The organism is Bacillus sp. FJAT-47783, assembly GCF_022808615.1.
Lineage (GTDB): Bacteria > Bacillota > Bacilli > Bacillales > Aeribacillaceae > Bacillus_BZ.
In genome coordinates this window covers 57,672-173,014 of sequence record NZ_JAKZKS010000003.1, presented here as the reverse complement: position 1 = coordinate 173,014, position 115,343 = coordinate 57,672, and the positions used below count along the sequence as shown (strand labels likewise).

The window sequence follows — 115,343 nt, the reverse complement described above, 5'->3', positions numbered from 1 at the left end:
GAATGTTGAAGTATTCTTATAAGTTAAAGGGGCATCCATTGACGAAAATTCGATTATGGATAAGCCCCTTTAAAATGTTAATCTTCATGTAGTAAATATCCGTAATTGGATAATGCTTCACATGCTTGATCGAGTACTTCTTCATTTGGCGCAAGTAATGTATGGAGATGAACACCTTCTGTTAATTCAGATAAGAATGAAGCATTTGTCGCCTTTATTTTCATCATAAAGTCGTCCACTTCTTTTCGATTGCTAACCATAATAGATGCTGTTATTTCTCCGTAAACTGGGTGTTCGACTATGACATCCTTTACTGTTACACCGAAATCGACCATTAACTGTAACTCTTCTTTTGCTTTATCTGGACTGTGCTTACATACGACTAAGCGTTCTACTTGTTTTGGTGCCGTGTCAACTTCCTGTAAATATATATAGCCTTGGCTTGTTGCGATAATCGGTTCACCACCTGCTTTTAATAAAGAAATGTCTTGGACAATTACTTGTCTACTAACATTTGTTTTCGCTGCTAACGTACTCCCTGTTAAGGGGGTCTTTTCATTTTTAAGCCAATGTATAATAAGCTTTCTTCTTTCTTCTCCTAATACTTTTTGATCTTTCATTTTGTCATCCCTTTCCAATTTCAATCGGTACTACTTCTTTAAGCGCTTGAATGAGTTTTTGAACGTCTTCTTTCGTCGTTTCAACCCCAAAAGAAATCCGGATAAATTGGTGTAAATTTTCTTCTTTTACACCGATGGAAATGAGTGTAGGAGAAGGATGTGTGTTCCCTACTTGACATGCAGTACCAGTTGATATAGCAAATCCTTTTCGATTCAATTCAAGCATAACATATTGACCCTCAAAAGAATGCGTAATTAATCCGATGATATGAGGGAGTGTATGAACAGAAGTTTCGTTAATCACTTCAAATGGTAAAGCTTCATTTTTTATTTCCTGTAAGAAGTACTTTCTCAATTGTTGAAAGTGATTGAAATATCGCTCTCGATGATAATAATAATCTTTTGCGGCAGTGACAAATGCACATATACCAGGGACATTTACCGTTCCAGGTCGCAGTCCATTTTCATGTGTTGTTCCCGGTATAATCGAATTCAGTTGAATGCTGGGGTCAAAGTAAACAGCTCCAACACCCTTTGGTCCATACAATTTATGACTAGAAAAAGAGTAGGCGGAAGCTTTTATTTTCGAAACATCGATCGGTACTTTTCCAAGAGATTGAACGCAATCTGAATGGAACAAAATTTTTCGCTTGTTAAGCATTGTGCCAATTTCTTCAATAGGCTGAATAATACCGATTTCAGAATTGCTATGTTGAATCGTAACAAGGGCGGTATCATCCCTTAATGATTCTTCAACAGCTTGAACAGAAATCAAACCGGATGAATCATTGTTAACAACGGTTACATTATATCCTTTATTTTGTAAAACTTGTAAATGATTTTTTATAGAAGAATGTTCTAAATGAGAAGACACAATATGTTTCTTTTGAGAAGGAGCGCTATTTAACAACGTTGCAATGGCTAAAAGATTGCTTTCCGTTCCCCCGCTAGTAAAATAAACCCCTTCTTTTTTTCCACCAATGATGTTGGCTAAGGTGCTTCGACAAGCTGTCAGCCATTCATTTGATTTGCCACCTAGATCATGTAAACTATTGGCATTTCCGAAAGCGTGTGTAGAAGCTTCGATAAATGCCTCCATCGCTATTTTACTCATTGGTGTTGTAGCTGCATAGTCAAAATACATCAATGTTTTTCTCTCCTTAAGAGTGGGATAAAAGAAAAATCATAAAACCTCTTGTCATTATTGTAGTTTTATGTAAATATAGGTGTCAAGACAGATGTAATTTTACAGGAGGGCTAATATGTCTCATTACGATTGTATCATCATCGGAAGTGGCATTGCCGCACTAGCTGTTGCTTCACAATTATGTGAAAAATTGAACGTTCTCGTTTTAACGAAAGGGGCCATTCGTACAAGTAATTCAAGTCTTGCGCAAGGTGGCGTTGCAGCAGCTATACGAAAAGATGATCATTGGACATATCATTACGAAGATACACGATACGCAGGATGCTTTCATAATTCACATGATGCTGTTGAACTGCTTGTTCAAAAAGCTCAACACGAAATGGAAATGCTTATAGAACAAGGAATGAATTTTGATACGAATGAACAAGGTGAGCTTCAGTATGGAATGGAGGGGGCTCATCAAAAGCCGCGAATCATTCATGCAGGTGGAGATGCAACTGGAAAAGAGCTCATTAATTTTTATATACAAAAAGTGAATGAAAAAGTTACTATGATCGAGCATGTAATGGTGACCGATATTGCAATAGATACCAATAGAGCCATCGGAGTATGGGCAAAGCATCGTGATGATCATGATGCGGTTTTATATAAAGGTGCTCATATTGTTTTAGCAACAGGTGGTTGTGGTGCGTTATTTGAAGTAACATCGAATTCTTCCATTATGACTGGGGACGGTCTGGCGATGGCTTATCGTGCGGGGGCACGTTTAATTGATCTTGAATTTACCCAGTTTCATCCAACAATGCTGTATGTAAACGGTGTATGTAAAGGATTAGTGTCAGAAGCTGTAAGAGGGGAAGGAGCTACGTTAGTAGATGAAAACGGGCGGCCAATTATGGAAGGAGTACACTTGCTAAAAGATTTAGCACCAAGGGATATTGTAGCTCGGACGATGCAATTTGAAAGATTAAAAGGACATCATGTTTATTTAAACATTTCATCGATCCAATCGTTCAAAAGTCGTTTCCCGACCATTACAAATTTATGTTTAAGAGAAGGAATTGATCTTGAATCTGGCTTAATTCCAGTAGCGCCTGGTATGCATTTTTTAATGGGAGGGGTCGAAACTGATTTATTCGGCCGAACTACTGTCGATCGACTTTATGCAGTAGGTGAAGTCGCTTGTACGGGTGTGCACGGAGCGAATCGATTAGCGAGTAATTCATTACTAGAAGGAATCGTGTTCGGACGTCAGTTAGCATCTATCATTGAAAATGGGACGTTAGATAGGAAAAACAGTACACTCATTCAAAGTGGAGCAACTAGATTCGCTTTACCGTCAAAAAAAGAAATTCAATCGATTATGACAACCTATGTTGGGATTGAGCGAACAGAGACTGGTTTAAAACATGCACTTTCATTTTTTGAACAATTTGTCAGTGAACCAACTTTTTTTACTAATAATGTGAATGTTTTCACAAAAAAGGAAGTCGAGATTGTCAATATGCTGACAATTGGATGGCTTATGACGAAATCAGCCTTAAAGAGAACGGAAAGTCGTGGCGGGCATTTTAGGTGCGACTATCCGACCGAAAATGAAGTGTGGAGACAACAGCGGATTTCATTTTCAAGGCGAGAACAAATAGGGGTGAGATAATTGAATGATGTAAAGATAAAAAAATCATTAACGCAATTTTTTTTAGAAGATGTAGGTGAACATGATATTACGACAGAAACGATTTTCCCTTATGATGAAAAAGGTTTTGCTGTCATTATTGCAAAAGAAAACGGTATTTTTGCCGGTGAGAAAATTATTCAAGCAGGTTTTGAATTATTAAGTTCTAAGATGAATATTACGTTGTTCAAGCGTGATCGAGATTACGTAGAGAAAGGGGATCAGATTGCTACTGTTGAAGGACCTGTACGGTTTATTCTGCAAGGAGAACGGGTCATCTTGAATCTCATTCAACGTATGAGTGGTATCGCGACGATAACGAATAAAGCGGTCACAGTATTAAATGATGAACATACGCGCATTTGTGATACAAGAAAAACGACTCCAGGACTTCGAATGTTTGAAAAATACGCAGTTCGTTGTGGCGGAGGATACAATCATCGCCTTGGGTTATATGATGGAGTCATGATTAAAGATAATCATATTGCTTTTTGTGGATCCATTACAAAGGCTGTTCAAATGGTACGTGAACAAATTGGACATATGGTCAAAATTGAAGTGGAAATTGAATCAAAAGAGCAATTAGAGGAAGCAATTAGAGTAAATGCTGACATCATCATGTTTGATAATCGAACACCAGAAGAAATATTGAAATTTGTTGAAATGACACCGTCCCATATTGTTACGGAAGCTTCAGGTGGTATTGGTTTTCATAATTTGGCAAAATATCGAAATACGAAAGTTGATTACATTTCACTTGGATGTATCACTCATTCTGTCAAATCATTGGATATTAGCTTAAATGTAAAATAGGGGGGAACATCATGAGTGTATTAGATATGTTACAGTTTGAAAAGCGAGAAATGATGCCAGAAGAATATAAAGGAAAATCGGTAGAACAATTGGAGCAACGAGTCAAAGAAATAAAAGAGAAGTTTGGTAAGAAGTTATTTATTCCTGGGCACCATTATCAAAAGAATGAAGTGATTCAATTTGCTGATGTAACTGGTGACTCCTTACAATTAGCACAAGTTGCAGCTGCCAATAAAGATGCACAATATATCGTATTTTGCGGAGTCCATTTTATGGCGGAGACTGCGGAAATGTTAACAAGTGAAAATCAAAAGGTCATTTTACCAGATATGCGTGCAGGCTGTTCCATGGCTGATATGGCAAATTTGTCCCAAACAGAAACGGCGTGGGAAAAGCTTGAAAAGCTATTTGGTGATACCATTGTTCCATTAACGTATGTAAATTCTACTGCAGAAATTAAAGCGTTTGTTGGAAAGTATGGTGGAGCAACGGTCACTTCTTCTAATGCGAAGAAAATGCTTCAATGGGCATTTTCTAAAAAGGAACGAATATTATTTTTACCAGATCAACATTTAGGAAGAAATACAGCATATGATTTAGGAATACCTCTTGAGAAAATGGCAATCTGGGATCCAATCGGAAATGAGCTCCAATATGAAGGAGCTATAGACGATGTTGTCGTCATTTTATGGAAAGGTCATTGCTCCGTTCACGAAAAGTTTACGGTGAAAAATGTTGAGCATATTCGAAAAACAGAGCCGGACATGAAGATTATTGTTCACCCAGAATGTACAAGAGAAGTAGTGGAGCTTTCAGATAAAGCAGGCTCTACAAAATATATTATTGAAACAATTGAAAAAGCAACACCAGGAAGTAAATGGGCCATCGGGACAGAAATGAACTTAGTCAATCGATTAATGGAGCAGCATCCTGATAAAAAAATTGTTTCATTAAATCCTTATATGTGTCCGTGCTTAACGATGAATCGAATCGATCTTCCTCATTTAGTATGGGCGCTTGAAAGCATTGAAAAAGGAGAACCTATCAATCAAATTACCGTCGATCAAGACATAACAGAATACGCATTACTAGCATTAAATCGTATGCTTCAAAATGTTTAAAGCCTGACCTATTGTTGTCAGGCTTTTTTTCACACGAGAATTAATGCTTTTATTCTTATTGGCAATAGGAAATCGATAAGTCATTGAAATCGGCTATTTCGCCGATTTCGACTAATCTCACCTCTAACTTCCAACCTCTGAACAAAGTCGCGTTAGCGATTTTGTTCAGTTTTAAAGCATGTTTGCATATCCCAATCATAATTTGGAAAGTATTCGCATAAGTTGTGATGAGCACTCATGATAAATTGTTTTATTTGTGAACTCGCTGTTAAGCCTTTCGATAGGAGGGAAAAAGTGTGAAAATCCATATTGTTCAAAAAGGCGATACATTGTGGAAAATTGCCCAAAAATATGGAGTTGACTTCGAAGAATTAAAGCAAATGAATACACAATTAAGTAATCCAGATTTAATTATGCCAGGGATGAAAATCAAAGTCCCAACAGGAGGTGTACCAGTCAAAACCGACACGAAAATAAACTACAATACGAAAAAAGAAGTGCCAAAAGAAATGCCAAAAAAGGAAATGCCTAAAAAAGAGACACCAAAAGAAATGCCAAAAAAAGAAATGCCGAAAGTTGAACACCCATATGGAATGGGCAAGCCGAAGGCAAATGTAGATGTAGAAGATACAAAAGCAAATGAAAAGCCGTCGAAACCGTTCGTTCCTCAAATGCCTATTAAACAGCAACCGTTCTATCCTGACATTGATGTGCATAATTTTTATACGGTTAATATGCCGATGATGCCAGAAATGAAACAGCAACCACAATTACCACCAAAACCAGCTAATGTCCTACCAAATATTATGAAGCAAGATGATGAGATGAAAGATATATATAAAGAACCGATGTCAGATACGGAAGAGGAGGAAAATGAAAGTATGACAATGCCTTATATGCCACAAATGCCTTATATGCCTATGCAACCGCAAACGATGCCGGCATATGGTGGACAATGGCCACAAAATTGCATGCCTGTTTCACCCGTTATGCCAGGACCAGGATTTGGACCGATGGCGAACTACGGAGCACCGAATAACTCCTATATGTACCCACAGGAAGAAAATCCTGAAATGATGAATGATGATCATGATGAGATGAATGATCATGGTGGAATGGTACAGGGTGCTCAAATGCACCCAGGGCAAGGATTTTATCCAAATGCTCCACAAGCTCAACCAGCTTATGGAATGCCTTATGGAATGGTTCCTCCTGGCTGTGTTCCTGTTTCACCAATTATGCCCGGATCAGGATTTGGGCCAATGGGTTATCATCCACAGCCAATGATGCCAAGTCCATATCAACCGAACATGGTAAGCCCTGAAATGATGGAAGATGACGGTGATGATATGGAAAATGTTGAAAATATGGCCTATCCGAATATGATGTATCCAACTCACATGGTGCCAGCACCTTACGGAAATGGATGCGGATGTGGGCAACCGCATCCAATGATGCCATATTATGGATATCCGATGGCGCATCCATATCCACAGCCATACCATGCTTATCCGCCACACCCTCAAGGAATGTATGATTATAGCCGACTGTACGCAGCTCCGCAATATGATGAAGAGGATGAAGATTAAAATTGTTAAGGTGATTTCCAATGGAGATCACCTTTTTCTAATTTAGATGTTATGTTCAGTAGAACTAACATGCCTTCATTGTGATTACACAATATGATATGATTAGGTCATGATTGCAAGTAAAGGAGCATGAAGGAATGGAAGAAAAAGTAACGAAATTAGTTGAGTGGTTACGTGAGCAAGTAAAAACAGCTCAGGCAAACGGACTCATTGTCGGAATTAGTGGTGGAATCGATTCAGCTGTAGTAGCGCACTTAATTAAACGCGCTTTTCCAGATAACTCATTAGGGGTAATTATGCCTTGTAAAAGCAATCCGAAAGACGAAGAGGATGCGCTGAAAGTAGTGGAAAGCAGTGGAATTGATTCTATTACCATTGATTTAACGGAAACACATGAAAAATTATTCACACAAATTAAGGACAAACTAAAAGAACAAAATAAATGGAATGAACAAGCAGTTAAAATGGGTGATGCCAATACGAGAGCTCGTCTTCGAATGACAACACTATATGCTGTAGCCAATAACTTTGGTTATTTAGTTACAGGAACAGATAATGCGGCTGAATGGCATACAGGTTATTTTACGAAATATGGTGATGGCGGTGTTGATTTAGTTCCGCTCGTTCACTTTACAAAAGGAGAAGTACGTGAACTTGCCAAAACGTTAGGAGTACCTGATGAGGTTATTCATAAAGCTCCAAGCGCTGGTCTTTGGGAAGGTCAAACAGATGAAAATGAAATGGGAACGACGTATGACATGATTGATAAATACTTAAAAGGTGAAGAAGTTCCAGAATACGATCGCCAAATCATTGAAAACATGCATAAACGGTCTGAGCATAAACGCCGGTTAGCAGCAGCACCGCCAAAATTTTAATTGGAATACTTTTTCTTATTTCCCTGTAAATCATGGATATAGCCCTCTTGATAGTTGAACACCTTATAAATGAGCGATTATCGCTCGATAAGGGTCATCAGGGGGGTTTTTGTATTGAGGAAAACAGCTTCAGTTATTGCTGCATTATCAATTATATCAACAAGTCTTGCAGCTTGTAATGTTGGCGATAATAATGCCATGGATACGAGATATAACGATAATGTGCAGCCAATTGGATATTACACAGGTGATCGTGAGCAAAATAACCAAGACTTTATCGACAACGATGGTCCATTAACAGAAATGTTTGATGGAGGAATGGAAGATACTAATTATGGTAATAGATCACCATTAACAGTCGGAGATCGCGATCGTACAAATAATATTGGGAAATATGATCGAGACTCTTACAATTATCATGGTCATCTAGGGAACAATACCTTAAATGAAAACAATCGATTAGCAGAACGTATTTCAGATCAAGTTGCAAAACTAAAGAATATTGAAGATGTGAATACACTCGTAACAGAAAACAATGTCGTTGTCGCTGTTGATACAAATGACCGGAACGATGTCGATGTGAAAGAAAGAGTAAAAACCGTTGCAGAAAATATAGCAAGAGGCAAAAATATCAATGTTGTAACAGATGAAGGAACGTTTACGCGCGTACGCAATATAAACCGAGGGCTAGATAACGGGGATGACATGAATAACGATATTCGAGATTTATTTGACGATATCGGAGATGCACTAGCTGAACCGTTTAATGGAAATCGTTAACATTAAAAGAGGTGGCTCAGAATGACTGGGTTACCTCTTTTATGAAATTGTGTAGCCAATATAGATGCAATTGCGAACTAAATTTTCCGTTTCCCCTAAATTATGATATATTAAAAAAATGAAACTGTTTTGATGAGAGGGGAATTTAGAATGGCAGGACATTCTAAGTGGAAAAACATCCAACGTAGAAAAAACGCGCAAGATGCAAAGCGTGGAAAAATCTTCATGAAATTAGCGAAAGAAATTTATGTTGCAGCTAAACAAGGTGGCGGTGATCCTGACGCAAACCCTGGCCTTCGCTTAGCGATAGATAAAGCCAAAGCTGCTAATATGCCAAATGATAATATTGATCGTGCCATTAAAAAAGCAACTGGAGCTCACGGTAGCGAAAATTATGAAGAAATTACGTATGAAGGGTACGGCCCTGGTGCTGTAGCGATCATGGTAAAATGCTTAACGGATAATAAAAATCGTACGGCGACAAATGTTCGGACAGCTTTTAATAAAAATGGTGGCAACCTTGGTGAAAGTGGTTGTGTATCATATATGTTTGACCGTAAAGGATATATAGTTATTAGTCGGGAAAATCTTTCGATAGACGAAGATGACATGCTGCTTGAAGTAATTGAATCAGGTGCAGAAGATATGGAAGCAACAGAAGAGGCATTTGAAATTTATACGGCACCTGAAAGCTTTAATGGTGTTATGGAAACATTAGAAAAAAGAGGTTACACTTTTGCTACTGCAGAAATAACAATGGTGCCACAAACCTATTCACAAGTAGAAGAAGAAACAGCAGAGAAAATGTACAAGCTTATTGACGTTTTAGAAGACGATGATGACGTACAAGAGGTCTATCATAATATGGAAGAATAAGATGTGAATCAAGGATATAGAAATAAGCGTTTATTGCGTATTCACCAATAAACGCTTTTTTATTTTAATATTTGGTTAAAACTTCTAATTTTGGCTACACTAGTCTTATTGATATCTTATTCAAAGAGGTGAATGTTTGATGAGACGGGTGCATCATCTCTTCTTTCTCATATCCCTGATCATGTTATTTTTTGTCATGATATTACTTGGATCATCTTTTGCAAATGAAGAACAAACTTCAAAAAAGCATGAAGCCTATGAAGTAACAGGTCCGATAACAGTAAAAGTGGTTCTTGAGAGAATTTATATGGATGGAGAAAAGAGTGAAGAATTAAAAGAAGAAACGATTTGGTCCATGGAAGATTTTTGGTCACAATATGCAGAATGGCAATTAATCACCCAAAATGAAGATAAAATTGTATTTCAAAAATATATCGATGACATTTCTCCATTACTAAAAACGAACGGTTACTTTGGTATTCAAGAAGATGGAACATTATCTATTTTTAATGGAAGGCCAGTCGACACACATAATATTATTCAATCCTTTTTTCAAATAGATGTCGGGAAACTTGAGACTAGTCGACATCAGGAATTAAAAAATGGAATACCGATTAAAAATAAAAATCAATATTTAGAGGTTATTGAAACCTTTAAACAATATTCAATCGATAACGTCCAATAATAAGAGCTTGTGCAGATGCACGGCTTTTTTTGTGTTCAAAATTCAATGACATTAACTCTAATGAAAGGTGGTGTATTTTCTTCTTTATTATGAAATTTTTATGATAAAATGAGATACAGTTGTAAAGAGGTGAACAAGATTGATTGAGTTTGTTAGCGGAACAGTAAATTATATTAGTCCTGAATATATCGTGATTGAAAACCGAGGAATTGGATATCAAATTATGACACCAAATCCTTTCGTTTTTCAAAAATACTTAAATCATGAAATAACGATTTATACATATCAACACGTCCGTGAAGACATTTTAGCATTATATGGATTTGAAACGCGTGAAGAGAAAGCGTTATTTATGAAATTATTAAACGTAACAGGTATTGGACCAAAGGGTGGTCTTGCCATCTTAGCTTCCGGTGACCCCATACAAGTCATTGAAGCGATTGAAAATGAAGATGAGAAGTTTCTCGTCAAATTTCCTGGTGTCGGGAAGAAAACGGCTCGACAAATCATCCTTGACTTAAAAGGAAAATTAGTAGATATTATTCCTACTGCTATTTCACAAGACTTATTCAATTTTGATGAAGTTGAGCAAAAAGAGGAAAGCGCAAATTCATTGACAGAAGCGGTTGAAGCTTTAAAAGTTCTTGGATATAGTGAGCGTGAAATTAATAAAGTGATACCTTCATTAAAAGAAGAATCGTTATCAACTGATCAATATGTAAAAAAAGCGTTACAGAAGCTTTTAAAGTAAGGGGATGCTTATGGAAGAGCGAATTGTTTCCCAAGAAGCAGATCTTGAAGAAGAAAAGTTAGAGCTCAGTCTTCGACCACAAAGCTTAAGCCAATACATTGGACAAGAAAAGATTAAAGACAATTTAAAAGTTTTTATCGAAGCGGCAAAAATACGTCAAGAAACATTGGATCACGTCTTATTATACGGTCCACCGGGCTTAGGGAAGACGACGTTAGCAACAATCATAGCAAACGAAATGGGCGTTAACATTCGTACAACTTCAGGACCTGCCATTGAGCGTCCAGGCGATTTAGCGGCTGTATTAACCGCGTTAGAACCAGGAGATGTCCTATTTATTGATGAAATCCATCGTCTGCAACGCTCCATTGAAGAAGTTCTCTACCCTGCCATGGAAGATTTTTGTTTAGATATTGTCATCGGAAAAGGACCGAGCGCTCGTAGTGTTCGCTTGGACTTACCGCCGTTTACGCTCGTTGGGGCAACGACGCGTGTTGGGCTCCTTACAGCACCGTTAAGAGATCGATTTGGCGTACTCGGTAGACTTGAATATTATCAAGAGGAAGAGCTTTCGCAAATTGTGACAAGAACGGCTCACTTGTTTGAAACAGAAATTGATGAAGCAGCATCAGCGGAAATTGCTCGAAGATCTAGAGGGACACCAAGAATTGCTAATCGCCTACTTCGACGCGTACGCGACTTTGCTCAAGTCCTTCAATACGAAAAAATTACAAATGACTTAGCAAAGGATGCACTAGAACGACTTCAAGTCGATAAGCTCGGTTTAGATCATATTGATCATAAGTTATTGCTTAGTATTATTGAGAAGTTTAACGGTGGTCCTGTTGGTCTTGATACGATATCTGCTACAATTGGAGAAGAATCTCACACGATTGAAGATGTTTATGAACCGTATTTATTGCAAATTGGTTTTATTAAACGAACACCTAGGGGAAGAATGGTAACAGACCTTGTTTATAACCATTTTGGCTTGGAGGTGCCAAAAAAATAATGGAATTTCCGAAGATATTGATGATTTTAGGTGCTGTATTGCTCATCATCGGATTAATCATGAATTTTCTTGGTCGACTTCCCGGTGATTTGACATTTAAAAAAGGAAATGTCACCTTTTATTTTCCGATTATGACAAGTATTGTCATTAGTATTATTTTAACCATTATATTTTCTATTATCGGTCGATTTAAATAAGTAATGTAGAAATAGGTGAGAACATGAAAGTAGAACTATTTGACTTCCATTTACCAGAAGAATTAATTGCCCAAGTACCGTTAAAAGAGCGTGATGCTTCTCGACTAATGGTATTAAATAAAGAAAGCGGAGAATATAAGCATGAGCAGTTTAAACATATTCTCGAATACATTCAACCTGGTGACTGCCTCGTATTAAACGATACACGCGTTCTTCCTGCTAGATTATTCGGTGTAAAAGAAGATACGGGGGCAAAAGTGGAAATATTGTTATTAAAACAACAAGAAGAGGATGTTTGGGAGACATTAGCGAAGCCAGCAAAACGAATAAAAGAAGGAGCAGTTGTTAGCTTCGGGGATGGGAAACTGAAAGCAACTTGTGTTGGTGTACTTGAACACGGCGGTCGATTAATGAAGTTTACGTATGAAGGAATTTTTCTCGAAGTGTTAGAGTCATTAGGAGAAATGCCACTACCACCTTACATTAAGGAACAATTAGACGATCAGGAAAGATATCAGACCGTTTTCTCAAGGGAAAGTGGCTCTGCGGCAGCACCTACAGCTGGTTTACACTTTACGGAGCAAATTTTACAAGAGTTAAAGGCAAAAGGTGTTCACATTGCTTTTATTACCCTTCATGTTGGATTAGGAACATTTCGACCTGTGAGTGTCGAGAATGTTGAAGAACACGAAATGCACGCTGAATTTTATCAAATAAGTGAAGGTACCGCTCGTTTACTTAATGAAGTGAAAAGCCGAGGTGGACGCATTATATCCGTTGGCACAACTTCGACGAGAACACTTGAAACGATCGCATCAAAGCACAATGGCCAGTTTGTTTCAGAGAGCGGCTGGACAAATATTTTCATTTATCCAGGCTATGAATTTAAGGCGATTGATGGAATGATTACGAATTTTCATTTGCCAAAGTCATCACTGATCATGCTCGTTAGTGCATTAGCAGGACGTGAGAACGTTTTACGTGCCTATGAGGAAGCTGTCCGTGAAAAATATCGCTTTTTTAGCTTTGGAGATGCGATGCTTATCATCTAAGAGGATTTCAAAGGAGGTACAACATTTTGTCAACATCACCAATACGTTATGAATTGATTAAAACGTGTAAACAAACTGGGGCACGTTTAGGAAAAGTACATACACCACATGGTTCATTTGAAACGCCTGTATTTATGCCTGTCGGGACGTTAGCAACAGTGAAAACAATGGCTCCAGAAGAATTAAAAGAAATGGGTGCAGGCATTATATTAAGTAATACGTACCATTTATGGTTACGACCTGGTGAATCAATTGTTAAAGAAGCAGGTGGCCTTCATCAATTTATGAATTGGGATGGTGCGATCTTAACAGATTCGGGTGGGTTTCAAGTATTTAGCTTAAGTGAGTTTCGCCGTATTGAAGAGGAAGGAGTTTATTTCCGAAATCATTTAAACGGTGATAAATTATTTTTATCCCCAGAAAAGGCAATGGAAATTCAAAATGCGTTAGGGTCGGATATTATGATGGCGTTTGATGAGTGCCCGCCGTATCCTGCTGAATATGACTATATGAAAAGATCGGTTGAACGGACAAGCCGCTGGGCAGAACGTTGTTTAAAAGCGCATGCTCGTCCGAACGAACAAGGATTATTCGGAATCGTTCAAGGGGGAGAATATGAAGAGTTACGAAAACAAAGTGCTCGTGACTTAATTTCGTTAGACTTCCCAGGTTATGCGGTTGGAGGGCTATCTGTTGGAGAGCCAAAGGATGTCATGAATCGCGTACTTGAATTTACAACACCGCTACTGCCAACGAATAAACCTCGTTATTTAATGGGCGTAGGGTCTCCGGACTCTTTAATAGATGGTGCAATGCGTGGAATTGATATGTTTGACTGTGTATTACCAACACGTATTGCCCGTAATGGAACGTTAATGACGAGTGAAGGTCGACTTGTTGTAAAAAATGCGAAATACGCACGTGACTTTAGGCCACTAGACGAAAATTGTGATTGTTACGTATGTCAAAACTATTCACGAGCCTATATTCGTCATTTAATAAAATGTAATGAAACGTTCGGAATTCGTTTAACTTCTTATCATAACCTCTATTTTCTGTTAAAATTAATGGAGCAAGTAAGAGAAGCTATTCGAGAAGATCGTTTAGGCGACTTCCGCGAAGAATTTTTTGAGCGTTACGGATTTAATAAACCGAATGCGAAAAACTTCTAAGCTTAGAAAGGGGTGAAAAATATGGAGGGTTTAGTAGGTACTTTATTACCACTTATTGCGATGATTGCGGTATTTTATTTCTTGTTAATTCGACCGCAACAAAAGCAACAAAAACAAGTTCGTGAGATGCAGTCAAGCTTGCAAAAAGGAGATAAAATTGTCACGATTGGCGGCATGCACGGTATTGTTGATTCATTAGATGAAGACAAAATCGTTGTGAAAGCTGGTGATGGTTCTCGTCTAACGTTTGACCGTCGCTCAGTAAGAGAAGTTGTTGAAAAATCAAATGCATAGTCTTTACATAAAGTAGACAAGGAAAAACAGGAAGCGACCATTTCGCTTCCTGTTTTTTAATAATCGGTCCTCGAAGAGAACTTTTGATAGCTTTTCGACAAAAGCTTAATTGTTTACGATTGTCGTTTACTCGACGATAGATTAACGCCGATGACGCCACCTAGCATCGCAACGAGTAAAAAGCCTCCGTGGTAAAGCCAATTTTTTCCGGATAATGATTGGCCATATCCGAGAAATTGGAATAAAAGAACAATGCCCGTATAAGTTAAAGCTGTTAAAGCCCCTAGTAGTAATCCTTTTTCTTTTCCTTTTCTCCCTGCGACAATCCCGCCAATAAATACAGAAATAAATGCTAATGTGATGATAAGCCACTGAATCGATTGTTCAGTTAAACTCGTAAATTTTAATAGCAATGAAAAAAGAAGACTCACGACTAGAGCGATTAATAAAATGGCCGTCACACCGTATAAAATTGCACTGCCCCATCTTTTTGACTCAATCAATGAAAAATCCCCCCATTCTTTCGGAAACTCCTAAAAAGAGAAATTCACTTAATACAAGCTTATTCGTTAAAAAATGATTTAGAATATAAATATTTTCATGGACTAGCATCATAGGATGTAATAATGATTGTCTAGCAAAAGCTATCTACTCCCTCGAGTTAAACATATGAAGACAAAAGGGCAAACTTTTTGTCGTTTAGGTAAGCAAGGAGCTTTAAGCTTTTCTAATCGAAAGATGGAAGGGGAAACATCATGTCGACAATGATCGTCTTTATCATTTTTGTTTTATGCTACATATTCATCATGCTAGAGAAAATCGACCGTGCATTAATTGCATGTGCCGGTGGTGTCTTCATGCTGTTAATCGGTATTTATGATATCGATGCAGCTTTTTTACAATATATTGATTGGAATACAATTGCCTTACTATTTTCGATGATGGTCATTGTAACGATAACGAGTAAGACGGGTATTTTTGAATATGTAGCCATTAAATTAGCGAAAGGAGTAGGAGGGAGCCCGATTCCTTTATTAATCGTTATTTCGTTATTAACAGCCATTGGTTCAGCTTTTTTAGCGAATGTAACGATCGTGCTACTGCTCGTACCTGTGATCATGACGCTCGTACGGCTGTTAAATATTCCAGCTATCCCGTATTTAATTGCCGTCATTATTTCATCTAATATCGGTGGAACGGCTACATTGATTGGAGACCCACCGAACGTTATGATTGGTCAAGCTGTTGAACATTTAACCTTTAATACATTTATCACTCATTTAACACCCGTTGTATCGATTATTTTTTTAGTTGTAATCGTTTATTTAATTTTTCTTTATAAATTCGAACTGGCATTAACACCAGTTCAAACAAAAAAAATCGATTCAATTGAAGCGAGAGATTACTTACATAAAACGCCTGCCCTTCCAAAATCTATCTTCGTTTTATTTTTAACGATTATTGGGTTTATGGCACAACCATTTTTACACATCGATTTAACGAGTATTGCATTAGCTGGTGCGATCTTGCTCATGCTTTTAACGCAAGATGAATATCGGGCAGACGATGTGATGAAACAAGTAGAGTGGCCGACATTATTTTTCTTTGTAGGCTTATTTTTACTCGTTGGCGGCTTGGAAGAGGTAGGGATTTTAGATGAATTAGCAAGAGGTCTCATTTACTACACGGAAGGGGATTTGCCGAAAACTTCGTTATTAATGCTATGGTTAACAGGTGTTCTTTCTGGGTTTGTCGATAACATTCCGTTTGTTGCAGCGATGATTCCTGTCATTCTAGAATTACAAGAGTATGGAATGACGAATTTAGACCCGTTATGGTGGTCGTTAGCATTAGGAGCATGCTTAGGAGGGAATGGAACATTATTAGGATCATCATCGAATTTAGTCGTTGTAGGGCTAGCTAAAAAAGCTAAAGAAGAAGTCAGTTTTTTAGAGTTTTTCAAAGTAGGTTTTCCGATTGTGCTTCTTTCCCTTTGTATCTGTTCAGTTTATATTTATTTTCGCTATTTAATTCATTTTATTTAAAGATCTCGCTTGTATAAGGTTAAAATCCTCTCTCAAAACATACCGATCATCGCAAATGAATAAACCTCTTTCGTTACGAAACAATAACAAATGGATTTGAAATGGAGGAGGAAGAATGATGGATGTTGCCATCAATATGATTGGAAGAACGGTTGTCCTGTATTTTATTATTTTAATTATTTTTCGATTAATGGGTAAAAGGGAAATCGGTGAATTAAGTATTTTAGATTTAGTTGTTTTTATTATGCTTGCTGAAATCGCAGTCATTGGAATTGAAAATACGAAAGATCCTCTTTTTCATACGGTATTACCGATGCTCGTTTTACTTATTATTCAATTAAGTTTAGCTTACATTTCGCTAAAAAGTGAACGCATTCGGCATTTAATTGACGGAAAGCCTACGATCATTATTCATCGAGGTAAAATAGACGAAAAAGCAATGGCGAAACAGCGATATAACTATGATGATTTACTCATGCAATTGCGGGAAAAAGACATACAGCATTTGAGCGATGTTGAATTTGCGATACTAGAGCCATCGGGGAAGCTTTCTGTGTTCCAAAAAGAGGGGAAAAGTAATAGTGATTTTACATGGCCTATTATTTTAGATGGAGAAATTCAGCAGGACGGTTTACATAAAATAGACAAAGATGAACACTGGTTAAAAAAAGAGTTAAGGGATAGGGGATATATGGATGTTTCCGATATTTCTTTTTGCAGTTTTGAAAAAGGAACCTTTCATATTGATTTGTACAATGAAAAATAGCAGCGGAGCACGCTGCTATTTTTCGCATTATGGAGCTCCAGAACAGTTTTACTTAATAAACAGCTTCAGCACAGGAATCCGCTTTAATTCGTCTTTTTCAACGAGCTTAAAGAAGATAAGAAGAAGGAGGTAGATGATCGATGTAACGAAAATGGATAACAGCAAATTGCTAAGTTGTGTAAAGGAAATAAAAAGATGTTTGTAGGCATAATTTCCAGCAATAGCGCTTATGACCATAACGATTACACTAAAGACGTAGTCACGTGTATAAATTGTAAATTGAACGACTTTTAACACGGTCGCATAATGGAGGAGAGTAACAAGCATAAACCCTGTAACGATGGCAAGGGCTGCTCCCATGATCCCTAGTTCTGGCCTTGTGGCGAGAGCAAAAATGAGTCCTGTTTTCACGACTGCGCCAATAAAACTATTGATCATCGCTGCTCTTGCTAAATCTAAAGCTTGGAGCGCTGCTTGCAAAGGAGCTTGGAAGTAATAAAAGATAAAAAACGGTGCCATTACTTTGATGAAGATGGCTGCATGGTCATTACCGTACATGTAAGTCATAATCGGGTTTGCGAATATATACAAAACGACGACGGCTAAGCCACCTGTGACAATGGACAGTCGAAATGCTTGGCGAAGTCGATATTCTGCAAGCTTCTTTTTCTTTTGCGCGATCGCTTCGCTGATGGCAGGAACTAAAGATGTAGATAGTGAAAATGTAATAAATGATGGTAAAAAAAGTAAAGGTAGCGCAAAACCTGTTAGCTCTCCATATTGCTTTGTCGATAAAGATGTGGCAACACCTGCAATGGCTAAGCTTTGGGTGACGACGATCGGTTCAAAAAACCATGAGATCGAACCAATTAAACGGCTACCTGTTGTAGGTACAGCGATACGCATTAACTGTTGAAACGTGTCTTTCCCATCTTTCATTGATTGGAAAAACTTTCTTCTTACTTTTATGCGTTTTTTTAAACGAAACATCGTAAATAAATAAAGAAGTGAAACAAGTTCCCCGATAACTGCTGATAATAATGCCCCAGCAGCAGCATACTCAATTCCATACGGCAAAAATGCTTTTGTGAAAACAGCAACTAATGTAATGCGCACGACTTGTTCTAAAACTTGCGAATAAGCAGCCGGTCGCATATTTTGTTTTCCTTGAAAATAACCGCGTAAAACAGAAGAAACTGCGACAATAGGTATGACTGGTGTAATCGCCAGTAATGGATAATATGTTCTTGAGTCCGTTAATAAAGTCGTTGAAAGAACAGGGGCAAAAATAAAGACAGCGGGTGTGAAAACTATACATAGTGTACCCGTGATGGCGAGTGATACAACGACTATTTTTTTTACTTTCCGCTGATTACCTTCTGCTTCTGCCTCAGCAACAAGCTTAGAGATTGCTACGGGTAAACCGAATTGCGTAATGGTAATGACAAGCACTAATGTTGGAACGGCCATCATATATAAGCCGACGCCTTCTTCTCCGATAATACGGGCCACAACAATGCGGTTGATAAATCCTAATACCTTTGTAATTAAGCCCGCGACAATTAAAAATAATGTACCTTGTAAGAAAGTTTGCTTTGACATCCATCTCCCTGCCTTCTCAAATAGCCTATTATCTATTACAATTACTATATGCGCAATGTTTGACCAAGCATGACAAGCAATTGCTAAAGAAGGAAGGAGCATGTCCATGTTGAAACACCCGGCTGATTCATATCGAGACCATGTAAAGCCATTTATTATTAGTAAAATGGAAGAATTCCACTTACTTGGATATGATAAAATAACAGAGGAAGAATTGTGGACTTTTTTGAAAACTAAAAAGTGGAAAGAGAAAGAAGAAGTGATGGTTCATCGAATCGTAGCCGACATTTTTTCTGTAAAAGTGACCGATTTTATGAATTACGCAACGATTGAATCGTTTAAGGAAGCGACTTGGTTTGATAGTGAAGATGCTCAAAATTTATTAAAAGATTTAGTATAACTTTGTCGGATCGCAAAGCTTGAGGAGGATACATATGGTGAAGCGAGGACGCTTTGTGGCGTTTTTTCTAATTGTTCTTTTATTAGGGAGCCTAATGGGATTAACTTCGAAAAATATTACAAATGATATTACGTTAGGGCTCGATTTGCAAGGTGGATTTGAAATTTTATATGAAGTAGAGCCAGTCGATGATGGAGAGACGATCGACCGCTCTGTTTTAGTGAATACGGTTGATGCTTTAAACAAACGTGCAAACGTGTTAGGGGTCAGTGAGCCGAACATCCAAATTGAAGGAGACGACCGTATACGTGTACAGCTTGCGGGAGTTGACAATCAAAATAAAGCTCGAGAAATTTTATCAACGCAAGCACAGTTAACATTTCGGGATACGAATGATAAAGAGATGATGAACGGATCAGACCTTGTTGAAGGTGGTGCGAAACAATCCTTCGATCAATATGGCAAACCGAATGTTGTCGTAAAATTAAAGGATGCTGAGAAATTCAAAGAAGTAACGGAGCATGTATTAAAAATGGCTCCAGCGAATCAGCTTGTTATTTGGCTTGATTACGAAGAAGGCGACTCCTATCAAAAGGAGTTAGCGAAAGAGAATTCGAAATTTATTTCAGCTCCAAATGTCGATCAAGTATTTAATACAACAGAAGTAACGATTGAAGGGAATTTTACGATTAATGAAGCAAAAGAGTTAGCAAGCTTGTTGAATGCTGGGGCATTACCGGTGAAATTAAACGAGGTGTATTCAACATCTGTTGGGGCGAAATTCGGTGAACAAGCAATGGATCAAACGATTATTGCTGGGCTCATCGGGATTGTGATTATTTATCTCTATATGATGTTTTTCTATCGATTACCTGGTGTCATCGCTTCGATAACCCTTACAACTTATATTTATTTAATTTTAGTTGTGTTTGATTGGATGCATGCCGTTTTAACATTACCAGGAATTGCTGCACTTATTTTAGGAGTCGGGATGGCGGTTGATGCAAACATCATTACATATGAACGAATAAAAGAAGAATTAAAGCTTGGAAAAAGTCTTCGTTCTGCCTTTAAAGCTGGAAATCGTCGTTCTTTATTAACGATTGTCGATGCAAATGTTACAACATTATTAGCCGCAGCTGTATTATTTTTCTATGGAACGAGCTCTGTCAAAGGATTTGCGACGATGCTTATGGTTAGTATCGTTGTCAGCTTTATGACGGCCGTGTATTTAACAAGAATTTTATTGTCTTTATTAGTCAATAGCCGCTCGTTCGATCGTAAACCTCATTGGTTTGGCGTTAAGAAAGAAGAAATTCTAGATATTGCGAAGACCAATAAACATACACAAGTACCGACACGATTTGATCGTGTTGACTTTGTTAAGAATCGGAAGCGATTTTTCTTCCTATCTTCCATCATGGTCATTGCAGGTATTCTTGTCCTCTTTATTGCAAAATTAAATGTAGGAATTGATTTTGCCAGTGGAACACGTATCGAAGTACTCGCTAATGATCGTTTAACAGCAGGCGAAGTTCAGTCTGAATTCGAGGCGATCGGGCTTGAGCCAAATGAAGTTATTCTATCGGGTAATAATGATGAAATTGGGGTTGCTCGCTTTGTCGGTGTTCTGGAAAAAGACAAGATTGCAGAAGTAAAAGATCATTTTCAAAAACAATTTGGCAGTGAGCCGAACGTAAGTACAGTTTCGCCAATGGTTGGAAAAGAATTAGCACGAAACGCATTAATAGCTGTATTAATTGCTTCTGTCGGAATCATTATATATGTTTCCGTTCGTTTTGAGTTTTTCATGGCGTTAGCAGCAATTGTGGCACTCATACATGATGCCTTTTTTACGATTGCCTTTTTCAGTATTACGAGACTAGAAGTTAATATTACGATTATCGCAGCTGTATTGACTGTCATTGGTTATTCGATTAACGATACGATTGTCACCTTTGACCGTATAAAAGAGAATATGAAGAAGAAAAAACGTGTAAAAACGTTTGCTGACTTAGCTGAAATCGTCAATAAAAGCTTGCAACAAACTTTTACTCGATCGATCAATACCGTAATAACCGTTATTTTTGCTGTCGTGGCACTACTTATTTTTGGAAGTAGCTCGATTTTGAATTTCTCTATTGCGTTGTTAATCGGGCTTATCTCGGGAACGTACTCTTCATTATTTATTGCTGCACAGCTTTGGCTTGTATGGAAAGGGAAACAGTTAAAGAAAAAATCCACTTCTCATAAACAAGAAGAGGAGTTAGAACAAGAAGTATAAAGATATGGGAATAAAAAGAGGGGCGTTGGCTAACTACACATACCAACAAGCCTCTTTTTTGTTATTTTCCAAAATAGCAAATTGGGTAAACTACCCTTATGAACTATAAGGGGTGAGTGAAGTTGACACAAGATCGCTTTAAACAAGCTGAATTAGCCGCGGTGATCGGGATTATCGGAAATATTGTTCTCGCCATTGTCAAAGGAATTGTCGGTGTTGTGGCGGAGAGTAAAGCGCTCGTTGCTGATGCCGTCCATTCTGCGAGTGATGTAGTAGGTTCACTCGCTGTTTTCGTCGGTTTACGCGTTGCGAAAGAGCCGCCAGACGAAGACCATCCTTATGGGCACGGAAAGGCAGAATCAATTGCCGCTATTATTGTCGCGGTGTTATTATTTTTAGTAGGATTAGAAATTGGGAAATCATCAATCGAAGCCTTTTTCGTAAAAATTCATCCACCGAAGATGATCGCGATTGCTGCTGTCATCCTTTCAATTATCGTAAAGGAGGCAATGTTTCGGTATAAGTATAAGCTAGGTAAAAGAATTAAAAGCGATGCTGTCATCATAAATGCACATGAGCATCGCTCAGACGTATTTTCCTCTTTTGCTGCATTATTAGGAATTGGTGGATCGATTATAGGAGGCTATTTTCAAATTGGTTGGCTCATCTATTTGGATCCTTTAGCAGGATTATTCGTGTCGATTCTCGTAGTGAAAATGGCATGGAAGCTCGGCGGGGAGGCCATACATAATACGCTCGATCATGTATTGCATGAAGAAGATACAAAACCGTTAAAAGAGACCGTTTTGAAAGATCCTGACGTGAAACGCATTGACGAACTTCATGCACGAGAGCACGGATTTTATGTCATTATCGATTTGAAAATCGCAGTCGATCCTCATATTACGGTAGAAGAAGGACATCGAGTTGGAAAGCGAGTAAAAAAGAGTTTAATGCAACATGAAAATGTTCGGAACGTATTTGTCCACATTAATCCATATTTCCGGGGAGAAAATAAGGGGGATGTTAGATGAAAAAGCAAAGTGCTTTAATATTATCGCTTCTTTTTGCTCTCATTGTTTCGATCTTTGCTGTCATAAATGTTGAACCTGTAGAGGTTGATTATTTATTTGGTACAGCAAATTGGCCATTAGTCCTTGTCATTGTTTGTTCAGCTTTAATGGGGGCTATCACGGTCATGTCGCTCGGGGTTGTTCGCTTTTTTTCGTTGCAACGACAAGTGAATAAGCTGCAAAGAGAAAATGATATGTTGAAAAAAGACATTCAAGAGAAATCACCGAACAAAGAAGGTCATAAAGAGGAAGTTTTGACAGAAGAACGAAAATAATGGGTTTGAAAACCCCTCGATCATTTCTGTATAATAGGATGGTTGAGGGGTGAAATTATGCTTCAGGCAAAAAAACGTTGGCATCGTTTAGACGAAAAGGATGCCAACATTGAAAAAATAAATCAATTAAAAACAGAGTTAAACTTAGCACCTCTAGTTGCCTCACTTCTTATCAATCGTGGTATTGACAACATAGATGATGCAAAGCGCTTTTTATATATGAAAGGACAGCCATTTTATGATCCTTTCTTATTAGATGGGATGGAAAAAGCAGTAGAGCGAATTAAGAAAGCGATTGAGCATAAAGAACCTATCATGGTATATGGGGATTATGATGCGGATGGTGTAAGCAGTACAACAATCATGCTGACTGTATTAAGGAGATTAGGAGCGGTCGTCGACTTTTATATTCCGAACCGCTTTAGAGAAGGGTACGGACCGAATGAACAAGCGTTTCGTCGCATTCATGAACAAGGCTATACACTTATAATTACAGTAGATACAGGAATAGCGGCTATTCATGAAGCATCCGTTGCAAAAGAGCTAGGAATCGATGTCATTATTACAGACCATCATGAAATCGGCCCAGAACTCCCAGATGTATTTGCGATTATTCATCCGAAAAAAGAAGGGAGCCGTTATCCTTTTAAAGATTTAGCAGGTGTTGGTGTAGCATTTAAAGTGGCACATGCCTTACTTGGAGAGGTACCGGAAGATTTACTCGAGATAGCTGCAATCGGTACAATTGCCGATTTAGTCCCGTTATATGATGAGAATCGATTGATTGCTAAATTAGGTGTTGAACGTTTAAGAACCTCAACTAAAGTAGGTATACAAGCGTTATTAAAAGTATCTGGAGTAAAGGCATCACAAATAAATGAAGATACAGTGGGCTTTGCTCTTGCACCCCGAATCAATGCAGTTGGCCGTTTGCAAGATGCGGATCCTGCTGTCGATTTATTATTAACGGATGATGAAGTTGAAGCTGAAAATTTGGCGAATGAGATCGATCAGTTAAATAAAGAGCGTCAACAGCTCGTTCAAGAGATGACGAAAGAAGCTATACAAGAAATTGAAGAAAACTTTCCAATTGAAGAAAATCCAGTTCTTATCGTAGCGAAGGAAAATTGGAACGTTGGCGTTGTCGGGATCGTCGCATCAAAATTAGTAGAGAAATATTATCGGCCTACCATTGTTTTAAGTATTGATCCTGTAACAGGACTCGCAAAAGGATCTGCTAGAAGTATTGAAGGGTACGATTTATATGAAAACTTGTCATCATGCCGAGACATATTACCGCATTTTGGTGGCCATCCGATGGCTGCGGGGATGACACTGAAATTGTCCGATATTGATGAATTAAGAACAAAGTTAATTCGTCTTGCCCATGAACAATTAACAGAGGAAGATTTTATACCAGTTAAACCGATAGATATTGCTTGTCCGCTAGAAGAAGTCACAGTCGAAGCGATTGAACAGCTCCAACTGCTTTCACCATTTGGTGTAAAGAACCCGAAGCCTGTTTGTTTAATTGAAAATGTCCATATTGCGAAAATCAATCGAATCGGATCGGATCAATCTCATTTAAAAATGATTTTAGAGGAAAATCATTACGAAGTAGATACAATCGGGTTTGGATATGGAGCATTAATCGATGAAATTGCACCGACATCGAAAGTATCTGTTGTTGGTGAACTTTCCATTAATGAATGGAACAATCGCAGAAAACCGCAAATAATGCTTCAAGATATTGCTGTGTTCCATTGGCAATTATTTGACTATCGCGGCAAGTCAATCGATCAAGTCATAAAAATCATTCCGAGTGAAGACGTCCATTTTATCGCCTTTCACGATGACTCTGTTAAATATGATTTGAACGGGAATCCATCTTCGCTTTTGAAAGATGAATTCGACTTCGAAGACCTTGACCTTAACAACAAACATGTTGTATTGTTAGACATGCCGCCAACTGTTCGAATGTTAGAGAGATTATTAGAAAAGGGTATACCTAAACGTATATATGCTGTATTTTTTCAAGCATCAGATCACTTTTTCTCTACTGTCCCTACTCGTGAACATTTTAAATGGTTTTATGCATTTTTAGCCAAGCGAGAGACATTTGATGTAAAGAAATATGGGGCTGAATTAGCGAAACGCAAAGGTTGGACGACAGAAACTATTATTTTTATGTCAAAGGTGTTTTTTGAATTAGAATTTGTTACAATAAAGGATGGTGTCATTTCGCTAATAAAAAATGCGAGGAAACGTGATTTGACCCAATCGAAGACATATCAGGAAAAGCAACAGTATGTGGAGCTCGAACAATTGCTATTATATTCTTCCTATCAAGAGTTAAAAGATTGGTTTAATAGGAAATTGAATATTCATTCTGAAAATAAAATATATGAACAACAAATAGTGTCGAAATGATGAATTCACTTCGATCCCTTGCGTTGTTTTTCATGATAGTGGAAACATTCAAGGAGGACAAAACGAATGGATTTAAAACAATTTGTAACCATTGTACCTGATTTCCCAAAAGAAGGGATACAATTTAAGGATATTACAACATTAATGGATAATGGTGATGCCTACAAATATGCGACAGATGAGATCGTTAACTATGCTCGCGAAAAGGAAATCGATATCGTTGTAGGACCTGAGGCGCGTGGTTTCATTATTGGATGCCCAGTAGCATATGCGCTAGGTGTTGGGTTTGCACCTGTACGTAAAGAAGGGAAGCTACCTCGTGAAACAATTAAAGTTGAATATGGCCTTGAGTATGGGAAGGATGCTCTTACGATTCATAAAGATGCGATTAAACCCGGTCAACGCGTATTAATTACGGATGATTTACTAGCAACGGGTGGTACAATTGAAGCAACCATTAAGCTTGTTGAACAGCTAGGTGGAGTTGTTGCAGGTATTGCCTTTCTAATTGAGCTGTCTTACCTGGATGGACGTGACAAACTAAAAGGATATGATATTCTCACTTTAATGAAGTATTAAAAGAATTTCTTGTGCGAGAGATATAAAAGAAAAAGCACTCACATGGGGTGCTTTTTCTTTTATATGTTACGAATTGTATAATAATACTCAAAATCCCTTGATTTCTTCAAACGATGATGATCTGAACACTTTACACACATTGAAATTTTATGAATAATAAAAGCAATACAAAAAATTGTACGAGAAGTCAGGTTGTATATGGATATTCGTACTCTTTTAGGAAATATAAAAATAAAAGGTGATTCCATGGCGAATGAACAAGTATTAACCGCTGAACAGGTCGTTGAAAAGGCAAAAACGTACCTTTCGGGTAACGATATCATTTTTATTCAAAAAGCATATGAATTTGCAAAAGAGGCCCATAAAGATCAATATCGAAAATCTGGTGAGCCATACATTATTCACCCTGTTCAAGTAGCGGGGATTCTCGTTGATTTAGAAATGGACCCGGCAACCATTGCGGGCGGTTTTTTACATGATGTCGTCGAGGATACAGATATTACATGTAAGGATTTAACAGAAGCTTTTAATGAAGAAGTGGCGATGCTTGTAGATGGTGTGACAAAGCTTGGGAAAATTAAATATAAATCGAAAGAAGAGCAACAAGCTGAAAACCATCGGAAAATGTTTATAGCAATGGCCCAAGATATTCGTGTCATTTTAATAAAACTTGCCGATCGTTTGCATAATATGCGAACGCTGAAACATTTACCACAAGAAAAACAACGACGAATTGCAAATGAGACGTTAGAAATTTTTGCTCCACTTGCTCACCGCCTCGGAATATCGAAAATTAAATGGGAGCTAGAGGACACATCGTTAAGATATTTAAACCCTCAACAATATTATCGTATTGTTAATTTAATGAAAAAGAAGCGAGCGGAACGAGAGCAATACGTTGATGAGGTCATTGAGGATTTAAAGGAACGCATTGACGAAGTGAACATAAAAGCAGAGGTATCAGGACGGCCGAAACACATTTATTCGATTTATCGAAAAATGGCGATGCAAAATAAACAGTTTAACGAAATTTATGATTTATTAGCCGTCCGTATTATCGTCAATAGTATTAAAGATTGTTATGCCGTGCTCGGCATTATTCATACATGTTGGAAACCGATGCCTGGCAGATTTAAAGATTACATTGCGATGCCGAAGCCAAACATGTATCAGTCACTTCATACAACGGTTATTGGCCCAAAAGGAGATCCATTAGAAGTACAAATACGTACGTTTGAAATGCATGAAATCGCAGAATACGGTATCGCTGCACATTGGGCTTATAAAGAAGGAAAGACGCATCATGAGCAAGGATCATTTGATAAAAGACTTACTTGGTTTAGAGAAATACTCGAATTTCAAAATGAATCTACAAACGCCGAAGAGTTTATGGAATCATTAAAGATTGACTTATTCTCTGATATGGTATTCGTATTTACTCCTAAAGGAGATGTCATTGAACTGCCATCAGGATCTGTTCCCATTGATTTTGCCTATCGAATCCATTCGGAAATTGGCAATAAAACGATTGGGGCAAAAGTGAATGGAAAAATGGTTCCGCTTGATTACAGACTAAAAACGGGAGATATAATCGAAATATTAACATCGAAGCATTCGTATGGACCAAGCCAAGATTGGCTGAAGCTCGCCCAAACATCACAAGCGAAAAATAAAATTCGTCAATTCTTTAAAAAACAAAGACGTGAAGAAAATGTAGAAAAAGGACGAGAATTAATCGAAAAAGAAATAAAAGCGATGGACTTTGATATAAAAGAAGTATTAACAGCTGAAAATATTAACCGTGTTGCCGAAAAATTCAATTTCCCAAACGAAGAAGACATGTATGCAGCGGTTGGGTACAATGGAATTACAGCGATTCAAGTCGTCAATCGACTGACAGAAAAGTTGAGGAAAAAACGGCAACAAGACCAACAGAATAAAAATATAGAAGAAGTTGTTCATGAAGTAAGGCAAATGCCGCCGAAAAAGAGGGATGCAGGCGTTTCTGTTAAAGGAATTGATAACTTACTAATAAGGCTTTCGCGCTGCTGTAACCCCGTCCCAGGTGACGATATTGCAGGATTTATTACAAAAGGCCGAGGCGTCTCTGTCCATCGCTCGGATTGTCCGAATATATTAAAGGATGAAGCGAAGGAACGACTTATTGAAGTCGAATGGGAAAATCAGTTAGAAGGACGTAAAGAATACAATGTTGAAATTGAAATATTAGGATATGATCGTCGAGGTTTGCTCAATGAAGTTTTACAAGCTGTGAATGAATCGAAGACGAATATTTCTTCTGTTTCTGGACGTTCGGACCGAAATAAAGTCGCAACGATTAATATGGCGATATCGATTCAAAATATTAATCATTTGCATAAAGTCGTTGAACGTATTAAACAAATACGAGATATTTATTCAGTTCGACGAATCATGAATTAGAAAGGGTTAAAAGACATGAAGGTAGTTGTCCAACGTGCAAAAGATGCGAAAGTATTAGTCAATGGGGAGACAGTTGGCGAAATTGAGTTCGGTGTCATGGTTCTTGTCGGTGTAACTCATAATGATACGGAAAAAGATGCCGCTTTTTTAGCTGATAAAGTAGCCAATTTGCGAATATTTGAAGATGAGTCAGGTAAGATGAATGAGTCTCTTCTTGACGTAGGAGGAAAAGTCCTTTCGATCTCACAATTTACTTTATACGGTGATTGTCGGAAAGGGAGACGACCTAATTACATGCAGGCAGCAAAGCCGGACTATGCAAACGAATTATATGAACATTTTAATAAACTATTAAGAACGAAAGGAATAGAAGTGGAAACAGGCCGATTTGGTGCTATGATGGATGTATCCTTTACAAATGTAGGCCCTGTTACATTAATTATTGATAGCCAATCATAGTATTAAAAAACATCTCCTACCTAAAACTTGGATAGGAGATGTTTTTTGTATTATTTAAAATAGTTCACAAGTCCGTTGTATATCGCTTGAGATGCTTGTTCTTGGAATACGCTCGTATTGACCGTCCACTCTTCACTAGGGTTGCTTAAAAAACCTAATTCCAATAAAGTTGAAGGATGACGGTTTTCACGTAATACGTGGTAATTCCCGTATCTTACTCCACGGTTACGTAAATTCGTCCTTTTTACAAGTTGTTGATTAATCGATTGAGCTAAAGATTTGTCCTTCGAGCTACTATAATAATAAGCGGTATGACCAGTAGCCGAAGTATAAATCGAACTATCATAATGAATACTTATAAAGGCATCGGCCTTTTGCCGGTTTGACGTGTACACACGAGAGTTTAGGCTAATGTAAGTATCATCGCTTCTTGTTAACGTAACGTTTGCACCATTTGCTTTTAATTTATTGTAAGCGAGCTTTGCGGTTTTTAACGTTACATGTTTTTCGAGCGTTCCTCTTGCCCCGATTGCTCCGCTATCGTATCCACCGTGCCCAGGGTCTATCACAATTTTTTTGTTCGACAATGATTGCTTTTTTTGATTATCATGGTCTTGAGATATATTACCTGTCGTGACGATCCATCCCGCAACAAATGCTTGTTGACCATTTCTTAGCTTAATCTTGTACCATCTTCCTTCTTTTTTAACGACACGAAATTTGTCCCCTTTGTTGCCGCGAGCGATGACTTTGTATGAAGTAGAAGGACCGCTTCGTAAATTGGTTCCGTTGTATAACAACGTTACGGTGTCTGTTGTTGACGTTTCTTGCTCCTTTATGTTCACATACCATCCAGCGACCCATCCTGTTTTATTTCCGCCAAATTTAATTTGATACCAATTGTTCATTTCTTGAACAATTGATACCTTTGTCCCTTTTTTTACAGCTCCAATAATTTTACCTTGTAAACTTCCTTTATCTCGAACATTCAATGTACTTGCTGTGACGATTCCTGTTTTTTTACTTTGACTGTCCGATGAGTTATTAGAGGAAGTTGATGTTTGAACAAAGTCGCCGTGAACCCAGGCGGTTTTATTGTTAAATTTAATTTGATACCAATCCCCTTTTTTACTAACGATCGTCACCTTTTCACTTTTGTAAAGTTTTCCGATAATCGCGGCACTCGTAGTTGGCCCTGTTCGCACATTTAACGTAGTTGCTAATACGGTTCCGGACTTCACCGATGACGCAGGAGACGAGGGGTTAGACGGCGCTTTATTTGTAAAGGTTATGTACTTACTATATACCCATCCTGTAGAGCCTCTATAGGAGATTTTCACCCAATTTGCTTGTTTTTCAATGGCTTTAGCTTTTTCCCCTTTCGGAAAATAACCAGAAATTGAAAAACTTGTACCGGGACCTGTACGTACGCGAAGACCTGTTGCAACGGATTTAACCTCGCCAAGTGAATCATTTGACGCTTGGATTGTTTTTTGTGATACGAGCCATCCAGCAATCCAACCGCTTGATCCGTTCTTTAATTGAAGCTTCACCCAACCTCCTTTTGAACCGATAATTGGATATGTTTCTCCATATTTCGCTGATGCTTTAACTGAATAACTTAATCCTGGTCCTGTTCGAATGTTAACAGAATCCCCAAGGACGGTTGCCGTTTTTGTTTCCGCTGTAACGGGCTTCATTGAAGGAGCAAACGTTCCAAATAAAAGAAAAAAACTAATTAACGGAATCCAAAAAAGTTTGTTAGACAATGTCCCAACTCCTTTCACTAAATTATTTACGCAGTCATTTATATTACTACGTTATCCCTTTCTCTTTTTTTATCGTCAGTTCCTTGGGACATTTGAAATATTTTTTGTGAAAAAGGAAAAGATATGAATAACGGATGGCGCAGGAAGGGAGAAAAGACATGAGGTTTAGTACAAAGCATGAGCATGCGAAAATGAAAAGTTTTAACCTTACTGGTGTGATGAAATATGATCATTTAACGGAGGACGACGGTTTACATACGTTTGAGATAAGTAGTGAATTTGGATTACACGGCAGAGATATTCAAAAGTTTAAACAGCAAATAAATCGAACTTGACATGACTAAAACATTATTCGTATGATATTATAAGATTTACAAGAAAATAATTAACAACCGTAAATGGAGAAAAGTAGTTAAGAGTACACAAGAACAGAGAAGGAGAGCCTTAGGCTGGAAGCTTTCCGCTTGATGACTTAACGAAAGAACACTCCGTAGGTTTCCCTCTGAAAGCATATAAATGTGTGATTAGGAGGTGAACGCGCTAGGCGTTATCTTTAGAAGTGGAAGCTTTACGCTTCAATTAGGGTGGCACCACGGGAAACTTAACTCTCGTCCCTACGTTTACGTAGGGATGAGGGTTTTTTTGTTTATAGAAAAAGATAAAAATGTTACGAATCGTTTTTAGTTCAAAAGGAGTGAATGAAATGGGAATTAAAATTCCACGAGGAACACAAGATATATTGCCCGGAGAGGTTGAACGTTGGCAATATGTCGAACAAAAGGCGAGGGAAATATGTCGCTTATATCAATACGAAGAAATACGAACACCGATCTTTGAACATACAGAGTTATTTACTCGTGGTGTTGGCGATTCAACGGACATTGTCCAGAAGGAAATGTACACATTTGAAGATCGTAAAGGCAGAAGTATAACACTTCGTCCAGAAGGTACAGCATCAACTGTCCGTTCATTCGTAGAAAATAAAATGTACGCATCACCTCAGCAGCCAGTAAAGCTTTATTATAATGGTCCGATGTTTCGTTACGAGCGACCGCAAACGGGACGCTACCGTCAATTTGTCCAGTTTGGAGTCGAAGCACTTGGTTCAAGTGATCCAGCCATTGACGCAGAAGTGATCTCGTTAGCTATGGATTTATACGAATCTCTAGGGTTAAAGAGGTTAAAACTTGTTATTAATAGCTTAGGAGACAAAGAAAGCAGAAAGGCTCATCGTGAAGCATTAATCAAACACTTTGAAGGCCGTATCGATGAATTTTGTCCAGATTGTCAAAAAAGATTACAACAAAATCCATTGCGCATATTAGATTGTAAAAAAGATCGTGAGCACGAATTAATGACATCTGCCCCTTCTATTCAAGATTATTTAAACGAAGAGTCAAAAGCTTATTTCAATAAAGTTCTTGCCTATTTAGAGAGTGTAAATATTGAATATGAAGTAGATCCTAACTTAGTGCGTGGATTAGATTACTATAATCATACGGCGTTTGAAATTATGAGTAATGCGGAAGGCTTCGGAGCCATTACAACTTTATGCGGCGGTGGACGATATAACGGTCTTGTAGAAGAAATGGGTGGTCCGACAACACCAGGCATCGGGTTTGCTTTAAGTATTGAACGTCTGTTAGCGGCATTAGATGCTGAAAAAGTTGAGCTTCCAACGGTAAAAGGGATCGATTGCTATGTTGTAACACTAGGTGATAACGCAAAAGATTATTCCGTTTCCTTACTAAAAGAATTACGAAATGCTGGAATTTCCGCAGAAAAAGATTATGAAAATAAAAAAATGAAGGCGCAGTTTAAAGCAGCAGATCGTCTGCACGCAAAGTATGTCGCCGTTCTTGGAGACGATGAGCTAGATAAAGGTGTTGTAAATGTAAAAAATATGGAAACAGGTCATCAAGAAGAAGTGCAATTAGAAAAGCTTTCATGCTATCTTAAAGAACGTTTATAAAGGAGAGGTAACTATGTTTGGCCGATCATATTATTGCGGTGAGATTACGGAGAAAGCGATTGGTGAAAAAGTCGTATTAAAAGGTTGGGTGCAAAAACGTCGAGACTTAGGTGGACTTATTTTTATTGACTTACGAGATCGAACAGGCATTGTCCAAGTTGTGTTTAATCCAGATGTATCAAAAGAAGCGCTTCAAATTGCTGAGAAAATTCGTAGCGAATTTGTTGTTGATATTAAAGGAGAGGTCGTTCTTCGCGAGGAAGGAACGATCAACGCTAATCTTCCTACAGGAAAGGTCGAGATTGTAGCGGAAGAAGTAACGATTTTAAACAGTGCGAAAACACCTCCATTTTCTATTTATGAAACAGGTGCCGATGCGTCTGAAGATGTCCGGCTGAGATATCGGTATTTAGATTTAAGACGCCCACAAATATTTGAAACATTAAAAATGCGCCATCAAATTACGAAATCGATTCGTCGCTTTTTAGATGATCAAGGGTTTATCGATGTTGAAACGCCAATCTTAACAAAAAGTACGCCTGAAGGTGCACGTGATTATTTAGTACCATCTCGTGTGCACGAAGGCGAATTTTACGCATTGCCACAATCTCCACAAATTTTTAAACAGTTATTAATGGTGTCAGGATTTGATCGTTATTATCAAATTGCTCGCTGCTTCCGTGATGAAGATTTACGCGCAGACCGTCAGCCGGAATTTACACAAGTCGATATTGAAATGTCCTTTATGAGCCAGGAAGAAATTATCGACATGATGGAACAAATGATGGCAACTTTGATGAAGGAAGTAAAAGGCATCGATGTATCAATTCCGTTCCAACGGATGTCATATGAAGAAGCGATGGCTCGATACGGTTCGGATAAACCTGATACTCGCTTTGAAATGGAGCTTGTTGATGTTGGTGAAGTAGTCAAAGATTCAAGCTTCAAAGTATTTAGTAGTACGATTGAAAATGGTGGTCAAGTAAAAGCGATTAATGTAAAAGGACAAGCTGAAGCGTATTCACGTAAAGATATTGACGCCTTAACCGAGTTTGTGAAAGTGTATGGAGCAAAAGGGTTAGCGTGGCTAAAAGTTGAAGAGTCTGAGCTGAAAGGTCCTATTGCCAAATTCTTTAATGAAGATGAACAACAGGGACTAAGACAAACGTTACAAGCAGAAGCGGGAGACCTATTATTATTTGTGGCAGATACAAAAGAAGTAGTCGCAGATGCTTTAGGAGCGCTTCGTTTAAAATTAGGAAAAGAACTTAACCTAATTGATGAGACGAAATTTAATTTCTTATGGGTCGTTGATTGGCCACTTGTTGAGTATGCGGAAGACGAAGATCGCTATTATGCACTTCATCATCCATTTACAATGCCTGTTCGTGAGGACATCTCTTTATTTGAAACAAACCCTCGTGAAATGCGCGCCCAAGCCTATGACTTAGTATTAAACGGTTATGAATTAGGCGGCGGTTCGATTCGTATTTTTGAAAAAGATGTCCAACAAAAAATGTTTACATTACTAGGTTTTACGGAAGAGGAAGCAAAGGAGCAATTTGGGTTTTTACTTGAAGCATTTGAATATGGTACTCCACCTCATGGGGGAATTGCTCTTGGTTTAGACCGTCTAGTCATGCTGTTAGCTGGCAGAACAAACTTACGCGATACGATTGCCTTCCCGAAAACAGCAAGTGCAAGCTGTTTATTAACAAATGCTCCTGATGAAGTAAGTGAAGAACAATTACAAGAACTTCATCTTAAAATCGAAAAGAAACAGGCGGAATAATTACCATTTCATAATTTCTTGAAAACAATCATTAGTTATGATATCCTATTTTCAACAGATAAAGTCCTGATGTGTTAGTCGTACACCTAGTTTTGACCGAACAATATTTAAAATGGGAGTCCGGAGTTTTCAACTGGCGTAAATGCCTCACATACCGGTTTGAGGACTTACAAAACGTTGAAACAGGTCACCCACCTGCCGTGAGCGGGATCAAAACGAAGGAAACGGCGACGGCACAATCGGGGCTTCGTTTTTTTGAACAAACATTTACATACAAAGAGACATTCGCTTAACGTTGAATGTCTCTTTTTTTTTTTTGCTGAACATTGACAGTAACTCAAACATTCACTTTATCCATAGAAATACTTGCTTTTCTTTTGAAGTATGATATATTCTGTATTCAGGAAAAATACTGCTAAGAGAAACAAATTAATGGAGTGATCTCGTTGTTACATCAATTTTCACGTAATGAGTTAGCAATCGGAAAAGAAGGGTTAAATATATTAAAAGGGAGCACCGTTGCGGTGTTAGGAATTGGTGGAGTCGGTTCTTTTTCTGTTGAAGCGCTTGCACGCTCGGGTGTTGGCCGTTTAATTTTAGTCGATAAAGACGATGTCGATATTACGAATGTGAACCGGCAAATTCACGCACTTTTATCGACTGTCGGGCAACCGAAAGTGGATCTAATGAAAGAACGAGTTGCGGATATTAATCCGGATTGTGAAGTTATCGCGTTAAAAATGTTTTATACAGAAGAAACGTATGAAACGTTCTTTCAATACGAGCCTGATTTTGTCATCGATGCTTCTGATACGATTAGCTATAAAATTCACCTTATGAAAGAATGTTTAAAACGAAATGTACCGATCATTTCGAGCATGGGAGCAGCTAATAAAACAGATCCAACCCGTTTTCAAATTGCTGATATTTCCAAAACCCATACCGACCCCATTGCAAAAGTGATACGTACAAAGCTTCGAAAAGAAGGAATTCGAAAAGGGGTAAAAGTTGTCTTCTCTGATGAAAGTCCAATTGTCATTCGGGAAGATGTGCGTAAAGAGGTAGGAAACGAAAAGGCGGCCATTCGTAAAGCGAAAATGCCACCTTCTTCAAATGCGTTCGTTCCATCTGTTGCAGGACTTATTATGGCATCACATGTCGTAAATGAACTTTTAAAAGATGTGAAAATTTATCGCGTTTCTGATGAAAAATAAGTAAAAAAACTGACTACAACCTTCCTAGTTTGTAGTCAGTTTTAATTTAAGGACGTTTAAAGATTCAATGAATCATTTTGTCTTCTATGAAAAGGTCATCTTGTTTCATAAGGGAGGAGGCTTTTTGCAATATTTTGACCATCAGATCATATTCCTCTTCCATCGATTTTTTTCTTTTATTAAGTTTTTCCCTCTTCTTCTGAAGTCTTCTGTTTTCTTTTTGTAATTCATGATTCTTTTGTTTTAACAAATCATTTTCCTTGAGTAGTTGTTCTTGTTCAGACTCTATCCGATTTGACTTTAAAGATTGCAAAAATAGAATACATTCTTCAAGTGTTACGGAAGGTGTCGCTGCTAGTGAACTAGTTGTATACATTTTTGGTCTCCGCTCTTTTTTTTGCTTGTTCAATAGCATCTTGATAATGTTTTCGTACTTCAGCGTTCCATCGAAACCCGCATGCATTTGCCGTCCGATTAAGTTTTAATCCAACGGTTTCAAATGCATGCAGCTGCGTATGTCCATGCCGTATATATTCAAGTACCGTATTGGCTAAAAGCTCGTCTTCTTCATTCGTCCAAACATCTTGTCTCGTTTTCACATGACATTCCTCCGCCAAATTCTTCTATTCATTAGCAATGACCGAATGATGGGGAATTTATGCATGTCCTCATGGCTGTTTTGAACGACGCTCAATATTTTCATAAATGGAAGCGATCGCTTTTTCAAACTTACTCGTTCTCTTCGGTTCATAATAAATTTTTCGTTTTAATTGATCAGGCAAATATTGTTGCTTCACCCAACTGTTTTCAAAATCATGTGGATACAAATAGTTGACACCACGACCTAATTGTTTCGCTCCTTTGTAATGGGCATCTCGTAAATGAGCGGGTACTTCTCCTGAATGCCCTTTTTGTAAGTCCTTTAGTGCCTTATCAATCGCTTTGTAAGCAGAGTTTGATTTTGGTGACAAACATAGTTCAATGACCGCGTTGGCAAGAGGAATTCTTGCTTCAGGAAACCCGATTCGTTCTGCTGCTTCAATGGCTGCCAACGTCCGAGCCCCAGCTTGAGGACTCGCTAGGCCAATGTCTTCATAGGCAATGACGATAAGCCTTCTTGCAATAGATGGGAGGTCTCCCGCTTCAATAAGCCTTGCTAAATAATGAAGAGCTGCATTGACATCAGAACCTCGAATGGACTTTTGGAACGCAGATAGTACGTCATAATAAGCATCACCGTCTTTATCATGAACAAAGCTTTTTTTCTGAATACATTGTTCAACATCTTCTACGTCAATGACAATTTCATTATGTTCATTCGGTTCTGATGATAATGTAGCAAGCTCTAAAGCATTCAGAGCACTACGAATATCACCTCCGCAACTGTGGGCAATATGCAATAACGCTTCTTCCGTCATTTGAACATGGAAATCTTTTAAACCACGCGGGTCTAGAAGAGCACGTTTTAAGGCAATAACAATTTGCTCAGGTGTTAACGGTGTTAATTCAAAAATTTGACATCTGCTTCGAATAGCAGGATTTATCGCATGATAAGGATTGCTCGTTGTTGCGCCAATCAAAACAATTTTTCCGTTTTCTAAATGGGGGAGGAGAAAGTCTTGCTTTGCTTTATCTAAACGGTGAACTTCATCTAATATTAAAATCACTTTTCCAGACATTTTCGCTTCTTCTACAACGATTTCCATATCTTTTTTATGATGAATAACAGCATTTAATGTACGAAAAGCCGTATTCGTACTTCCTGCAATGGCCGTAGCAATTGAGGTTTTTCCAATCCCAGGCGGACCGTATAAAATCATAGAACTTAAATGCTTCGCTTTCACCATCCGGTTTATAATCTTTCCATCCCCAACTAAATGTTCTTGGCCGATGATTTCTTCTATTTTTGTAGGTCTCATTCTAAATGCTAAAGGTTTCATGTCTACTCCCCTATTTTCTATCAGTAACTTGGATACTCTATAGTTAGATAATATGCTATAATGACTAAAGTTTAAAGTTACATACCTTTTATATACATATATTTACAGCTTTCGTTCTATATTGAATTTTACATAATGAGAAAAAGATTTTAATAATAGGAGTGTCTAAACGTGAGAATATCAACTAAAGGACGATATGGATTAACGATAATGATTGAATTAGCAAAACGGTTCGGAGAAGGACCGACATCGCTAAAAAGTATTGCCCAAACGCATAATTTGTCTGAACACTACTTAGAACAACTAATTGCGCCACTACGGAATGCTGGACTTGTCAAAAGTATTCGCGGTGCTTACGGTGGATATATTTTAGCAGAAGATCCTAAAAATATCACGGCTGGTGATATCATTCGTGTATTAGAAGGGCCGATAACACCTGTTGAAGGGATTGAAGATGAAGAACCTGCTAAACGTCACCTTTGGATAAAGATTCGCGACGCGATAAAAGATGTGTTAGATAATACGACATTAGAAGATTTAGCAAGCTTTACAGATGATAATGAGCAAGATGCTTACATGTTTTACATTTAATCAATATAATTTAGTCAATGGGACTTTTAAATTTGAGGTGAAAGACAATGGAACGGATATATTTAGATCATGCAGCTACATCGCCTATCCATCCGACAGTATTGGAAAAAATAGTCCCCATTATGCGTGATACATTTGGCAATCCTTCTAGCATTCATTCTTTCGGTCGAGAAAGTAGACATTTGCTAGATGAAGCAAGAGAAGTCATCGCGCGTGCAATTCATGCGCGTTCAAAAGAAATTGTTTTTACGAGCGGCGGCACAGAAGCTGATAATATGGCGATTATCGGTACCGCAATGGCAAATCAGCATAAAGGGAAACATATTATTACAACAAGTATTGAGCATCATGCATCCCTCCATGCTTGTCAATATTTAGAGAGTCAAGGGTTTGATGTTACGTATTTACCTGTTGATGAAGAGGGAATGGTTAAACTAGAAGAAGTAAAACGAGCGCTTCGCGATGATACGATTTTAGTGACAATCATATACGGTAATAATGAAGTTGGCTCCATCCAGCCCATTAAACAAATTGGCGAATTATTAGCAGATCATCAAGCTTATTTTCATACTGATGCTGTCCAAGCTTTCGGGATTTTACCGATCGATGTACAACAATTGCAAGTTGATATGTTAAGTGCATCTAGTCATAAAATAAATGGGCCAAAGGGAGTAGGATTTTTATTTGTACGGGAAGAGATCAAAATATCGCCGCGGGCATTTGGTGGAGAGCAAGAATTAAAGCGGCGTGCAGGAACTGAAAATGTTCATGGCATTGCTGGTTTTGCTGAAGCGGTCAAAATAGCTGAGGCAACGCGAAACGAAAAGCAGGTTCAATATCAAGAGCTTAAGAAAGTCATGATGGATACGTTCAAACAGCATGGCATTCACTATTCCTTAAATGGTTCAGTAGAGAACAGATTACCGCATATCGTAAATGTTCATTTTCCGGGTACAAATGTTGAATCGTTATTAGTGAACTTTGATCTTGCAGGTATAGCAGCTTCAAGCGGTTCTGCATGTACAGCTGGTTCCGTTGATCCATCGCATGTTTTAGTTGCGATGTTTGGTCAACAATCAGAAAAAATTGTATCATCTATTCGTTTTAGCTTTGGCTACGGAAATACAATAGAGCAAGTGGCTCTTGCAGCAGAAAAAATTGCACAAATCGTAAAGAGACTCACAACGTAGATATACTGGAGGTGAAGCAAGTGAAAGATCCAAAAAATACAAGGGTTGTTGTGGGGATGTCCGGAGGTGTTGACTCCTCTGTCTCCGCACTTCTTTTGAAGGAACAAGGATATGAAGTTATCGGTATCTTTATGAAAAACTGGGATGATACCGATGAAAATGGTGTATGTACAGCAACAGAGGATTATAATGACGTCATTCGAGTCTGTAATCAAATCGGAATTCCTTATTATGCGGTGAATTTTGAAAAACAATATTGGGATAAAGTGTTCACTTACTTTTTAGACGAATATAAAGCGGGGAGAACGCCAAATCCGGATGTTATGTGTAATAAAGAAATAAAATTTAAAGCTTTTTTAGATCATGCTTTAACGCTCGGAGCTGACTATGTGGCAACGGGGCACTACGCTCAAGTCGAGTATCGCCATGAAAAATACCGGATGTTGCGTGGAAAAGATCATAATAAAGACCAAACATACTTTTTAAACCAGCTTTCACAAGAGCAATTATCTAAAGTGATGTTTCCACTTGGGCATTTAGAGAAAAAAGAAGTTCGTGAAATCGCGAAAAAAGCTGAATTAGCAACAGCATCAAAAAAAGATAGTACCGGTATTTGCTTCATCGGTGAACGCAATTTCAAAGAGTTTTTAAGTCAATATTTACCTGCTCAACCAGGTAAGATGCAAACTTTATCTGGCGAAGTAAAAGGACAACATGATGGGCTAATGTATTATACGATTGGACAACGTCAAGGACTAGGTATTGGCGGAAGTGGAGAGCCTTGGTTCGTTGTAGGGAAAAATTTAAAAGAAAATATTCTATATGTAGACCAAGGCTTTGATAATGAATTGTTATATTCAGACTCCATTATCGCAACAAATATGAATTGGATTTCAGGGGTTGTGCCTAAAGAGGAAGTGGTGTGTACAGCAAAATTCCGTTACCGCCAACCCGACAATCCAGTACGCGTTCAAATGCTCGAAAGAAATCGAGCGAAAATTACGTTTGAACAACCAATACGTGCCATTACACCAGGACAAGCAGTCGTTTTATATAACGGAGAAGAATGTTTAGGTGGCGGTACAATTGATGAAATCTATAAAAATGGCGAGAAATTAACATATGTCGGATAATGAGAACCTCAACGTATTGTTGAGGTTTTTCATGTGGCCTTGAACCGACGGTTAAATTATTCATTTGAACCATGTATAATGAAACGTAGTGTGATTAGAAAAAAAAGAATGTATAAAAAGCATTTAATATAGATGAAATCCATAAATGATGTAAAGGTGGAAAAATGATGACAAAAAACGAACTAGGTATTCAAGCAATGCAAAAAGGAAATTTTGAAGAAGCGGCTAAATATTTTTCCGAGGCAATTGAAGAAAATCCGACAGACCCTTTACTATACGTAAATTTTGGCAATTTACTTGCCGCACTTAATGATCATGAACGAGCAATTCGTTTTTTTGAAAAGGCGATTGAAATCGATTCAAACACTGCTACAGCTTATTATGGTGCCGGAACGGTTTCCTATAACAAAAATGATTTTGTAAAAGCAAAAGACTTTTTTGAAAAAGCGATGAAAAATGGGCTCGAAAGTAGTGATCTTTTCTTTATGTTTGGCATGACATTCATTCAGTTGGAACAACCTCGATTAGCCCTTCCGTATTTACAAAGAGCAATTGAATTAAATGAAAAGGATATCGATGCGCGTTTTCAATACGGTTTATGTTTAGCACAATTCGGACAAATGGAAGAAGCGAAAAAAGAGCTATCCATCGTTGTGGAACAAGAGCCAAACCATTCAGATGCGTATTATAATTTAGGTGTTGCGTATGCGTATGAAGAAAATATAGACAAAGCGCTTTCGATGTTTAATAAAGCATTGGACATTCAACCGGATCATTTATTAGCAGGAAATGCGAAAAAGCTTATTGAAGAAGCGATCAACCGTTAAAATGAAAAGTGTCAGAGGAGGGATAAAGAATGACAAATGAACAATTGGACATGTTCCATGAAGAACGTTCATATGTAAAAGGTGTTATACAGCATATTGTCTTTCAAAATGAAGAAAACTTTTATACTGTGTTAAAAGTAAAAGTTTCTGAAACAAATGAGACTTTTGTTGATAAACAAATAACGGTTACAGGTTATTTCCCTCTTCTGAATATGGAAGAAACATACACGTTTATGGGTCAAAAAAAGCAGCATCCGAAATTTGGCGAACAATTTCAAGCAGAACAATTCCGAAAAGAGTTACCGCAAACAAAAGAGGGCATTATTCAATATTTATCAAGTGACTTGTTTAAAGGAATCGGAAAAAAAACAGCGGAATCGATTGTGAATGAATTAGGTGAAGGGACGATTTCGATCATATTGGAAAATCCCGATGCCTTAAAGCGTATTCCAAAGCTGAGTAAAGAAAAAGCAAACACATTAGTTGAAACGTTAAAAGCTCACCAAGGTCTTGAACAAATTATGATTGCCTTGAACCAATTTGGGTTCGGTCCTCAGCTTGGAATGAAAATTTACCAGACGTATAAAGATTTAACGCTCAATATTATACAAGAAAATCCATACAAATTGGTGGAAGATATTGAAGGTATCGGCTTTATTCGCGCCGATGAGCTCGGTAGACACTTAGGGATATCTGGGCATCATCCTGATCGGATTAAAGCAGCGTGCCTTTTCACTATTGAACATGATAGCCTTCAAGAAGGGCACGTTTTCATTACAAAAGAACAGCTTGCCATAAAAACAGCTCAACTTTTGAAGCAAGCAGATGGCGAATTTGTCGGGCAAGAATACATAGAGCGTGAATTAGTTTCACTAACAGAGGAAGGAAAACTAATAGAAGAGAAAGAACGATTCTATTTACCGTCATTATATTTTGCTGAACAAGGTCTTGTAGGGCATGTTCATCGATTATTAGAACAAGACGAGTATGAAAACGTATTTCCGGAGTCTGAATTTTTACTGGCATTAGGGCGCTTAGAGGAAAAGATGAATGTTCAATATGCTCCATCGCAAAAGGAAGCGATTCAACGTGCGATCCATTCCCCGATGATGTTATTAACAGGAGGACCAGGGACAGGGAAAACAACTGTTATAAAAGGAATCGTCGAAATTTATGCAGATTTACATGGCCTTTCACTCGATCCGAACGATTATAAGAAAGAGGATCCTTTTCCGATATTACTCGTTGCCCCAACAGGACGAGCGGCAAAACGAATGAGTGAAGCAACTGGTTTACCAGCTGTTACTATACATCGTTTGCTCGGTTGGAATGGTTCCGAAGGATTCAATTTGGATGAAGAAAATCCGATTAATGGGAAGTTATTAATTGTTGACGAAGTATCAATGGTTGATATATGGTTAGCGAACCAATTATTTAAAGCACTCCCTCCTTCGATTCAAGTTGTTCTTGTAGGAGATGAGGATCAACTTCCTTCTGTAGGACCTGGACAAGTATTGAGTGATTTATTAAAGTCTAATGTCATACCGACTGTCCGTCTTAAAGATATTTACCGCCAAGCCGAAGGGTCTTCCATTATTGAATTAGCTCATGATATTCGAAGCGGTGTATTACCTCATAATATTTTGTCAGCTACAAAAGATCGCTCCTTTTTACCGTGTAAAGGGAATCAAGTAAAGGAAGTTGTCAAGAAAGTGGTTGAAAATGCTGTGAAAAAAGGATATTCGCCAAAGGATATTCAAGTTCTTGCGCCAATGTACCGTGGTTCAGCTGGAATTGACCAATTAAACGTGATGTTGCAAGAAACATTGAATCCAAAATCAGAGCAAAAACGGGAACTACAGTTTGGCCCTGTTACCTATCGTGTCGGTGATAAAGTTTTACAGCTCGTCAATCAACCCGAAAGCAATGTTTTTAATGGCGATATGGGGGAGATTGTATCCATTTTTTACGCAAAGGAAAATACGGAGAAAGAAGATTTAATCGTTGTATCGTTTGATGGAAATGAAGTGACGTATACGAGACAAGATTTTCAGCAGTTTACGCATGCATATTGCTGTTCCATTCACAAATCGCAAGGAAGCGAATTTCCAATCGTTATTTTGCCCATTGTGAAAAGTTATTATCGGATGCTAAGACGTAATTTAATTTATACAGCTGTTACAAGAAGTAAACAATTTTTAATTATGTGTGGAGAAGTGGAAGCATTAAAAAGGGGTATCGAACAAAATGATAACTATAGAAGGCAAACTTCATTAGTGGAACGGTTAAATATAGACAGTGAGCTAGATGAGTTGCAACAACAGCTACCATTTAGTGTCCACGATGCAAACATTGGGATGGAAAACATTACGCCTTATGATTTTATGGAAGTAGAAACACACTAAAAATGTTCGGAAAGGTGGAGAGAATCTTTGCGAACATTTTCGGACATTAAAGGGATTCCTGTTTATTTGCGTTCAGGTAAAATTGTTGGTTACGTTGAAGATATCGCTTTGTCAGAAACTGGTTCCATTGAAGGGCTTATAATTGAAGGGAAAGGTTTTTTCGGGCGGGATAAATTAGTGAAAATCTCGTCCATCTCCTCTATTGGACAAGATGGGATTATGTTAAATGGTAAAGAAACGGAAATGTATGAGACGAGCAATATCGGACACCGGTTTTATGAAACAAAAGGCTCCATTCGTCATAAAGAATTGTTATTATCAACTGGAGATAAGGTCGGATTAGTAGATGATGTATATATGACGAATGATTTGGACACAATTGTAGCATATGAGGTGACAGAAGGGTTTTTTGCTGATGTGACAGTAGGAACAAAAACGGTTCACGTAGAAAATGAACAAATAATCGGCAAAGACGTAATTGTCCTCCAATAACGGGTAAAGAGGTGTCCTTGTTTTGTTTACGTGTCCGAATTGCAAAAGTAAAGACCTTGGAAAAATTGGTGTCAACCAATATTATTGTTGGAACTGTTTTATCGAACTAACAGTTTCAAAAGGTATTGTTCACACACACCAAGTAGAAGAAGATGGCACGTTAAGTTCTTTGGATGATTTGTTTTCTGATGATGAACGTTCTATTAGTATGTAGCATCTAATTCTCCACTCCAGTTGTTTGAGAGAATAATGAATGACAAGAAGTTGACGATTGACGTCAACTTCTTTTGGTGAAGCGGAATTTTTTCAAAGGATGCATCGTTTTTGAATCATTTCAAAATACGTGTACAGTCTTGATGTATATTATTCCCCTCTCGTTTAACAATATGAAGTAGGGGGGATGGATGGTGAGTGAGCGACAAAAGAAGTGGCTGTTTCGACTGTTACTAATCCTTTTGGCTTCATTATGTATATTTATGTTTTTCCAGTTAAGAGACATCTGGATTCCCTTCTTTTTTATGCTAAAAGCAATCATGATTCCGTTTCTCATTGCTGTTTTTATTACGTATTTACTTCATCCAATCGTTGAAAAGCTTCACGCTTCGAATTTGCCAAGACCGATTTCGATTTTAATCATTTATATTCTGTTTTTTGGTAGTGTTGGTTACGGTTTTTATAAAGGCATCCCAACACTCATTCAACAAGTGAAAGATTTGTCTGAGAATGTTCCAACTGTTACGGCTTCTTATCAAAACTGGATGGATGAAATTCATGATCAAACAACGAATTTACCGATTGATGTACACCAACGGATTGAAAAGCTTATGCAAAATGCTGAAGAGCAAGTTGGGAATACGTTAGAGCGCCTATTAACAAGTTTTCGTGCCTTGTTTGACTATGTACTCATTTTGGCTGTGATTCCGTTTTTAGTTTTCTATATGTTAAAAGATTATGACGAGATGAAAAAAGCTATTTGGTATTTAACACCTAAAAAGTGGCGAAAAGAAGGTAAAATATTTCTGCAAAAAATTGATGAATCCCTTGGAAACTATATAAGGGGACAGCTTTTAGTCTGTTTAACGATTGCATTTCTCGCCACCTTATTTTTTTGGTTTTTTGATATAAAGTATCCGCTTATTTTAGGAATCGTTGTTGGGGCAACGAATGTCATCCCATATTTTGGTCCGGTGATCGGAGCGATTCCAGCTGCCATCATTGCTGCAACGATGTCTATGAATAAGGTTATTGTTGTTGTTATAATCGTTTTTGTCCTTCAGTTTATTGAGGGAAATGTACTTAGTCCATTAATTGTAGGAAAGAGCCTTCATATGCATCCCGTTGTCATCATATTTGCGCTCTTAGCTGGTGGGGAAATAGGAGGAATCATTGGTTTAATCGTAGCTGTTCCAATCGTGTCTATTTTAAAAGTGACGATTCTTCATATTGTCATGCACTTGCGAACACATTGACATTTGCGATGTGCTTGTCTATAATTTTCAGTAGTTACATAAGGAAAACGAGGACGGATCTGAGTATGTTACAGTCCATCTGTAGAGAGGAACCTTCTTGGCTGGAAAAGGTTCTAGGTGAAGGGTAACAGAAGGCTAATCCGGAGTGCAGGAAAACCCTGCCGTCAAACCACGTTACGGTGAATAAAGGTGATGGATATTTTATCCATAATCAGGGTGGTACCGCGATCAAAACTCGTCCCTGTGTAAATAATTATCTTATTTACATAGAGAGGAGTTTTTTATTTTTCCTTGAACCTGATCACTAGATGCTCGCAAGAAGTTTAGAGGTAGAAATCTATAGGAGGTACATATGAAAACTTTAACATCTGCACAAGTACGTCAAATGTTTTTAGACTTTTTCAAAGAAAAAGGTCATGCGATCGAGCCGAGTGCTTCACTCGTTCCTCATGATGATCCTTCATTACTTTGGATTAACAGTGGAGTTGCAACGTTGAAAAAATATTTCGATGGACGAGTTATACCTGATAATCCAAGGATTACGAATGCTCAAAAATCAATTCGTACAAATGATATTGAAAACGTAGGGAAAACAGCTCGTCACCATACATTTTTTGAAATGCTTGGGAATTTTTCTATAGGGGATTATTTTAAAGAAGAAGCCATTGAATGGGCTTGGGAGTTTTTAACGAGTGAAAGATGGCTAGGGTTCGATCCAAATCTTTTATCTGTGACGATTCATCCAGAGGATGAAGAAGCATATAAAATTTGGAATGAAAAAATAGGTTTACCGAATGAGCGAATAATCCGTTTGGAAGGGAATTTCTGGGATATTGGTGAAGGGCCAAGTGGACCAAATACGGAAATTTTCTACGATCGTGGAGAGATTTATGGAAATGATCCAGAAGATCCAGAGTTATATCCAGGTGGAGAAAATGAGCGCTATCTTGAAATTTGGAATTTAGTATTTTCTCAATTTAACCATAATCCGGATGGATCTTACACACCATTACCGAAGAAAAATATTGATACAGGTATGGGTTTAGAGCGTGTCGTATCCGTCATTCAAGATGTTCCGACAAACTTTGATACAGATTTATTTATGCCGATTATTGAAGCGACTGAATCAATTTCAGGTGAAAAATATCGTTCGAATCAGGAAAAAGATGTTGCATTCAAGGTGATTGCGGACCATATTCGAACAGTGACATTTGCCGTGACAGATGGTGCTCTTCCATCTAATGAAGGACGCGGTTATGTGCTTCGTCGCTTATTACGAAGAGCAGTTCGATATGCGAAGACGTTAAATATTCACCGTCCATTCATGTACGAGTTAGTGCCAACAGTTGGGGAAATAATGGTTGACTTTTACCCAGAAGTAAAAGAAAAAGCAGAATTTGTCCAAAAAGTCATTAAAAATGAAGAAGAACGCTTTCATGAAACATTGAATGAAGGGCTTGCCATTCTTTCTTCTGTTATGAATAAACAAAAGAAAGCAGGAAGTAATGTCATTCCTGGCGAAGACGTTTTCCGATTATACGATACGTATGGATTCCCAGTAGAATTAACGGAAGAGTATGCACAAGATGAAAACATGGTTGTCGACCATGAAGGATTTGACAGAGAAATGGAAATGCAGCGTGAACGTGCTCGTAAAGCGCGCCAAGAAGTCGATTCCATGCAAGTTCAAGGAGGCGTGCTAGGAGATATTAAAGAAGAAAGTGAATTCATTGGCTACGAAAGTTTGACCGCTAAAGGAAAAGTATTTGCTATCGTCAAAGATGGCAAGCTAATTGATGAGGCACATGTAGGTGAAGAAGTCCAAATTATGCTTGATTGTACACCTTTCTATGCAGAAAGCGGTGGACAAATAGCTGATCGTGGGATCATCCATAATGAAAACGTTCAGTTAGACGTTAAGGATGTACAAAAAGCGCCGAATGGACAACATTTACATAATGTGATTGTTCAGACTGGAACATTAAAAACAGATATGGAAGTTGAGGCACGTGTAGATCCAACATCACGAAAAGCAATCGTGAAAAACCATACAGCAACACACCTTTTACATCAAGCATTAAAAGATGTTCTCGGCGCACATGTTAACCAAGCCGGATCTTTAGTTACATCGAATCGTCTACGTTTTGACTTTTCGCATTTTGGACAAGTGAATCAAGAAGAGCTTGATGCGATTGAACGAATCGTCAACGAAAAGATTTGGGAAGCGATTCCTGTTGCGATTCATTACAAATCACTCGAAGAAGCAAAAGCGATGGGTGCGATGGCATTATTCGGTGAAAAGTATGGGAATATTGTCCGGGTTGTGCAGGTAGGAGACTATAGCTTAGAGCTTTGTGGTGGATGTCACGTTGAGAATACGTCTTCAATTGGGTTATTTAAAATTATTTCTGAATCAGGTATTGGTGCAGGAACGCGCCGTATCGAAGCGGTTACGGGTAAAGAAGCCTATCGCTTCTTAACAGATCAATTAGCGGTATTAAAAGAAGCGGCAGCAAAATTAAAAACAAATCCGAAAGACGTTGTGTCCCGCATCGAAGCAATGCATGGAGAAATTCGTGAACTTGAGCGTGAAAATGAGTCATTAACGGCTAAGTTAGGGAACTTAGAAGCAGCCAATATTGTTGATCGTGTAGTAGAAGTAAATGGCGTAAATGTTCTCAGTGTGAAAGTGAATGCGAAAGATATGAATAGCCTCCGGGCAATGGTGGATGAACTTAAGCAAAAGCTCGGTTCCGGAATTGTTGTGTTAGGTGCTGTAAGTGAAGGGAAAGTAAATTTAGCTGCTGGTATTACGAAAGATTTAATTGAGAAAGGGTACCATGCTGGGAAGGTAATAAAAGAAGTGGCTACACGCTGCGGTGGTGGCGGTGGCGGCCGCCCAGATATGGCGCAAGCAGGTGGGAAAGATCCGAATCAATTGGAAGACGCGTTAAATTATGTCCAAGAATGGGTGAAATCCGTTTTATAATCTTGTCCAATGGTGTAAAATGTAGGTAAGAATGGATAAGGTAGATTCGGAGAAGAGTCTCCAGAAAGAGGTGCATATAATGAATTCATTTGATAAAACGATGAAATTTAATTTCTCGGAAGACTCCGTTGAAACGAATGTCAATGATGTGCTGAACACAGTCTATGACGCTCTAAAAGAAAAAGGGTACAACCCGATTAACCAAATTGTTGGTTATTTACTTTCTGGGGATCCCGCCTATATTCCAAGACACCGAGATGCACGTAATTTAATTCGAAAGATTGAACGAGATGAACTCATAGAAGAGCTAGTCAAGTCATATTTAAAACATCATCGTGAGGGTATATGAGAATTTTAGGATTAGATTTAGGAACAAAAACGTTAGGAGTGGCGGTTAGTGATGCACTCGGATGGACCGCACAAGGATTGGAAACAATTAAAATTAATGAAGAAGAAGGAGAATTTGGTCTTAGCCGACTCTCCGAAATTATAGTGCAATATGAAGTGGAAAAAATTGTGGTCGGTATGCCCAAAAATATGAATGGGACAATAGGACCTAGAGGAGAAGCTTCCAAGCAATTTGCTGATCAATTAGAAGAAAAGTTTCAACTGCCAGTCATACTTTGGGATGAGCGGTTATCAACGATGGCTGCTGAGCGATTGTTAATCGCTGCGGATGTAAGCAGGCAAAAAAGGCGTAAAGTCATTGACAAAATGGCAGCAGTTGTTATTTTACAGAGCTACTTAGACAGTCCAAAATAATATGAATGAGGTGTAATGGATTATGGAACACGGTGAAAAACAGATTACCATTATCGACGATGAAGGAAACGAACAGCTTTGTGAAGTTTTATTCACATTTGAAAATGAGGAATTTGGCAAGTCTTACGTACTTTATTATCCAGTAGGTGCAGAAGAAGATGAAAATGAAGAAATCGAAATCCATGCTTCGAGCTTTACGCCAAATGGAGAAGGGGAAGAAGGAGAGCTAAAACCGATTGAAACAGACGAAGAGTGGGATATGATCGAAGAAATGTTAAATACATTTCTAGAAGATGAAGAAGAATAAGTAAGAACGGTTCAATCAAAAAACACCGCCAATGGCGGTGTTTTTTGCTCTAAGTATAATAAAGTTTTCAAGAATTAATGGAGTTTTCATTGTCCAGCGCAAGCTCCTAGCCCCTAGAGTCAAAAACGTGACGCTGTAAAGGCAAAAAGCCCATTTCGTCGTAAGAACATTTTGTCTGAGGCTGAGCAAGGTGCGTTTGCTCTTTTTCTTGTTGTTTCAGAAAGTTTAAATTCGCTAAAGCGGTAAAACACAATGAATGGAGCTTTGTCCCCACCTTTCTTGGATGAAGAACATTTTTGCCCGAGGGTAAGCAAAGCGTTTGCGCCTTTCTTATAAACATAAGATGACTGGAAAAAGTCAAAATTAAAGAAAATCGTCGCTTTATGCCGAAATTTCGTTTAAATTATAGTATAATATTCGGGATGAAAGGGGGATATTCATGAATGAGGCCAATTCAAAAAAAGAGATGATGAAAAAAATGATGCAAAAAGAACAAGAAGCCAAAATTATCCGAAAGATTGTGTTAACAGCATTTATCGTTCTTGTTGTACTGTTTACAGGAATCATCGGTGGTGGCTATGTATATATAAAATCAGCTTTACAGCCTGTTGATTCAAAAAATACGGAGCCTGTCAAAGTATCGATTCCGATCGGATCATCGCTCTCTTCTATTGCTTCCATTTTGGAAGACCATAATATTATAAAAGATGACAAAGTTTTTAAATATTATGTGAAGTTTAAAAACGAATCTGGTTTTCAAGCTGGTGATTACAAACTTAATAAATCGATGACGATTGATGAGATTATCGCAAGCTTAAAATCTGGGAAGGTCATGCAAGAAGCTGCTTTTAAAATTACCATTCCAGAGGGAAAACAAATTGTACAAATTGCTCAAATTATCTCCAAACAAACGCCATACAAAAAAGAAGAAATTATTAAACGTCTTTCAGATGAAAAGTTTATTAAAAAAATGCAAAAGATATACCCGGATACGGTGACCGATGACATATTGAATGATAAGATTAAATATCCGTTAGAAGGATACTTATATCCGGCAACATACTCTTTTTATGAAGAGGAACCAAAATTAGATGCGATTTTAGAAAAAATGATTAAAAAAACCGATGACGTTTTACGTGCGTATCAAGAGCAAATCAATGAGAAAAACATGTCCATACATGAATTTTTAACAATCGCTTCTTTAATTGAAGAGGAGGCTACTGAAAAAGTCGATCGTGAAAAAATTGCCAGCGTTTTCTATAACCGTCTAGAAAAAAATATGCCGCTGCAAACAGATCCAACGATTCTTTATGCATTAGGGAAACATAAAGATCGAGTATTTTATAAAGATTTAGAAGTAGATTCACCTTATAATACGTATAAATTGGCAGGATTACCCCCTGGACCGATTGCAAATGCTGGAAAAATGTCCTTAAATGCCGCGATCAAACCAGCGGAAACAGACTTTCTATACTTCTTAGCAAAGCCCGACGGGGAAGTCATCTTTAACAAAACGTTAGATGAGCATAACGAAGCGAAAGCAAAATATATAACGAGTCAGTAAATATTGGTTTTAGGGAATTGCTATTCGCATTCCCTTTCTTTTTATGGTAAAATATATCGAGTTGTGAAGAGAAAAAGTTGCCAGAAAGAGTTCAGTGGATGAACTCTTCTTTTTGAGTTTAATGAAATTCGTTAAAATTTGACATATACTTTAATTTAGCTTGTCGGTATGAATGAAGGGGGAGGCAATGACCGTTGCAAAATAGCAAAATCGAATTATATATTCAAAATTTGTTGCCACCAGTTGATCAACAAATTCGTGATATGGAGTTATATGCAAGCGAACATCAAGTGCCAATTATGGAGAAGACAGCTATTTCTGTCATGTTATCCATTTTAAAGCTACATCAACCACATCATATTTTAGAGATTGGTACAGCGATCGGTTATTCTGCTATACGAATGGTGAAGTCTCTTCCTGATGCAAAGGTTGTAACGGTTGAACGTGATCAGGAGCGATATGAAGAAGCAATTCGCAATATCCAAAATGCCAAACTTGAAAATAAAATCACGACTCTTTATGGAGATGCTTTCGATTTAATAGAAGATATTAAAAAGCACGGTCCATATGATGTGTTATTTATTGACGCTGCGAAAGGGCAATATCAGCGTTTTTTTGAAAGCTTTGAACCATTGTTATCCGTAAAAGCCGTGATCATTACGGATAACGTATTATTTAAAGGATTAGTTGTAGAAGAGAACATTGAGTCCAAACGGATTCGAAGCTTAGTGAGAAAAATCAAACAGTATAATGAATGGTTAATGAATCATCCACATTATGAAACAACGATTATTCCCGTCGGAGACGGAGTAGCTGTAAGTATTAAGAGAGGTGAACGTGAATGAAAAAGCCAGAACTACTTGTAACCCCAACGAGTGTTGAAGATATAAAGCCGTTAATCGAAGCAGGAGCTGATGCATTCATCATCGGTGAACAACGATTTGGTCTACGTTTAGCAGGTGAATTTAATCGTGAAGATGTAAAGAAATCCATTGAAATTGCTCATGTACATGGAAAAAAAGTGTATGTTGCAATGAACGCAATTTTTCATAATGATAAAATGGATGATCTTGTTGACTATGTTCAATTTTTAAATGAAGTGAAACCAGATGCCATTGTTTTTGGTGATCCAGCTGTATTAATGATTGTACGTGAACACGCGAAAGATTTGAAGTTACACTGGAACACTGAAACGACTGCTACAAACTGGTATGCATGTAACTATTGGGGACGAAAAGGCGCAAAACGTGCGGTTTTAGCTCGTGAGCTAAATATGGATGCGATTATCGAAACGAAAGAGCATGCTGAAGTAGAAATTGAAGTTCAAGTACATGGCATGACATGTATGTTCCAATCTAAACGCTCCCTAGTTGGAAACTATTTCGAATATCAAGGAAAAGTGATGGAGATTGAAAATAAGAAGCTTCAAAAAAATATGTTCCTTCATGATAAAGAGCGTAACAATAAGTACCCTATTTTTGAGGATGAAAATGGGACACATATTATGAGTCCGAACGATATTTGTATCATTGATGAATTAAGTGAAATGATTGATGCAGGAATAGACAGCTTTAAAATTGATGGTGTTCTAAAATCATTCGAATACATCGTCGAAGTAACGAAGAAATATCGAAAAGCGATTGATTTATATGTAGAGGATCCTCTGCAATATGAAGAAGTGAAAGACGAGCTTTTAGAAGAGATTGAAGCGATTCAACCTGGAAATCGTCCACTTGATACAGGATTTTTCTTTAAAGAAACGGTGTATTAATAGCGAATGTTGAACGGAAAAGGAGGAGAAAATAGATGGCTGCCGTAAAAGAACCGATTTCAAAAGTCATTAACGGGAAACGTGTCATTGTGAAAAAGCCAGAGCTTTTAGCACCAGCAGGTAACTTAGAAAAATTAAAAATTGCCGTCATGTATGGTGCAGATGCTGTCTTTATTGGAGGACAAGAATACGGACTTCGTTCAAATGCGGATAATTTCTCCATTGAGGAAATCGCGGAAGGAGTCCAATTTGCGCATCAATACGGTGCAAAAATTTATGTGACAACGAATATATACGCTCATAATGAGAACATGGATGGGTTAGATGAGTATTTAAAGGCATTAGAAGGTGCTGGGGTTACGGGTATTATCGTTGCTGACCCATTAATTATTGAAACGTGTCGAAAAGTTGCACCGAAGCTTGAAGTTCATTTAAGTACACAGCAATCTCTTGCAAACTGGAAAGCCGTTCAGTTTTGGAAAGAAGAAGGGTTAGAGCGTGTTGTTCTTGCACGTGAAACGAGTGCAGAAGAAATTCAGGAAATGAAAGAAAAAGTAGATATTGAAATTGAGGCATTTATTCATGGAGCAATGTGTATTGCCTATTCTGGGCGTTGTACATTAAGTAACCATATGACAGCACGTGATTCAAACCGTGGCGGCTGTTGTCAATCTTGTCGATGGGATTATGATTTATATGAAATGTCACAAAATGAAGAAGTCCCGCTATATGAAGAAGATGATTCTCCGTTTGCGATGAGTCCAAAAGATTTAAAATTAATCGAATCGATTCCTAAAATGATCGAACTTGGTATCGATAGTTTGAAAATTGAAGGACGAATGAAATCGATTCATTACGTAGCAACGGTTGTAAGTGTTTATCGTAAAGTGATTGATACTTATTGTGCTGATCCTGATAATTTTAAGTTTAAAAAAGAATGGATTGAAGAATTAGATAAATGTGCAAATCGCGATACAGCACCTGCCTTTTTTGAAGGGGTGCCAGGCTATCAAGAACAAATGTACGGAAACCATAGTAAAAAAACAACGTATGATTTTGTTGGGCTTGTTTTAGATTATGATAACAATACGAATATCGTTACATTGCAACAGCGTAATCACTTTAAACCGGGGGATGAAGTTGAATTTTTCGGCCCTGAAATTGAAAACTTCCGTACTTTCATTGAAACGATTTACGATGAAGATGGAAATGAATTAGATGCCGCTCGCCATCCATTACAAATTGTTCGTTTCAAAGTGGATCAGCCTGTTTATCCGTATAATATGATGCGAAAGGAGAACAGGTAATGGGGAAGAAGCCAGTAGTCATTGGGGTGGCTGGAGGTACCGGCTCTGGTAAAACAAGCGTAACGAAAGCGATTTATGATCATTTTAAAGGACATTCGATTCTTATGCTTGAACAAGATTTTTACTATAAAGACCAGAGTCATCTCCCTTTTGAGGAGCGCTTAAAAACCAATTACGATCACCCATTTGCTTTCGATAATGATTTATTAATTAAGCATATCCATCAACTTCTTAATTACGAGGCGATAGAAAAACCAGTATATGATTATGCGCTTCATACCCGCTCAGAAGAAGTTATACATGTCGAACCGAAAGATGTTATTATTTTAGAAGGTATACTTGTCCTTGAAGATGAGCGCTTAAGAAATTTAATGGATATGAAGTTGTTTGTTGATACAGATGCTGATATCCGTATCATTCGCCGTATTTTACGTGACATAAAAGAACGAGGGCGAACCATTGATTCTGTTATTGAACAATACGTTTCGGTCGTAAGGCCAATGCACAATCAATTTATTGAACCTACAAAGCGTTATGCGGATATTATCATTCCGGAAGGTGGACAAAACCACGTAGCGATCGATTTAATGGTCACAAAAATTCAAACAATTCTTGAACAAAATGCTATTTTGTAATAACATAGCATAGATATGGAATACTGCGTTTATATTATGTATAAGATGACATCAAGACAATCAAAAGGGATTCCTTTTGATTTGTCTCTATTTTTATCCGACTCTTAACGGGCAGTAAGACCCCCACCTCAAGATTCTGTAGTAAAGCAAAGAAGATAGGTGGGGGACAACTGCTCGTAAAGGTCCGAACATAAAGAACACAGACTAAGAGCGCCACGTCCTGTGGCAACGTCTGTGTAACCCACATCCTGTGGGTCACAAGGGCCTTTAGGTCATCCCGTATGGACTAACATTCAGTGGGGGATGAAAAAACCCCCCACTGAATGAAGTTTCACTTTATAGACGCAGTATATTACATAGTTGTATTTTTTTGGGGGATTTGATTGTTAAGAAGGAGTGAAGGACATGGCGGAAGAAAAAGTGTATCCAATGACCCAAGCGGGAAAAGAAAAGCTTGAACAAGAATTAGAATACTTAAAATCAGTTAAACGTAAAGAAGTGGTAGAACGTATTAAAATTGCTCGTTCGTTTGGAGATTTATCCGAGAACTCAGAGTATGATTCAGCAAAAGAAGAGCAAGCGTTCGTTGAAGGACGTATTACAACATTAGAGAATATGATTCGTAATGCAAAGATAATTGAAGAAGATACAGAAAATAGCACGACTGTTTCTTTAGGAAAGTCAGTTACGTTCATTGAGCTTCCAGATGGAGAGGAAGAAACGTATACGATTGTTGGTAGCGCTGAAGCTGACCCATTTGAGGGGCGCATTTCGAATGATTCTCCAATGGCAAAAAGCTTACTAGGGAAACAAATTGGTGAAGAAGTGACTGTACAAACACCTGGTGGAGACATGGTTGTAAAAATTGTGAATGTAAGCTAATAGTCGTTTAATATGTAAACATCTCGTCCAAAATGATGACGAGGTGTTTTTTTATGCGAAAAATACGAAGGCGCATCACTTTTATTGCAGTAGTCATCGTCATCGCTAACGGACTATTTATTGCACGTCTTGCCCAAGTGCAACTAATTCAAACAGAATCCTTTACGAAGAGCAAAGTAAATTTAATCGAAAATAGTATTGCTCAGCGTACACAACAAGTGCTAATTGATGACGGAAGAGGGAAGTTTTTAGATCGACACGGACAACCGATTGGTGAAAAATATGTACCAACGATTGTGCTCTTTCCGTTTTTAAAAAATTATCAATGGCCAATTGAAAAGTTTCAACAAATTATACCACTATCTGAATGGAAAATTCAAAAGCTATTAACAGAGGCGAAAGACCCCGTTCTGTTAACAGAAGACGATGGAATTTTGATTCATAACAAAACAATTGAAAAAGTCAATGATTTAAACATCCCTGGTGTTTTTGGTGTATATATGGAAAGAAAAATAAGTGATGATGTTGCCGCACATTTTATCGGATTAACGAGTGTTGATAAACGACTTGTCGAAGAAAAGTATGTCGTTAAAGAAAATATTCCGTACTTGGCGAAGTTTGGGGTTACGGGATTGCAAAAAGCATTTGATGAATTTCTTCTCGCAGAAGAAGAAACAAAATTATTGTACCATGTCGATGGATTGGGGCGACCCTTATTTGGAGTAAATGTAAAATACATAGCTGATAGTAACCCGTTTTATCCAATATCAGTTAATACTACCATTGATTTAACGTATCAACAAATGGCCGAAGATATTTTTAATAAGTATGAAGTCCAAAAAGGCGGGCTTATCCTTTTAGACATTGAGACAAACGAAGTACTCGCTTTAGTTTCGAAACCAGACTTAAATCGAAATGACCAATCGACTCAATACAATTATATGTATGAGACGATGGTTCCGGGTTCTGTCTTCAAAACGGTCATTGCTGCTGCTGCTTTGGAAGAAAATATTGTCTCGGAAAATGATATGTATAACTGTGATTTGAATTTATATAGTGAAAGGGAGAAAAATCCAAAAAAGCGATTAGGTACTTTAACATTTGAAGAAAGCTTTGCGCAAAGCTGTAATTATACGTTTGCTACTTTAGGGAAGCAATTAATGGAAAAAGATCAAAATATATTGGAAGAATATGCAAAAAAATTAGGTCTTCTCCATCTTGTTGGTTGGAGTGGTCCTGTTTATCATTATGATGAGTTCAAGCAAATTCCAGAAGAAAAGGCTGGATCTGTTTGGGGGAAGGAAAAGGATAAAAAAGTGTCGAAAGCGATTCAGCAAACTTCTATCGGGCAACTGAATGTTCAAGTATCACCGCTTGCTATTGTCAATATGATGGCAACCATTGCAAGAGGTGGGGAGAAAAAAGCGGTCAAAGTTGCATCTGATTTATCCTATAAAAATGGCACTACGATGTATCATTTCGATGATCAAACATTGCAATCTAGTGCGGTTTCATCTTATACGGCTCAACAATTACAGCATTTATTAAGAGAAGTCGTGAAGAGTGAAAAAGGAACAGGGAGAAGATTCCAAACGTTGCCGGTTGACGTAGCCGGCAAGTCAGGAACTGCTGAGATAAAAAATGAAGGGAAAATCGTTCATAAATGGTTTGCAGGCTATTTTCCTTTTCAACAGCCGAAATATGCCCTCGTCGTCGTTGAGATGGATACAACAAGTGAGAAAGCACAAACAAATGCCATATTTTATGATATGGTTCAGTCGATGTATGTAAATACTCGCTAACTTATGGTAAAATGTGTTCATAGATTTCCTTGGCAAGCGGCAACAAGAGAGTGTAAAGAGGAGTGAGTGTACGTGACAAACTATGATTCGGAATCTCGTATACAAGTGAGAAAGAAAAAGCGGAAAACAAATATGATTTTAAATACATTAATCTTGATTGTCTTTACTCTCATCGTAGTTATTGGTTATCAACTGTTATTCGGTGGGGAGAAAGAAAAGGAATCGAATCAAATGGCAGAAACAGAAAATGATGTTGCAGAAAATAGTGAGCAAAAAGCAAAAAATGAAGAAAAAGATGAAGTGGATAAACAAACAGAAACGGAAAAGAATGAAGAAAAAGAAAAAGAAGAAGAACAAGATCCGCTTGCTGGTGCTACAGTGACAGAAGGACAACCTGGTTCAGATGTTGAACAAGTCATTGAAAACGGTAATTGGGAACCGATTGGTACAGAGCAATCAGGTGAGCATGTTGCAACATATGATCAAAACTCCATCGATTGGAAAGAAATGGTTCAAGCGATAAGCTATGCAACAGGTGTAGCAGAAGAAGACATGACCATTATGTGGCTTGGAAATAACGGCAGCCCACAAGATGCAAAAGGGACAATTAAAAAGAAATCAGACGGCAAACAGTATCGTGTCGCCATTACATGGGTGGATGGAGAAGGTTGGAAACCGACAAAAGTAGAAGTATTGAAATAAGCTGAGGCTAGAAAGCCCAGCTTATTTTTTTGCTTTAAAATGTACAACAGCACTATAAAGTCTTCTTCCATCATCAGAAACGTGCATTTGATGGGAAACAGAATGTACATCTAACAAAATGTTTTGATTATGTTCAATTTGTTCATTGATTTTTTTTTCTAATTCTTTTATGTCTGTTGCCTCGAAAAATTCGATTTTATCTTGAATAATGTCTAGTTGAAAATTCATGATAATCTCTCCAATTAGTTTAGTTTCAAAATTAGTGTAGCAAATTATCCGTACCTTTGCTATTTTGTTCGGTAAATTCGAAAACTTTTCCATTGAGATATTTTCAAACGTATGATAATTTAAGAACAGTCATATTTTAAATTCATAGTATATTGATATGAATTATATACTTTGGGGTGACAACAGTGGGAAGAGAATTTATTGATTTATTTGACGAGTGGGCAAATCATTATGATACGACAGTAGAAGGTTATGATGAAGAGTATAAAGACGTATTTTTACATTATGAAAACATTTTACAAGAAGTTGTGAACCAATCAGGGGATGTCGTATTAGAATTCGGATGCGGGACAGGGAACTTAACACAAAAATTGATCCAAGCACATAAAAAAGTTTACAGTATTGAACCGTCGGAGATGATGAGAAAGAAGGCAAAAGATAAGCTTGCGAACAACGCAACGATTGAGGATGGAGATTTTTTAACATTTCCGATCCCAAATCAACAGGTGGATACGATTGTAAGTACGTATGCTTTTCATCATTTAACAGATGAAGAAAAAGAGAAAGCGATTGGTATATATGGAAGTTTACTTCAAAACGGTGGTAAAATAGTGTTTGCTGACACTGCTTTTATTGACCAACAAGCAAAAGAGGACATGATCCATGAAGCGAAACAAAAAGGTTATATGCGCTTAGCGGAGGATTTACAAACAGAATATTATACGACACATAAAGTTCTGCAAACGATTTTTCGAAAACATGGATTTACGATTACCTTTACACAAATGAATGCGTTCGTTTGGTTAATACAGGCGGTGAAACAATAAACGAAAGGAAGTCTTAATGATGAAAGTCGCAATCATTGGAGCAATGGAAGAAGAAGTCACAATATTACGTGATCAGTTAGAAAATAAAGAGAAAGAAGTTATCGCTGGATGCGAATTTACAAGTGGGACATTAAATGGTGTTGAAACGATTCTTTTAAAGTCCGGCATTGGAAAAGTAAACGCTGCATTAAGTACATCGATTTTACTGGACCGTTTTCAGCCTGATTACGTCATCAATACAGGTTCTGCGGGAGGATTCCATGAATCACTTAACGTTGGAGACGTTGTTATTTCAACTGAAGTGAGGCATCATGATGTTGATGTAACGGTATTTGGTTATGAATATGGCCAAGTACCAGGTCTTCCAGCAGCTTTTGTTCCAGATGAAAAGCTTGTACAAATTGCAGAAGAAAAAGCAAAACAAATTACCGAAATACAAGTTGTAAAAGGGGCAATCGCAACAGGAGACTCTTTTATGAATGATCAAGCGAGGGTGGACTTTATTCGTTCAAAGTTCCCGGCTCTTTATGCGGTTGAAATGGAGGCTGCTGCAGTTGCACAAGTATGTTACCAATTTGGTACACCATTTGTTATTATTCGAGCACTATCCGATATTGCTGGAAAAGAATCAAATGTGTCGTTTGAGCAATTTTTAGATCAAGCAGCTCTTCATTCTACCAATATGGTTGTTAATATTATCGATGAGTTGAAAAACGTTTAATAGGAGCCTTTTTCGGCTCCTAATTTTTAAGTACCCCCATACAATTTGCTTCAGGAGTGATCACCATGAAGGTTGTTCGCGGCATACGCTCTTTAATCGGTCATACACCGCTATATGAAATAACGGCGTTCTCACTACCGGAAGGCGTGCGTCTTTTTGCAAAATTAGAGTTTTATAACCCTGGCGGAAGTATAAAGGATCGATTAGGACTTGAATTGATTGAAGAGGCGTTTCAAACAGGTAAATTAAAACGAGGTGGAACCATTATTGAACCGACCGCTGGAAATACTGGAATTGGCTTAGCCCTAGCCGCTGTTCAAAAAGATATTAACGTTATTTTTTGTGTTCCTGAAAAATTTAGTCAAGAAAAGCAAGAGCTCATGAAGGCATTAGGAGCTACGGTCATTAATACTCCTACATCGGAAGGGATGAAAGGAGCTATTAACAAAGCAAAGGAGTTAGCAGAAGAAATACCGGGGGCTTATTGTCCACAGCAATTCCAAAATAAAGCCAATCCGAATACGTATTACAAAACACTCGGTCCTGAAATATGGGAGCAGCTGAACGAACATGTTGACGTTTTTGTTGCGGGTGCAGGTACTGGCGGAACCTTTATGGGAACGGCTAGATTTTTAAAAGAGAAAAACAAATCGATTAAAACGGTTATTGTGGAACCAGAAGGCTCTATTTTAAACGGAGGGGATCCTGGACCGCACAAAACAGAAGGGATTGGCATGGAATTTTTACCGGAATATATGGATACATCGTATTTTGATGCGATTTATACGATTAAGGACAACGATGCCTTCAGGCGTGTAAAAGAGCTTGCAAAACAGGAAGGGCTATTAGTAGGAAGTTCTTCAGGGGCTAGTTTCCATGCAGCCATGTTGGAAGCGGAAAAAGCAAAACACGGTACAAATATTGTAACGATTTTTCCAGATAGTAGCGAGCGTTATTTAAGTAAAAAAATATATGAGGGAGGTATTTAAATTGAAGCGAAAAACGAAAATGATTCACGGAGGCATTGTTGGTGATGAACATACAGGTGCTGTAACCGTACCGATTTACCAAGTGAGTACGTATAAACAAGAAGCTGTTGGTAAACATAAAGGCTATGAGTATTCTCGTACAGGAAACCCAACTCGGTTTGCTCTTGAGGAATTAGTAAAAGATTTAGAGGGTGGCGAAAAAGGATTTGCATTTGGTTCCGGAATGGCTGCGATTACAGCTGTTATGATGTTATTGAATAGCGGAGACCATGTGATCTTAACCGATGATGTGTACGGTGGCACGTATCGTGTCATGACGAAAGTATTAAATCGCCTAGGAATTGAATCAACCTTCGTCGATACGAGTAGTTTAGAAGAAATTAAGAATGCGATTCAAGCGAATACGAAAGCGATTTACATCGAAACACCGACAAATCCCCTTCTGAAAATTACAGATATCGAAGGTGCAGCAACATTAGCTAAAGAACATCAACTATTAACGATTGTCGATAACACGTTTAGTACTCCGTACTGGCAGCAACCACTTTCATTAGGGGCTGATATCGTTCTCCATAGTGCGACGAAATATATCGGTGGACATAGTGATGTTGTGGCGGGTCTAGTCGTCGTAAATTCAAAGGCTTTAGCAGAAGAACTTCATTTTATTCAAAATTCAACAGGCGGCGTACTAGGACCTCAAGACTCTTGGTTACTCATGAGAGGAATCAAGACTTTAGGCTTGCGTATGGAAGCGACAGAACAAAACGCACATGCCATCGTTACCTTTTTACAAGAACATCCCTCAGTCAAAACGGTATATTACCCTGGTTTAGAAAGTCATCCAAATTATGCGGTTGCGAAAAAGCAAGCAGAAGGCTTTGGTGGTATGATTTCGTTTGATGTTGGAAGTGAAGAAAAAGTGGATCAACTATTGCAAAAAATAAAGTACTTTACATTAGCAGAAAGTTTAGGAGCTGTCGAAAGCTTAATTTCGGTTCCAGCAAAAATGACGCATGCCTCTATTCCGAAAGAGAGACGAGAAGAGCTTGGAATTACTGATGGTTTAGTTCGCATCTCTGTCGGTATTGAAGATGTCGAAGATTTAATTGACGACTTAAAACAAGCATTGGCAGATTCATAGTGGTTAATATTACATGCATGATTTCCTATGAAAATATGTTATTTTTATAGTAGAAGACATAGGAAATAGGTGATGCATATGAACAAGCAACAGATCAATGAATTGATGGTAGACTTTAAACATTATGCGTTTGTTTTACTAGCATTGAGTGCTTTTTTATATATGGGTTTGTTTATTCCGGATGAATATGTGAGAAGATCTTCTGGTGAAGAGGTCGTATTACTGAGCATAACAACCGTTCTGCTCACTGCTTCTGTATATTGTTTCCAGCGTTCGTTAAAGTATCAGAAACAATTAAAAAATATCGACGAATAAAAAACCTTTTGGTAATCGCCAAAAGGTTTTTTATGTCAATAGAATGCATATTATATGAAAAAGTTTTTAGAATGCACGGAGTCTTCAGCTAGGGGGGAGCGATTCAAAAGATTCTCCCTATTACTTTTTAATTTCTCGTAGTTGGTCGAAGTAGCAATAGTGCTGTTGTAGCCGTTGCGAGAAGTAAAATCATTAGTGTTTTGTTTGAATATCCTTCAAAAATAAACTGTGCAATGGAAGCGAGTATGATAACGAAATAAACAAACGATACGAGGATTTTCCCAAACATTACCTATTCCTTCTTTCTTGTTGTCGCTTCCCAAATTGTATAGTTTTTTCATGCTCCTGTCCAATTACAAAAATAAGGGCCAGCTTGCTGGCTCTTGGAAAATATTTCTCCCTTTTAAATGAGGAAGATTCAATCGATTGAAAATTCACTCTTTTTCTTCATTCCTTCTTTTTTCTTTTTCAACGCGAAAAAATTCATGGAACATTTTCATTAAAGCTCTTTTTTCAATACGTGATACGTAACTTCTTGAGATCCCTAATTCTTTGGCAATTTCTCGTTGTGTTTTCTCATCCTTCATATTTAGACCAAAACGACCGATAATAACTTCTCTTTCCCGGTCATCTAAAATATCAATATATTCTTTTACACGTTCTAATTCCATGTTAAGTTGAATCATTTCAACGACATCATCATGCTCTGCTTTTAATACATCAATTAAGCTAATTTCATTTCCTTCTTTATCTTGGCCGATCGGATCATGTAAGGATACGTCCTTTTTTGTTTTTTTAAGCGCTCTTAAATGCATAAGAATTTCGTTTTCAATGCATCGGGCTGCATATGTAGCTAGTTTAGTTCCTTTTCCTGATGAGTAGCTTTCTATTGCTTTAATTAAACCGATTGTACCAATTGATATTAAGTCCTCCGAGTCCTCACCTGTATTTTCGAATTTTTTAACTATATGGGCAACGAGTCGTAAATTGTGCTCGATTAAAATATTTCTTGCTTCTTCATTTCCTTCAGCCATTAAGTGTAAATATTTCTTTTCTTCTGAAGAGGATAACGGTTGTGGAAAGGCGTTGTTTTTGACGTATGAAACAAGAAAAAATAACTCCTTTACAAGAAAGCTAAATGCTGTAATAATTCCCGACATATATTCACCTCCACAAGTTAAGTTAAAAGTAGGCTTATAATTGTATTTTATGTACGAACAAACTTGTTCTTGTCTGTACACGTTAGGAAATAATTGATTTTCCTCAAATGGAGATGGGTACCATATAATTAAACAAAATAAAAACCACCTTCTTCTAATGGAAGCGGTGGCATCATATATTGGAATTTTTTATTGAGAAGAGAATTTTTGAGGGATATTTATTCCACTACGTTGTTACTCTTAACATGTATTCGAGTGAACGGCGGTTAATTTCTAATTTAATTAATTCGATAAAGTCTTCACTTAGCTTCATTTCGGTTGCTTTAAAATAAGATTCAACGAGTAATTCATCGGATAACTTTTTCATTGAACAAGCCACTTTTCGTGACGCACCTCCTAACCTTTCGTTCTAATGTATCTGTTGTTCGCATAGAATAGATATTTTCTAGTCGTATTCTAAATCTACCACGTTTTTCTTTAGAGAACAACCGTTCTGTTATCCACAAAAATAAGTGGATAAATTGTGGGTATGTTGTTTATAAATCCAGAAAATACAAATATTGCTAAGTGTATAATGTGAATAAAGTTATCCACACAATCAAAAAGGTACAAGGTTTGTCGAAAATTATTTGCATACGAAGTAAAAATAGTAATTTTTTATTAGAAAGGGTAACTTTACTTTGAAAGAAACCGAGAAATTCGATATGATGTAAGATGGTTTAATACGAACTTAACTACAACACAAGAGGTGTTTGATTTGTTAAAGCTTTTTTTGCCTGAAGAATATGTCAAAAATATTTTTGAAATCACCCCTCAATTTCTAAAAGAGCGAGGAGTAAAAGGGGTGATTACGGATTTAGATAATACATTGGTCGAATGGGATCGCCCTAGTGCTCCCCCAAAGTTAAAAGAATGGTTTAAGTCGATGGAACAAAACGGTATTTCCGTTACCATTGTCTCGAATAATAATGAAAAAAGAGTTCGCTCGTTTTCAGAGCCTTTAGGTATTTCGTTTATTCCGAAAGCAAAAAAGCCTATGGGACAAGCATTCCGTAAGGCTCTTCATACAATGGGTCTCAAAAAGAATGAAGTCGTCGTTATCGGTGATCAGCTATTAACAGACGTACTAGGTGGGAATCGCAGTGGATTGAAAACAATTCTTGTTGTTCCTGTTGCTTCAACAGATGGTTTTTGGACAAGATTCAATCGAAGAGTCGAACGTAAAATTTTATCAGTATTAAAACGTAAAGGCATGTTATATTGGGAGGAATGACAATTTGAGTGAATTTGTATGTGTCGGTTGCGGAGTGTCGATTCAAACAGAAGATCCAAAGCAACTTGGATATGCGCCGAAGCAAGCGTTGGAAAGGGAGCATGTCATTTGTCAACGCTGCTTTAAGTTGAAAAATTATAATGAAATTCAAGATGTTTCGTTAACTGATGAAGATTTTCTAAAAATTCTTCATGGAATCGGTGAAACAAACGCATTAATCGTTAAAATTGTGGATATTTTCGATTTTGATGGTAGTTGGATTCAGGGAATTCAACGTTTCGTGGGGAATAACCCGATTATTTTAATTGGAAATAAAGTAGACATATTACCTAAATCAGTGAAACACCAAAGATTAGTTAATTGGATGAGAAGACAAGCAAAAGAGTACGGATTGAAACCACTTGATGTCTTTCTTGTAAGTTCTGCAAAAGGTCATGGAATAAGTGACGTTGCCTCAGCTATTGAGCATTATCGTAACGGTCAAAACGTCTATGTTGTCGGGTGTACAAATGTTGGAAAATCAACGTTTATCAACCGAATTATTAAAGAGGTGTCAGGGGAAGACGATATTATCACTACATCTCATTTTCCAGGTACGACGCTTGATTTAATTGAAATTCCGCTTGATGATGGAGCGTGCTTGTATGATACACCAGGGATTATTAATCATCATCAAATGGCTCACTATATCGATAAACGAGATCTAAAACTATTAACACCGAAAAAAGAAATTAAGCCGAAAGTGTATCAATTAAATGAAGAGCAAACATTATATTTCGGAGGACTGGCACGTTTCGACTTTGTAAAAGGTGAACGCACTGCATTTGTTTGTCATTTTCCAAATGAATTAACCATTCATCGCACGAAACTTGAAAAAGCTGACCAATTATATGAAAGCCACGTAGGAGAGCTATTAACTCCGCCAAGAAAAGAACAAGTACCAACTTTTCCAGAGCTTGTTCCGCACACATTTACCATTAAAGAGAAAAAAACAGATATTGTTTTTTCAGGTTTAGGGTGGGTAACGGTGAATGATCCGAATATACGAGTTGTCGCCTATGCACCGAAAGGCGTTTATGTTACATTACGGTCGTCCTTAATTTAGATGATAGCTTATGATGATATGAGTTAATTAATAAGCAGCTCATAGCACTTTTCATGATTCGAGCGACAAACGCGGTAAAAGGGGAGGGAGAAACATGAAGGATATGTATGCGGTCATTGGAGATCCAATCGGTCATTCCATGTCACCGCTCATTCATAACGATGCGTTTCAAAACGAAAACGTAGATGGCTATTATCAAGCATTTCGTGTCAAAAAAGAAGAATTACGAAAAGCTGTTGATGGAATGAAAGCACTCAATTTCAAAGGATTTAACGTGACAGTACCACATAAAGTTGACATTATGAACTATTTAGATGAAATCGATGAAAGTGCACAACTAGTTGGCGCTGTCAACACAGTTATAAATCGAGAAGGAAAATGGATCGGTTATAATACGGACGGAATGGGCTTTTTTCGTTCTATTCAACCATTTGTGTTAAAAGATTACGACAACATGAACGTTTTAGTTATTGGAGCAGGGGGAGCTGCACGCGCCATCTTTTCGATTTTAGCAAAAGAGGGATTTGTTCACATTGACCTTGTGAATCGGACGAAGGAACGTGCGGTAAAGATAAAGGAACAATGCCCATATGATGTGAATAGTCACATCTTTTCATTAATAGAGTTCGAACATGTTGCCAATAAATACGATTTAGTGATTCAAACAACATCTATTGGGATGGCTCCAAATGTTCATGAGAAACCATTATCTCTAGTAGGAAAGGTGTCTGAACAATCTGTTGTCGCCGATATTATTTATAATCCGATGAAAACAGCCTTTTTAAAAGAGGCAGAAAACTTAGGGGCAAAAACGGTTAACGGAGTCGGTATGTTTGTACACCAAGCAGCAGAAGCGTTCCAATTATGGACAAACAAAAAGCCGAATATTGAACGAATGACAACATTAGTCTTTAACAAATTGAAAGGAGCATCATAATGTTAACAGGAAAACAAAAACGTTATTTACGTTCATTAGCACACCACTTAAACCCAATCTTTCAAGTAGGGAAAGGTGGCGTAAATGAAAACATGATTAAACAAATTCGTGACGCTCTCGAAGCGCGTGAATTAATGAAAGTGAGTGTATTACAAAACTGCGATGTCGATAAACAAACAGTAGCAGAAGAACTAGCTTTTGGTACGGGAGCAGAAGTTGTCCAAATTATTGGAAACATCATTGTTTTATATAAAGAATCGAAGGAGAACAAAGAAATTACACTCCCATAGTGAAGGAATAGGAGGAGGAGCAAAGTGAAAAAGGTTGGCATTTTTGGAGGAACTTTCGATCCCCCCCATTATGGCCATTTATTAATGGCAAATGAAGTGCTCGAATCATTGAATCTGTCTGAAATATGGTTTATGCCAAACCAAATTCCTCCTCATAAACAAAACCGGCCAATAAGCTCGAGTGAGCATCGTTTCAATATGCTAAATCTGGCCATTGAGGGAAATGATGCTTTTCGTGTTGAGCCGATTGAATTAGAGAGAGAAGGTCCGTCCTACACATATGATACAATGGTATTACTAAAGAAACGTTATCCACATATCGAATTTTATTTCATCATTGGTGGAGATATGATCGAATTTTTACCACAATGGTACAAAATTGATCAATTACATAATATGATTCAGTTTATTGGGGTTAAACGCCCGAACTTTTCTGTTGAGACGGACTATCCAATTGTAGAAGTTGAAGTACCACAATTCGATGTATCCTCATCAATGATCCGTCATCGATTTATGGAAGGAAAGCACGCTCGATATTTGTTGCCAGATTCAGTTATTCGATATATAAAGGAGCATCAATTATATGAATCGTGAAAAAGCTTTACAAATTGTGGAAAGTCAATTAACTGAACATCGATACGTTCATACGGTTGGTGTAATGGAAAGTGCGATTTTTTTAGCTGAACAGTATGGTGGCGATTTGAAAAAAGCAGAGCTTGCGGCGATATTTCATGATTACGCAAAATTCCGTCCAAAAGATGAAATGAAACGAATCATTATCGAGCAAAATATGCAAAAAGATTTATTAGACCATCATGCTGAACTTTGGCATGCACCAGTAGGCGCTTATCTCGTTCAAACAGAAGTAGGAATTCAAGATGAAGAAGTGTTAAATGCGATTAAATACCATACTTCAGGTCGTAAAAGGATGACCTTATTAGAAAAAATTGTGTACTTAGCAGATTATATTGAGCCTGGACGTCATTTTCCAGGTGTCGAGGAAGTTCGTGAATTAGCGCAAAAAGATTTGGATCAAGCACTGGTGAAAGCGATGCAAAATACGATTCAATTTTTAATGAAAAAAAACCAACCGATCTATCCTGATACCTTTCATGCATACAATGATCTCGTTATGAACAAATAAAGGAGGAAATTTGAATGTCAACTCAAGATGTGTTATCACTTGTTGTAAAAGCGGCAGATGATAAAAAAGCTGAAGAAATTACGGCGTTAAATATGCGGGGTATTTCGTTAATTGCAGATTATTTTGTTATTTGTCATGGGAATAATGATAAACAAGTGCAAGCCATTGCTCGTGAAATTAAAGATAAAGCCGAAGAAATCGGAATAAATGTGAAACGAATAGAAGGTTTTGATGAAGCGAAGTGGGTTTTAGTTGACTTAGGTGATGTTGTCGCCCATGTTTTCCACCGTGATGAAAGAAGCTATTATAATTTAGAAAAATTATGGGGAGATGCACCGTTAGAAGATCTTAATAGTGAGCTGTTATCGTAATGTATCATCATTTTGCTTATATTTATGATCAGTTAATGAAAGATGCTCCTTATGATGATTGGGTGAAATTTTTACATCAGCGTGCCGAAAATGATGGAAATGGTGGAAGGCGAGTGCTAGATCTAGCTTGTGGTACGGGTGAAATTTCCTATCGCCTAGCTAAGCTTGGTTATCATGTTACTGGCGTTGATTTGTCAGAGGATATGCTCGCGGTGGCAAAAGAAAAAATGATCATGCACGGGTTTCAAGATTCCCTTTTTATTAAACAAGATATGCGCAAGTTAGAAGGGTTTCAACCATTTGATTATATCTTTTTATGCTGTGACTCGTTAAATTATTTAACATGTGAGCAAGATGTAGAAAATACCTTTCATCGTGTGCAGCAGTTTTTGAAAAAAGACGGTCTATTCATTTTTGATGTCCATTCTGTTTATAAAATGGAGCAGTTGTTTAAAAATCATACGTTTGCCTATAGCGGGGATGAAGTGAGTTATATTTGGAACTGTTTCGAAGGTGATTCGGAGTATAGTGTTATTCACGAATTAACCTTTTTTGTTCGAAATGGTTCCCACTATATTCGATATGATGAGGATCACGAGCAGCGTACGTTTTCCATCAAAACGTATACGCAATTATTAGAAAACTGTGGCTTTACGAATGTAGATGTATCGACAGGTTTAGTGCAAACATCTTTAGATAAAGCCGAGCGAATTTTTTTTGTTGCAAAAAAATAAGAAACCATCGATGTTACGATCTCGATGGTTTTTTACTTTTTATATTTTTTAGAAGGATTTTTCTTTAATGTTACGAATTATAATAATTGAAATTGCTCACTCACTTCTTCTAAATCTTTATAATATTTAGAATGAGTACTTTGAAATAAATGTTTGAACAAGTTCCCTATTTCCTTTTCCAACACTTTTATTCCTTCTCCTGTTACTCCGCCTTTGACACAAACTTTCTCTTGTAATGTTGGCAACGTATAGTGGCCGCTTTCCAATAGCTTCCCCATACCGATAAACATTTCACTAGCTAATTGAATGGCTTGCTCATTTGCTATTTCCGTTTCTTCTACAGCAGCGTCAATAAATTGTTGTAATAAATAACTAAAAAAGGCCGGACCGCAGCTCACTATATCAGAGGCAACCCTCGTAACGTTGTTTTTAATATAAATGGGAGTGGAAATTTTCCGAAACATTTCTTCAATTGTTGTTTTTGTTTCAGGTGTACATGATTTACCAAGAGTAATAAGCGAAACGCCGGATAATGCACGATTTGTTATACTTGGAATGACGCGAGCAACTTGGCATGGTACGACAGATTCAATTTGTTCTACTGATAGTGGGCTTGTAATGGAAATTAAGCACTTTTCGCTGCTTAACTGTTTTCGTAACTTTATTAAAAGGGGGTGTATATCTAATGGCTTCACGCAAACGAAAATATAATCGGAAAAATTGACCAGCTCATCTATGTTTGCACAGACGTGGATATTTGGATTTTCTTCTTGAATGGCTCTTGCTTTTTCAATCGTTCTATTTGTGATGTACATTGACGAGGGAGTTACAACCTTTGCTTCAAGGAAGGCCTCGATAAGAATTCGCCCCATGTTGCCTGTTCCAATAAAACCTACATTCATTTCTTCACCCCTCCTCCTTTAAACATTTTCTCTCCTACACCATATGACAAACGAAAAGAAATTATGAACATAGAAAGGAGTTTTAAACGCATGGAAATGTTATTAAAAGCGAAGAAGTATTGGTTTATTCCTCTATTAATCGTTTTTGTTGTTTTTGTTTTCTATGGGAATTATGAGGAAAAAGACAAGAATGAGGAAGGTTCAATCGTTCTAGAAGAGGCCGTAAATGGGAAGATAGAAACGGAAACAACCGCGAATCATGGCAGTGTAGTAGAAACCATTTTTATTGATGTAAAAGGGGCTGTTCAAAAGCCTGGAGTATATGAGCTCAAGAAATCAGAAAGAGTGTTGCAGGCTATCGAAAAAGCAGGAGGATTTTTACAGGAAGCGGATGTAAATAAAGTGAATTTAGCTGCGAAGTTAGAGGACGGAACGGTCATTTACGTTCCGAAAATGGGTGAGGAAGAGTCTGTTATAACAACTGTAGAGGCGGTAAAGAGCGTATCATCAAGTAAAGGAATAAACATTAATACAGCGACTTTAGAGGAACTGCAAACATTGAATGGAATCGGGCCTTCCAAAGCCGAAGCGATTATTTCCTATCGAGAAGAAAATGGCCCTTTTTCAACAATTGAAGATATTAAAAAGGTTTCAGGGATTGGGGATAAGTCATTCGAAAAAATTAAAAATGATATTTCCATTGATTAAAGATTGACGATAAACAAGCCGTCTCGATACACTTAAGAAAAAGGTTTGACGGAGGAAAGGGAAATGGAACGTATTTCATGGAATCAATATTTTATGGCTCAAAGCCATTTACTAGCTCTTCGAAGCACATGTACGAGGCTTACGGTTGGGGCAACGATTGTGCGAGATAAGCGAATTATTGCCGGAGGATATAATGGTTCAATTGCGGGAGGCGTGCATTGCACAGATGAAGGCTGTTATGTGATTGATAATCATTGTGTTCGAACAATCCATGCAGAAATGAATGCCATTATTCAATGTGCAAAGTTCGGAGTTCCGACTGATGGTGCTGAAATTTATGTCACTCACTTCCCTTGTTTACAATGCTGTAAAGCGATCATTCAATCAGGCATTAAGCGTGTTTACTATGCGAAAGATTATAAAAACCATCCATACGCGATAGAGTTATTTAAACAGGCAAATGTTCATGTTGAACAAGTTGAATTGAAAAATTTTAATTTACAACAAATGATAGAATAAAAAGAAAAAGGAAAGATGAATACGAAACAATATAAATTTTTTGGAGGTATAGACGTGAAAGGACAATGGGTATTTGTTGCTCTTGCTGTTTTATTGGCGTCCATTGCCTCCTATTTTGCCTTATTTTTATTCGTATTGTTCATCATTATTGTCTTAATCAAAAAATCACATAAGATGGCGATTCTTTATACAATTCTTTTTTGTTTTACCTTAATGTACATAGAAATCGTTCATTCAAAAGAGCCGTCCGACTTTACACCTGGCATGCTGAAAGTAAAGGGGAGTTTTCTAGATTCTCCTTCTATCGATGGTGATCGTGCTACTTTTCATATAAAGATGAATAATGGTGAGAAGGTTAGAGGTTATTACACGTTTCGATCAGCAGAAGAAAAAGAGATGTTTTCATCATTTCGTGCCGGACACGTTTGTTTGCTTGAAGGGGAATTAAAAGAGCCAAAACAACATACTGTTGAAAATGGTTTTAACTTTGAACAATTCTTAAAATCAAAAGGGATTGATTGGCTATTTGACATTTCATCCATATCCGATTGTTCGTTTGCACCATCATCGCTAGATCGGATAAAAAATGTGCGAGAACAGATCATTCTTTTCATTCGTCATCATTATAGTGAAGAGGCCGAGGGATTTGTTCAAGCGCTCCTTGTTGGTGAACGAGCATCGATCGATGAGCGTACATATGAAGCCTACCAACAATTAGGGGTTGTCCATTTGTTGGCGATTTCTGGATTGCATGTCGGACTACTAACAGCATTCGTGTATGTAGGTTGTTTACGTTTTGGTATAACGAAAGAACAAGCATGGATTGTTTTGTGTTTCGTTTTACCACTCTTTTGTATTATAGCAGGTGCATCTCCATCTGTTGTTCGTGCATGCTTAATGGCGGGCATTTTTGTCATTGGAAAGCTGCTTCACCGTCCTATTTTACCGATTGATTGTATTTCGCTCAGCTTTATCATCATTGTGCTTTTTGATCCTCATCAGCTTTATCAAATCGGTTTTCAATTATCCTATATCGTAAGCTTCTCCTTAATTTTATCTCAATCACTTCTTGAGCGTTGTAGAAACTTTTTTCAAATGTTGATCATCGTTACATTTGTTGCCCAAATAAGCTCACTCCCGCTGTTGCTTTACTACTTTTATGAATTTTCCGTGATCAGTCTGTTCGTGAACTTATTTTTTGTTCCGCTATATATGTATTTTTTACTTCCAGTTACGTTTTTATCGGTTATTCTTCTATTCGTTATTGAACCGATAGGTCTTTTGTTTATACCACTCGTTAATCAATCTTTCCATTTAACTTCTCATTTCATTTCTCTTTTAAGTGGATGGGAAGGACATTTAATAACGGTTGGAAAATTACCTCTGCCCCTCCTTTTTCTCATGTATGCTCTTGTGACAAATGTGATGATTGAACTAGAAAATTCTTTCTGGTGGCGTCGTCTTTTTTCGGTAGGATGTAGCAGGATAACACTAGTTGTCATCGCGGTAATGGTGGTAAGAATGCTTGAACCAGGTGAAGTAACGATGCTTGATGTAGGACAAGGGGATGCGATATTTATTCGCGAGGAGCGATCAGGTGACGCTTACCTTATCGATACCGGAGGTCTTCTTTCATTTCAACAGAAAGAATGGCGGGAGAAGGAAGATCCGTTTCAACTAGGGGAAGATGTGCTCATTCCATTTTTGAAATCAAAAGGAGTATCCGAATTAGAAGCGTTGTTTTTAACGCATGGTGATCAAGACCACATCGGGGAAGCGAAGACGATTTTAGATAAAATGAGTGTGAACTATTTAGTCATTTCAAAACATTTTGTTGAAGGGAAAAAAGAGCAAGAAATCATTGAAATGGCAAGAAAAAAAGGAGTGACCATTTTATCGGTTGAAAAAGGAGATCAACTCACCTTTTCTCCCATTATTACGGTGTTATCTCCTCATGAAAAGATGGAGTCAAGTAATGATAACTCGTTAGTATTACGAATGGAAATAGGAGGGAAAAGCTGGCTTTTTACTGGAGACCTTGAGGACAAGGGGGAGCTCGCACTTATTCAATCATATCCTCAAGTACAAGCAGATGTGCTAAAAATTGGCCACCATGGAAGTCTTACATCTACAAGTGAATTATTTCTTGATACGATTAATCCGGCGACGGCTTTCATATCAGTTGGACGGAATAATCGATTTCAGCATCCTCACCATGAGGTGATTGAGCGGCTACAAAACAGAGGAGTTACGATTTTTAGAACAGATAAAATGGGATCGGTTTCGTACCAATTTCGTGGAAGAGAAGGAACGTTTTTGATTCATCCTCCATACGATATAGTAAACAAATGAAAAAAGACTGCCTACTGAGCAGCCTTAAAAGTTGAAAAGCGTTTTCCATTCATTCTTACGCGGATCAAATAGAAAGACTGCCAAAGGCAGTCCCCTATTAAGCACCGACTAATTTTACAACTGTAGCGATAATGAATAAAGTGGCAAAAAAACCAAAAGAAACAATAAATCCAACACCAGAGTCTACAGCGTCATTACGCTTACTTTGAACATTTTTTTCAAATTCGTTCACTAGATACCCCTCCTATTTCATCATTAGTATAAGTGATTTTGTCAAAAAAATCTATACATCCTTGATAACAACTATGTTGTTAACGATTAACAACTATATTCCGGGTAAAGAAGGTAACGATATAGTTAGGCAATCATTTTTTTGTGAGTGTCCCGGGGCTTACAAAAAAATGTTTAATATAAATTTTAGGGGATTGGTACGATTATGCCAATCCCTCATTATTTATTCCCCGAACTTGTCAAAATCATCAATACCTTTTACGATATATAGAGCAAATCCTAAAGACAGTAGGAGTCGAAGTGAATGATTGTAGACATATGGAATGACTTGAAGAAAAAAAAGTTTCAACCAGTGTATGTTTTTTTTGGAAAAGAACATTTTTTGTTGAGTGAAACAATGCGTATATTAGAAGAGCATGCTGTTCGAGAGGAAGAAAGGGACTTTAACTTATCTACTTATGATATGGAAGAAACGGAAATAGATGTTGCGATTGAAGATGCGGAAACATTACCTTTTATGGGGGACACTCGTGTTGTATTTGTCAAAAATCCATACTTTTTATCATCTGAAAAGAAAAAAGAAAAGATTGAACATAATGTAAAAAAGCTTGAATTGTATATCGAAGAGCCTGCTCCATATACAATTTTTGCAATCTTTGCTCCGTATGAAAAGTTGGATGAGCGTAAAAAAATAACAAAGCTATTAAAGAAAAAAGCAACAGTTGTAAATTTGAACGAGTTTTCAGAAAAGGAAACGGTAGCTTGGATCCATGATCTTGTTGCACAAGAGGGTATATCGATTGAACAGACGGCTATTGACAAGCTTCTTATGTTAACATCTAACCATTTAATGGTCATAAGTAGTGAACTGCAAAAGCTTTGTACATATGTAGGAAAAGGAAATACGATTACCGAACAACATGTTAAAGAGCTTGTAGCTAGAACATTAGAACAAAATATATTTGAATTAATGGATTTCGTTATACAAAAGAAAAAAGAAGAAGCGTTCCAATTATTTTATGATTTATTGAAAACAAATGAAGAGCCGATAAAAATTTTAAGTTTACTCACCACGCAATTCCGGCTATTAATGCAAGTAAAGCAACTATCTCAAGCTGGATATAGCCAGCCTCAAATTGCGAGCACATTAAAAGTTCATCCATACCGCGTAAAATTAGCAAGTATGAAAGCAAAATTATTTCGTGAACAAGAGCTATCATCGATTATTAAGCAGCTTGCAGATGCGGATTATGAAATGAAGACAGGGAAAATGGACAAACAGTTAGTTTTAGAGTTGTTTTTAATGAAATTATTTCAAGCATAATAAAAAACGATCCCTTTATCGGAGGGATCGTTTTTATGTTATACGACTGAAATCGGATCATTCGCCAATTTCGACTCTCTAGCAGCTTCTGACCTCACGAGACAGCAATTTGTTCTTAGGCAGATAAGCTGTTAAGCTTTTTCGCTAAACGAGATTTGAAGCGAGCTGCAGCATTTTTGTGGATGATACCACGTTGGGTTGCTTTATCAATTTTTTTAGATGCATCGGCAAAAGCAGCTTTTGCATTTTCTACATCATTATTTACAACGATAGCATCGAATTTTTTAATAGCTGTACGCATTGCAGACTTAATTGTTGCGTTATGAGCACGACGCTCGTTGTTTGTTTTAACACGCTTAATCGCAGATTTAATGTTTGGCATTCCTTTCACCTCCTATATAAAAAATCGAGCTTTATATCTCCTCGATCATTTCTAAACAATAGAGAACAAATGATATTCTATCAAACGGTCATTCCTTTTGCAATACTGTAAAGGAATTTATATGAGAGAAGAGAATGAGATTTGATGGCAATGGAAAAAATGAAAAGAGAAATGGGAGGAAAGGGTGTACATATATGACGGATCAACTAGATTTAAGCAAATATGCCGTTCGGACGGACTTAGCAGTAGAAGCTCGACAAATGGCTGTTGACGAACAAAACGGAGCATCGATAAATGGTGTTGTCTTTCATGAAGAAAGTGAAGATGGTATTAAAATAACGAGGGTGGAAATATCAGAGGAAGGAGCCAAAGCTTTAGGGAAGAAGAAAGGAAAGTATTTAACGTTAGAAGTTCAAGGAATTCGGCAAAAAGATACGGAGCTCCAAGAGAAAGTTTCGGGTGTATTCGCTCACCAGCTTAGTACTTTTTTACAAGAGCTAAACATCCCAAAAGATGCTAGTTGTTTAGTTGTAGGGTTAGGAAACTGGAATGTCACACCAGATGCACTTGGACCAATTGCTTGTGAAAACTTATTAATTACAAGACACCTTTTTGAGCTGCAGCCTGAACATGTTCAAGAAGGGTATCGACCTGTAAGTGCTCTTGCACCTGGTGTGATGGGGATTACGGGAATCGAAACGAGCGATATTATTTTAGGTGTCATTAAACAGTCAAAGCCAGATTTTGTCGTTGCCATTGATGCGTTGGCTGCAAGGTCAGTAGAACGCGTAAACACAACGATTCAAATTTCTGATAGCGGTATTCATCCTGGATCAGGAGTAGGAAATAAACGGAAAGAGTTAAGCGAAGAAACGTTAGGAATCCCTGTCATTGCCATCGGTATACCGACCGTTGTTGATGCGGTATCGATAACAAGTGATACAATTGACTACATTTTGAAACATTTTGGACGAGAAATGAAAGAAGGCGATCGTCCTTCACGCTCGTTAGCTCCTGCAGGTATGACGTTCGGTGAACGAAAAGTGTTAACAGATGAGGATTTACCGAATGAAGAAGAGAGAAAGCAATTTTTAGGAATCGTCGGAAGTTTAGAAGAAGAGGAAAAAAGGAGACTCATTCATGAAGTGCTTGCCCCCCTCGGACATAATTTAATGGTAACACCTAAAGAAGTAGATGTTTTTATTGAAGATATGGCAAATGTTTTAGCAAATGGACTAAATATGGCGCTTCATCAACAAGTAGATGAGGGGAATGCTGGAGCTTACACGCATTAAAACGTTTTGTCTATATTCTATTAAAGTGGGGAATCCTTACTAGATTTTTTGTTCTACTCCTTCAAGTGCTGTCATACATTTTCAATAGACAAGCCTTGAAGGAGGATCTGTATGAAACGGCAAGGAATCGTCGTCACGATAAATGGGACAAGTATTATCAAATATTTATTTGCCTTATTTGTCAGTATGATCGTTGTGTTTTTAGTAACAGGGATGCTCACATCATTGAAGCCGGAGTACCGGCCATCATCCAATTCCATTCATGAATTTTCTAGTGAGTTAAGTGGAGAAGTCTTTTTGAAGTTATTGAGTTTTGAAAACCATTATTTTGCAAAAGCTCTTCCTTCTCAGTCCGTAGACTTTAAACTGTCTCCTTTATTTTTTCGGTTGGCGACAAGTGTAAATCCCGATGATCCGAGGAGTTTACTTGGGAGAGAATTACCAGGGTTCTCCTTATTTGATAGTAAAATTGTTGTAGCGGGTGAAGGGACAAACTATACGAACATACCGATTGAATCCGCTCCACCGACAGAGGTGCTACTAGAAGAACGAGAAGCGTCGATCGAAAATTTACAAACGGAAGAAGATACGAAAAAAGCGCCTCCCCCATCTTTAACGACTGGTGGGCGAAAGGTCGTGTATATCTATAATACGCACAATACAGAGTCGTACTTCCCTTTCTTGAAAGCGGAGGATACGAGTAATCCAAATACTGCTTTTCATTCTACCGCAAACGTGACACTCGTTAGTAAAAAATTACGTGAAGAATTAGAAGAGCGGGGCATTGGGGCGACGCTTGAGCAGAAAAATATTCAGTCGCTGTTAAAGAATAAAGGTTGGGATTACCCGAAATCATATGATGCTTCAAGACCGGTTGTACAGGATGCAATGGCACAAAACCGTGACATTCAATATTTAATTGATATCCATCGAGATGGGTTACGTCATAAAGACACAACCGCTAAGATTAATGGAAAAAATTATGCGAAAATCATGTTTGTCATTGGTGGAAACAATCCCCATGTTGATAAAAACACAAAACTAGCAAAAGAGCTCCATGCCTTGTTTGAGGAAAAATATCCTGGGTTAAGCAGGGGAATTATCGCGAAAAAAGGGAAAGGGGTCAATGGTTTATACAATCAAGACTTAACAGAAAAATCCATGCTTATAGAATTTGGCGGTGTTGACAACAATATGGAAGAACTTAGTCGAACGGCCGAAGCAGTAGCGGATGTATTTAGTGAATATTATTGGCAAGCAGAAAAAGTGAATGGAACCGAAACGAAGAAACAATAACTATTGTTGATCATGAAAGGAGGGAAGTTAATGGCGAAATTCATGGTAAAAAGTTTCCTTATCTGTGTTGTCATGTTTTTAGGAGTCATCTTCGGTATGCAGCAAGCGAACGAAGGATTGAAAAGCATGCGAGGTTATGAAACACCAGAAACGTTAGGCGCTTTTCACATTCAAGAAAAGGATGAAGGGCAACTAGAAGCATCGATCTTAGGGAATACCGTAACAAGTCATGACTTAGAGAAAAAACAAGAACAGTTAGAGAAAATGAAGGCCTTTAACTTCTTCTCTGAACTTGGGAAATGGTTATCAGATGCGATTTCTTCTCTTGTCAATGCTGTCATTGACTTTGTTTCTATACAATTGGAGAAGCTGTTCGAACATATATAAGGCTTTCTTGTTTTTACAGGGAGGTCTTTTTTCATTGGACAAGGAAACGTTATGGATGGTACGGCGATAAGTAAAATCGAACTCCTTTTATTTAACATTGAATCTTGATTTCGCAATTGATATAATCAATGCTAGTGTAGTTGGCTAGTTAGTAGGAGTGATTATATAAATGAATAGAGAAGAAAAGCTGAAGCGACAACAACGGATTCGTAATTTCTCCATCATCGCTCATATCGATCATGGTAAATCAACACTAGCTGACCGGATTTTAGAAAAAACGGCAGCCATTACGCAGCGTGAAATGAAGAATCAGCTTCTTGATTCAATGGATCTTGAACGCGAACGTGGAATTACGATTAAATTGAATGCAGTCCAATTAAAGTATAAAGCAAAAGATGGAGAAGAATACATATTCCATCTCATTGATACACCTGGTCACGTCGACTTTACGTATGAAGTTTCCCGCAGTTTAGCTGCATGCGAAGGGGCGATTTTAGTCGTAGATGCGGCGCAAGGAATTGAAGCGCAAACGTTAGCAAACGTCTATTTAGCAATTGATAATGACTTGGAAATTTTACCGGTTATTAATAAAATTGATTTGCCAAGTGCAGAACCTGAACGGGTACGTCAAGAAATTGAAGATGTGATCGGATTAGATGCAAGTGATGCGGTTTTAGCATCAGCAAAAGCTGGAATTGGTATTGAAGATATTTTAGAGAAAGTTGTAGAATTAGTCCCAGCTCCAGAAGGTGATCCTGATGCTCCGTTACAGGCGCTTATTTTTGACTCCCTATACGATGCGTATCGCGGCGTTGTTGCGTATATTCGAGTTGTTCAAGGGTCTGTAAAAGTTGGACAAAAAATTAAAATGATGGCAACGGGGAAAGAGTTTGAAGTAACGGAGGTTGGTGTTTTTACACCAAAAGCTGTCGCTGTTGATGAACTAACCGTTGGTGATGTTGGATTTTTAACAGCATCGATTAAAAATGTTAGTGATTCACGAGTAGGGGATACGATTACAAGTGCAAATAACCCTGCGGACAAACCACTGCCAGGGTATCGGAAGCTAAATCCGATGGTGTTCTGTGGTTTGTACCCGATCGATACAGCGAAATATAATGATTTGAGGGAAGCGCTTGAAAAGCTTCAATTAAATGACTCTGCTCTTGAATTTGAACCAGAAACGTCACAAGCGTTAGGGTTTGGTTTCCGATGTGGATTTTTAGGTATGCTTCACATGGAAATCATTCAAGAGCGTATTGAACGAGAATTTAAAATCGATTTAATTACAACCGCACCAAGTGTTATTTATCATGTATATTTAACAGATGGAGAAGAGATTCGTGTAGATAACCCATCCAATATGCCAGACCCACAAAAGACGGACCGTGTGGAAGAGCCATATGTAAAAGCGACTGTTATGGTACCGAATGATTTTGTTGGCGCCGTTATGGAGCTTTGTCAAGGAAAACGTGGTATCTTTATCGATATGCAATATTTAGATGAAAAGCGTGTAAGCATCACGTATGAAATACCTTTGGCAGAAATTGTGTATGATTTCTTTGATCAATTAAAATCAAACACGAAAGGTTATGCATCTTTTGATTACGAGTTAATTGGTTACAAAGCTTCTAAGCTTGTAAAGATGGATATATTACTAAACGGTGAAAAAATTGATGCCTTGTCGTTTATCGTTCATCGTGATTATGCTTATGAGCGTGGGAAAGTGATTGTCGAAAAGCTGAAAGAGTTAATACCAAGACAACATTTTGAAGTCCCTGTGCAAGCAGCTATCGGTCAAAAAATTATTGCCCGCTCAACGATTAAGGCCATTCGGAAAAATGTTTTAGCAAAATGTTATGGTGGAGATATCTCCCGTAAACGGAAGCTTCTTGAAAAACAAAAAGAAGGTAAGAAGCGAATGAAACAAGTAGGATCGGTTGAAGTGCCGCAAGAAGCCTTCATGGCTGTTCTGAAAATGGACGATGATAAATAATAGAACAAAATCGCTGATGCGCTTTTGTTCAGAGGTCAGAATATCCGATTTCAATTATACGCATTTCCTATATCACAAAAAGGTGCGAGATATAATTTCTGATCTGATGTTATTATAAAAGAGCCGCAGTGATGACTGCGGCTTTTTCAATCATAAGTAATGTATGCAGAAGTAGGTGATTTAAATGCCGAAGTCCGTTTATATTCATATTCCCTTTTGTGAACAAATTTGTCATTACTGTGACTTTAATAAGTTTTATTTAAAATATCAGCCTGTATCTGATTATTTATTGTCTCTCGAAAAAGAGATGGAGTCTTCATTTACACGCTTTCCAGTAAAAGAAATAAAAACCATTTTTATTGGTGGAGGCACACCTACAGCATTATCGAAAGATCAGCTCGAACAACTAATGAACATGATTCATAAGTATATCGATATCGAACTCGTACAAGAGTTTTCCGTTGAAGCGAATCCAGATAATTTAACCGAAGAAAAGTTATCAGTATTAAAGAATTATGGAGTGAACCGGTTAAGTATTGGTGTTCAATCGTTTAACGAGGAACTGTTAAAAAAAATTGGACGAACACATACGAATGAAGTCGTCTTCCATTCCATAAAATTAGCTCAAAAAATGGGGTTTCACAATATTAGTATCGACCTGATGTATGCCTTGCCGACACAGACGTTAAAAGAATTTAAACAAACATTAGAAATAGCCTTTTCACTTGATTTAGCGCATTACTCATCTTATTCCCTTCTCGTCGAACCTAAAACGGTATTTTATAACTTGTGGAGAAACGGGAAGCTTACCCTTCCGCCGCAAGAAGAAGAAGCGGTGATGTATGAATACTTAATGGAGCAAATGGAAAAACGTGGGTTTCGTCAATATGAAATTAGTAATTTTTCTAAACCTGGGTTTGAAAGCAAGCATAATTTAACGTATTGGAATAATGAAGAGTATTTTGGTTTCGGTGCAGGAGCCCATAGCTATGTGCATGGAGTGAGGAGAGTGAATGCTGGTGTTTTGAAAAAATATATGTCGCTTATTGAATCGACAAACTTTCCTTACGTAGATGAGCATCTCGTCACGAAAACGGAACAAATGGAAGAAGAGCTTTTTCTCGGTTTACGAAAGACAAGGGGGATTTCCATTCGCCACTTTGCAAATAAATTCGGTATATCTATCGATAAGGTCTTTGGCCAACAAATTGAGGAACAATCTCGAAAAGGGTTATTAGTAAAACAAGATGATCACATTTTTTTAACGCATAAAGGGAAGTTGTTAGGGAATGAAGTGTTTCAAGCATTTCTTTCCAGTATTGAATAATTGACAATTTCCATCACTTTTGATACTTTATTCATAGAATTAGCACTCGCTCGATTTGAGTGCTAACAGAGGTGATGAGAGGTGCTAACGGATCGTCAATTATTTATTTTACAAGTTATAATTGATGATTTTATTCGTTCTGCTCAACCTGTAGGTTCTAGAGCATTGTCGAAAAAGGAATCGATTTTATTTAGTTCGGCAACGATACGGAATGAAATGGCCGATCTCGAAGAGCTTGGGTTTATTGAAAAAACACATACATCTTCAGGGAGAGTTCCGTCTGAAAAAGGATATCGATACTATGTGGACCATTTGTTGTCACCACAAAAATTGTCAAGAAAAGAGATTCTTCAAATAAAATCTATTTTTGCTGAAAAAATTTATGAGCTTGAAAAACTTGTACAAAAATCCGCTCAAATTTTATCTGATTTAACAAATTATACGACGATTGCGCTAGGTCCGAAAGTAGAGGAAAATCGCTTGAAACATCTTCAAATCATTCCGCTACATGAAAATGCGGCCATTGCCATCATTGTGACGGATAAAGGACATGTAGAAAACAAACCGATTACATTTCCAACAAACATTGATCAACAAGATTTAGAAAAAGTTGTGAACATTTTAAATGAACGACTCGTTGGCGTTCCACTCAGTGAACTGAAGGATAAAATATTTAAAGAAGTTGCGTTAATCCTTCAACAGCATATACGTCATTACGATACGTTTTTAAAAGTGTTTATTGATTCTCTATTCGAAGCAAGCCCTGAAAAATTGTTTTTCAGCGGACGAACTAACATGTTAACACAGCCCGAGTTTCATGACATCAGTAAAGTTAGGGACTTACTAAACATGATTGAGCAAGAACAACAATTTTATGAGTTGTTAAAAGCAAATGAGTCTGGCATATCTGTTAAAATTGGTACAGAAAACGCACTGACAGCTTTAGAAAACTGCAGTCTCATTACCGCTACGTATTCTATTGGAGAAAAACAGCTTGGGACCATTGCGGTATTAGGTCCAAAACGAATGGAATATTCAAGAGTAATCGGATTGTTGCAATATTTTACAAACGACTTGTCACAAGTGCTGACAAACTTGTATCATGAATAAGGATTATGTCTATATTGAAGGGTGGAGAGACCTCCATCCTTTTACATGGATGAGTTGTATATGATGATGTGAATCTTTAAGGGAGGTGAAAGAGATGGAGGAAAAAACGAAAGACATTGAGCAACTTGAACAGGAAAATGAAGCTCAAGCAGAAGAAAAAACAGAAAATCAGCATGAAGAACAAGTTCACCAAGAAACTGAAGAAAAAGATGAATTAACTGAAGCGAAAGAAAGAATCGCAGAGCTTGAAGCGAAGTTAGATGAGGCAGAGAATAAAATTCTTCGTGCACAAGCAGATTTCGATAACTATCGCAGAAGAGTTCGTCTTGATCAAGAGGCTGCGCAAAAATATCGAGCACAAAGTTTAATTTCGGACTTATTACCTGCTCTAGATAATTTTGATAGAGCGTTACAAATAAAAGCAGAAGATGAGCAAACAAAATCCTTGCTTCAAGGAATGGAAATGGTATATCGTCAATTTCTACAAGCGCTTGAAAAAGAAGGGTTAGAAAAAATCGAAGCTGTTGGAAAAGAATTTGATCCAACTGTTCATCAAGCGGTTATGCAAGTTGAAGATGAAAAGTACGATTCCAACATTGTTGTAGAGGAATTACAAAAAGGATATAAGCTAAAAGATCGTGTCATTCGACCAACAATGGTAAAGGTGAATCAATAATCTATACATAAACACTTAGGAGGTAGAAAAAACATGGGCAAAATTATCGGTATCGACTTAGGTACAACGAACTCATGTGTATCGGTATTGGAAGGTGGAGAACCGAAAGTTATTCCGAATCCAGAAGGAAACCGTACGACTCCTTCTGTCGTTGCGTTTAAAAACGGAGAGCGTCAAGTAGGGGAAGTAGCGAAACGCCAGGCTATTACAAACCCAAATACGATCATTTCCATTAAGCGTCATATGGGTACAGACTATAAAGTTGATATTGAAGGAAAAGAATATACGCCTCAAGAAATTTCTGCGATTATTCTTCAGCATTTAAAAGGTTATGCTGAAGATTACTTAGGAGAAAAAGTTGATAAAGCGGTCATTACAGTACCAGCCTATTTCAACGATGCTGAGCGTCAAGCGACAAAAGATGCGGGTAAAATTGCGGGTCTTGAAGTTGAACGTATTATTAACGAACCGACAGCAGCTGCACTTGCGTACGGTTTAGATAAAATGGAAGAAGATCAAACGATTCTCGTTTACGACCTTGGTGGAGGAACGTTTGACGTATCCATCCTAGAATTAGGAGACGGTGTATTTGAAGTTCGTTCAACAGCTGGTGATAATCGTTTAGGTGGAGACGATTTCGACCAAGTGATTATTGACTATTTAGTAGCTGAATTCAAAAAAGAAAACGGCATCGATTTATCAAAGGATAAAATGGCGCTTCAACGTTTAAAAGATGCTGCTGAAAAAGCGAAAAAAGATTTATCTGGTGTTGCATCTACACAAATTTCTTTACCGTTCATTACAGCAGGAGAAGCAGGACCTCTTCACTTAGAAGTAACATTAACTCGTGCGAAATTTGAAGAGCTTTCTGCACACTTAGTAGAAAGAACAATGGGGCCAGTTCGCCAAGCGTTACAAGATGCTGGACTTAACAAAAATGAGATCGATAAGGTTATTCTTGTAGGTGGGTCTACACGTATTCCAGCTGTACAAGAAACTATTAAAAAAGAACTTGGTAAAGAACCTCATAAAGGGGTAAACCCAGATGAAGTAGTAGCGATGGGTGCTGCAATTCAAGGTGGCGTTATCACTGGTGATGTTAAAGACGTTGTATTACTTGACGTAACTCCACTTTCGTTAGGAATTGAAACGATGGGCGGTGTATTTACGAAATTAATTGATCGTAATACGACGATCCCTACTTCTAAATCACAAGTATTCTCGACAGCAGCTGACAATCAAACGGCTGTAGATATTCACGTATTACAAGGAGAGCGCCCGATGGCTGCGGATAACAAAACATTAGGTCGCTTCCAATTAGCTGATATTCCACCAGCACCGCGTGGCGTTCCGCAAATTGAAGTTACATTTGACATCGATAAAAATGGTATCGTAAATGTTAGTGCGAAAGACTTAGGTACAGGTAAAGAGCAAAACATTACGATTAAATCTTCTTCTGGTCTTTCTGAGGAAGAGGTTGAGCGCATGATTAAGGAAGCAGAAGAGAACGAAGAGGCGGATAAAAAGCGTAAAGAGGAAGTAGAACTTCGTAATGAAGCTGATCAGCTTGTATTCACTACAGAGAAAACATTAAAAGATCTTGAAGGAAAAGTAGATGAAGCTGAAGTGAATAAGGCGAATGAAGCGAAAGATGCGCTAAAAGAAGCCGTTGAGAAAAACGATTTAGAACAAATGAAAGCGAAAAAAGATGAGCTTCAAGAAATCGTTCAGCAACTTTCCATGAAACTTTACGAAGAAGCTGCGAAACAAGCTCAAGCAGAGCAAGGTGGAGAAGCAGATACAACAAAGAAAGATGACAATGTTGTAGATGCTGAATATACAGAAGTAAAAGATGACGACAAGTAATAACCTAAGTCCATGTACGATGGAAACTTGTCACAATTGTTAAAGATAAAAAGTCAAAGTCAGGCGTGTCTTGGCTTTGACTTTTTTAAGGTTTTTTATTGTATGGATTAATGGTTGCCTCGAATATAGAGCAGTGTTAGAATTTAGTTTATGTGAGAAATCGGGAGTGTGAAAAACATGAGTAAGCGTGATTACTATGAGGTGCTGGGAGTTAGTAAAAGCGCAACAAAAGATGAAATAAAAAAAGCGTATCGAAAGCTTTCTAAGAAGTATCACCCTGATATTAATAAAGATCCAGATGCTCCGGAAAAGTTTAAAGAAGTGAAAGAAGCTTATGAGGTTCTTAGTGACGATCAAAAACGAGCACAGTACGATCAATTCGGCCATACTGATCCAAATCAAGGGTTTGGCGGCTTCGGTGGTGGAGATTTCGGCGGCTTTGGATTTGAAGATATTTTCAGCTCTATTTTTGGTGGCGGAGGCAGACGTCGTGATCCGAATGCCCCAAGATCTGGAGCTGATTTGCAGTATACGATGACGTTGTCGTTTGAAGAAGCAGTATTTGGGAAAGAAACGACGATTGAAATTCCGAGAGAAGAAACATGTGATACGTGTAACGGTTCTGGAGCAAAGCCAGGAACATCGCCAGAGACTTGTTCACATTGCGGCGGCTCCGGACAATTAAATACAGAACAAAATACACCATTCGGTCGCATTGTTAATCGACGCGTCTGTCATTATTGTAACGGAACAGGTAAGATGATTAAGTCTAAATGTTCAACATGTGGTGGAGATGGAAAAGTTAAAAAACGCAAAAAAATCTCCGTTAAAATTCCAGCAGGAGTTGATGATGGTCAGCAGCTCCGCGTGTCAGGTCAAGGTGAGCCAGGTGTAAATGGGGGCCCGGCTGGAGACTTATATGTCGTTTTCCATGTTCGTGATCATGAATTTTTTGAACGTGACGGTGACGACATCTATTGTGAAATGCCATTAACCTTTGCCCAAGCTGCATTAGGGGACGAAATTGAAGTACCGACATTGCATGGTAAAGTAAAGCTGAAAATTCCAGCAGGAACACAAACAGGAACGAAATTTAGACTTCGTGGAAAAGGTGTTCCCAATGTTCGTGGATACGGTCAAGGGGATCAACATGTTATCGTTCGCGTTGTGACGCCAACAAATTTAACGGAAAAGCAAAAAGATTTATTAAAAGAATTTGCGAACGTTTCTAGTAATCGTCCAGATGAACAAGAAGATAGTTTTTTTGCAAAAGTGAAAAGAGCATTTAAAGGAGAATAAAACGAGATTGGAGCTTGGTGAAACATGAAATGGTCGGAAATTAGCATCCATACAACACAAGAAGCTGTAGAACCCATTTCAAATATTTTACATGAAGCAGGTGCAAGTGGTGTCGTAATTGAGGACCCATACGAACTTATAAAAGAGCGTGACTCTATTTATGGTGAAATATACGATTTAAATCCGAACGACTATCCTACAGAAGGCGTCATAATAAAGGCTTATTTACCAATCAATAGTTTCTTAGGGGAGACGGTTGAAGGGATTAAGGAAGCAATTAACAACTTGTTAATCTATGACATTGATTTAGGTTTGAATCAAATCACCATTAGTGAAGTAAATGAAGAAGAATGGGCAACTGCCTGGAAGAAGTACTATCATCCTGTTAAGATTTCCGAAAAGTTTACGATTGTACCGACTTGGGAAAACTATGAACGAGTTCATACGGATGAACTAATTATTGAATTAGACCCAGGAATGGCGTTTGGAACGGGTACACACCCGACGACAGTACTATGTATCCAAGCTCTAGAACGAACTGTTCATAAAGGTGCCCATATAATTGATGTAGGGACTGGTTCTGGCGTTTTAAGTATTGCTTGTGCGATGTTAGGGGCTAAAAAAGTTACAGCACTAGATTTAGATCCTGTCGCTGTTGAAAGTGCAAGATTAAATGTGAAGTTAAATAAAGTCCATGAAGTCGTACAAGTTAAACAAAATAACTTATTGGACGATGTCACAGAAAAAGTGGATATTGTTGTTGCTAATATATTAGCTGAAATCATTTTGCGTTTTCATCATGATGCAGCTAAAATTGTAAAACCTGGTGGATACTTTATTACATCTGGCATTATTCAAAATAAGAAAAATGAAGTACGTGATGCTTTAATAGATGCAGGATTTACCATAGTTGAAACACTTGTTATGGAAGACTGGGTAGCATTTATCGCCCGTAAATAAGAGGGATGTAGCATGCAGCGTTATTTTATAGAACTTTTAAAAGAAGAAATGAATAGTCGTTTTTTTATCACGGGGGATGTGACGCACCACATCTCCCGTGTGATGCGTATGAAACCGAGTGATGAATTGATTTGCTGTTCAAAGGATGGGTATACCGCAAAATGTGTAATAGAAAAAATTTCTAGTGAACAAGTGGAGTGTACTGTTTTAGAATGGTTGGAGAACAGCAATGAATTACCTGTCGAAGTGGTGGTCGCGAGTGGGTTGCCTAAAGGGGATAAGCTAGAGCTGATCATCCAAAAAGGAACGGAGCTCGGGGCATCAGCGTTTATCCCTTTTAATGCGGCTCGTTCAGTTGTTAAGCTTGATGAAAAAAAAGCTGCTAAAAAAAGAGCGAGATGGGAGAAAATCGCGAAAGAGGCTGCGGAGCAATCTCATCGCAATCAAATACCAGCAGTTCATTCCCCTTTATCATTTAAACAGATGATACAACGAGCAAATTCGGCTGATGTAAAGATTGTCGCATATGAAGAGGTAGCAAAAGCGGGAGAAATGAGCAATTTGCAAAAAGCTCTCTGCGCAACAAAGCGTGATCAAACGATTTTCGTTGTTTTTGGCCCTGAAGGTGGGCTAACAGAAGAAGAAATTCACCAGCTTAAAGAAGTTGGTTTTATAACATGTGGATTAGGGCCACGAATATTACGGACAGAAACTGCACCCCTTTATTTATTATCAGCAGTTTCTTACCAATTTGAACTCATGAGGTGATAATAGATGCCATCTGTTGCTTTTCATACACTTGGTTGTAAAGTAAACCATTATGAAACAGAAGCCATTTGGCAGCTTTTTAAAGAGGCTGGCTATGAGCGAACTGATTTTGATCGGATAGCAGATGTTTATGTTATTAATACATGTACGGTTACCAATACAGGTGATAAAAAGAGTCGTCAAGTGATTCGACGAGCTATTCGTAAAAACCCTGAGGGGGTTATTTGTGTAACAGGCTGTTACGCGCAAACATCCCCTGCAGAAATTATGGCGATTCCAGGTGTGGACATTGTCGTTGGAACGCAAGATCGTCATAAAATCCTTGATTTTATCGAGCAGTATAAGCGAGAACGCGAGCCTATTAACGGTGTTTCGAATATTATGAAGGCTCGTGTCTTTGAAGAACTAGACGTTCCAACATTTACGGATCGTACTCGTGCATCCTTGAAAATTCAAGAAGGTTGTAATAACTTTTGCACGTTCTGTATTATTCCTTGGGCGCGTGGTTTAATGCGTTCACGTGCTCCACAAGAAGTCATTAAACAGGCACAAAGCTTAGTAAATGCAGGGTATAAAGAAATTGTGTTGACAGGTATCCATACTGGTGGATACGGTGAAGACATGAAAGATTATAATTTTGCGATGCTTTTATCCGATTTAGATGAGAAAGTAAAGGGATTGAAGCGAATTCGAATATCCTCGATTGAAGCAAGTCAAATTACCGATGAAGTGATTGAAGTGTTAGATCGATCAGATAAAATTGTTCGACACTTACACATTCCATTACAATCTGGTTCCAACTCCGTTTTAAAGCGGATGAGAAGAAAGTATACAATGGAGTTTTTCGGTGAACGCTTAAATCGTCTTCGTGAAGCTCTTCCGGGTTTAGCGATTACATCTGACGTCATTGTTGGTTTTCCGGGCGAAACAGAAGAGGAGTTTATGGAAACGTATCAGTTCATTAAAGAACATCGTTTTTCTGAGCTACATGTATTCCCATATTCAAAACGAACTGGAACTCCTGCAGCACGAATGGAAAATCAAGTGGATGAAGAGGTAAAAAATGAGCGTGTTCATCGCTTAATTGCGTTAAGTGACCAATTGGCAAAAGAGTATGCGTCGCAATATGAAGGTGAAGTTCTTGAAGTGATCCCAGAAGAGCGATTTAAAGAAAATCCAGATAGTGGTTTATTTGAAGGATATACGGATAACTATTTAAAAGTAGTATTCCCAGCAACAGAGGAAATGGTTGGGAAAATTGTGAAAGTAAAAATAACAAAAGCAGGATATCCTTATAATGAAGGGCAATTTGTCCGAGTTATGGAGAATGAAGAAGAAAAAGAAAATTCAATGAAAATGTCATCATAATGAAAATGTAAAGTTGTTATAAAAGAGGTACGAGCAGAATCGTATCTCTTTTTTTATGACAGTTCACTTAGTTTAAGCGAAAAGTTACATAAAAAATCATCTGCTGTCAAAGCTAAAAAAAGATTTACTCTTTTTAGGGAAATGTACGGACAACCACTCGTAATTTTCATAAACTAATGGTAAACTTAAGAGGTACGTACAACTGAAAACAGAAGGGAGACTAACATGTATGTCAAACATTGCAAGTATCATTGATCATACAGCTTTAAAACCTGTAATCACAAAAGACGAAATCGTAAAGCTTTGTAAAGAAGCGAAAGAATATACATTTGCTTCAGTTTGTGTGAATCCAACATGGGTAAAAACAGCAGCTGAATTATTAAGTGGAACAGATGTAAAGGTATGTACAGTCATCGGTTTCCCATTAGGTGCAAACACACCAGAAACAAAGGCATTTGAAACGAAAAATGCGATTGAAAATGGTGCAACTGAAGTAGATATGGTTATGAATATCGGTGCTTTAAAAGATAAAAATTACGAACTCGTAGAAAAGGACATTCGTGCGGTTGTTGATGCGGCAAAAGGGAAAGCGTTAACAAAAGTCATCATCGAAACATGTCTTTTAACAGAAGAAGAAAAAGTAAAAGCATGTGAGCTAGCTGTAAAAGCAGGTGCTGATTATGTAAAAACATCCACTGGATTCTCAACAGGTGGGGCAACGGTTGAAGATATTCAATTAATGAGAAAAACGGTTGGCCCAGAAATTGGCGTGAAGGCTTCAGGTGGTGTGCGCGACCGAAAAGGTGCAGAAGAAATGATTGAAGCAGGTGCTACTCGTATTGGTGCAAGCTCTGGTATTGCCATTGTGAAAGGTGAAACGTCTACAAGCGATTATTAATCCAGTGTCTTTTTTAACTACATTCTTTATCACGTATACAATTCGTTTTTGTGAAAAAAATAGATATAAAGGTTTAACATTGACCAATATCGTTGATTATATTATACTATGTTAGTACATGTTTCTAATTGATGAATCATGAATGTTGATTGGTTTCGTTCGGAGGGAGGGAAATAGGATGTCTAAAACAGTCGTTCGTAAAAACGAATCGCTTGAAGATGCTCTTCGTCGCTTTAGACGCCAAGTATCGAAAACTGGTACTTTGCAGGAAGTTAGAAAGCGCGAGTTCTATGAAAAGCCTAGCGTTAAACGTAAGAAGAAGTCTGAAGCTGCAAGAAAACGCAAATTTTAAAAGAGGGTGTACGAATGAGTCTTCTTGAGCGTTTAAATCAAGACATGAAGCAAGCGATGAAAAATAAAGAAAAAGACCGACTTACTGTTATCCGTACGGTGAAAGCCTCATTACAAAATGAGGGGATTAAGCTTGGGAAAAGTGAGTTAACAGAAGAAGAAGAACTAACGGTTCTTTCTCGTGAATTAAAGCAACGCAAAGACTCCCTCCAGGAATTTGACAATGCAGGTCGTTCAGATTTAGTTGAAAAAACTCAATCTGAGATTGACATATTAACCGATTACATGCCTAAACAATTATCTGAAGATGAGCTACTTCAAATTGTAAATGAGACAATTGCAGAAGTTAACGCGTCATCTAAGGCGGATATGGGTAAAGTAATGGGTGCGATTATGCCGAAAGTAAAAGGTAAGGCAGACGGATCGCTTGTGAATAAATTAGTAATACAACAACTTTCATAAAATATTAGAAGGCACCTGCAAAAGGTGCCTTCTGTTTATAATAAGGATCATTTTGAAAAAATATTAATGAGTTAGGTCTTATTCGAATAAAAAAGTGAAACCTAAAGATAGAAGGAATCGTAGTACTTAATGAAACTGAAATAGGGAGGAGGAAGGGGGCTTTTGCAAATAAAAATAAAGCGCATCGTTTCTATTTTGTATCTATGCAGCCTTTTCCTAATGATTTGGTTGGGTGGATCACAACCGCTTAGAGCTGACAACAATAAAGTTTACGTTATTCCAATTGAGGAAACAGTTGAAAAAGGTCTTTCTGCTTTTATTGAAAGGTCAATTAAAGAGGCAGAAACAGAAGGAGCAACGAAGATTATTTTTGAGCTTAACACGCCAGGTGGAGCTGTCGATGCGGCGGTTGAAATCGCAAAACATATCAATAGCACAAAAATCGATACGGTCGCGTATGTGAATAAGCAAGCCATTTCTGCAGGTGCTTATATTGCTTTAAATACGGATGAGATATATTTTCACCCAAGTGGTACGATGGGTTCAGCAGCTATTATTGACTTAGAAGGGAACGCTGCGGATAAAAAAGCGGCATCGTTTTGGAAAGCCGAAATGATAAACGCAGCTGAAGCGCATCAATTGGATCCGATTTATGCAGAGGCAATGGTCGATGCAAACGTTGATTTACCACAAGTTGGAGCAGCAAAAGGTGACTTGCTTACGTTAACGGCAAAGCAAGCTGTAGAAGTCGGTTATGCAAAAGGAATCGTCTCAAGTTTAAATGACTTATTGGAAGAACTTGCATTACAAGATGCAACCGTTGTTCAGTCAAATGTTAGTTTTGCGGAGAAAGTCGCTCGTTTTCTCACACATCCTGTTGTCGTTCCGATTCTTTTATCCATTGGTAGTATCGGCCTTATATTGGAACTGTATACACCAGGATTTGGAATACCGGGATTTATGGGATTATCTTCACTTTTACTCTTCTTTTATGGACATCAAGTCGCCGGTTTGGCTGGTATGGAATCTTTCATTTTGTTCATAGGCGGTATATTACTCATTATTGTCGAATTTTTCATACCGGGTGGTATAGCCGGATTGCTCGGGGCAGTTGCCATTATTATTAGTTTGTTTTTTGCATCTGGAGATATATCACAAATGGCTATATCGTTAGTTATAGCTGTCGTTGCAGCGGTTTCGATATTTATATTAATGACGAAGGTGTTTGGAAAACGCATGAAATTTTTTAGGAAGATTGTTTTAAGTGATCAAACGACAACAGAAAAAGGGTACGTGTCGAATGCTTCACGGACAGAGCTCCTCGGTCAGGTTGGAATGGCGCTTACAACGTTAAGACCTGCTGGAACCGCGCTATTTGGTGATGAACGACTTGATGTTGTCACAGAAGGCGGGTATATTGAAAAGGGAAAAAAAGTAAAAGTTATAAAAACGGAAGGTTCACGTATTGTTGTTCGTGAACTAAACGAATAGGAGGAGAATAAATGGATCCGTCTACATTCTTACTATTAGGTCTTATTGTAATTGGATTTATTTTACTAGCTGTACTATTTACGTTTGTCCCAGTCATGCTTTGGATTTCAGCGTTAGCTGCAGGCGTGCGAATTAGTATTTTTACACTAATTGGAATGCGACTTCGCCGAGTGATTCCGAGTCGAGTCATTAATCCATTGATTAAAGCAAGTAAAGCTGGATTAAATGTAACGACAAATCAATTAGAAAGCCACTATTTAGCTGGTGGTAATGTCGATCGAGTTGTAAATGCGTTAATTGCAGCGGAACGAGCAAATATTGAATTATCTTTTGAGCGCTGTGCAGCGATTGATTTAGCAGGCCGTGATGTATTAGAAGCGGTGCAAATGAGTGTTAATCCAAAAGTGATTGAAACTCCTTTTATCGCTGGTGTGGCAATGGATGGAATTGAAGTGAAAGCAAAAGCTCGAATTACTGTTAGAGCTAATATTGATCGTCTAGTCGGTGGTGCTGGAGAAGATACGATTATTGCCCGTGTCGGAGAAGGAATTGTAAGTACAATTGGTTCTTCTGATAATCATAAAAAAGTATTGGAAAACCCAGACTTAATTTCACAAACCGTTTTAGGAAAAGGATTAGATTCAGGCACTGCTTTTGAAATCTTATCGATTGATATCGCTGATGTTGATATCGGCAAAAATATCGGAGCTATTTTACAAACAGATCAAGCAGAGGCTGATAAAAATATTGCGCAAGCGAAAGCGGAAGAACGCCGTGCGATGGCTGTTGCAAAAGAACAAGAAATGCGCGCGAAAGTTGAAGAAATGCGCGCGAAAGTTGTCGAAGCAGAAGCGCAAGTTCCACTTGCAATGGCAGAAGCGTTACGCTCAGGTAATATTGGCGTAATGGATTACATGAACATTAAGAACATTAGTGCGGATACAGATATGCGGGATTCAATTGGAAAACTAACGAAGGATCAAGATGATGAAGAATAAAAGTTCTGTTTCAATAATAAGGAGATGGAACGATGAATGTATTTGAACTATTATTAGATAATCCGTTACTCATTGCAGTGTTGATCGGGATTGTGACATCCATTTTAGGACGTAAAAGAGAAAAAGAGAAAGAGGAGGCTCCCCCGAAGGTTAAACGTGCTAGCGTTCAACAAACAACTAACCAAAAGGTAGAAATACAAAGTGTTGAGGAGCAAAAGGTTGTCTCGGAAATTGAGAAACGGTATGAAGAAATTAAAAATCGTAATAAAGAGATGCCTGTAAATACACGTTCAATAAAAATACAATCACCATCTTTGAAAAATAAAGCGGTGAAAAAGAATCGAAAACCTTCATTGCAGTCACCTGTCGACGGGATTATATGGAGTGAAATTTTAAAAGAACCAAGATCAAAGCGTCCCTTCAATGCATATAGACGAAATTAGCAAAGTTTTGGTGTTAGAACCTCTATTTATCTCATAAATATGAGATGAAAGGGGGTTCTTTTTTATGGCGAAAAAATGGCATAAAAAAATGACAAGTTGGTTAACAAGGTCGTTAGAAGTACCTCCTGATGTGATGATGGATCTTCCGAGAATAACGATGATTGGGCAACTCCATATTTACATAGAAAATCATAAAGGCCTATTAACGTTTTCTGAACAAGAAGTTCGGTTGCTCCTTAAGCAAGGACAACTATTAATAAAAGGCAATCACTTCGTCATTAAGACGATATTACCTGAAGAAATTTTGTTAGAAGGCCAAATTGAAAAGGTTCTCTATATCGATCAGTAATGATAGGAGGTACATGATGAAAAATAAATGGATTTATTTTTTTACCGGGAATGTCCAAGTTGTCATTGAAGGTGTTGGTACGGAACGATTTATTAATGACTGTGTAAGGGAAAGGATTTTTCTATGGGATGTAAAGCGTCATCGTTCGGGGAAAGTCTCTTTTTTTATTCGTCTTCAAGATGTACATGCACTAAGAAAAGTTGTTCGAAGAAATGATTGTACATGTACATTTCTAAAACGAAAAGGTCTGCCATTTTGGATTAAAAGATCGTATAAAAACAGCGGGTTTCTAATTGGAATGACATGCTTTTTTATTATTGCATTCCTTTTATCAAACATGGTTTGGGGGATTGAAATTCAAGGTGCTGAACCGAAGACAGAGCATTTAGTAGAGAAAGAATTAAAGAAAATCGGTATTAAAACAGGTGCATTTCAATTTCTGTTACCTGAACCAGACGACATTCAAAAATATGTGTTAGATGAGGTTGAAGGCATTACATGGATAGGTGTTGATTTAGTCGGGACAACCTACCATATAGAAGTGGTGGAAAAAAAAGAACCACCAGAGAAGGAGTATGTTGGCCCACAGCATATTGTCGCTTCAAAGGAAGCGGTTATATCAAGAATGTTTGTAGAAAAAGGTCAACAGATGGTATCGATTCATGAACATGTTCAAAAAGGGCAAATTTTAGTGTCTGGCATTATTGGAAATGAAAAAAATGAACAGCTAGTAGGGGCAAAGGGAGAAGTGTACGGAGAAACATGGTATGAAACGGTCGTAAAGGTCCCATTGGAATCGACGTATGAAGTGTTAACGGGAAATTATATAACAAAACATAAAATCGATATTTACGGATTCAGCGTCCCTTTTTGGGGATTCAAAAAAAATGAATATAAACAGTTTGAAAAAGAAGTCACCAATAAACCATTCCATTTTCTTCACTGGACATTGCCGATTAGCTATGTAAACGAGACGTACCGAGAATCAGAAACAGTAACAAAAAAGTATACGAAGGAAGAAGTGAAAGAAAAGGGATTAAACTTAGCGAAAAAAAATTTAAAAGAAAAGCTTGGGGAGAAAGATGAAATCAAAGAAGAAAAAGTTTTGCAAGAAAGAAATGAGAATGGTAAAGTTAAGATGAAAATACTTTTCCAAGTTATTGAAGATATTGTAGAAACGAAACCAATCGTACAGGGAGATTAAAGAATGCCAGAAGCTTTAGTAACCATTAACCAACAGTTGGAAAACCCGAATGAAGCGATTGCTTTATTTGGTATTCATGATGTTAACTTAAAACGAATTGAAGAAGAATTAAATGTTTCGATCATTACTCGTGGAGAATCCGTATCTGTTTCAGGTGAACATAACAAAGTACAGCTTGTTGACAAGCTTTTGCATGCCTTATTAGTTGTTATTCGTAAAGGCGTCCATATAACGGAACGAGACGTTTTATATGCCATTCGTATGGCGGAAAGTGGTTCACTCGATGATTTTGCCTATTTATATGATGAAGAGATTGCTAAAACAGCAAAAGGAAAATCGATACGTATTAAAACATTAGGACAGCGAACATATATTGAGGCGATAAAGAAAAAGGATTTAGTATTTGGAATTGGTCCTGCAGGGACAGGTAAAACCTTTTTAGCTGTTGTCATGGCTGTTCATGCGCTGAAGAACGGGTTCGTAAAGAAAATTATTTTGACGCGTCCAGCCGTTGAAGCGGGTGAAAGCTTAGGTTTTTTACCAGGAGATTTAAAGGAGAAGGTAGATCCTTATTTACGACCACTTTATGATGCGCTGCATGAAGTGCTTGGCGCAGATCATACGGCCCGACTCATCGAAAGAGGAACAATTGAAATTGCACCGCTTGCCTATATGCGGGGACGCACATTAGAGGATGCGTTTGTGATTTTAGATGAAGCTCAAAATACGACACCCGCGCAAATGAAGATGTTTTTAACAAGATTAGGTTTTGGCTCAAAAATGATTATTACTGGGGACATATCGCAAGTTGACTTGCCAAAAGGAGTCAAATCAGGTTTAGCGGTTGTACAAGAAATTCTATCTGATATTAAAGGGATTTCTTTCGTTTACTTAGAGCAAAAGGATGTTGTAAGACACCCTCTCGTTTCCAAAATTATTGCTGCGTATGAACAAAAAATGAATGGATAAAAAGACCCGTCTCCCGCTATGAACGGGTTCTTTTTACACAATTTAATAGCCATCACCGACAGGGATGGGGAGGTTTAATCATTGAGTAAGAAAATGAAGAAAAATAAGAAGAATATTCGTGTTTTTAATCAAATAAAATCACTACACTTTTTGTTATATCCCGTTCTGTCAGTTATTCTTTTTGTCGTTCTTTTTAGCAATGTAAAGCCCGATACATTTGATGTTAAGCTGTTTACCGTCTCTGATCAAACGATTTATGCCCCTACAACAATGGTAGATGAAGAGATGACAAAAAAAAGGCGCGATGAAGCAGCGGCAAATGTAGAAGATCAATATGTATTAAATCGAGAATTTGCTAATAATAGTGTGTCGATGGTCAATTCTATCTTCGAAACCATAATGGTAAAGAAAACGGAAGTAAAAGAAGAAAATGAAGTAAATATTTCTGAAGATGAAAAACTTTTACAGCTCCAAGATGCCTTGAAATCTCAAGGTTACGAACAAATTCCTGCAGATGTTCTCACTACGCTGTTAAAAGCTGATGAAAAAGATTTAAAAATGGCGGTAGATTCGGTCATTACCGCTGTCAATACGATTATGAGTAACCCGATTACCGTTGAGAAAGTGGAAGAGGCACGTGCAAATGTGAAAGATAATCTTCAATATGGGAACTTATCGAACGAACTGGTTGATGCAGCAGCAAAAATCGGTGAAATCGCCATCATTCCAAACTATACATATGATTTAGAAGCGACCGAGGAAAAACGAGAACAAGCGAGAGAAGAAGTGCAAGAAGTTCAAATTAAGCAAGGGCAAATTATTGTTGAAGAAGGCCAACTTATTGACCGAGAAGTGTATCGGAAACTTGACCTATTAGGTCTACTCGATAATAAATATACGTTCCAACCATTTATTGGGCTTGCCTTACTAATATTACTAATGGTTGCATTGCTTGCTTACTATTTTGAAAAAGAAAAAAGCTTTTATATTACAAGGCAGCAATCACTCCTTTTGTATACGATCATTTTTAGCATTACATTAGCAATGATGAAAATTATTAGTTTATTCCAGGAAATGGACTATACACATATCGGGTTTATCGTACCAGTCTCAATGGGGGTTATGTTAATTAAACTTCTCATTAACGATCGTTTAGCCTTTTTATCCAGTTTATTATTAGCGGTGTGTGGAAGTTTAATTTTTAACGATGATGTAACGAGTACTTTTAATTTTGTTATCGGTCTTTATTATTTATGTGGATGTTTAGCTGCCGTACTCTTTTTAGGTGAGCATAATGTTCGCGCAAAAATATTGCAGTCAGGTTTATTTGTCTCATTTGTAAATGTATTTGTTATCACATCCATTATTTTAATTCAAAATGGAAATACAACTAACCTGGAAATCGGTTCTTATTTTGTTATGGCAGTTGTTTCAGGAATCGTTTCATCTGTACTTGCAATCGGATTTATGCCCTTTTTTGAATCGGGATTTGGAATATTATCTACGATGAAGTTAATTGAGCTATCGAACCCGAACCATCCGTTATTGCGTAAAATTTTAACCGAAGCTCCTGGAACGTACCATCATAGTGTGATGGTCGCTAATTTAGCAGAATCTGCATGTGAAGCAATAGGTGCGAACGGACTGTTAGCTCGTGTTGGTAGCTATTATCATGATATTGGGAAAACGAAGCGACCGCATTACTTTATCGAAAATCAAATGAATATGGAGAACCCGCATGATAAGCTTTCAGCACAATTAAGTAAAAATGTCATCATTGCCCACGCTACAGAAGGTGCTGAGATGCTTCGAAAATATAAAATGCCAAAAGAATTTGTGGATGTTGCTGAGCAGCATCACGGAACGACTCTTCTAAAATATTTTTATCATAAGGCGAAAGAAAATAGCGAGCATGATATTATGGAAGAAGAGTTTAGATACCCTGGGCCGAAACCACAAACGAGAGAAATTGCTGTTATTTCAATTGCGGACAGCGTAGAAGCTGCTGTTCGGTCGTTAAAAAACCCAACTCCTGAGAAAATTGAGAAGCTCGTACAATCCATAATTAAAGACCGCGTACAAGATGGTCAATTTGACGAGTGTGATATTACGTTTAAGGAATTAGATCTAGTCGCAAAATCATTGTGTGAGACAATGAAAGGGATTTTCCATTCTCGCATTGAGTATCCAGAACTAAATAAGAAGGTGAAGCAAGTATGAGATTGATGATGGACTTTGTTGATGAGACGGGTGTATTAACAGAAGAGGAGCAGAACAAAATTGAACTTCTTCTTGAATTTGCAGCCGAAGAAGAAAACGTACAGTCAGGTGCTGAACTGTCTATAACCATCGTGACAAATGAAGAAATTAGGCAAATAAATCGAGAGTATCGAGGGAAAGATCAACCAACAGATGTTATTTCATTTGCCATGGAAGAAATGGGAGAAGGGGAAGTGGCCATTCAAGGAGAAAACTTACCCGTTACACTCGGCGATATTATTATTTCCGTGGAAAAGGCGAAAGAGCAAGCAGAAGAGTATGGCCATTCTTTTATTCGTGAACTAGGGTTTTTAGCATTGCATGGATTTTTGCATTTACTAGGCTATGATCACATGACAGAAGAAGAAGAGAAAGTAATGTTTTCAAAGCAGAAGGAACTATTAGAGAAATATGGCCTCCATCGATCCATTTAAATCAAACTTTAAGCGATTCGTGCATAGTTTTCGATTTGCATGGCATGGGATCGTTGCAACGATAAAATCAGAAGTGAATTTTAGATTTCATCTTCTTGCAACTGTCATCGTGATTATGGCTGGAATTTATTTTCATATTCGTTTATTTGAATGGATGATGATCGTTTTTCTTATTGGTGGGATGTTGGCTTTAGAGTTAATGAATACGGCGATTGAACGTGTTGTCGATTTAGTAACGCAACAACATCACCCGCTTGCGAAAAAGGCAAAAGATGCAGGAGCTGCGGCTGTTTTTGTTTTTGCGGTCGTTTCGGTCATTATCGGCTTATGCATCTTCTTACCGAAATTAACTTTCTTGTAATAGTTTTAATTTTCTGATAATATAGGTTGGAATTTTAATCCGATTTCATGTAAAATAGGAGTAGAGGCTGCTAGCAACATAAGAAAGGAAGAGCGTCAATGAATATCGAACAATTAATTTCAGAAGCAAAAGCAGCAAGAGAATTAGCTTATGCACCGTATTCAAAATTTAAAGTAGGTGCAGCCGTTTTGACAAAGCATGGAGAAATTTATAAAGGTTGTAACATTGAAAACGCAGCTTATTCTTTATGTAATTGTGCTGAACGAACAGCACTATTTAAAGCGGTTTCTGAAGGTGAAAGTCAGTTTAGTGCCATTGCTGTAGTGGCAGAGACAAAAAGGCCTGTTCCACCTTGTGGGGCTTGTCGACAAGTCATATCCGAGTTATGCCCAAAAGATATGAAAGTCATCTTATCTAACTTAAATGGAGATGTGCAAGAATTAACTGTAGAACAATTGCTTCCAGGAGCATTTTCACCGGAGGATTTACATGAATAACGAATTTAAGTCAGGATTTGTTTCTATTATTGGCCGACCAAATGTCGGAAAATCAACGTTTCTTAATCGAGTTATTGGACAAAAAATTGCTATCATGAGCGACAAGCCTCAAACAACTCGTAATAAAATTCAAGGTGTTTACACAACGAATCATTCACAAATCGTGTTTATAGACACACCCGGAATTCATAAACCGAAACATAAGCTAGGCGACTTCATGATGAAAGTGGCTATTAATACATTAAAAGAAGTAGATCTAATTCTTTTTGTGGTCAATGCTGAAGAAGGTCTTGGTCGAGGAGAGGAATTTATTCTCGAGCGGTTAAAAGAAACGAATACACCTGTATTCCTTGTTATTAATAAAATTGATCAAATCCACCCTGAAAAGCTACTACCGATCATTGATCAATATAAGGATAAATATAACTTTAAAGAAATTGTTCCAATTTCTGCATTACAAGGAAATAATGTCGAAAATCTGTTGCAGGAAATCGAATCCATTTTACCAGAAGGACCTCAATATTATCCGAGTGATCAAGTAACAGATCATCCTGAACGTTTTATTATTTCCGAACTTGTCCGTGAAAAGGTGTTACATCTAACAAGAGAAGAAATTCCTCATTCCGTAGCGGTTGTGATTGATTCGATTGAAAAAAGAGAGAACAATCAAGCTGTTTATGTAGCTGCCACTATTATTGTTGAACGAGATTCGCAAAAAGGTATTATTATTGGAAAGCAAGGCAAAATGCTAAAAGAAATTGGGCAGCGAGCCCGTGTAGACATTGAGAATCTGCTTGGTTCTAAAGTGTTTTTAGAGCTATGGGTAAAGGTGCAAAAAGATTGGCGAAATCGGTTAACACAGTTGCGTGATTTTGGTTTTAGAGAAGACGAATACTAAATTGAATTTAGCAAAATCTGTGTGACATGAAAAAGAACATAGTGGTCAACATAACACGTAAGAGGATATGGCTTCTACTCTTAATGAGGAAGGTGGTTTCAACATGTTAGATTTCACCTGGAAATTTTTTGCTCACACCGGAAGTATTGATACGTACCTTCTGTTTAAAGAGCTTGAAAAAGAGAAGGTAGAAGGAATTGAAACGGAAGAGGATGAATTAATGGAGTTAGACTTTCCTGTATCCTAGTGCTATATCCAGTTGGATGGTGAACATGTTTGCTTTATAAATGTGAAGGAATTGTAATTCGTACAACGGATTATGGCGAATCAAATAAAATTGTGACAATATATACGCGAGAAAGCGGAAAAGTAGGGGTAATGGCAAGAGGGGCGAAAAAGCCAAACAGTCGCCTCGCAGCTGTTACCCAACTTTTTACGTACGGAACCTTTCTCTTTCAAAAATCATCTGGATTAGGAAGCCTGCAGCAAGGTGAAACGACGAATTCGATGAGGTTGATTCGTGAAGATATATTTTTAACGGCCTATGCATCGTATTTAACCGAGTTACTCGATAAAGGGACTGAAAATAATCAGCCGAATCCATTTTTATTTGAGCTTCTTTTTCAAACATTACATCGTTTATCAGAGGGTACGGATCCTGATATATTAAGATATATTTTTGAAATGAAAATGCTAAATGTTTTAGGCCTGTATCCGAATTTAAATGAATGTGTTGTATGTGGAGGAAAAGAAGGGGCTTTTCATTTCTCCATTCGAGAGAACGGGTTTATTTGCCACCGTTGTTTTAATCATGATGCATACCGATTAAACATATCACCGACTGTTGTAAAGTTATTACGCGTTTTTTATTATTTAGACTTGTCGCGCCTTGGGCAAGTTTCCGTCAAGGAAGAAACGAAAAAGGAATTAAAATGGGTGATTGATGAGTATTACCGTGAATATTCCGGGCTCGTTATTAAATCAAAAAGATTTTTAGATCAACTTGACAAAATACGCGATAAGTTGTAGAAGATAATATTGACAACCGTTTCTTTTTTCTATACTATTCAATTAACTACATATTATGATATTGCTTTGAAGGAAAGGAGTACTTACGTTCACCATAAAAAGCGACCTTAGGATGGTGTGAGCTAAGGTATGGTTCGTGAGGAAGGGCGTTCTGGAGCAATATGTTTTGAAAAGAGGCTGACGTATTTATTTACGTTAGCAAATAGGGTGGAACCGCGAGTTACTCTCGTCCCTATGCGACATGACGCATAGGGACGAGAGTTTTTCTTTTTTCGTACGTTATTTTAAATGGAGGTGTTTTATATCATGAATATTCAAGAAATGATTTTAACGTTGCAAAAACATTGGTCAGATCAAGGATGTATTTTAATGCAAGCGTACGATGTGGAAAAAGGGGCAGGAACGATGAGTCCTTATACGTTTTTACGGAGCATCGGACCTGAACCATGGAATGTTGCATACGTTGAACCGTCAAGGAGACCTGTAGATGGTCGGTATGGAGAAAACCCAAACCGCCTTTACCAGCATCATCAATTTCAAGTTATTATGAAACCATCGCCAACGAACATTCAAGAACTATATTTAGATTCATTACGAGCCCTTGGAATTGATCCATTAAAGCATGACATTCGTTTCGTTGAGGACAATTGGGAAGCACCAACACTTGGAGCTGCTGGTCTTGGATGGGAAGTTTGGTTAGACGGAATGGAAATTACCCAATTCACGTATTTCCAACAAGTAGGCGGTTTAGAGTGCAAACCGGTTTCTGTAGAAATTACATACGGAATTGAGCGACTTGCTTCCTATATTCAAGATAAAGAAAATGTGTTTGATTTAGAGTGGACAAAAGGATTTACGGTAAGAGATATTTTCTTAATGCCAGAATATGAGCATTCGAAATATACATTCGAAACATCAGATACAGACATGTTGTTTCAATTATTTAACATTTATGAAAAAGAAGCACATCGTCAAATGGATGAAGGCTTAGTCCATCCGGCGTACGATTATGTATTAAAGTGTTCCCACACGTTTAACCAATTGGATGCAAAAGGAGCGATTTCCGTTACAGAAAGAACAGGATATATCGGAAGAGTTCGTAATTTAGCGAGAAAAGTTGCGAAAACCTTTTATGAAGAACGTGAAAAATTAGGATTCCCAATTTTAAAGGAAAAGGAGGCGAACAGGGATGAATAAACGTGATCTATTAATTGAAATTGGTCTTGAAGAAATGCCAGCAAGGTTTGTCACAGACGCAATTAATCAGTTTGCCGAAAAAGTAGCAAAATGGATGAGAGAGCATAATATTTCACACGGAGAAGTAAAAAAATACTCCACACCTCGCCGTTTAACAGTGTTAGTAACAAACGTTGACGAGAAGCAACAAGATATTCAAGAAGAAGCGAAAGGTCCTGCAAAAAAAATTGCGCTAGATGATAACGGAAATTGGTCCAAAGCAGCCATCGGTTTTTCTAGAGGACAAGGAGCATCTGTTGAAGATATTTACTTTAAAGAAGTAAACGGTGTTGAATATGCATTCGTTGAAAAATTCATTAAAGGTCAAGAAACGAAAGAATTACTAAAAGGACTAAAATCGTTAATCGAAGGATTAACATTCCCAAAAAATATGCGCTGGGGAAGCTACGATCTCCGTTATGCAAGACCGATTCAATGGCTTCTTGTTATGTTTGGTAAGGAAGTCATTCCATTTGACATTACCGATATCGAAACGAGTAATGTCACATATGGACATCGTTTTATCGGTGACAAAGCAGTGGTATCTAAACCTTTAATGTATGAACAAGTGCTTCTTGATCAATACGTTTTAGCAGATTCTGATAAACGAAAGCAAGTAATACGAGAGCAAATAAAAGCGATTGAAGAAGAGAAAAAATGGGTTATCCCAGTCGACGAAGATTTATTAGAAGAAGTTACAAATCTTGTTGAATATCCGACAGCGTTACATGGAACGTTTGAAGAAGATTACTTAAATCTTCCTGAAGAAGTGCTGATTACAACAATGCGTGAGCACCAGCGTTATTTCCCTGTTAAAGATGAAAATGGAACGCTATTACCGTATTTTATTACCGTTAGAAATGGTAATGCCGACCATTTGGAAAATGTTGCAAGAGGAAATGAGAAAGTACTCCGTGCACGACTTTCAGATGCAAACTTCTTCTATGAAGAAGATCAAAAATTATCCATTAACGATGCATTACAAAAGCTAAATAAAATCGTTTTTCATGAAGAACTTGGTACGGTTGGTGAGAAAGTAGAGCGCATCATAAAGCTTGCAAAAAAGCTAGCTAATAGACTTCATTTATCCGATCAAGAAATGGTTTATGTTGAACGTGCTGCTGCTATTTCGAAGTTCGATTTAGTTACTCAACTTGTGTATGAATTTCCTGAGCTTCAAGGTATCATGGGTGAAAAATATGCTCGTATTAAAGGGGAATCTGAAGAAGTAGCTGTGGCTATTAACGAACACTACATGCCAAGACATGCTGAAGATGAGGCTCCAACATCTACAATTGGTGCCATTGTAGGTTTGGCTGATAAACTTGATACGATTGCAGGGTTCTTCTCAATTGGAAAGATCCCATCAGGTTCTCAAGATCCATATGCATTGCGTAGACAAGCAAGTGGTATTGTACAAACGTTAATAGCAAAAAAATGGCGTATTCCTTTAGAAGAGTTATTTGAATTGGCGATAGAGCCATTTAACGAAGGCGAAACATTACGTGAGAACTTGTTATCCTTCTTCCAAATGCGTGTAAAACATGTACTTCAAGCAGAAGGCATTCGTTATGATGTAATTGATGCCGTGTTAGACTCTTCTTACCATGAAGTGAATGCATATGTGGAAAGAGCAAAAGTGCTTGAAATAGAGCTTCAAAAAGAAGAATTTAAAGAAGTGGTAGAAGCTTTATCTCGAGTAATCAACATTTCGAAAAAAGGTGAGTGTCAAGAAATAAATCCTTCCCTTTTCCAAAAGGATGAAGAGCACTCGTTATACAAATCATACTTACAATTACATGAGCACTATAAGCCCCTAGCTTTAAATGGCGAATTTGGACGTGCTTTTGAGCAATTAAAAATGTTAAAAGATGTCATTAATCAATATTTTGATGAGATTATGGTCATGGCAGAGGATCCGGCTATTCGTCAAAACCGTTTAGCACAAATGGCTCAATTAGCAGCAATCCTCACATCTTTTGCCAACTTGAACACGATTATCGTAAAATAAATATATTCATCAAAAAAGACGATTATCCTCTATCGGATAATCGTCATTGTTTTTTGAAAAATTCATTTAATAGGTCTTATTGTTACTACATTTAGCTTTTTTCACTAGTCAACCTGAAGAAATAGTATATAATATTTTTATATAGTATAGCCTATTTGAAATTTGAATCTTATTTTGAACTTGTGATTCATGCTAAGGTGGTGAGAACAATAGAACTAAATAAGCGTCAAGAACAAATTTTGCAAATCGTGAAAGAAAACGGTCCGATAACAGGGGAACATATTGCTGATCAATTAAATTTAACAAGAGCAACTTTACGTCCAGATTTAGCAATCTTAACGATGGCGGGGTATTTAGAAGCTCGTCCACGAGTTGGATATTTTTATACTGGAAAGTCTGGAACTCAACTTTTATCAGATAAACTAAAGAAGCTTCAAATAAAAGATTTTCAATCCATTCCTGTTGTAGTTCATGAAAATGTTTCAGTATATGATGCGATTTGTACAATGTTTTTAGAAGATGTAGGAACGTTGATTGTTGTAGATGACAAATCCTTATTAGTCGGTGTATTATCAAGAAAAGATTTATTAAGAGCAAGTATTGGTACACAAGATTTATCATCTATTCCGGTACACATCATTATGACAAGAATGCCAAATATTACCGTATGCAAAAAAGATGATCTCATCATTGATGTTGCTAAAATATTAATTGAGAAGCAAATAGATGCATTACCGGTAGTGAGAGAGACGGAAGAGGGGCTTGAAGTAACTGGTCGTGTTACGAAAACGAATATGACTAAAATATTAGTCGCTCTTGTCGAAGATGAGATTATCTAGTGATGGGGGGATCAGATTGAGTAACCGGATTTTATATGTTGTTTCTGACTCTGTAGGCGAAACCGCTGACTTAGTCGTAAAAGCCGCAATTAGTCAATTTAATGGTGCTGCTCATAATACAAATGTTAAGCGAATTCCTTACGTTGAAGATACGGGGACGATTAAAGAAGTGATACAACTTGCTAAGTTAGATAATGCCATTATTTGCTTTACACTTGTTGTTCCTGAGCTGCGCGAATATTTAATTGAAGAAGCAACGAAACAAGGTGTCGTTTATCATGATATTATTGGGCCGCTTATTGACAAGATGGAATCCGCTTATGAAATAAAACCAAAGTATGAACCAGGTCGTGTTAGACAATTAGATGATGATTATTTCAAAAAAGTGGAAGCGATTGAATTTGCGGTGAAATATGATGATGGCCGTGATCCGCGAGGGATTATGAAAGCGGACATGATCTTAATAGGTGTTTCTAGAACGTCTAAAACACCATTGTCACAATATTTAGCGTTAAAACGCTTTAAAGTAGCAAATGTTCCGATCGTACCGGAAGTAGATCCACCAGAAGAATTATTTAAAGTTTCACCGAAAAAATGCATCGGGTTAAAAATCAGCCCTGAAAAATTAAACTTTATTCGGAAAGAGCGATTAAAAGCATTAGGACTTAATGATCAAGCTTTCTATGCAAACATTGATCGGATTAAAGAAGAAATTGACTATTTTGACAAGGTTGTAGAAAAAATTGGCTGCCAAGTTATCGACGTATCGAACAAAGCAGTAGAAGAAACGGCGAATATTATCCAAACGATTATGAGTGGTCATATAAAGTAAAGTGTTATATGACCATGTTAAGTGTAGTAGTTAAGTGTAGTATTCAATGATAGAAAAATGCGGAAATGAATATGGTCCATTTTGCATATACTAATGGAACCAATAAATTTTTCAGTCCTGTCGCCACCCCATTCGTTGTCATATGAATGGGGTTTAAATACTCGGCCATGCCGAGTATTTATTATGGAAAAAGATTAAAAAAACGGTGGCGTAAAAAGGGATGTTGTATTATAATAAAAAATTGTGATAAAATTATCGTTTTTTAGGTTTAGACTTTTAAAAATACGAATAAACTATTTATTGTAAGTTGTCAAGAGAATTACGCAAAAGATTATTCGACAATTCTCCTGCTGCTCTAATAAAAGAAAAAGTCTCTACTCCTTATCTTTTATTCAAATAATAGCAGGAATCTTCAAAGTGATGGAGAAATAAGAGATATGGTGAAAATATTTGTCGATGCAGATGCTTGTCCTGTTAAAAAGGAAATTTCGACAGTTGCTGCTCGTTACAATATTCCAGTACATTATGTAGCATCCTATGCTCATATAACAACAAATCAACCGGAGGAAACATGGACATATGTTGATAATGAAAAAGAATCGGTTGACATGTTCATTATGAACAACACGAGAGCGCGTGACATCGTTATTACCCATGATATTGGACTTGCCAGCATCTTATTAACAAAATTCGTTAAAGTTTTATCTCCAAAAGGTAGATTATTTTCAGAAGATACGATAGAGACAGCTTTATATCTTCGGTATATTTCGGCAAAAGAACGCAAGCGCGGTCACTTTACGAAAGGACCAAAGCCTTTCTCCGAATTGAATCGTCTCCAGTTTATCAAAAGTTTAGAAAAAATTTTGTCGAATCATGCAGGAGAATAAAAATAATTCACGAATACTTATTCACGGAGTGTGTTCAATGGGAAAAAGAATTCCCGATGATGTGGTTGAGAATGTACAAAAATCTTCCGATATTGTCGATGTCGTAGGCGAATATGTCCAACTAAAAAAACAAGGACGAAACTATTTTGGCTTATGTCCATTCCATGGAGAGAATACACCTTCATTTTCCGTATCTCCAGATAAACAAATATTCCATTGCTTCGGCTGTGGTGCTGGGGGAAATGTTATTTCCTTTTTAATGCAAATAGAAGGCCTCAGCTTTACAGAAAGTGTTGCGAAGTTGGCAGAACGAACAAACATTTCGTTGCCTGAAGAGGTGCTATCTGTTCATGACACACCCGTTAACTCAAACAACGAAGCAGACCGAATGATCGAAGCATATGAGTTATTAAAGAAATTTTACCATCATTTGTTAGTAAATACAAAGGAAGGTCAGCATGCATTAAATTATTTGTTGTCGAGAGGATTATCAGAAGAGTTAATCCACAAGTTTGAAATTGGATATTCTTTGGATAATTGGGGCTTTATAACAAAATTTTTAATTAAAAGAGGATTTGATGCCGACCTTTTAGAAAAAGCCGGTATTGCGATTAAAAAGGAAGATGGAACATTTTTCGATCGTTTTCGAAATCGCATCATGTTCCCGATCAAGAACCATCAAGGAAAAACGATTGCTTTTTCAGGAAGAGTTCTACAAGGTGATGACCAACCGAAATATTTAAACAGTCCTGAAACGAAAATCTTTAATAAGCGAAAAATCTTGTATAACTTTCATCAAGCAAGATTACATATACGAAAAAATCAAGAGGCTGTTTTATTTGAAGGGTTTGTTGATGTAATTTCAGCCGTTAAAGCCGGTATTCAACATTCAATTGCGACAATGGGCACATCGCTTACTGAAGAGCATGCCAAAATTATTAGCCGAAATGTTGAAACGGCTGTCATCTGCTATGATTCCGATTCTGCAGGAATTGAAGCTACCTTTAAAGCAGCTAAAATATTACAACAGTCGGGATGCCATGTAAAGGTTGCAATGATGCCTGAAGGCTATGACCCTGATGACTACATCAATCAATTTGGCGTTGAAAAGTTTAGTCATGATGTAATAGGGGCTAGTGTGGCACTAATGGCATTCAAAATGCACTATTACCGCAGAGGGAAAAACCTCCATGATGAATCTGATCGGTTAAAGTATATAGGAGAGGTCATAAAAGAACTTAGCCTACTATCAAATGAAGTAGAGCAGGAGCTTTACATTGGTCAATTAGCAGATGAGTTTTCGATATCAAGAGAGACCTTAAAATCTCAATTGAAACAACTTGTTAGCAAAAGGAAAACGCATAATACGAACCGTGATGAACCACAAATATTGCAGCCACGTACGCAAACTCGCCCGTTATTACCAGCTTTTCATAATGCTGAACGAATGCTCATTGCTCATATGCTTCGTAATAGAGATGTGGCAGACCGCGTATTACATGAAATCGGAGTGGAGTTTAATATTGAGGAACATCGTGCCATTGCTACGTACTTATATGCCTATTATGAAGAAGGTCATGAACCCGATATTAGTCACTTTTTAAGTAAACTTCCAAATGATCAAATTAGTTGTGTAGTATCAGATATTGCCATGATGAATATTTCAAATGAATTTAATGAACAGGAAATAAAGGATTATATTTCACATGTGTCGAAACAAAAAGAAATGACCATCCTAAAGGAAAAGGAAGCAGAAAGGCGAGAAGCAGAGAGGCAAAAAGATTATGTAAAAGCGGCACAAATTGCTATGGAACTTATTCAATTAAAAATGAGCAAATAACTCGTTGGATAGATGTAAAGCTGTATGAGTCTGGAAGGAGGGGATCCAATGGCTGAAAAACAAACCCATGCAGAGGTTACTTTAGATCAAGTGAAAGATCAAATTGTAGAATTGGGTAAAAAGCGAGGCGTTTTAACATACGAAGAGATTGCAGAACGTATGGCTAGCTTTGAGGTTGATTCAGACCAAATGGATGAGTATTACGAGTATTTAGGTGATCAAGGTATTGAGCTTATTGGAGAAAACGGTGAAAGTGATGATCCGAATATCCAAGATTTAGCGAAGGAAGAAGATGAGGAATTCGATTTAAATGACTTAAGCGTTCCTCCAGGTGTAAAAATAAATGACCCTGTAAGAATGTATTTGAAAGAAATTGGCCGTGTTGATTTATTATCTGCTGATGAAGAAATCGAGCTAGCAAAGCGCATTGAAGAAGGCGACGAAGAGGCGAAGCGTAGACTAGCAGAAGCTAACTTACGTCTCGTTGTTAGCATTGCAAAACGCTATGTAGGTCGCGGAATGCTATTCTTAGATTTAATCCAAGAAGGCAATATGGGACTGATGAAAGCAGTTGAGAAATTCGATTTCCAAAAAGGTTTCAAATTTAGTACGTATGCAACATGGTGGATACGTCAAGCGATTACGCGTGCCATTGCTGATCAGGCTAGAACAATTCGTATTCCGGTTCACATGGTGGAAACGATCAATAAATTAATCCGTGTTCAAAGGCAATTGCTTCAAGATTTAGGGCGCGAACCAACTCCAGAAGAAATTGCTGAAGATATGGATTTGACTCCTGATAAAGTAAGGGAAATTTTGAAAATTGCACAGGAGCCTGTTTCGCTTGAAACACCTATTGGTGAAGAAGATGACTCTCATTTAGGTGATTTCATCGAAGATCAAGAAGCTACTTCACCTTCTGAGCATGCGGCTTATGAATTGCTGAAAGAGCAGCTAGAAGATGTATTAGATACGCTAACAGATCGTGAAGAAAATGTTTTACGTCTTCGCTTTGGATTAGACGATGGACGAACACGTACATTGGAAGAAGTAGGTAAAGTTTTTGGTGTTACACGTGAGCGTATTCGCCAAATTGAAGCAAAGGCTTTACGTAAATTGCGCCATCCAAGTCGTAGTAAGCGACTAAAAGACTTTTTAGAATAGGTGAAATGAGGGGCAGACAATCGTCTGTCCTTTTTTATATTTAAAAAAATAGACTTTAGCTAAAATTGTTACAAGATTTGGGATCCTATCCTTTTTTGTTTTGAAAACGCTATCATCGAGAAAAATAATTCCGTATGTACATTATTTTACTGAATCTTCATGCTTTTTGCAAACGGGTAATGTAGAAAAAAGCGAAAATAAAGTGAATATTAAAAATTTTAAATATTGAGAAAAAGTTTCATTTCTATATATAATAGAAGTGTAAGCGTATTCGCGGTTAAATGGGGGGATAATATGAATTTTGACTTAACGTCAGAACAAAGTATGGTTAAGAAGATGATGCGTGAATTTTCGGAGGAAGAAGTAGCACCAGGTGCAGACGAACGAGACCGTACGAAAAAGTTTCCAAAAGAGGTGTTTGACAAACTAGGGAAGCTAGGTATAATGGGTCTTCCTTTTCCTGAAGAATATGGGGGTGGAGGTAGTGACACAATTAGCTTTGCGATTGTAGTGGAAGAATTAAGCCGTGTATGTGGCTCAACGGGGATCACCTATTCTGCCCATATTTCTTTAGGCGGAGCACCGATTTATATGTTCGGTTCAGAAGAACAAAAGCGAAAGTATTTAACGCAAATTTGTTCAGGGGAATCACTTGGGGCTTTTGGACTTACAGAACCGAATGCAGGATCAGATGCAGGGGGAACGCTGACAGAAGCGACAGAAGAAGGGGATTTGTTTGTTATTAACGGTAACAAGTGTTTTATTACGAATGCATCATACGCTAAGTTTTTAGCCTTAACAGCTGTAACTGGTCGAAATGGCGGTGAAAAAGAAATTAGTGCGATAATCGTTCCAACGGATGCGAAAGGTTTCACGATTCTTGATCAATATGAAAAAATGGGGCTACATGCATCGAATACAACTGAACTCATTCTTGAAGACGTGAGAGTCCCTCAAGAATATTTATTAGGTAAGCGAGGGGAAGGCTTTAAACAATTTTTAAAAACATTAGACGGTGGAAGAATAGGTATTGGGGCCATGGCTGTAGGGATTGCGCAAGGAGCTTATGAAAGAGCGCTTCAATATGCAAAGGAGCGCAAACAATTCGGTAAAACGTTAAGTCAATTTCAGGCCATTCAATTTAAATTAGCGGACATGGCTATGAAAATTGAATTAGCTCGAAATATGGTGTATAAAGCAGCATGGTTAAAAGATCAAGGAAAACCATTTTCTAAAGAGGCTTCGATGTGTAAATTATACGCTTCTGAGGTCTGTATGGAAATTACAAATCAAGCTGTACAAATTCATGGTGGATATGGATATATGAAAGAGTATCAAGTGGAGCGGTATATGAGAGATGCAAAGTTGTTAGAAATTGGAGAAGGTACAAGTGAAGTACAACGACTTGTTATTGCAAGACAGATTGGTTGTTAATTGACTGAGCGCTTGTTCGTAATTCAAAAACTTCATCCGTTTGTGATGAAGTTTTTTTGTCAAAAACGTGAAATTCGACAATTCCTTTACATAAATACTTTTCCTTCTTGAAAAATTAAAGTAAAATAGACATTGGTTTAAGTTTTTATTTGTACTACTTATGAAGTCTATACATAAGGGAGGTTTACAAAAATGAATCGTAATCCACTTATTCCATTCTTTCTCATCGCGGTACTTGGAATTGGACTTATGTTTGCCTTCTCCTTCATCGGATTGAATAATTCAAAAGAATTAGCAGAAGGTGAAAATGGAGATGGTGACACAGCAGATGTAGCAGATGCAACTCCAGAGGAAATTTATCAAGCAAGCTGTATTAGCTGTCACGGGCAAAATTATGAAGGTGGCGTTGGCCCTGCTTTAACTGGTGTAGGCGATCGTCTATCCGAAGATGAAATTAAAGATGTTCTGAAAAATGGTAGGGGCACGATGCCTCCTGGATTAGTTCCAGATGAGAAGCTTGATGAAATGGCGAAATGGATCACTGAAATTAAATAATGTAAACGCTACGATTCAAATGGTAAAAAAAGTCTTCCGGTTAGGAGGACTTTTTTTATCTACCCATTACGAACAAGATTTTTCTTTCCGCGTAAAACAAGATAGAATAGAATTGAAACTAAAAAAATTAGGTGAAATAAAATGAATGAGATACAGCTTTCAAAACGATTACGAACAGTCGCTAAATTCATTCCAAAAGGTGCAGTCGTAGCTGATATTGGCTCTGATCATGCTTATTTACCTTGTTATGCGATCTTAAACGGCATTGCAGAAAACGCCATTGCTGGTGAAGTGAATGAAGGGCCATACCGGTCAGCTCTTTTGCAAGTGAAGAGAGTGAATTTAACAGATAAAATTTCTGTAAGAAAAGGTGATGGGCTTTCCGTTTTAGGAGAAAGTGAAGCAACATGTATAACCATTGCTGGGATGGGGGGCACATTAATTAAAACGATTTTAGAAGAAGGAAAAGAAAAGCTACGTCATGTTTCGAGATTAATTTTGCAACCTAACATTCATGCCATTGAAATTCGTAAATGGTTATATGTAAATGGTTGGGAACTGAAGCATGAAGAAATTTTAGAAGAAGACAAGAAAATTTACGAAGTGCTCGTTGCTGATAAAGGAGATGTACATAAGCCATACGAAGGCCTTTCATTGCATACAGCATTGCTGATGGGACCATTTTTAATGAAAGAAAAGAGTCCTGTTTATATGAAAAAATGGACGAATGAAAAAGCGCATTGGGAAAACGTTTATCATCAATTAAATCGTGCGACGGAAACGGATGAGCTAAAAAAGAAAAAAGCAGAAATGAAAGAGATTTTATCGTATATTAAGGAGGGTTTATAATGGCAAAAGAAGCGAACGGCCAATTTATTATTCAACTGTTTGAGCAATTTTCTCCGAAAAAGTATGCGATGGAAGGGGATAAGATCGGCCTGCAAATTGGGACATTAAGTAAGCCCGTTAAACGAGTTATGATTGCCCTTGATGTATTAGAGGAAGTCGTCGATGAAGCGATTGAAAAAAATGTTGATTTAATTATCGCTCATCACCCACCTATATTCCGACCATTAAAAAATATCGTAACAGACAAGGCGCAAGGTCGTATCGTTGAAAAGTGTATAAAACATGATATAGCAGTTTATGCTGCACATACGAATTTAGATGTTGCTGTCGGAGGAGTCAATGACTTATTAGCAGAAAAACTACAATTAATGAATACGAAAGTGCTTATTCCAACTTACCATGAGCTTGTAAAAAAACTAGTGGTCTTCGTTCCTGAGAATTATGCTGATCAAGTACGAGAGGCAATCGGACAGGCTGGAGCTGGCTTTATCGGGAATTATAGTCATTGCACATTTAATAC

118 protein-coding genes, 1 other RNA gene, 1 pseudogene and 3 other annotated features (1 of these 123 only partly in view) are annotated in these 115,343 nt (G+C 37.6%); of the genes and pseudogenes, 105 read left to right on the top strand and 15 right to left on the bottom strand.

Annotated features, from left to right (window positions below; translation table 11 throughout):
• Window positions 1–77: 77 nt before the first annotated feature.
• The gene (locus MLD65_RS04605; protein WP_243290685.1) at window positions 78–620 is read right to left on the bottom strand and encodes a transcription repressor NadR; all 543 of its coding nucleotides are present in this window, start codon (window positions 618–620) and stop codon (window positions 78–80) included.
• Window positions 621–624: 4 nt separating this feature from the next.
• A complete protein-coding gene (locus MLD65_RS04600) occupies window positions 625–1,764 on the bottom strand; it encodes an IscS subfamily cysteine desulfurase (protein WP_243290726.1) in 1,140 nt (379 codons plus the stop codon).
• A gap of 118 nt (window positions 1,765–1,882) precedes the next feature.
• Between MLD65_RS04600 and nadB the strand changes: the two genes are divergently transcribed.
• The 14 genes and pseudogenes from nadB (at window position 1,883) to yajC (ending at window position 14,662) form a co-directional block, all read left to right on the top strand.
• On the top strand, window positions 1,883–3,424 hold the full coding sequence (gene nadB / locus MLD65_RS04595) for an L-aspartate oxidase (RefSeq protein WP_243290684.1): 1,542 nt from the start codon (window positions 1,883–1,885) through the stop codon (window positions 3,422–3,424).
• Window positions 3,425–4,255 (top strand): carboxylating nicotinate-nucleotide diphosphorylase, encoded by an 831-nt coding sequence (gene nadC, locus MLD65_RS04590; RefSeq protein ID WP_243290683.1) that lies wholly within the window; start codon window positions 3,425–3,427, stop codon window positions 4,253–4,255.
• An 11-nt stretch (window positions 4,256–4,266) separates the two neighbouring features.
• The gene (gene nadA, locus MLD65_RS04585; RefSeq protein ID WP_243290682.1) at window positions 4,267–5,376 is read left to right on the top strand and encodes a quinolinate synthase NadA; all 1,110 of its coding nucleotides are present in this window, start codon (window positions 4,267–4,269) and stop codon (window positions 5,374–5,376) included.
• 296 nt (window positions 5,377–5,672) lie between these two features.
• A pseudogene (gene safA / locus MLD65_RS18345) lies at window positions 5,673–6,053 on the top strand (SafA/ExsA family spore coat assembly protein); the annotation flags it as partial.
• Window positions 6,054–7,102: 1,049 nt separating this feature from the next.
• On the top strand, window positions 7,103–7,843 hold the full coding sequence (gene nadE / locus MLD65_RS04575; protein ID WP_243290680.1) for an NAD(+) synthase: 741 nt from the start codon (window positions 7,103–7,105) through the stop codon (window positions 7,841–7,843).
• A gap of 114 nt (window positions 7,844–7,957) precedes the next feature.
• Entirely contained in the window at window positions 7,958–8,623 is a 666-nt protein-coding gene (locus MLD65_RS04570; protein WP_243290679.1) for a YhcN/YlaJ family sporulation lipoprotein, read from the top strand.
• A 150-nt stretch (window positions 8,624–8,773) separates the two neighbouring features.
• A complete protein-coding gene (locus MLD65_RS04565; RefSeq protein WP_243290678.1) occupies window positions 8,774–9,499 on the top strand; it encodes a YebC/PmpR family DNA-binding transcriptional regulator in 726 nt (241 codons plus the stop codon).
• 139 nt (window positions 9,500–9,638) lie between these two features.
• Complete coding sequence (locus MLD65_RS04560; protein ID WP_243290725.1) at window positions 9,639–10,184, top strand: intercompartmental signaling factor BofC; 546 nt, start codon at window positions 9,639–9,641, stop codon at window positions 10,182–10,184.
• Window positions 10,185–10,323: 139 nt separating this feature from the next.
• Window positions 10,324–10,935: a Holliday junction branch migration protein RuvA gene (ruvA, locus tag MLD65_RS04555; RefSeq protein ID WP_243290677.1), complete on the top strand. Its 612-nt coding sequence runs from the start codon at window positions 10,324–10,326 to the stop codon at window positions 10,933–10,935.
• A 10-nt stretch (window positions 10,936–10,945) separates the two neighbouring features.
• A complete protein-coding gene (gene ruvB / locus MLD65_RS04550; protein ID WP_243290676.1) occupies window positions 10,946–11,947 on the top strand; it encodes a Holliday junction branch migration DNA helicase RuvB in 1,002 nt (333 codons plus the stop codon).
• On the top strand, window positions 11,944–12,144 hold the full coding sequence (locus MLD65_RS04545) for a DUF2905 domain-containing protein (RefSeq protein WP_243290724.1): 201 nt from the start codon (window positions 11,944–11,946) through the stop codon (window positions 12,142–12,144). Before ruvB ends, MLD65_RS04545 begins: the two co-directional genes overlap by 4 nt.
• 23 nt (window positions 12,145–12,167) lie before the next feature.
• On the top strand, window positions 12,168–13,196 hold the full coding sequence (queA, locus tag MLD65_RS04540) for a tRNA preQ1(34) S-adenosylmethionine ribosyltransferase-isomerase QueA (protein WP_243290675.1): 1,029 nt from the start codon (window positions 12,168–12,170) through the stop codon (window positions 13,194–13,196).
• A 26-nt stretch (window positions 13,197–13,222) separates the two neighbouring features.
• A complete protein-coding gene (gene tgt / locus MLD65_RS04535; protein WP_243290674.1) occupies window positions 13,223–14,368 on the top strand; it encodes a tRNA guanosine(34) transglycosylase Tgt in 1,146 nt (381 codons plus the stop codon).
• A 21-nt stretch (window positions 14,369–14,389) separates the two neighbouring features.
• Window positions 14,390–14,662 (top strand): preprotein translocase subunit YajC, encoded by a 273-nt coding sequence (gene yajC, locus MLD65_RS04530; protein WP_243290673.1) that lies wholly within the window; start codon window positions 14,390–14,392, stop codon window positions 14,660–14,662.
• Between the two features lie 113 nt (window positions 14,663–14,775).
• Here the strand turns inward: yajC and MLD65_RS04525 are convergent, their stop codons facing one another.
• Window positions 14,776–15,165, bottom strand: coding sequence for a TIGR04086 family membrane protein (locus MLD65_RS04525; protein ID WP_243290672.1), 390 nt, complete (start codon window positions 15,163–15,165; stop codon window positions 14,776–14,778).
• A gap of 252 nt (window positions 15,166–15,417) precedes the next feature.
• Between MLD65_RS04525 and MLD65_RS04520 the strand changes: the two genes are divergently transcribed.
• Together MLD65_RS04520 and MLD65_RS04515 are read left to right on the top strand one after the other, a co-directional pair.
• Window positions 15,418–16,707 carry an ArsB/NhaD family transporter gene (locus MLD65_RS04520; RefSeq protein WP_243290671.1) on the top strand — a complete coding sequence of 430 codons (1,290 nt, stop codon included), beginning with the start codon at window positions 15,418–15,420 and terminating at the stop codon, window positions 16,705–16,707.
• A gap of 118 nt (window positions 16,708–16,825) precedes the next feature.
• Window positions 16,826–17,473, top strand: coding sequence for a DUF421 domain-containing protein (locus tag MLD65_RS04515; RefSeq protein ID WP_481748491.1), 648 nt, complete (start codon window positions 16,826–16,828; stop codon window positions 17,471–17,473).
• Window positions 17,474–17,521: 48 nt separating this feature from the next.
• Here MLD65_RS04515 and spoVB read toward each other — a convergent pair whose 3' ends face one another.
• A complete protein-coding gene (gene spoVB / locus MLD65_RS04510; RefSeq protein ID WP_243290669.1) occupies window positions 17,522–19,075 on the bottom strand; it encodes a stage V sporulation protein B in 1,554 nt (517 codons plus the stop codon).
• A gap of 106 nt (window positions 19,076–19,181) precedes the next feature.
• Here spoVB and MLD65_RS04505 point away from each other — a divergent pair, with 106 nt between their 5' ends.
• The 8 genes from MLD65_RS04505 (at window position 19,182) to dtd (ending at window position 29,017) form a co-directional block, all read left to right on the top strand.
• Window positions 19,182–19,475 carry a post-transcriptional regulator gene (locus MLD65_RS04505; protein WP_243290723.1) on the top strand — a complete coding sequence of 98 codons (294 nt, stop codon included), beginning with the start codon at window positions 19,182–19,184 and terminating at the stop codon, window positions 19,473–19,475.
• Between the two features lie 37 nt (window positions 19,476–19,512).
• Window positions 19,513–21,759 (top strand): protein translocase subunit SecDF, encoded by a 2,247-nt coding sequence (secDF, locus tag MLD65_RS04500; protein WP_243290722.1) that lies wholly within the window; start codon window positions 19,513–19,515, stop codon window positions 21,757–21,759.
• A 116-nt stretch (window positions 21,760–21,875) separates the two neighbouring features.
• The gene (locus MLD65_RS04495) at window positions 21,876–22,793 is read left to right on the top strand and encodes a cation diffusion facilitator family transporter (RefSeq protein WP_243290668.1); all 918 of its coding nucleotides are present in this window, start codon (window positions 21,876–21,878) and stop codon (window positions 22,791–22,793) included.
• Window positions 22,790–23,107: a LapA family protein gene (locus MLD65_RS04490; RefSeq protein WP_243290667.1), complete on the top strand. Its 318-nt coding sequence runs from the start codon at window positions 22,790–22,792 to the stop codon at window positions 23,105–23,107. Before MLD65_RS04495 ends, MLD65_RS04490 begins: the two co-directional genes overlap by 4 nt.
• A gap of 57 nt (window positions 23,108–23,164) precedes the next feature.
• Window positions 23,165–25,537, top strand: coding sequence for a single-stranded-DNA-specific exonuclease RecJ (gene recJ, locus MLD65_RS04485; RefSeq protein WP_243290666.1), 2,373 nt, complete (start codon window positions 23,165–23,167; stop codon window positions 25,535–25,537).
• Window positions 25,538–25,603: 66 nt separating this feature from the next.
• Entirely contained in the window at window positions 25,604–26,116 is a 513-nt protein-coding gene (locus tag MLD65_RS04480) for an adenine phosphoribosyltransferase (RefSeq protein WP_243290665.1), read from the top strand.
• A 246-nt stretch (window positions 26,117–26,362) separates the two neighbouring features.
• Window positions 26,363–28,558: a RelA/SpoT family protein gene (locus MLD65_RS04475; protein ID WP_243290721.1), complete on the top strand. Its 2,196-nt coding sequence runs from the start codon at window positions 26,363–26,365 to the stop codon at window positions 28,556–28,558.
• Between the two features lie 15 nt (window positions 28,559–28,573).
• On the top strand, window positions 28,574–29,017 hold the full coding sequence (dtd, locus tag MLD65_RS04470; protein WP_243290664.1) for a D-aminoacyl-tRNA deacylase: 444 nt from the start codon (window positions 28,574–28,576) through the stop codon (window positions 29,015–29,017).
• 50 nt (window positions 29,018–29,067) lie between these two features.
• Here the strand turns inward: dtd and MLD65_RS04465 are convergent, their stop codons facing one another.
• Window positions 29,068–30,786: an N-acetylmuramoyl-L-alanine amidase family protein gene (locus MLD65_RS04465; protein ID WP_243290663.1), complete on the bottom strand. Its 1,719-nt coding sequence runs from the start codon at window positions 30,784–30,786 to the stop codon at window positions 29,068–29,070.
• A gap of 158 nt (window positions 30,787–30,944) precedes the next feature.
• Between MLD65_RS04465 and MLD65_RS04460 the strand changes: the two genes are divergently transcribed.
• The 5 genes from MLD65_RS04460 (at window position 30,945) to MLD65_RS04440 (ending at window position 35,764) form a co-directional block, all read left to right on the top strand.
• Window positions 30,945–31,121 (top strand): hypothetical protein, encoded by a 177-nt coding sequence (locus tag MLD65_RS04460; RefSeq protein ID WP_243290662.1) that lies wholly within the window; start codon window positions 30,945–30,947, stop codon window positions 31,119–31,121.
• A 51-nt stretch (window positions 31,122–31,172) separates the two neighbouring features.
• Window positions 31,173–31,405: a binding site (T-box leader), on the top strand.
• A gap of 84 nt (window positions 31,406–31,489) precedes the next feature.
• Window positions 31,490–32,758, top strand: coding sequence for a histidine--tRNA ligase (gene hisS, locus MLD65_RS04455; protein ID WP_243290661.1), 1,269 nt, complete (start codon window positions 31,490–31,492; stop codon window positions 32,756–32,758).
• Between the two features lie 13 nt (window positions 32,759–32,771).
• On the top strand, window positions 32,772–34,550 hold the full coding sequence (gene aspS / locus MLD65_RS04450; RefSeq protein WP_243290660.1) for an aspartate--tRNA ligase: 1,779 nt from the start codon (window positions 32,772–32,774) through the stop codon (window positions 34,548–34,550).
• A gap of 60 nt (window positions 34,551–34,610) precedes the next feature.
• Window positions 34,611–34,800: non-coding RNA, 6S RNA (ssrS, locus tag MLD65_RS04445), on the top strand.
• Window positions 34,801–34,996: 196 nt separating this feature from the next.
• Window positions 34,997–35,764: a tRNA threonylcarbamoyladenosine dehydratase gene (locus tag MLD65_RS04440; RefSeq protein ID WP_243290659.1), complete on the top strand. Its 768-nt coding sequence runs from the start codon at window positions 34,997–34,999 to the stop codon at window positions 35,762–35,764.
• A 64-nt stretch (window positions 35,765–35,828) separates the two neighbouring features.
• Here MLD65_RS04440 and MLD65_RS04435 read toward each other — a convergent pair whose 3' ends face one another.
• The 3 genes from MLD65_RS04435 to MLD65_RS04425 form a co-directional block, all read right to left on the bottom strand.
• Complete coding sequence (locus tag MLD65_RS04435) at window positions 35,829–36,140, bottom strand: hypothetical protein (RefSeq protein WP_243290727.1); 312 nt, start codon at window positions 36,138–36,140, stop codon at window positions 35,829–35,831.
• On the bottom strand, window positions 36,127–36,363 hold the full coding sequence (locus MLD65_RS04430; protein WP_347709266.1) for a hypothetical protein: 237 nt from the start codon (window positions 36,361–36,363) through the stop codon (window positions 36,127–36,129). The genes MLD65_RS04435 and MLD65_RS04430 overlap by 14 nt, the downstream gene beginning before the upstream one ends.
• Window positions 36,364–36,432: 69 nt before the next feature.
• Window positions 36,433–37,704 (bottom strand): replication-associated recombination protein A, encoded by a 1,272-nt coding sequence (locus MLD65_RS04425; RefSeq protein WP_243290658.1) that lies wholly within the window; start codon window positions 37,702–37,704, stop codon window positions 36,433–36,435.
• A gap of 171 nt (window positions 37,705–37,875) precedes the next feature.
• Between MLD65_RS04425 and cymR the strand changes: the two genes are divergently transcribed.
• The 20 genes from cymR (at window position 37,876) to MLD65_RS04325 (ending at window position 58,532) form a co-directional block, all read left to right on the top strand.
• Complete coding sequence (cymR, locus tag MLD65_RS04420; RefSeq protein ID WP_243290657.1) at window positions 37,876–38,295, top strand: cysteine metabolism transcriptional regulator CymR; 420 nt, start codon at window positions 37,876–37,878, stop codon at window positions 38,293–38,295.
• A 47-nt stretch (window positions 38,296–38,342) separates the two neighbouring features.
• A complete protein-coding gene (locus MLD65_RS04415; protein ID WP_243290656.1) occupies window positions 38,343–39,485 on the top strand; it encodes a cysteine desulfurase family protein in 1,143 nt (380 codons plus the stop codon).
• Between the two features lie 20 nt (window positions 39,486–39,505).
• Window positions 39,506–40,618, top strand: a complete 1,113-nt coding sequence (gene mnmA / locus MLD65_RS04410) for a tRNA 2-thiouridine(34) synthase MnmA (RefSeq protein WP_347709265.1) — start codon at window positions 39,506–39,508, stop codon at window positions 40,616–40,618.
• Between the two features lie 167 nt (window positions 40,619–40,785).
• On the top strand, window positions 40,786–41,445 hold the full coding sequence (locus MLD65_RS04405) for a tetratricopeptide repeat protein (protein WP_243290719.1): 660 nt from the start codon (window positions 40,786–40,788) through the stop codon (window positions 41,443–41,445).
• Window positions 41,446–41,474: 29 nt separating this feature from the next.
• Entirely contained in the window at window positions 41,475–43,850 is a 2,376-nt protein-coding gene (recD2, locus tag MLD65_RS04400; RefSeq protein ID WP_243290655.1) for an SF1B family DNA helicase RecD2, read from the top strand.
• Window positions 43,851–43,877: 27 nt separating this feature from the next.
• Window positions 43,878–44,342: a PRC-barrel domain-containing protein gene (locus tag MLD65_RS04395; RefSeq protein ID WP_243290654.1), complete on the top strand. Its 465-nt coding sequence runs from the start codon at window positions 43,878–43,880 to the stop codon at window positions 44,340–44,342.
• Between the two features lie 22 nt (window positions 44,343–44,364).
• A complete protein-coding gene (locus MLD65_RS04390; RefSeq protein ID WP_243290653.1) occupies window positions 44,365–44,556 on the top strand; it encodes a hypothetical protein in 192 nt (63 codons plus the stop codon).
• A 190-nt stretch (window positions 44,557–44,746) separates the two neighbouring features.
• The gene (locus MLD65_RS04385; RefSeq protein WP_243290652.1) at window positions 44,747–45,811 is read left to right on the top strand and encodes an AI-2E family transporter; all 1,065 of its coding nucleotides are present in this window, start codon (window positions 44,747–44,749) and stop codon (window positions 45,809–45,811) included.
• 41 nt (window positions 45,812–45,852) lie between these two features.
• Window positions 45,853–46,057 (top strand) — a binding site (T-box leader).
• A gap of 106 nt (window positions 46,058–46,163) precedes the next feature.
• A complete protein-coding gene (gene alaS / locus MLD65_RS04380) occupies window positions 46,164–48,800 on the top strand; it encodes an alanine--tRNA ligase (RefSeq protein ID WP_243290651.1) in 2,637 nt (878 codons plus the stop codon).
• Window positions 48,801–48,879: 79 nt separating this feature from the next.
• Window positions 48,880–49,149 carry an IreB family regulatory phosphoprotein gene (locus MLD65_RS04375; protein ID WP_243290650.1) on the top strand — a complete coding sequence of 90 codons (270 nt, stop codon included), beginning with the start codon at window positions 48,880–48,882 and terminating at the stop codon, window positions 49,147–49,149.
• Window positions 49,146–49,562, top strand: a complete 417-nt coding sequence (gene ruvX, locus MLD65_RS04370; RefSeq protein ID WP_243290649.1) for a Holliday junction resolvase RuvX — start codon at window positions 49,146–49,148, stop codon at window positions 49,560–49,562. The genes MLD65_RS04375 and ruvX overlap by 4 nt, the downstream gene beginning before the upstream one ends.
• A 22-nt stretch (window positions 49,563–49,584) precedes the next feature.
• Window positions 49,585–49,869 (top strand): DUF1292 domain-containing protein, encoded by a 285-nt coding sequence (locus MLD65_RS04365; RefSeq protein ID WP_243290648.1) that lies wholly within the window; start codon window positions 49,585–49,587, stop codon window positions 49,867–49,869.
• Between the two features lie 439 nt (window positions 49,870–50,308).
• Window positions 50,309–51,433, top strand: coding sequence for an endolytic transglycosylase MltG (gene mltG, locus MLD65_RS04360; protein ID WP_243290647.1), 1,125 nt, complete (start codon window positions 50,309–50,311; stop codon window positions 51,431–51,433).
• 194 nt (window positions 51,434–51,627) lie between these two features.
• On the top strand, window positions 51,628–52,278 hold the full coding sequence (locus tag MLD65_RS04355) for an O-methyltransferase (RefSeq protein WP_243290646.1): 651 nt from the start codon (window positions 51,628–51,630) through the stop codon (window positions 52,276–52,278).
• Complete coding sequence (locus tag MLD65_RS04350; protein ID WP_243290645.1) at window positions 52,275–53,204, top strand: peptidase U32 family protein; 930 nt, start codon at window positions 52,275–52,277, stop codon at window positions 53,202–53,204. The genes MLD65_RS04355 and MLD65_RS04350 overlap by 4 nt, the downstream gene beginning before the upstream one ends.
• A gap of 35 nt (window positions 53,205–53,239) precedes the next feature.
• Window positions 53,240–54,511: a peptidase U32 family protein gene (locus tag MLD65_RS04345; RefSeq protein ID WP_243290644.1), complete on the top strand. Its 1,272-nt coding sequence runs from the start codon at window positions 53,240–53,242 to the stop codon at window positions 54,509–54,511.
• Window positions 54,511–55,146 carry a uridine kinase gene (gene udk / locus MLD65_RS04340; protein ID WP_243290643.1) on the top strand — a complete coding sequence of 212 codons (636 nt, stop codon included), beginning with the start codon at window positions 54,511–54,513 and terminating at the stop codon, window positions 55,144–55,146. Before MLD65_RS04345 ends, udk begins: the two co-directional genes overlap by 1 nt.
• A 405-nt stretch (window positions 55,147–55,551) precedes the next feature.
• Window positions 55,552–56,028, top strand: coding sequence for a transcription elongation factor GreA (greA, locus tag MLD65_RS04335; protein WP_243290642.1), 477 nt, complete (start codon window positions 55,552–55,554; stop codon window positions 56,026–56,028).
• Between the two features lie 53 nt (window positions 56,029–56,081).
• Window positions 56,082–57,830, top strand: coding sequence for a peptidoglycan D,D-transpeptidase FtsI family protein (locus MLD65_RS04330; protein ID WP_243290641.1), 1,749 nt, complete (start codon window positions 56,082–56,084; stop codon window positions 57,828–57,830).
• A gap of 132 nt (window positions 57,831–57,962) precedes the next feature.
• Window positions 57,963–58,532, top strand: coding sequence for a YrrS family protein (locus MLD65_RS04325; RefSeq protein WP_243290718.1), 570 nt, complete (start codon window positions 57,963–57,965; stop codon window positions 58,530–58,532).
• Window positions 58,533–58,553: 21 nt separating this feature from the next.
• On the opposite strand, the gene MLD65_RS04320 is transcribed toward MLD65_RS04325, so the two are convergent.
• The gene (locus tag MLD65_RS04320) at window positions 58,554–58,760 is read right to left on the bottom strand and encodes a YrzA family protein (protein WP_243290640.1); all 207 of its coding nucleotides are present in this window, start codon (window positions 58,758–58,760) and stop codon (window positions 58,554–58,556) included.
• Window positions 58,761–58,945: 185 nt separating this feature from the next.
• Here MLD65_RS04320 and MLD65_RS04315 point away from each other — a divergent pair, with 185 nt between their 5' ends.
• The 5 genes from MLD65_RS04315 to MLD65_RS04295 all read left to right on the top strand — a co-directional run bounded on the left by MLD65_RS04315 (window position 58,946) and on the right by MLD65_RS04295 (window position 62,753).
• Window positions 58,946–59,587, top strand: coding sequence for a class I SAM-dependent methyltransferase (locus MLD65_RS04315; protein ID WP_243290639.1), 642 nt, complete (start codon window positions 58,946–58,948; stop codon window positions 59,585–59,587).
• A gap of 19 nt (window positions 59,588–59,606) precedes the next feature.
• The gene (gene mtnN, locus MLD65_RS04310; RefSeq protein ID WP_243290717.1) at window positions 59,607–60,308 is read left to right on the top strand and encodes a 5'-methylthioadenosine/S-adenosylhomocysteine nucleosidase; all 702 of its coding nucleotides are present in this window, start codon (window positions 59,607–59,609) and stop codon (window positions 60,306–60,308) included.
• Window positions 60,309–60,373: 65 nt separating this feature from the next.
• Entirely contained in the window at window positions 60,374–61,297 is a 924-nt protein-coding gene (locus tag MLD65_RS04305; protein ID WP_243290638.1) for a PLP-dependent cysteine synthase family protein, read from the top strand.
• 1 nt (window position 61,298) lies between these two features.
• Window positions 61,299–62,438 carry a bifunctional cystathionine gamma-lyase/homocysteine desulfhydrase gene (locus MLD65_RS04300; protein WP_243290637.1) on the top strand — a complete coding sequence of 380 codons (1,140 nt, stop codon included), beginning with the start codon at window positions 61,299–61,301 and terminating at the stop codon, window positions 62,436–62,438.
• A 78-nt stretch (window positions 62,439–62,516) separates the two neighbouring features.
• Window positions 62,517–62,753, top strand: a complete 237-nt coding sequence (locus MLD65_RS04295) for a YrhC family protein (RefSeq protein ID WP_243290636.1) — start codon at window positions 62,517–62,519, stop codon at window positions 62,751–62,753.
• A gap of 127 nt (window positions 62,754–62,880) precedes the next feature.
• On the opposite strand, the gene MLD65_RS04290 is transcribed toward MLD65_RS04295, so the two are convergent.
• The 3 genes from MLD65_RS04290 to sda all read right to left on the bottom strand — a co-directional run bounded on the left by MLD65_RS04290 (window position 62,881) and on the right by sda (window position 64,280).
• On the bottom strand, window positions 62,881–63,042 hold the full coding sequence (locus tag MLD65_RS04290) for a hypothetical protein (RefSeq protein ID WP_243290635.1): 162 nt from the start codon (window positions 63,040–63,042) through the stop codon (window positions 62,881–62,883).
• A 145-nt stretch (window positions 63,043–63,187) separates the two neighbouring features.
• Window positions 63,188–63,913 (bottom strand): RNA polymerase sporulation sigma factor SigK, encoded by a 726-nt coding sequence (gene sigK / locus MLD65_RS04285; RefSeq protein WP_243290634.1) that lies wholly within the window; start codon window positions 63,911–63,913, stop codon window positions 63,188–63,190.
• Window positions 63,914–64,139: 226 nt separating this feature from the next.
• The gene (sda, locus tag MLD65_RS04280) at window positions 64,140–64,280 is read right to left on the bottom strand and encodes a sporulation histidine kinase inhibitor Sda (RefSeq protein WP_243290633.1); all 141 of its coding nucleotides are present in this window, start codon (window positions 64,278–64,280) and stop codon (window positions 64,140–64,142) included.
• 381 nt (window positions 64,281–64,661) lie between these two features.
• On the opposite strand from sda, the gene MLD65_RS04275 reads away from it, so the two are divergent.
• The 8 genes from MLD65_RS04275 (at window position 64,662) to MLD65_RS04240 (ending at window position 69,767) form a co-directional block, all read left to right on the top strand.
• A complete protein-coding gene (locus MLD65_RS04275; protein WP_347709264.1) occupies window positions 64,662–65,186 on the top strand; it encodes a YqeG family HAD IIIA-type phosphatase in 525 nt (174 codons plus the stop codon).
• 4 nt (window positions 65,187–65,190) lie between these two features.
• Window positions 65,191–66,291: a ribosome biogenesis GTPase YqeH gene (yqeH, locus tag MLD65_RS04270; RefSeq protein ID WP_243290631.1), complete on the top strand. Its 1,101-nt coding sequence runs from the start codon at window positions 65,191–65,193 to the stop codon at window positions 66,289–66,291.
• Between the two features lie 94 nt (window positions 66,292–66,385).
• Entirely contained in the window at window positions 66,386–67,228 is an 843-nt protein-coding gene (gene aroE, locus MLD65_RS04265; protein WP_243290630.1) for a shikimate dehydrogenase, read from the top strand.
• Window positions 67,228–67,518 carry a ribosome assembly RNA-binding protein YhbY gene (gene yhbY / locus MLD65_RS04260; protein ID WP_243290629.1) on the top strand — a complete coding sequence of 97 codons (291 nt, stop codon included), beginning with the start codon at window positions 67,228–67,230 and terminating at the stop codon, window positions 67,516–67,518. The genes aroE and yhbY overlap by 1 nt, the downstream gene beginning before the upstream one ends.
• Window positions 67,519–67,542: 24 nt before the next feature.
• Complete coding sequence (locus MLD65_RS04255; RefSeq protein WP_243290628.1) at window positions 67,543–68,112, top strand: nicotinate-nucleotide adenylyltransferase; 570 nt, start codon at window positions 67,543–67,545, stop codon at window positions 68,110–68,112.
• Window positions 68,102–68,662 carry a bis(5'-nucleosyl)-tetraphosphatase (symmetrical) YqeK gene (yqeK, locus tag MLD65_RS04250; RefSeq protein WP_243290627.1) on the top strand — a complete coding sequence of 187 codons (561 nt, stop codon included), beginning with the start codon at window positions 68,102–68,104 and terminating at the stop codon, window positions 68,660–68,662. The genes MLD65_RS04255 and yqeK overlap by 11 nt, the downstream gene beginning before the upstream one ends.
• 14 nt (window positions 68,663–68,676) lie before the next feature.
• Window positions 68,677–69,033: a ribosome silencing factor gene (gene rsfS / locus MLD65_RS04245; RefSeq protein WP_243290626.1), complete on the top strand. Its 357-nt coding sequence runs from the start codon at window positions 68,677–68,679 to the stop codon at window positions 69,031–69,033.
• Window positions 69,033–69,767, top strand: coding sequence for a class I SAM-dependent DNA methyltransferase (locus MLD65_RS04240; RefSeq protein WP_243290625.1), 735 nt, complete (start codon window positions 69,033–69,035; stop codon window positions 69,765–69,767). The genes rsfS and MLD65_RS04240 overlap by 1 nt, the downstream gene beginning before the upstream one ends.
• Before the next feature lie 77 nt (window positions 69,768–69,844).
• Here MLD65_RS04240 and comER read toward each other — a convergent pair whose 3' ends face one another.
• Window positions 69,845–70,669 (bottom strand): late competence protein ComER, encoded by an 825-nt coding sequence (comER, locus tag MLD65_RS04235; RefSeq protein WP_243290624.1) that lies wholly within the window; start codon window positions 70,667–70,669, stop codon window positions 69,845–69,847.
• A 90-nt stretch (window positions 70,670–70,759) separates the two neighbouring features.
• On the opposite strand from comER, the gene MLD65_RS04230 reads away from it, so the two are divergent.
• The 3 genes from MLD65_RS04230 to MLD65_RS04220 all read left to right on the top strand — a co-directional run bounded on the left by MLD65_RS04230 (window position 70,760) and on the right by MLD65_RS04220 (window position 74,248).
• Window positions 70,760–71,377 carry a helix-hairpin-helix domain-containing protein gene (locus MLD65_RS04230; protein ID WP_279325961.1) on the top strand — a complete coding sequence of 206 codons (618 nt, stop codon included), beginning with the start codon at window positions 70,760–70,762 and terminating at the stop codon, window positions 71,375–71,377.
• Between the two features lie 63 nt (window positions 71,378–71,440).
• Window positions 71,441–71,896 carry a ComE operon protein 2 gene (locus MLD65_RS04225; protein WP_481748489.1) on the top strand — a complete coding sequence of 152 codons (456 nt, stop codon included), beginning with the start codon at window positions 71,441–71,443 and terminating at the stop codon, window positions 71,894–71,896.
• 54 nt (window positions 71,897–71,950) lie between these two features.
• Window positions 71,951–74,248 carry a DNA internalization-related competence protein ComEC/Rec2 gene (locus MLD65_RS04220; RefSeq protein ID WP_243290623.1) on the top strand — a complete coding sequence of 766 codons (2,298 nt, stop codon included), beginning with the start codon at window positions 71,951–71,953 and terminating at the stop codon, window positions 74,246–74,248.
• A gap of 97 nt (window positions 74,249–74,345) precedes the next feature.
• On the opposite strand, the gene MLD65_RS04215 is transcribed toward MLD65_RS04220, so the two are convergent.
• The gene (locus tag MLD65_RS04215) at window positions 74,346–74,480 is read right to left on the bottom strand and encodes a YqzM family protein (protein ID WP_243290622.1); all 135 of its coding nucleotides are present in this window, start codon (window positions 74,478–74,480) and stop codon (window positions 74,346–74,348) included.
• Between the two features lie 303 nt (window positions 74,481–74,783).
• On the opposite strand from MLD65_RS04215, the gene holA reads away from it, so the two are divergent.
• Window positions 74,784–75,803 (top strand): DNA polymerase III subunit delta, encoded by a 1,020-nt coding sequence (gene holA, locus MLD65_RS04210; protein WP_243290621.1) that lies wholly within the window; start codon window positions 74,784–74,786, stop codon window positions 75,801–75,803.
• Between the two features lie 115 nt (window positions 75,804–75,918).
• On the opposite strand, the gene rpsT is transcribed toward holA, so the two are convergent.
• Window positions 75,919–76,185 carry a 30S ribosomal protein S20 gene (rpsT, locus tag MLD65_RS04205; protein ID WP_243290620.1) on the bottom strand — a complete coding sequence of 89 codons (267 nt, stop codon included), beginning with the start codon at window positions 76,183–76,185 and terminating at the stop codon, window positions 75,919–75,921.
• 194 nt (window positions 76,186–76,379) lie between these two features.
• Here rpsT and gpr point away from each other — a divergent pair, with 194 nt between their 5' ends.
• From gpr to MLD65_RS04010, 39 genes are all read left to right on the top strand, one after another.
• Window positions 76,380–77,480 (top strand): GPR endopeptidase, encoded by a 1,101-nt coding sequence (gene gpr, locus MLD65_RS04200; protein WP_243290619.1) that lies wholly within the window; start codon window positions 76,380–76,382, stop codon window positions 77,478–77,480.
• Window positions 77,481–77,591: 111 nt separating this feature from the next.
• The gene (gene spoIIP, locus MLD65_RS04195) at window positions 77,592–78,776 is read left to right on the top strand and encodes a stage II sporulation protein P (RefSeq protein WP_243290618.1); all 1,185 of its coding nucleotides are present in this window, start codon (window positions 77,592–77,594) and stop codon (window positions 78,774–78,776) included.
• A 30-nt stretch (window positions 78,777–78,806) separates the two neighbouring features.
• A complete protein-coding gene (locus tag MLD65_RS04190; protein WP_243290617.1) occupies window positions 78,807–79,163 on the top strand; it encodes a YqxA family protein in 357 nt (118 codons plus the stop codon).
• A gap of 169 nt (window positions 79,164–79,332) precedes the next feature.
• Window positions 79,333–81,159, top strand: coding sequence for a translation elongation factor 4 (lepA, locus tag MLD65_RS04185; RefSeq protein WP_243290616.1), 1,827 nt, complete (start codon window positions 79,333–79,335; stop codon window positions 81,157–81,159).
• 184 nt (window positions 81,160–81,343) lie between these two features.
• A complete protein-coding gene (gene hemW / locus MLD65_RS04180) occupies window positions 81,344–82,486 on the top strand; it encodes a radical SAM family heme chaperone HemW (protein ID WP_243290615.1) in 1,143 nt (380 codons plus the stop codon).
• An 81-nt stretch (window positions 82,487–82,567) separates the two neighbouring features.
• Entirely contained in the window at window positions 82,568–83,596 is a 1,029-nt protein-coding gene (gene hrcA, locus MLD65_RS04175) for a heat-inducible transcriptional repressor HrcA (protein ID WP_243290614.1), read from the top strand.
• Between the two features lie 94 nt (window positions 83,597–83,690).
• Complete coding sequence (grpE, locus tag MLD65_RS04170) at window positions 83,691–84,272, top strand: nucleotide exchange factor GrpE (RefSeq protein WP_243290613.1); 582 nt, start codon at window positions 83,691–83,693, stop codon at window positions 84,270–84,272.
• Between the two features lie 33 nt (window positions 84,273–84,305).
• On the top strand, window positions 84,306–86,138 hold the full coding sequence (gene dnaK, locus MLD65_RS04165) for a molecular chaperone DnaK (protein ID WP_243290612.1): 1,833 nt from the start codon (window positions 84,306–84,308) through the stop codon (window positions 86,136–86,138).
• A gap of 177 nt (window positions 86,139–86,315) precedes the next feature.
• Window positions 86,316–87,437, top strand: coding sequence for a molecular chaperone DnaJ (gene dnaJ, locus MLD65_RS04160; RefSeq protein ID WP_243290611.1), 1,122 nt, complete (start codon window positions 86,316–86,318; stop codon window positions 87,435–87,437).
• 24 nt (window positions 87,438–87,461) lie between these two features.
• Window positions 87,462–88,397 (top strand): 50S ribosomal protein L11 methyltransferase, encoded by a 936-nt coding sequence (prmA, locus tag MLD65_RS04155; protein ID WP_243290610.1) that lies wholly within the window; start codon window positions 87,462–87,464, stop codon window positions 88,395–88,397.
• A gap of 12 nt (window positions 88,398–88,409) precedes the next feature.
• On the top strand, window positions 88,410–89,165 hold the full coding sequence (locus MLD65_RS04150) for a 16S rRNA (uracil(1498)-N(3))-methyltransferase (protein WP_243290609.1): 756 nt from the start codon (window positions 88,410–88,412) through the stop codon (window positions 89,163–89,165).
• Window positions 89,166–89,171: 6 nt separating this feature from the next.
• Window positions 89,172–90,533, top strand: a complete 1,362-nt coding sequence (gene mtaB / locus MLD65_RS04145; protein ID WP_243290608.1) for a tRNA (N(6)-L-threonylcarbamoyladenosine(37)-C(2))-methylthiotransferase MtaB — start codon at window positions 89,172–89,174, stop codon at window positions 90,531–90,533.
• A gap of 229 nt (window positions 90,534–90,762) precedes the next feature.
• Window positions 90,763–91,431, top strand: a complete 669-nt coding sequence (deoC, locus tag MLD65_RS04140; RefSeq protein ID WP_243290607.1) for a deoxyribose-phosphate aldolase — start codon at window positions 90,763–90,765, stop codon at window positions 91,429–91,431.
• Between the two features lie 178 nt (window positions 91,432–91,609).
• The gene (rpsU, locus tag MLD65_RS04135) at window positions 91,610–91,783 is read left to right on the top strand and encodes a 30S ribosomal protein S21 (RefSeq protein WP_243290606.1); all 174 of its coding nucleotides are present in this window, start codon (window positions 91,610–91,612) and stop codon (window positions 91,781–91,783) included.
• 14 nt (window positions 91,784–91,797) lie between these two features.
• Complete coding sequence (locus MLD65_RS04130; RefSeq protein WP_243290605.1) at window positions 91,798–92,244, top strand: GatB/YqeY domain-containing protein; 447 nt, start codon at window positions 91,798–91,800, stop codon at window positions 92,242–92,244.
• A 168-nt stretch (window positions 92,245–92,412) separates the two neighbouring features.
• Window positions 92,413–93,735 (top strand): NfeD family protein, encoded by a 1,323-nt coding sequence (locus MLD65_RS04125; RefSeq protein WP_481748490.1) that lies wholly within the window; start codon window positions 92,413–92,415, stop codon window positions 93,733–93,735.
• An 11-nt stretch (window positions 93,736–93,746) separates the two neighbouring features.
• Window positions 93,747–94,733, top strand: a complete 987-nt coding sequence (gene floA / locus MLD65_RS04120; protein WP_243290604.1) for a flotillin-like protein FloA — start codon at window positions 93,747–93,749, stop codon at window positions 94,731–94,733.
• 32 nt (window positions 94,734–94,765) lie between these two features.
• Window positions 94,766–95,176 (top strand): hypothetical protein, encoded by a 411-nt coding sequence (locus MLD65_RS04115; RefSeq protein WP_243290603.1) that lies wholly within the window; start codon window positions 94,766–94,768, stop codon window positions 95,174–95,176.
• A 64-nt stretch (window positions 95,177–95,240) separates the two neighbouring features.
• A complete protein-coding gene (yqfC, locus tag MLD65_RS04110) occupies window positions 95,241–95,525 on the top strand; it encodes a sporulation protein YqfC (RefSeq protein ID WP_243290602.1) in 285 nt (94 codons plus the stop codon).
• 16 nt (window positions 95,526–95,541) lie between these two features.
• The gene (yqfD, locus tag MLD65_RS04105; protein WP_243290715.1) at window positions 95,542–96,729 is read left to right on the top strand and encodes a sporulation protein YqfD; all 1,188 of its coding nucleotides are present in this window, start codon (window positions 95,542–95,544) and stop codon (window positions 96,727–96,729) included.
• A gap of 3 nt (window positions 96,730–96,732) precedes the next feature.
• Complete coding sequence (locus MLD65_RS04100) at window positions 96,733–97,698, top strand: PhoH family protein (RefSeq protein ID WP_243290601.1); 966 nt, start codon at window positions 96,733–96,735, stop codon at window positions 97,696–97,698.
• 93 nt (window positions 97,699–97,791) lie between these two features.
• Window positions 97,792–99,918: an HD family phosphohydrolase gene (locus MLD65_RS04095; RefSeq protein ID WP_243290714.1), complete on the top strand. Its 2,127-nt coding sequence runs from the start codon at window positions 97,792–97,794 to the stop codon at window positions 99,916–99,918.
• Window positions 99,915–100,391 (top strand): rRNA maturation RNase YbeY, encoded by a 477-nt coding sequence (gene ybeY, locus MLD65_RS04090; RefSeq protein WP_243290600.1) that lies wholly within the window; start codon window positions 99,915–99,917, stop codon window positions 100,389–100,391. The genes MLD65_RS04095 and ybeY overlap by 4 nt, the downstream gene beginning before the upstream one ends.
• Window positions 100,369–100,752, top strand: a complete 384-nt coding sequence (locus MLD65_RS04085) for a diacylglycerol kinase family protein (RefSeq protein WP_243290599.1) — start codon at window positions 100,369–100,371, stop codon at window positions 100,750–100,752. Before ybeY ends, MLD65_RS04085 begins: the two co-directional genes overlap by 23 nt.
• Window positions 100,753–100,850: 98 nt before the next feature.
• On the top strand, window positions 100,851–101,249 hold the full coding sequence (locus MLD65_RS04080) for a cytidine deaminase (protein ID WP_243290598.1): 399 nt from the start codon (window positions 100,851–100,853) through the stop codon (window positions 101,247–101,249).
• Window positions 101,242–102,147, top strand: a complete 906-nt coding sequence (gene era, locus MLD65_RS04075; protein WP_243290597.1) for a GTPase Era — start codon at window positions 101,242–101,244, stop codon at window positions 102,145–102,147. The genes MLD65_RS04080 and era overlap by 8 nt, the downstream gene beginning before the upstream one ends.
• Window positions 102,148–102,250: 103 nt before the next feature.
• Window positions 102,251–102,394: a YqzL family protein gene (locus MLD65_RS04070; RefSeq protein ID WP_243290596.1), complete on the top strand. Its 144-nt coding sequence runs from the start codon at window positions 102,251–102,253 to the stop codon at window positions 102,392–102,394.
• A 29-nt stretch (window positions 102,395–102,423) separates the two neighbouring features.
• Window positions 102,424–103,176 (top strand): DNA repair protein RecO, encoded by a 753-nt coding sequence (gene recO, locus MLD65_RS04065; protein WP_243290595.1) that lies wholly within the window; start codon window positions 102,424–102,426, stop codon window positions 103,174–103,176.
• Between the two features lie 57 nt (window positions 103,177–103,233).
• Window positions 103,234–103,413, top strand: a binding site (T-box leader).
• A 69-nt stretch (window positions 103,414–103,482) separates the two neighbouring features.
• The gene (gene glyQ, locus MLD65_RS04060; protein WP_243290594.1) at window positions 103,483–104,373 is read left to right on the top strand and encodes a glycine--tRNA ligase subunit alpha; all 891 of its coding nucleotides are present in this window, start codon (window positions 103,483–103,485) and stop codon (window positions 104,371–104,373) included.
• Window positions 104,366–106,423: a glycine--tRNA ligase subunit beta gene (gene glyS / locus MLD65_RS04055; protein WP_243290593.1), complete on the top strand. Its 2,058-nt coding sequence runs from the start codon at window positions 104,366–104,368 to the stop codon at window positions 106,421–106,423. The genes glyQ and glyS overlap by 8 nt, the downstream gene beginning before the upstream one ends.
• 200 nt (window positions 106,424–106,623) lie before the next feature.
• The gene (gene ccpN / locus MLD65_RS04050) at window positions 106,624–107,262 is read left to right on the top strand and encodes a transcriptional regulator CcpN (protein WP_243290713.1); all 639 of its coding nucleotides are present in this window, start codon (window positions 106,624–106,626) and stop codon (window positions 107,260–107,262) included.
• Window positions 107,263–107,278: 16 nt separating this feature from the next.
• Complete coding sequence (locus MLD65_RS04045) at window positions 107,279–108,094, top strand: pyruvate, water dikinase regulatory protein (protein ID WP_243290592.1); 816 nt, start codon at window positions 107,279–107,281, stop codon at window positions 108,092–108,094.
• A gap of 437 nt (window positions 108,095–108,531) precedes the next feature.
• Window positions 108,532–108,981, top strand: coding sequence for a YaiI/YqxD family protein (locus MLD65_RS04040; protein ID WP_243290591.1), 450 nt, complete (start codon window positions 108,532–108,534; stop codon window positions 108,979–108,981).
• 37 nt (window positions 108,982–109,018) lie between these two features.
• Complete coding sequence (gene dnaG, locus MLD65_RS04035; RefSeq protein ID WP_243290590.1) at window positions 109,019–110,821, top strand: DNA primase; 1,803 nt, start codon at window positions 109,019–109,021, stop codon at window positions 110,819–110,821.
• A 48-nt stretch (window positions 110,822–110,869) separates the two neighbouring features.
• Window positions 110,870–111,985, top strand: a complete 1,116-nt coding sequence (rpoD, locus tag MLD65_RS04030) for an RNA polymerase sigma factor RpoD (protein WP_243290589.1) — start codon at window positions 110,870–110,872, stop codon at window positions 111,983–111,985.
• Window positions 111,986–112,279: 294 nt separating this feature from the next.
• Complete coding sequence (locus tag MLD65_RS04025) at window positions 112,280–113,419, top strand: acyl-CoA dehydrogenase (RefSeq protein ID WP_243290588.1); 1,140 nt, start codon at window positions 112,280–112,282, stop codon at window positions 113,417–113,419.
• A 192-nt stretch (window positions 113,420–113,611) separates the two neighbouring features.
• The gene (gene cccA / locus MLD65_RS04020; RefSeq protein WP_243290587.1) at window positions 113,612–113,974 is read left to right on the top strand and encodes a cytochrome c550; all 363 of its coding nucleotides are present in this window, start codon (window positions 113,612–113,614) and stop codon (window positions 113,972–113,974) included.
• Window positions 113,975–114,115: 141 nt separating this feature from the next.
• Complete coding sequence (locus tag MLD65_RS04015; RefSeq protein ID WP_243290586.1) at window positions 114,116–114,823, top strand: tRNA (adenine(22)-N(1))-methyltransferase; 708 nt, start codon at window positions 114,116–114,118, stop codon at window positions 114,821–114,823.
• On the top strand, window positions 114,823–115,343 hold the 5' portion of the coding sequence (locus MLD65_RS04010; protein WP_243290585.1) for a Nif3-like dinuclear metal center hexameric protein. 601 nt of this gene lie beyond the right edge of the window; only the first 521 of its 1,122 coding nucleotides appear in the window; its start codon is at window positions 114,823–114,825; its stop codon lies beyond the right edge, outside the window. The genes MLD65_RS04015 and MLD65_RS04010 overlap by 1 nt, the downstream gene beginning before the upstream one ends.

What these genes read in the sequence shown, in the direction of transcription:
- nadB (WP_243290684.1), top strand. Translation starts at nt 1,883, where the DNA reads ATGTCTCATTACGATTGTATCATCATCGGAAGTGGCATTGCCGCACTA.
- nadA (WP_243290682.1), top strand. Translation starts at nt 4,267, where the DNA reads ATGAGTGTATTAGATATGTTACAGTTTGAAAAGCGAGAAATGATGCCA.
- MLD65_RS04085 (WP_243290599.1), top strand. Translation starts at nt 100,369, where the DNA reads ATGGCCTCCATCGATCCATTTAAATCAAACTTTAAGCGATTCGTGCAT.
- glyQ (WP_243290594.1), top strand. Translation starts at nt 103,483, where the DNA reads ATGAATATTCAAGAAATGATTTTAACGTTGCAAAAACATTGGTCAGAT.
- spoVB (WP_243290669.1), bottom strand. Translation starts at nt 19,075, where the DNA reads ATGTCAAAGCAAACTTTCTTACAAGGTACATTATTTTTAATTGTCGCG.
- queA (WP_243290675.1), top strand. Translation starts at nt 12,168, where the DNA reads ATGAAAGTAGAACTATTTGACTTCCATTTACCAGAAGAATTAATTGCC.
- MLD65_RS04080 (WP_243290598.1), top strand. Translation starts at nt 100,851, where the DNA reads ATGAATATCGAACAATTAATTTCAGAAGCAAAAGCAGCAAGAGAATTA.
- MLD65_RS04295 (WP_243290636.1), top strand. Translation starts at nt 62,517, where the DNA reads ATGAACAAGCAACAGATCAATGAATTGATGGTAGACTTTAAACATTAT.
- mtnN (WP_243290717.1), top strand. Translation starts at nt 59,607, where the DNA reads ATGAAAGTCGCAATCATTGGAGCAATGGAAGAAGAAGTCACAATATTA.
- MLD65_RS04490 (WP_243290667.1), top strand. Translation starts at nt 22,790, where the DNA reads ATGAAAAAGCAAAGTGCTTTAATATTATCGCTTCTTTTTGCTCTCATT.
- MLD65_RS04040 (WP_243290591.1), top strand. Translation starts at nt 108,532, where the DNA reads ATGGTGAAAATATTTGTCGATGCAGATGCTTGTCCTGTTAAAAAGGAA.
- dtd (WP_243290664.1), top strand. Translation starts at nt 28,574, where the DNA reads ATGAAGGTAGTTGTCCAACGTGCAAAAGATGCGAAAGTATTAGTCAAT.
- MLD65_RS04515 (WP_481748491.1), top strand. Translation starts at nt 16,826, where the DNA reads ATGGATGTTGCCATCAATATGATTGGAAGAACGGTTGTCCTGTATTTT.
- MLD65_RS04100 (WP_243290601.1), top strand. Translation starts at nt 96,733, where the DNA reads ATGCCAGAAGCTTTAGTAACCATTAACCAACAGTTGGAAAACCCGAAT.
- spoIIP (WP_243290618.1), top strand. Translation starts at nt 77,592, where the DNA reads ATGAAACGGCAAGGAATCGTCGTCACGATAAATGGGACAAGTATTATC.
- MLD65_RS04425 (WP_243290658.1), bottom strand. Translation starts at nt 37,704, where the DNA reads ATGAAACCTTTAGCATTTAGAATGAGACCTACAAAAATAGAAGAAATC.
- MLD65_RS04560 (WP_243290725.1), top strand. Translation starts at nt 9,639, where the DNA reads ATGAGACGGGTGCATCATCTCTTCTTTCTCATATCCCTGATCATGTTA.
- MLD65_RS04115 (WP_243290603.1), top strand. Translation starts at nt 94,766, where the DNA reads ATGAATGTATTTGAACTATTATTAGATAATCCGTTACTCATTGCAGTG.
- ruvB (WP_243290676.1), top strand. Translation starts at nt 10,946, where the DNA reads ATGGAAGAGCGAATTGTTTCCCAAGAAGCAGATCTTGAAGAAGAAAAG.
- MLD65_RS04320 (WP_243290640.1), bottom strand. Translation starts at nt 58,760, where the DNA reads ATGAATTTTCAACTAGACATTATTCAAGATAAAATCGAATTTTTCGAG.
- yqeK (WP_243290627.1), top strand. Translation starts at nt 68,102, where the DNA reads ATGAATCGTGAAAAAGCTTTACAAATTGTGGAAAGTCAATTAACTGAA.
- MLD65_RS04350 (WP_243290645.1), top strand. Translation starts at nt 52,275, where the DNA reads ATGAAAAAGCCAGAACTACTTGTAACCCCAACGAGTGTTGAAGATATA.
- rpoD (WP_243290589.1), top strand. Translation starts at nt 110,870, where the DNA reads ATGGCTGAAAAACAAACCCATGCAGAGGTTACTTTAGATCAAGTGAAA.
- lepA (WP_243290616.1), top strand. Translation starts at nt 79,333, where the DNA reads ATGAATAGAGAAGAAAAGCTGAAGCGACAACAACGGATTCGTAATTTC.
- rpsU (WP_243290606.1), top strand. Translation starts at nt 91,610, where the DNA reads ATGTCTAAAACAGTCGTTCGTAAAAACGAATCGCTTGAAGATGCTCTT.
- sda (WP_243290633.1), bottom strand. Translation starts at nt 64,280, where the DNA reads ATGAAAAAGTTATCCGATGAATTACTCGTTGAATCTTATTTTAAAGCA.
- floA (WP_243290604.1), top strand. Translation starts at nt 93,747, where the DNA reads ATGGATCCGTCTACATTCTTACTATTAGGTCTTATTGTAATTGGATTT.
- MLD65_RS04605 (WP_243290685.1), bottom strand. Translation starts at nt 620, where the DNA reads ATGAAAGATCAAAAAGTATTAGGAGAAGAAAGAAGAAAGCTTATTATA.
- MLD65_RS04230 (WP_279325961.1), top strand. Translation starts at nt 70,760, where the DNA reads ATGGAAATGTTATTAAAAGCGAAGAAGTATTGGTTTATTCCTCTATTA.
- yhbY (WP_243290629.1), top strand. Translation starts at nt 67,228, where the DNA reads ATGTTAACAGGAAAACAAAAACGTTATTTACGTTCATTAGCACACCAC.
- ruvX (WP_243290649.1), top strand. Translation starts at nt 49,146, where the DNA reads ATGAGAATTTTAGGATTAGATTTAGGAACAAAAACGTTAGGAGTGGCG.
- aroE (WP_243290630.1), top strand. Translation starts at nt 66,386, where the DNA reads ATGAAGGATATGTATGCGGTCATTGGAGATCCAATCGGTCATTCCATG.
- MLD65_RS04480 (WP_243290665.1), top strand. Translation starts at nt 25,604, where the DNA reads ATGGATTTAAAACAATTTGTAACCATTGTACCTGATTTCCCAAAAGAA.
- MLD65_RS04565 (WP_243290678.1), top strand. Translation starts at nt 8,774, where the DNA reads ATGGCAGGACATTCTAAGTGGAAAAACATCCAACGTAGAAAAAACGCG.
- alaS (WP_243290651.1), top strand. Translation starts at nt 46,164, where the DNA reads ATGAAAACTTTAACATCTGCACAAGTACGTCAAATGTTTTTAGACTTT.
- MLD65_RS04475 (WP_243290721.1), top strand. Translation starts at nt 26,363, where the DNA reads ATGGCGAATGAACAAGTATTAACCGCTGAACAGGTCGTTGAAAAGGCA.
- MLD65_RS04070 (WP_243290596.1), top strand. Translation starts at nt 102,251, where the DNA reads ATGTTAGATTTCACCTGGAAATTTTTTGCTCACACCGGAAGTATTGAT.
- recD2 (WP_243290655.1), top strand. Translation starts at nt 41,475, where the DNA reads ATGACAAATGAACAATTGGACATGTTCCATGAAGAACGTTCATATGTA.
- MLD65_RS04330 (WP_243290641.1), top strand. Translation starts at nt 56,082, where the DNA reads ATGCGAAAAATACGAAGGCGCATCACTTTTATTGCAGTAGTCATCGTC.
- MLD65_RS04225 (WP_481748489.1), top strand. Translation starts at nt 71,441, where the DNA reads ATGGAACGTATTTCATGGAATCAATATTTTATGGCTCAAAGCCATTTA.
- MLD65_RS04600 (WP_243290726.1), bottom strand. Translation starts at nt 1,764, where the DNA reads ATGTATTTTGACTATGCAGCTACAACACCAATGAGTAAAATAGCGATG.
- MLD65_RS04290 (WP_243290635.1), bottom strand. Translation starts at nt 63,042, where the DNA reads ATGTTTGGGAAAATCCTCGTATCGTTTGTTTATTTCGTTATCATACTC.
- udk (WP_243290643.1), top strand. Translation starts at nt 54,511, where the DNA reads ATGGGGAAGAAGCCAGTAGTCATTGGGGTGGCTGGAGGTACCGGCTCT.
- MLD65_RS04505 (WP_243290723.1), top strand. Translation starts at nt 19,182, where the DNA reads ATGTTGAAACACCCGGCTGATTCATATCGAGACCATGTAAAGCCATTT.
- holA (WP_243290621.1), top strand. Translation starts at nt 74,784, where the DNA reads ATGATTGTAGACATATGGAATGACTTGAAGAAAAAAAAGTTTCAACCA.
- MLD65_RS04150 (WP_243290609.1), top strand. Translation starts at nt 88,410, where the DNA reads ATGCAGCGTTATTTTATAGAACTTTTAAAAGAAGAAATGAATAGTCGT.
- glyS (WP_243290593.1), top strand. Translation starts at nt 104,366, where the DNA reads ATGAATAAACGTGATCTATTAATTGAAATTGGTCTTGAAGAAATGCCA.
- hemW (WP_243290615.1), top strand. Translation starts at nt 81,344, where the DNA reads ATGCCGAAGTCCGTTTATATTCATATTCCCTTTTGTGAACAAATTTGT.
- aspS (WP_243290660.1), top strand. Translation starts at nt 32,772, where the DNA reads ATGTTTGGCCGATCATATTATTGCGGTGAGATTACGGAGAAAGCGATT.
- MLD65_RS04375 (WP_243290650.1), top strand. Translation starts at nt 48,880, where the DNA reads ATGAATTCATTTGATAAAACGATGAAATTTAATTTCTCGGAAGACTCC.
- MLD65_RS04405 (WP_243290719.1), top strand. Translation starts at nt 40,786, where the DNA reads ATGACAAAAAACGAACTAGGTATTCAAGCAATGCAAAAAGGAAATTTT.
- hisS (WP_243290661.1), top strand. Translation starts at nt 31,490, where the DNA reads ATGGGAATTAAAATTCCACGAGGAACACAAGATATATTGCCCGGAGAG.
- MLD65_RS04365 (WP_243290648.1), top strand. Translation starts at nt 49,585, where the DNA reads ATGGAACACGGTGAAAAACAGATTACCATTATCGACGATGAAGGAAAC.
- MLD65_RS04190 (WP_243290617.1), top strand. Translation starts at nt 78,807, where the DNA reads ATGGCGAAATTCATGGTAAAAAGTTTCCTTATCTGTGTTGTCATGTTT.
- comER (WP_243290624.1), bottom strand. Translation starts at nt 70,669, where the DNA reads ATGAATGTAGGTTTTATTGGAACAGGCAACATGGGGCGAATTCTTATC.
- cccA (WP_243290587.1), top strand. Translation starts at nt 113,612, where the DNA reads ATGAATCGTAATCCACTTATTCCATTCTTTCTCATCGCGGTACTTGGA.
- prmA (WP_243290610.1), top strand. Translation starts at nt 87,462, where the DNA reads ATGAAATGGTCGGAAATTAGCATCCATACAACACAAGAAGCTGTAGAA.
- MLD65_RS04325 (WP_243290718.1), top strand. Translation starts at nt 57,963, where the DNA reads ATGATTTTAAATACATTAATCTTGATTGTCTTTACTCTCATCGTAGTT.
- MLD65_RS04345 (WP_243290644.1), top strand. Translation starts at nt 53,240, where the DNA reads ATGGCTGCCGTAAAAGAACCGATTTCAAAAGTCATTAACGGGAAACGT.
- MLD65_RS04435 (WP_243290727.1), bottom strand. Translation starts at nt 36,140, where the DNA reads ATGTATACAACTAGTTCACTAGCAGCGACACCTTCCGTAACACTTGAA.
- MLD65_RS04520 (WP_243290671.1), top strand. Translation starts at nt 15,418, where the DNA reads ATGTCGACAATGATCGTCTTTATCATTTTTGTTTTATGCTACATATTC.
- recJ (WP_243290666.1), top strand. Translation starts at nt 23,165, where the DNA reads ATGCTTCAGGCAAAAAAACGTTGGCATCGTTTAGACGAAAAGGATGCC.
- MLD65_RS04240 (WP_243290625.1), top strand. Translation starts at nt 69,033, where the DNA reads ATGTATCATCATTTTGCTTATATTTATGATCAGTTAATGAAAGATGCT.
- rsfS (WP_243290626.1), top strand. Translation starts at nt 68,677, where the DNA reads ATGTCAACTCAAGATGTGTTATCACTTGTTGTAAAAGCGGCAGATGAT.
- yajC (WP_243290673.1), top strand. Translation starts at nt 14,390, where the DNA reads ATGGAGGGTTTAGTAGGTACTTTATTACCACTTATTGCGATGATTGCG.
- dnaG (WP_243290590.1), top strand. Translation starts at nt 109,019, where the DNA reads ATGGGAAAAAGAATTCCCGATGATGTGGTTGAGAATGTACAAAAATCT.
- MLD65_RS04130 (WP_243290605.1), top strand. Translation starts at nt 91,798, where the DNA reads ATGAGTCTTCTTGAGCGTTTAAATCAAGACATGAAGCAAGCGATGAAA.
- deoC (WP_243290607.1), top strand. Translation starts at nt 90,763, where the DNA reads ATGTCAAACATTGCAAGTATCATTGATCATACAGCTTTAAAACCTGTA.
- sigK (WP_243290634.1), bottom strand. Translation starts at nt 63,913, where the DNA reads ATGTCGGGAATTATTACAGCATTTAGCTTTCTTGTAAAGGAGTTATTT.
- greA (WP_243290642.1), top strand. Translation starts at nt 55,552, where the DNA reads ATGGCGGAAGAAAAAGTGTATCCAATGACCCAAGCGGGAAAAGAAAAG.
- MLD65_RS04015 (WP_243290586.1), top strand. Translation starts at nt 114,116, where the DNA reads ATGAATGAGATACAGCTTTCAAAACGATTACGAACAGTCGCTAAATTC.
- yqfD (WP_243290715.1), top strand. Translation starts at nt 95,542, where the DNA reads ATGAAAAATAAATGGATTTATTTTTTTACCGGGAATGTCCAAGTTGTC.
- MLD65_RS04385 (WP_243290652.1), top strand. Translation starts at nt 44,747, where the DNA reads ATGGTGAGTGAGCGACAAAAGAAGTGGCTGTTTCGACTGTTACTAATC.
- rpsT (WP_243290620.1), bottom strand. Translation starts at nt 76,185, where the DNA reads ATGCCAAACATTAAATCTGCGATTAAGCGTGTTAAAACAAACAACGAG.
- grpE (WP_243290613.1), top strand. Translation starts at nt 83,691, where the DNA reads ATGGAGGAAAAAACGAAAGACATTGAGCAACTTGAACAGGAAAATGAA.
- MLD65_RS04305 (WP_243290638.1), top strand. Translation starts at nt 60,374, where the DNA reads ATGAAGGTTGTTCGCGGCATACGCTCTTTAATCGGTCATACACCGCTA.
- nadE (WP_243290680.1), top strand. Translation starts at nt 7,103, where the DNA reads ATGGAAGAAAAAGTAACGAAATTAGTTGAGTGGTTACGTGAGCAAGTA.
- MLD65_RS04095 (WP_243290714.1), top strand. Translation starts at nt 97,792, where the DNA reads ATGAAGAAAAATAAGAAGAATATTCGTGTTTTTAATCAAATAAAATCA.
- MLD65_RS04025 (WP_243290588.1), top strand. Translation starts at nt 112,280, where the DNA reads ATGAATTTTGACTTAACGTCAGAACAAAGTATGGTTAAGAAGATGATG.
- dnaJ (WP_243290611.1), top strand. Translation starts at nt 86,316, where the DNA reads ATGAGTAAGCGTGATTACTATGAGGTGCTGGGAGTTAGTAAAAGCGCA.
- yqfC (WP_243290602.1), top strand. Translation starts at nt 95,241, where the DNA reads ATGGCGAAAAAATGGCATAAAAAAATGACAAGTTGGTTAACAAGGTCG.
- gpr (WP_243290619.1), top strand. Translation starts at nt 76,380, where the DNA reads ATGACGGATCAACTAGATTTAAGCAAATATGCCGTTCGGACGGACTTA.
- MLD65_RS04460 (WP_243290662.1), top strand. Translation starts at nt 30,945, where the DNA reads ATGAGGTTTAGTACAAAGCATGAGCATGCGAAAATGAAAAGTTTTAAC.
- mltG (WP_243290647.1), top strand. Translation starts at nt 50,309, where the DNA reads ATGAATGAGGCCAATTCAAAAAAAGAGATGATGAAAAAAATGATGCAA.
- MLD65_RS04415 (WP_243290656.1), top strand. Translation starts at nt 38,343, where the DNA reads ATGGAACGGATATATTTAGATCATGCAGCTACATCGCCTATCCATCCG.
- dnaK (WP_243290612.1), top strand. Translation starts at nt 84,306, where the DNA reads ATGGGCAAAATTATCGGTATCGACTTAGGTACAACGAACTCATGTGTA.
- mtaB (WP_243290608.1), top strand. Translation starts at nt 89,172, where the DNA reads ATGCCATCTGTTGCTTTTCATACACTTGGTTGTAAAGTAAACCATTAT.
- ybeY (WP_243290600.1), top strand. Translation starts at nt 99,915, where the DNA reads ATGAGATTGATGATGGACTTTGTTGATGAGACGGGTGTATTAACAGAA.
- era (WP_243290597.1), top strand. Translation starts at nt 101,242, where the DNA reads ATGAATAACGAATTTAAGTCAGGATTTGTTTCTATTATTGGCCGACCA.